This is a genomic window from Streptomyces sp. NBC_00568, assembly GCF_026341855.1.
GTDB lineage: Bacteria > Actinomycetota > Actinomycetes > Streptomycetales > Streptomycetaceae > Streptomyces.
Map to the genome: position 1 here is coordinate 2,651,887 of NZ_JAPENW010000001.1, position 114,579 is coordinate 2,766,465.

General features: G+C 70.8%; 95 protein-coding genes, 2 tRNA genes and 2 pseudogenes (2 of these 99 cut by a window edge). 38 read left to right on the plus strand and 61 right to left on the minus strand.

Annotated elements, in window-relative coordinates:
- Together OOK38_RS11445 and OOK38_RS11450 are read left to right on the plus strand one after the other, a co-directional pair.
- Positions 1-468: the 3' portion of a PH domain-containing protein gene (locus OOK38_RS11445; RefSeq protein ID WP_266761237.1), read on the plus strand. 36 nt of this gene lie to the left of the window's left edge; 468 of the gene's 504 nt are visible here — the last part of the coding sequence; its start codon lies beyond the left edge, outside the window; the stop codon is at positions 466-468.
- A gap of 86 nt (positions 469-554) precedes the next feature.
- Positions 555-1,877: a PH domain-containing protein gene (locus OOK38_RS11450; RefSeq protein ID WP_266765789.1), complete on the plus strand. Its 1,323-nt coding sequence runs from the start codon at positions 555-557 to the stop codon at positions 1,875-1,877.
- 205 nt (positions 1,878-2,082) lie between these two features.
- On the opposite strand, the gene OOK38_RS11455 is transcribed toward OOK38_RS11450, so the two are convergent.
- Positions 2,083-3,825, minus strand: a complete 1,743-nt coding sequence (locus OOK38_RS11455) for a hypothetical protein (protein WP_266761236.1) — start codon at positions 3,823-3,825, stop codon at positions 2,083-2,085.
- 360 nt (positions 3,826-4,185) lie between these two features.
- On the minus strand, positions 4,186-5,316 hold the full coding sequence (locus tag OOK38_RS11460; RefSeq protein ID WP_266761234.1) for an esterase family protein: 1,131 nt from the start codon (positions 5,314-5,316) through the stop codon (positions 4,186-4,188).
- A 224-nt stretch (positions 5,317-5,540) separates the two neighbouring features.
- Here OOK38_RS11460 and OOK38_RS11465 point away from each other — a divergent pair, with 224 nt between their 5' ends.
- The 6 genes from OOK38_RS11465 to OOK38_RS11490 all read left to right on the plus strand — a co-directional run bounded on the left by OOK38_RS11465 (position 5,541) and on the right by OOK38_RS11490 (position 10,723).
- A complete protein-coding gene (locus OOK38_RS11465; RefSeq protein WP_266761232.1) occupies positions 5,541-7,346 on the plus strand; it encodes a phosphatidylglycerol lysyltransferase domain-containing protein in 1,806 nt (601 codons plus the stop codon).
- A gap of 194 nt (positions 7,347-7,540) precedes the next feature.
- Positions 7,541-8,452, plus strand: coding sequence for a dihydropteroate synthase (gene folP, locus OOK38_RS11470; RefSeq protein ID WP_266761230.1), 912 nt, complete (start codon positions 7,541-7,543; stop codon positions 8,450-8,452).
- Positions 8,449-8,943: a nuclear transport factor 2 family protein gene (locus tag OOK38_RS11475; RefSeq protein WP_266761229.1), complete on the plus strand. Its 495-nt coding sequence runs from the start codon at positions 8,449-8,451 to the stop codon at positions 8,941-8,943. Before folP ends, OOK38_RS11475 begins: the two co-directional genes overlap by 4 nt.
- Positions 8,944-9,189: 246 nt before the next feature.
- A complete protein-coding gene (folB, locus tag OOK38_RS11480) occupies positions 9,190-9,549 on the plus strand; it encodes a dihydroneopterin aldolase (RefSeq protein WP_266761227.1) in 360 nt (119 codons plus the stop codon).
- Positions 9,546-10,157 (plus strand): 2-amino-4-hydroxy-6-hydroxymethyldihydropteridine diphosphokinase, encoded by a 612-nt coding sequence (gene folK / locus OOK38_RS11485; RefSeq protein ID WP_266761225.1) that lies wholly within the window; start codon positions 9,546-9,548, stop codon positions 10,155-10,157. Before folB ends, folK begins: the two co-directional genes overlap by 4 nt.
- 77 nt (positions 10,158-10,234) lie before the next feature.
- Positions 10,235-10,723 (plus strand): DUF3180 domain-containing protein, encoded by a 489-nt coding sequence (locus OOK38_RS11490; protein WP_266761223.1) that lies wholly within the window; start codon positions 10,235-10,237, stop codon positions 10,721-10,723.
- Between the two features lie 48 nt (positions 10,724-10,771).
- On the opposite strand, the gene folE is transcribed toward OOK38_RS11490, so the two are convergent.
- From folE to dacB, 6 genes are all read right to left on the minus strand, one after another.
- Positions 10,772-11,377 (minus strand): GTP cyclohydrolase I FolE, encoded by a 606-nt coding sequence (gene folE, locus OOK38_RS11495; RefSeq protein ID WP_266761221.1) that lies wholly within the window; start codon positions 11,375-11,377, stop codon positions 10,772-10,774.
- Positions 11,378-11,522: 145 nt separating this feature from the next.
- Positions 11,523-13,550 carry an ATP-dependent zinc metalloprotease FtsH gene (ftsH, locus tag OOK38_RS11500; protein WP_266761219.1) on the minus strand — a complete coding sequence of 676 codons (2,028 nt, stop codon included), beginning with the start codon at positions 13,548-13,550 and terminating at the stop codon, positions 11,523-11,525.
- A gap of 199 nt (positions 13,551-13,749) precedes the next feature.
- Entirely contained in the window at positions 13,750-14,310 is a 561-nt protein-coding gene (gene hpt / locus OOK38_RS11505; RefSeq protein WP_261704688.1) for a hypoxanthine phosphoribosyltransferase, read from the minus strand.
- Between the two features lie 166 nt (positions 14,311-14,476).
- Positions 14,477-15,640 carry a tRNA lysidine(34) synthetase TilS gene (tilS, locus tag OOK38_RS11510; RefSeq protein WP_266761217.1) on the minus strand — a complete coding sequence of 388 codons (1,164 nt, stop codon included), beginning with the start codon at positions 15,638-15,640 and terminating at the stop codon, positions 14,477-14,479.
- A 192-nt stretch (positions 15,641-15,832) separates the two neighbouring features.
- Positions 15,833-16,981 carry a zinc-dependent metalloprotease gene (locus tag OOK38_RS11515; RefSeq protein WP_266761215.1) on the minus strand — a complete coding sequence of 383 codons (1,149 nt, stop codon included), beginning with the start codon at positions 16,979-16,981 and terminating at the stop codon, positions 15,833-15,835.
- A 126-nt stretch (positions 16,982-17,107) separates the two neighbouring features.
- Complete coding sequence (gene dacB / locus OOK38_RS11520; RefSeq protein ID WP_323178797.1) at positions 17,108-18,565, minus strand: D-alanyl-D-alanine carboxypeptidase/D-alanyl-D-alanine-endopeptidase; 1,458 nt, start codon at positions 18,563-18,565, stop codon at positions 17,108-17,110.
- Positions 18,566-18,743: 178 nt separating this feature from the next.
- Here dacB and OOK38_RS11525 point away from each other — a divergent pair, with 178 nt between their 5' ends.
- Together OOK38_RS11525 and OOK38_RS11530 are read left to right on the plus strand one after the other, a co-directional pair.
- Positions 18,744-19,235: an inorganic diphosphatase gene (locus tag OOK38_RS11525; protein ID WP_266761211.1), complete on the plus strand. Its 492-nt coding sequence runs from the start codon at positions 18,744-18,746 to the stop codon at positions 19,233-19,235.
- Positions 19,236-19,392: 157 nt separating this feature from the next.
- Complete coding sequence (locus OOK38_RS11530) at positions 19,393-21,051, plus strand: threonine/serine exporter ThrE family protein (protein ID WP_266761209.1); 1,659 nt, start codon at positions 19,393-19,395, stop codon at positions 21,049-21,051.
- 69 nt (positions 21,052-21,120) lie between these two features.
- On the opposite strand, the gene OOK38_RS11535 is transcribed toward OOK38_RS11530, so the two are convergent.
- Positions 21,121-22,272 (minus strand): DedA family protein, encoded by a 1,152-nt coding sequence (locus OOK38_RS11535; protein WP_266761207.1) that lies wholly within the window; start codon positions 22,270-22,272, stop codon positions 21,121-21,123.
- 140 nt (positions 22,273-22,412) lie between these two features.
- Here OOK38_RS11535 and OOK38_RS11540 point away from each other — a divergent pair, with 140 nt between their 5' ends.
- Positions 22,413-22,778: a YbjQ family protein gene (locus OOK38_RS11540; protein ID WP_103552693.1), complete on the plus strand. Its 366-nt coding sequence runs from the start codon at positions 22,413-22,415 to the stop codon at positions 22,776-22,778.
- Between the two features lie 149 nt (positions 22,779-22,927).
- On the opposite strand, the gene OOK38_RS11545 is transcribed toward OOK38_RS11540, so the two are convergent.
- On the minus strand, positions 22,928-23,695 hold the full coding sequence (locus OOK38_RS11545) for a MerR family transcriptional regulator (RefSeq protein ID WP_266848390.1): 768 nt from the start codon (positions 23,693-23,695) through the stop codon (positions 22,928-22,930).
- Positions 23,696-23,823: 128 nt separating this feature from the next.
- On the opposite strand from OOK38_RS11545, the gene OOK38_RS11550 reads away from it, so the two are divergent.
- Together OOK38_RS11550 and OOK38_RS11555 are read left to right on the plus strand one after the other, a co-directional pair.
- Positions 23,824-25,110, plus strand: a complete 1,287-nt coding sequence (locus tag OOK38_RS11550; RefSeq protein WP_266761201.1) for an ion channel protein — start codon at positions 23,824-23,826, stop codon at positions 25,108-25,110.
- 96 nt (positions 25,111-25,206) lie between these two features.
- Positions 25,207-26,613, plus strand: a complete 1,407-nt coding sequence (locus tag OOK38_RS11555) for a glutamate decarboxylase (protein ID WP_266761199.1) — start codon at positions 25,207-25,209, stop codon at positions 26,611-26,613.
- 87 nt (positions 26,614-26,700) lie between these two features.
- On the opposite strand, the gene OOK38_RS11560 is transcribed toward OOK38_RS11555, so the two are convergent.
- The 6 genes from OOK38_RS11560 to OOK38_RS11585 form a co-directional block, all read right to left on the minus strand.
- The gene (locus OOK38_RS11560) at positions 26,701-27,429 is read right to left on the minus strand and encodes an ABC transporter permease (RefSeq protein ID WP_266765788.1); all 729 of its coding nucleotides are present in this window, start codon (positions 27,427-27,429) and stop codon (positions 26,701-26,703) included.
- A 104-nt stretch (positions 27,430-27,533) separates the two neighbouring features.
- Positions 27,534-28,487: an ATP-binding cassette domain-containing protein gene (locus OOK38_RS11565; protein ID WP_266761197.1), complete on the minus strand. Its 954-nt coding sequence runs from the start codon at positions 28,485-28,487 to the stop codon at positions 27,534-27,536.
- Positions 28,488-28,625: 138 nt separating this feature from the next.
- A complete protein-coding gene (locus tag OOK38_RS11570; RefSeq protein WP_266761195.1) occupies positions 28,626-29,267 on the minus strand; it encodes a PadR family transcriptional regulator in 642 nt (213 codons plus the stop codon).
- 41 nt (positions 29,268-29,308) lie between these two features.
- Positions 29,309-29,857: a DinB family protein gene (locus OOK38_RS11575; protein WP_266761193.1), complete on the minus strand. Its 549-nt coding sequence runs from the start codon at positions 29,855-29,857 to the stop codon at positions 29,309-29,311.
- Between the two features lie 126 nt (positions 29,858-29,983).
- On the minus strand, positions 29,984-31,444 hold the full coding sequence (locus OOK38_RS11580) for an aldehyde dehydrogenase family protein (RefSeq protein WP_266761191.1): 1,461 nt from the start codon (positions 31,442-31,444) through the stop codon (positions 29,984-29,986).
- A gap of 134 nt (positions 31,445-31,578) precedes the next feature.
- A complete protein-coding gene (locus tag OOK38_RS11585) occupies positions 31,579-32,403 on the minus strand; it encodes a helix-turn-helix transcriptional regulator (RefSeq protein WP_266765787.1) in 825 nt (274 codons plus the stop codon).
- A 338-nt stretch (positions 32,404-32,741) separates the two neighbouring features.
- Here OOK38_RS11585 and OOK38_RS11590 point away from each other — a divergent pair, with 338 nt between their 5' ends.
- The gene (locus tag OOK38_RS11590; protein WP_266761189.1) at positions 32,742-33,260 is read left to right on the plus strand and encodes an ATP-binding protein; all 519 of its coding nucleotides are present in this window, start codon (positions 32,742-32,744) and stop codon (positions 33,258-33,260) included.
- Between the two features lie 167 nt (positions 33,261-33,427).
- On the opposite strand, the gene OOK38_RS11595 is transcribed toward OOK38_RS11590, so the two are convergent.
- The 4 genes from OOK38_RS11595 to OOK38_RS11610 form a co-directional block, all read right to left on the minus strand.
- Positions 33,428-33,670, minus strand: coding sequence for a DUF397 domain-containing protein (locus tag OOK38_RS11595; protein ID WP_266765786.1), 243 nt, complete (start codon positions 33,668-33,670; stop codon positions 33,428-33,430).
- Between the two features lie 247 nt (positions 33,671-33,917).
- On the minus strand, positions 33,918-34,382 hold the full coding sequence (locus OOK38_RS11600; protein WP_266761187.1) for an SRPBCC domain-containing protein: 465 nt from the start codon (positions 34,380-34,382) through the stop codon (positions 33,918-33,920).
- Complete coding sequence (locus OOK38_RS11605; RefSeq protein WP_266765785.1) at positions 34,379-34,693, minus strand: metalloregulator ArsR/SmtB family transcription factor; 315 nt, start codon at positions 34,691-34,693, stop codon at positions 34,379-34,381. Before OOK38_RS11605 ends, OOK38_RS11600 begins: the two co-directional genes overlap by 4 nt.
- Positions 34,694-35,067: 374 nt before the next feature.
- The gene (locus OOK38_RS11610) at positions 35,068-35,454 is read right to left on the minus strand and encodes a VOC family protein (protein ID WP_266761185.1); all 387 of its coding nucleotides are present in this window, start codon (positions 35,452-35,454) and stop codon (positions 35,068-35,070) included.
- Between the two features lie 252 nt (positions 35,455-35,706).
- Here OOK38_RS11610 and OOK38_RS11615 point away from each other — a divergent pair, with 252 nt between their 5' ends.
- Together OOK38_RS11615 and OOK38_RS11620 are read left to right on the plus strand one after the other, a co-directional pair.
- Positions 35,707-36,225, plus strand: coding sequence for a hypothetical protein (locus OOK38_RS11615; RefSeq protein ID WP_266761183.1), 519 nt, complete (start codon positions 35,707-35,709; stop codon positions 36,223-36,225).
- Positions 36,226-36,715: 490 nt separating this feature from the next.
- On the plus strand, positions 36,716-37,264 hold the full coding sequence (locus tag OOK38_RS11620) for a DUF4232 domain-containing protein (protein ID WP_266761181.1): 549 nt from the start codon (positions 36,716-36,718) through the stop codon (positions 37,262-37,264).
- 30 nt (positions 37,265-37,294) lie between these two features.
- Here the strand turns inward: OOK38_RS11620 and OOK38_RS11625 are convergent, their stop codons facing one another.
- Positions 37,295-38,422: a DUF2786 domain-containing protein gene (locus OOK38_RS11625; protein WP_266761179.1), complete on the minus strand. Its 1,128-nt coding sequence runs from the start codon at positions 38,420-38,422 to the stop codon at positions 37,295-37,297.
- A gap of 577 nt (positions 38,423-38,999) precedes the next feature.
- Between OOK38_RS11625 and OOK38_RS11630 the strand changes: the two genes are divergently transcribed.
- The 4 genes from OOK38_RS11630 (at position 39,000) to OOK38_RS11645 (ending at position 44,307) form a co-directional block, all read left to right on the plus strand.
- On the plus strand, positions 39,000-41,123 hold the full coding sequence (locus OOK38_RS11630) for an FtsX-like permease family protein (RefSeq protein WP_266761177.1): 2,124 nt from the start codon (positions 39,000-39,002) through the stop codon (positions 41,121-41,123).
- Positions 41,124-41,582: 459 nt separating this feature from the next.
- Positions 41,583-42,323 (plus strand): Clp protease N-terminal domain-containing protein, encoded by a 741-nt coding sequence (locus tag OOK38_RS11635; protein ID WP_266761175.1) that lies wholly within the window; start codon positions 41,583-41,585, stop codon positions 42,321-42,323.
- A 95-nt stretch (positions 42,324-42,418) separates the two neighbouring features.
- On the plus strand, positions 42,419-44,110 hold the full coding sequence (locus tag OOK38_RS11640) for a bifunctional 3'-5' exonuclease/DNA polymerase (RefSeq protein WP_266761173.1): 1,692 nt from the start codon (positions 42,419-42,421) through the stop codon (positions 44,108-44,110).
- Between the two features lie 53 nt (positions 44,111-44,163).
- On the plus strand, positions 44,164-44,307 hold the full coding sequence (locus OOK38_RS11645) for a hypothetical protein (protein ID WP_266766039.1): 144 nt from the start codon (positions 44,164-44,166) through the stop codon (positions 44,305-44,307).
- 49 nt (positions 44,308-44,356) lie between these two features.
- Here the strand turns inward: OOK38_RS11645 and OOK38_RS11650 are convergent.
- From OOK38_RS11650 to OOK38_RS11665, 4 genes and pseudogenes are all read right to left on the minus strand, one after another.
- A pseudogene (locus OOK38_RS11650) lies at positions 44,357-44,470 on the minus strand (FKBP-type peptidyl-prolyl cis-trans isomerase); the annotation flags it as partial.
- 62 nt (positions 44,471-44,532) lie between these two features.
- Positions 44,533-47,820, minus strand: a complete 3,288-nt coding sequence (locus OOK38_RS11655) for an AfsR/SARP family transcriptional regulator (RefSeq protein WP_266761171.1) — start codon at positions 47,818-47,820, stop codon at positions 44,533-44,535.
- A 331-nt stretch (positions 47,821-48,151) separates the two neighbouring features.
- Positions 48,152-49,066, minus strand: coding sequence for a glycosyltransferase family 2 protein (locus tag OOK38_RS11660; RefSeq protein ID WP_266761169.1), 915 nt, complete (start codon positions 49,064-49,066; stop codon positions 48,152-48,154).
- 113 nt (positions 49,067-49,179) lie between these two features.
- Positions 49,180-49,605: a DUF3052 domain-containing protein gene (locus OOK38_RS11665; protein ID WP_266761167.1), complete on the minus strand. Its 426-nt coding sequence runs from the start codon at positions 49,603-49,605 to the stop codon at positions 49,180-49,182.
- A 209-nt stretch (positions 49,606-49,814) separates the two neighbouring features.
- Here OOK38_RS11665 and OOK38_RS11670 point away from each other — a divergent pair, with 209 nt between their 5' ends.
- Entirely contained in the window at positions 49,815-51,377 is a 1,563-nt protein-coding gene (locus OOK38_RS11670) for an APC family permease (protein WP_266761165.1), read from the plus strand.
- A gap of 225 nt (positions 51,378-51,602) precedes the next feature.
- On the opposite strand, the gene OOK38_RS11675 is transcribed toward OOK38_RS11670, so the two are convergent.
- From OOK38_RS11675 to bldG, 12 genes are all read right to left on the minus strand, one after another.
- Positions 51,603-52,562, minus strand: a complete 960-nt coding sequence (locus OOK38_RS11675) for a DUF3828 domain-containing protein (protein ID WP_266761163.1) — start codon at positions 52,560-52,562, stop codon at positions 51,603-51,605.
- A gap of 576 nt (positions 52,563-53,138) precedes the next feature.
- Positions 53,139-53,212, minus strand: a tRNA-Thr gene (locus OOK38_RS11680).
- A gap of 108 nt (positions 53,213-53,320) precedes the next feature.
- Positions 53,321-54,904 (minus strand): alpha/beta hydrolase, encoded by a 1,584-nt coding sequence (locus OOK38_RS11685; RefSeq protein WP_266761128.1) that lies wholly within the window; start codon positions 54,902-54,904, stop codon positions 53,321-53,323.
- 151 nt (positions 54,905-55,055) lie between these two features.
- The gene (locus OOK38_RS11690) at positions 55,056-56,261 is read right to left on the minus strand and encodes a DNA polymerase III subunit delta' (protein ID WP_266761126.1); all 1,206 of its coding nucleotides are present in this window, start codon (positions 56,259-56,261) and stop codon (positions 55,056-55,058) included.
- 297 nt (positions 56,262-56,558) lie between these two features.
- Positions 56,559-59,927 (minus strand): dTMP kinase, encoded by a 3,369-nt coding sequence (gene tmk, locus OOK38_RS11695; RefSeq protein WP_266761124.1) that lies wholly within the window; start codon positions 59,925-59,927, stop codon positions 56,559-56,561.
- 107 nt (positions 59,928-60,034) lie between these two features.
- Positions 60,035-62,848: a type I DNA topoisomerase gene (gene topA / locus OOK38_RS11700; protein ID WP_266761122.1), complete on the minus strand. Its 2,814-nt coding sequence runs from the start codon at positions 62,846-62,848 to the stop codon at positions 60,035-60,037.
- 248 nt (positions 62,849-63,096) lie between these two features.
- Entirely contained in the window at positions 63,097-63,294 is a 198-nt protein-coding gene (locus OOK38_RS11705) for a hypothetical protein (RefSeq protein WP_266761120.1), read from the minus strand.
- A gap of 1,278 nt (positions 63,295-64,572) precedes the next feature.
- Entirely contained in the window at positions 64,573-66,102 is a 1,530-nt protein-coding gene (locus OOK38_RS11710; RefSeq protein WP_266761118.1) for a class I SAM-dependent methyltransferase, read from the minus strand.
- A gap of 203 nt (positions 66,103-66,305) precedes the next feature.
- Positions 66,306-66,902 (minus strand): small secreted protein, encoded by a 597-nt coding sequence (locus tag OOK38_RS11715; RefSeq protein WP_266761116.1) that lies wholly within the window; start codon positions 66,900-66,902, stop codon positions 66,306-66,308.
- Positions 66,903-67,133: 231 nt separating this feature from the next.
- Positions 67,134-69,542 (minus strand): sodium-translocating pyrophosphatase, encoded by a 2,409-nt coding sequence (locus OOK38_RS11720; protein ID WP_266761114.1) that lies wholly within the window; start codon positions 69,540-69,542, stop codon positions 67,134-67,136.
- Between the two features lie 326 nt (positions 69,543-69,868).
- Positions 69,869-70,306, minus strand: coding sequence for an ATP-binding protein (locus tag OOK38_RS11725; RefSeq protein WP_266761112.1), 438 nt, complete (start codon positions 70,304-70,306; stop codon positions 69,869-69,871).
- 100 nt (positions 70,307-70,406) lie between these two features.
- On the minus strand, positions 70,407-70,760 hold the full coding sequence (gene bldG, locus OOK38_RS11730) for an anti-sigma factor antagonist BldG (RefSeq protein ID WP_028799135.1): 354 nt from the start codon (positions 70,758-70,760) through the stop codon (positions 70,407-70,409).
- An 80-nt stretch (positions 70,761-70,840) separates the two neighbouring features.
- Between bldG and OOK38_RS11735 the strand changes: the two genes are divergently transcribed.
- The gene (locus OOK38_RS11735) at positions 70,841-73,414 is read left to right on the plus strand and encodes a DEAD/DEAH box helicase (RefSeq protein WP_266848392.1); all 2,574 of its coding nucleotides are present in this window, start codon (positions 70,841-70,843) and stop codon (positions 73,412-73,414) included.
- A gap of 92 nt (positions 73,415-73,506) precedes the next feature.
- Here the strand turns inward: OOK38_RS11735 and OOK38_RS11740 are convergent, their stop codons facing one another.
- The 7 genes from OOK38_RS11740 to ssd all read right to left on the minus strand — a co-directional run bounded on the left by OOK38_RS11740 (position 73,507) and on the right by ssd (position 79,016).
- Entirely contained in the window at positions 73,507-74,010 is a 504-nt protein-coding gene (locus OOK38_RS11740; protein WP_266761108.1) for an Rv3654c family TadE-like protein, read from the minus strand.
- Positions 74,011-74,042: 32 nt separating this feature from the next.
- Positions 74,043-74,450, minus strand: coding sequence for a TadE family type IV pilus minor pilin (locus OOK38_RS11745; protein ID WP_266761106.1), 408 nt, complete (start codon positions 74,448-74,450; stop codon positions 74,043-74,045).
- Positions 74,437-74,607, minus strand: coding sequence for a DUF4244 domain-containing protein (locus OOK38_RS11750; RefSeq protein WP_266761104.1), 171 nt, complete (start codon positions 74,605-74,607; stop codon positions 74,437-74,439). Before OOK38_RS11750 ends, OOK38_RS11745 begins: the two co-directional genes overlap by 14 nt.
- Before the next feature lie 166 nt (positions 74,608-74,773).
- Positions 74,774-75,556, minus strand: coding sequence for a type II secretion system F family protein (locus OOK38_RS11755; RefSeq protein ID WP_266761102.1), 783 nt, complete (start codon positions 75,554-75,556; stop codon positions 74,774-74,776).
- A complete protein-coding gene (locus OOK38_RS11760; RefSeq protein ID WP_266761100.1) occupies positions 75,553-76,425 on the minus strand; it encodes a type II secretion system F family protein in 873 nt (290 codons plus the stop codon). Before OOK38_RS11760 ends, OOK38_RS11755 begins: the two co-directional genes overlap by 4 nt.
- 36 nt (positions 76,426-76,461) lie before the next feature.
- Entirely contained in the window at positions 76,462-77,754 is a 1,293-nt protein-coding gene (locus OOK38_RS11765; RefSeq protein WP_266765783.1) for a TadA family conjugal transfer-associated ATPase, read from the minus strand.
- 167 nt (positions 77,755-77,921) lie between these two features.
- Positions 77,922-79,016: a septum site-determining protein Ssd gene (gene ssd, locus OOK38_RS11770; protein ID WP_266761098.1), complete on the minus strand. Its 1,095-nt coding sequence runs from the start codon at positions 79,014-79,016 to the stop codon at positions 77,922-77,924.
- A gap of 571 nt (positions 79,017-79,587) precedes the next feature.
- On the opposite strand from ssd, the gene OOK38_RS11775 reads away from it, so the two are divergent.
- Positions 79,588-80,421 carry an HAD family phosphatase gene (locus OOK38_RS11775; RefSeq protein ID WP_266761096.1) on the plus strand — a complete coding sequence of 278 codons (834 nt, stop codon included), beginning with the start codon at positions 79,588-79,590 and terminating at the stop codon, positions 80,419-80,421.
- Positions 80,422-80,788: 367 nt separating this feature from the next.
- Here OOK38_RS11775 and OOK38_RS11780 read toward each other — a convergent pair whose 3' ends face one another.
- Complete coding sequence (locus OOK38_RS11780; protein WP_266761094.1) at positions 80,789-81,613, minus strand: Fic family protein; 825 nt, start codon at positions 81,611-81,613, stop codon at positions 80,789-80,791.
- 101 nt (positions 81,614-81,714) lie between these two features.
- On the opposite strand from OOK38_RS11780, the gene OOK38_RS11785 reads away from it, so the two are divergent.
- Positions 81,715-82,695 (plus strand): ATP-binding protein, encoded by a 981-nt coding sequence (locus OOK38_RS11785; RefSeq protein WP_266761092.1) that lies wholly within the window; start codon positions 81,715-81,717, stop codon positions 82,693-82,695.
- Between the two features lie 59 nt (positions 82,696-82,754).
- Here the strand turns inward: OOK38_RS11785 and OOK38_RS11790 are convergent, their stop codons facing one another.
- On the minus strand, positions 82,755-84,029 hold the full coding sequence (locus OOK38_RS11790; protein WP_266761090.1) for a hypothetical protein: 1,275 nt from the start codon (positions 84,027-84,029) through the stop codon (positions 82,755-82,757).
- A 338-nt stretch (positions 84,030-84,367) separates the two neighbouring features.
- Between OOK38_RS11790 and OOK38_RS11795 the strand changes: the two genes are divergently transcribed.
- From OOK38_RS11795 to OOK38_RS11820, 6 genes are all read left to right on the plus strand, one after another.
- Complete coding sequence (locus OOK38_RS11795) at positions 84,368-86,737, plus strand: SulP family inorganic anion transporter (protein WP_266761088.1); 2,370 nt, start codon at positions 84,368-84,370, stop codon at positions 86,735-86,737.
- Positions 86,738-87,304: 567 nt separating this feature from the next.
- A complete protein-coding gene (gene acs, locus OOK38_RS11800; RefSeq protein WP_266761086.1) occupies positions 87,305-89,305 on the plus strand; it encodes an acetate--CoA ligase in 2,001 nt (666 codons plus the stop codon).
- A gap of 291 nt (positions 89,306-89,596) precedes the next feature.
- On the plus strand, positions 89,597-90,991 hold the full coding sequence (gene nhaA, locus OOK38_RS11805; RefSeq protein ID WP_266761084.1) for a Na+/H+ antiporter NhaA: 1,395 nt from the start codon (positions 89,597-89,599) through the stop codon (positions 90,989-90,991).
- Positions 90,992-91,034: 43 nt separating this feature from the next.
- Positions 91,035-91,511 (plus strand): phage holin family protein, encoded by a 477-nt coding sequence (locus OOK38_RS11810; RefSeq protein ID WP_266761082.1) that lies wholly within the window; start codon positions 91,035-91,037, stop codon positions 91,509-91,511.
- On the plus strand, positions 91,508-92,458 hold the full coding sequence (locus tag OOK38_RS11815) for an alpha/beta fold hydrolase (RefSeq protein WP_266761080.1): 951 nt from the start codon (positions 91,508-91,510) through the stop codon (positions 92,456-92,458). Before OOK38_RS11810 ends, OOK38_RS11815 begins: the two co-directional genes overlap by 4 nt.
- Before the next feature lie 163 nt (positions 92,459-92,621).
- On the plus strand, positions 92,622-92,801 hold the full coding sequence (locus OOK38_RS11820; protein WP_266761078.1) for a hypothetical protein: 180 nt from the start codon (positions 92,622-92,624) through the stop codon (positions 92,799-92,801).
- A 15-nt stretch (positions 92,802-92,816) separates the two neighbouring features.
- Here the strand turns inward: OOK38_RS11820 and OOK38_RS11825 are convergent, their stop codons facing one another.
- Genes OOK38_RS11825 through nth form a run of 3 tightly spaced genes read right to left on the minus strand, consistent with a single transcriptional unit; the run spans position 92,817 to position 95,866 of the window.
- Positions 92,817-94,016, minus strand: a complete 1,200-nt coding sequence (locus tag OOK38_RS11825; protein WP_266761076.1) for a MarP family serine protease — start codon at positions 94,014-94,016, stop codon at positions 92,817-92,819.
- 13 nt (positions 94,017-94,029) lie between these two features.
- The gene (locus tag OOK38_RS11830; RefSeq protein WP_266761074.1) at positions 94,030-94,743 is read right to left on the minus strand and encodes a CoA pyrophosphatase; all 714 of its coding nucleotides are present in this window, start codon (positions 94,741-94,743) and stop codon (positions 94,030-94,032) included.
- A gap of 52 nt (positions 94,744-94,795) precedes the next feature.
- Positions 94,796-95,866, minus strand: coding sequence for an endonuclease III (gene nth / locus OOK38_RS11835; protein ID WP_266761072.1), 1,071 nt, complete (start codon positions 95,864-95,866; stop codon positions 94,796-94,798).
- Between the two features lie 336 nt (positions 95,867-96,202).
- Here nth and OOK38_RS11840 point away from each other — a divergent pair, with 336 nt between their 5' ends.
- Both OOK38_RS11840 and OOK38_RS11845 read left to right on the plus strand, forming a co-directional pair.
- A complete protein-coding gene (locus OOK38_RS11840; RefSeq protein ID WP_006382668.1) occupies positions 96,203-96,877 on the plus strand; it encodes a Crp/Fnr family transcriptional regulator in 675 nt (224 codons plus the stop codon).
- 181 nt (positions 96,878-97,058) lie between these two features.
- Complete coding sequence (locus tag OOK38_RS11845) at positions 97,059-97,877, plus strand: nucleotidyltransferase (RefSeq protein WP_266761070.1); 819 nt, start codon at positions 97,059-97,061, stop codon at positions 97,875-97,877.
- 89 nt (positions 97,878-97,966) lie between these two features.
- Here the strand turns inward: OOK38_RS11845 and OOK38_RS11850 are convergent, their stop codons facing one another.
- The 4 genes from OOK38_RS11850 to OOK38_RS11865 form a co-directional block, all read right to left on the minus strand.
- Complete coding sequence (locus OOK38_RS11850; RefSeq protein ID WP_266761068.1) at positions 97,967-98,797, minus strand: MBL fold metallo-hydrolase; 831 nt, start codon at positions 98,795-98,797, stop codon at positions 97,967-97,969.
- On the minus strand, positions 98,794-99,663 hold the full coding sequence (locus tag OOK38_RS11855) for an NUDIX hydrolase (RefSeq protein WP_266761066.1): 870 nt from the start codon (positions 99,661-99,663) through the stop codon (positions 98,794-98,796). The genes OOK38_RS11850 and OOK38_RS11855 overlap by 4 nt, the downstream gene beginning before the upstream one ends.
- A 358-nt stretch (positions 99,664-100,021) precedes the next feature.
- Complete coding sequence (locus OOK38_RS11860) at positions 100,022-100,492, minus strand: RidA family protein (RefSeq protein ID WP_261704750.1); 471 nt, start codon at positions 100,490-100,492, stop codon at positions 100,022-100,024.
- Positions 100,489-100,650 (minus strand): DUF4177 domain-containing protein, encoded by a 162-nt coding sequence (locus tag OOK38_RS11865; protein ID WP_143608830.1) that lies wholly within the window; start codon positions 100,648-100,650, stop codon positions 100,489-100,491. The genes OOK38_RS11860 and OOK38_RS11865 overlap by 4 nt, the downstream gene beginning before the upstream one ends.
- 174 nt (positions 100,651-100,824) lie before the next feature.
- On the opposite strand from OOK38_RS11865, the gene OOK38_RS11870 reads away from it, so the two are divergent.
- Both OOK38_RS11870 and OOK38_RS11875 read left to right on the plus strand, forming a co-directional pair.
- Entirely contained in the window at positions 100,825-101,802 is a 978-nt protein-coding gene (locus tag OOK38_RS11870) for an ArsA-related P-loop ATPase (protein ID WP_266761062.1), read from the plus strand.
- Positions 101,799-103,187: an ArsA family ATPase gene (locus OOK38_RS11875; RefSeq protein ID WP_266761060.1), complete on the plus strand. Its 1,389-nt coding sequence runs from the start codon at positions 101,799-101,801 to the stop codon at positions 103,185-103,187. The genes OOK38_RS11870 and OOK38_RS11875 overlap by 4 nt, the downstream gene beginning before the upstream one ends.
- Before the next feature lie 134 nt (positions 103,188-103,321).
- Here OOK38_RS11875 and wblA read toward each other — a convergent pair whose 3' ends face one another.
- Positions 103,322-103,660 carry a transcriptional regulator WblA gene (wblA, locus tag OOK38_RS11880; RefSeq protein ID WP_028799159.1) on the minus strand — a complete coding sequence of 113 codons (339 nt, stop codon included), beginning with the start codon at positions 103,658-103,660 and terminating at the stop codon, positions 103,322-103,324.
- Between the two features lie 405 nt (positions 103,661-104,065).
- Between wblA and OOK38_RS11885 the strand changes: the two genes are divergently transcribed.
- Entirely contained in the window at positions 104,066-106,366 is a 2,301-nt protein-coding gene (locus tag OOK38_RS11885; RefSeq protein ID WP_266761058.1) for a transglycosylase domain-containing protein, read from the plus strand.
- An 87-nt stretch (positions 106,367-106,453) separates the two neighbouring features.
- Here the strand turns inward: OOK38_RS11885 and OOK38_RS11890 are convergent, their stop codons facing one another.
- Positions 106,454-106,918, minus strand: a complete 465-nt coding sequence (locus tag OOK38_RS11890; protein ID WP_266761056.1) for a GatB/YqeY domain-containing protein — start codon at positions 106,916-106,918, stop codon at positions 106,454-106,456.
- A gap of 175 nt (positions 106,919-107,093) precedes the next feature.
- Here OOK38_RS11890 and OOK38_RS11895 point away from each other — a divergent pair, with 175 nt between their 5' ends.
- The 3 genes and pseudogenes from OOK38_RS11895 to OOK38_RS11905 all read left to right on the plus strand — a co-directional run bounded on the left by OOK38_RS11895 (position 107,094) and on the right by OOK38_RS11905 (position 109,329).
- Positions 107,094-108,020, plus strand: coding sequence for a metallophosphoesterase (locus OOK38_RS11895; protein WP_266761054.1), 927 nt, complete (start codon positions 107,094-107,096; stop codon positions 108,018-108,020).
- A gap of 403 nt (positions 108,021-108,423) precedes the next feature.
- Positions 108,424-109,222 (plus strand): annotated as a pseudogene (locus OOK38_RS11900) (Pr6Pr family membrane protein).
- A gap of 33 nt (positions 109,223-109,255) precedes the next feature.
- Positions 109,256-109,329: transfer RNA gene (locus OOK38_RS11905), tRNA-Pro, on the plus strand.
- Between the two features lie 118 nt (positions 109,330-109,447).
- Here the strand turns inward: OOK38_RS11905 and OOK38_RS11910 are convergent.
- From OOK38_RS11910 to OOK38_RS11935, 6 genes are all read right to left on the minus strand, one after another.
- On the minus strand, positions 109,448-110,962 hold the full coding sequence (locus tag OOK38_RS11910) for a LacI family DNA-binding transcriptional regulator (RefSeq protein WP_266761052.1): 1,515 nt from the start codon (positions 110,960-110,962) through the stop codon (positions 109,448-109,450).
- A gap of 70 nt (positions 110,963-111,032) precedes the next feature.
- Entirely contained in the window at positions 111,033-111,353 is a 321-nt protein-coding gene (locus OOK38_RS11915) for a helix-turn-helix domain-containing protein (protein ID WP_266761050.1), read from the minus strand.
- 231 nt (positions 111,354-111,584) lie between these two features.
- A complete protein-coding gene (locus OOK38_RS11920) occupies positions 111,585-112,751 on the minus strand; it encodes a DUF3631 domain-containing protein (RefSeq protein ID WP_266761048.1) in 1,167 nt (388 codons plus the stop codon).
- Entirely contained in the window at positions 112,748-113,101 is a 354-nt protein-coding gene (locus tag OOK38_RS11925; RefSeq protein ID WP_266761046.1) for a hypothetical protein, read from the minus strand. The genes OOK38_RS11920 and OOK38_RS11925 overlap by 4 nt, the downstream gene beginning before the upstream one ends.
- A complete protein-coding gene (locus OOK38_RS11930) occupies positions 113,098-113,988 on the minus strand; it encodes a bifunctional DNA primase/polymerase (RefSeq protein WP_266761044.1) in 891 nt (296 codons plus the stop codon). Before OOK38_RS11930 ends, OOK38_RS11925 begins: the two co-directional genes overlap by 4 nt.
- A protein-coding gene (locus OOK38_RS11935; protein WP_266761042.1) for a DNA cytosine methyltransferase crosses the window boundary here: on the minus strand, positions 113,985-114,579 show its 3' portion. 56 nt of this gene lie beyond the right edge of the window; the window shows 595 of its 651 coding nt (coding positions 57-651); its start codon lies off the right edge, out of view; its stop codon occupies positions 113,985-113,987. The genes OOK38_RS11930 and OOK38_RS11935 overlap by 4 nt, the downstream gene beginning before the upstream one ends.

A 114,579-nucleotide genomic window follows, 5' to 3' on the forward strand; every position in this document is an offset into this window, starting at 1 on the left:
ATGCCGGAGCCGGTCTGGACCGGGCTGCCTCCGGGGCTGCTGCGCATGCGGCGGCTGCTGCTGGTGGTGTGGCTGGGACTCCTGACGATCGCCGTCGGGCTGCTCCTCGGGCTGTTCGCCGGTCCGGGCTGGGCGGCCTTCGCCCTGCTGCCGCTCGCCCTGATGGTGTGGGGCTGGCCCATGCTGGGGCGCAACTGGCGCTCCTGGCGGTACGCGGAACGCGCGGACGACCTGCTGATCAGCCGGGGTGTGCTGTGGCGTGAGGAGACCGTGGTGCCGTACGGGCGCATGCAGCTGGTCGAGGTGACCTCCGGGCCCGTCGAACGTCACTTCGGGCTCGCCAGCGTGCAGCTGCACACGGCCGCCGCGGCGACCGACGCGTGCATCCCGGGTCTCGACCCGGCCGAGGCCGAACGGCTGCGGGACCGGCTGACCGAACTGGGCGAGGCACGATCGGCGGGACTGTGAGCACGGCCTCCCCGGGCGGTGCGGACTCCTCGGACTCCCTGGGGAACACCCCTGCCGCGTCCCTCGTTCCGGCCGGGACGAGGTCCCTGCCGGGCGACGACGGCTCCGTACGGGGGGAAAAGCCGCTGTCCGAGCGCCGGTTGCATCCCGTGACCCCGTTCCGGCGCGCCTGGGCGCCGGTCACCGTGATCGCCGGCTGGGCCGTCCACGACCCCAACCAGGCGCAGGAGCAGCTGACCAGACTCACCACGACCGCTCTGGTCGTCGGACTCGCCGTGATCGTCCCGGGCGCCGCCCTCTACGGCTTTCTGAGCTGGTGGTTCACGCACTTCGCGGTGACTGACACCGAACTGCGTATCCGCACCGGCCTGTTGTTCCGCCGCACCGCGCACATCCGGCTCGAACGGCTCCAGGCCGTCGACGTCACCCAGCCGCTGCTGGCCCGCGTCGCGGGCGTCGCCAAGCTCAAGCTCGATGTCGTCGGGGCGGACAAGAAGGACGAGCTGGCGTACCTGGGAGAGGGCGAGGCCCGGAGGCTGCGCGCCGAACTCCTCGCCCGGGCCGCCGGTTTCGCACCCGAGTCCGCCCACGAGGTCGGCGAGGCGCCGGTACGCCGGCTGCTGCACGTCCCGCCCGGCGTCCTCGCCGTCTCCCTGGTGCTCACCGGCGCCACCTGGGGCTCCCTCCTCGCCGCCGTCGTCGTCCCCGCGTTCCTGTGGCTCCTCACGCACAGCGTATGGACGGTCCTCGCGACCGGACTGCCGCTGCTCGGCGCGGCGGGCGCGAGCAGCGTGGGACGGTTCGTCGGCGAGTACGACTGGACGGTGGGCGAGTCGCCCGACGGACTCCGCATCGACCACGGGCTCCTGGACCGCACGCACGAGACGGTGCCGCCCGGCCGCGTGCAGACCGTGCGGATCGTCGAACCCCTGCTGTGGCGGCGCCGCGGGTGGGTGCGCGTCGAGCTGGACGTGGCCGGGTCCTCGAACTCGGTCCTCGTGCCCGTCGCTCCGCGCGAGGTCGCCGGGACCGTGATCGCCGCGGTGCTGCCCGGGGTGACCGTTCCGCTGTCCCTGGACCGGCCGCCACGGCGGGCCGGCTGGTGCCTGCCGCTCTGGTGGCGCGGGTACGGACTCGCCGTCACCGACACCGTCTTCGCGGCGCGTCACGGGCTGCTGCGGCGCAGCCTCTCCCTCGTCCCGCACGCGAAGGCGCAGAGCGTACGGCTGACACAGGGGCCGTGGGAGCGCCTCAAGGGACTCGCCGACGTCCACATCGACACCGGCGCCGACAAGACGGTGACGGCGCGGCTGCGGGACGCCGCGGAGGCGGCGGAGCTCCTCCAGGCCCAGGCCGACCGGTCCCGTACAGGGCGGCGGGAAGCCCGGCCGGACCGGTGGATGGCCTGAGGCCGCCTGACCGGTGGTTGGCCTGAGGCCTCGCTCGGCCGCGAAGCCCGCACATGGGCGGACCGAGGAACGACGGACCGGAGGCTCACGCCGGAAACGGACCGATGACGCGGACCGACCGCCTGCGCCCGAAAAGGAGTGAGGGCAGTGGCGTGGTGCCACTGCCCTCACTCCGTCACGTGTGTCCGCCCGGGACGCGGGCGGCTCAGGAAGCCGCGCTCCGCAGCCCTGCCAGGTCGATGTGCTCCGTCTCGTCGTGCGCGGTCAGGTCGATGACCTGGCGGCCGACATCGCGCGAACCCTCGCTCGCGGGCTTGAACCCGGACTCGGCCTCGGCCTTGTGCAGGGCGAGCGCCTCCTGGCCGACCACATCGGCCAGGTCCTCGTTCTGTACGGCTTCCATCGCGGCGGCGTCGGACGACTCCTTCTGCGTACCGAAGAAGTCGAACCCGCCCTCCACCGAGGGCCGTCGCACCGGCGCGGTGGGCGGGACGACGGCCACCGCCGTCGGCACGGTGAAGTGCCCGGACCGCTGGGCGGGCTTGGCGGAGTGCGACGCCCGGGCCGGCTGCGCGGTCTCGGCCTGGGCCGGCGTGGCGGATTCGGCGGGCTGCGAAGGCTTGGCCTCGGCGACCGCGCGCTGATGCTCGCCGGCCGCCTCGGGCTTCCCCTGCGCCCCACCCGCTTCCGCGACGGCGTCCGGGGACGGACCCGTCTCGCCTGCCGCAGCACGCCTCGGGGGCTCGGCGTTCACGACCGCGTCCTTCGTCGCGACCGCGTCCTTGGTCGCGAGCGCACCCTTCCTCGCCGCCGCGTCCCTCTTCGCGGCCGCGTCCCGCTTGACGGCCGCGTCCCGCTTGACGGCCGCGTCCAACGCGGACTCGCCACGCGTGGGCGCCTCGCTCAGGGGCTCGGCCGTCGCGGAGTCGGCATCGGCATCGGAAACGGCATCGACATCGGCATCGGCATCGGCATCGGCATCGGAGTCAGGGTCCGAGTCCGGCTCCGAGTCGGGCAGCGCCAGGGCCAAGGACCCCGAGACCGTCGAGGCCTCGGCGCCTTCCGCCTCCCGAGTGCCGCCGGCTATCCGGCTCAGCGCCGCACCGGCCCGCAGGAAGAGCGACGACCCGGCCGGAGAGAAGACCTCGGGAGACTCGTCGGCCTCAACCTCGGCCTCCGCCTCGGCGTCGACCTCCGCCTTCGCGTCCGCCTCCGTGGAAGCCATGTCGTCATCGGCCGTCGTGAAGGCCGCGATGGCGTCCGCCCCGCTCCCGGACGCGGACACCGCACCCTCGGAGCCGCCCGGCTCCTCGGACTCCTCCGGCTCCTCGGACGTCTCGACCGCCTCAGGCGCGTCCGGCGAATCCACCGCGTCGGCGGGGCCCTCCGCGCCAGGGGAATCCGGCGTCTCCGGGGAGTCCGGGGTCGGGGAGTCCGGCGTCTCGTCCGCATCCGGAGCCGTCCGCGCGGCCGGCAGGGCGCGCGTCGGCACCGCGGCCTCTATGGCGAGCTGCCTGCGGCCCTCCAGAGCGGTCGCCCGCTCCGTCTCCGCCGTGGCGTACCGCCGCAGCAGCGCCGCGTGTTCGTTGCGCAGGCCGGCCAGCTCGGTGCGCTTGGCACGCAGCTTCTGCTCCAGCTTGACGCGCAGCTCCCGCGACTCGTCGAGGTCGGTCTCCAGTTCGGCGACCCGCTCCTCATGACGCCACTCGTCGCTCGCTCGCGCGCGCGTGAGGTCGGCGACGCGTTTACCGGCCGAGGTGTCCCAGCGGCGCATGACGACCGCACCGGCGACCGCTGTCGCCGCGGCGCCCGCGGCCAGCACACGGAGCACGAACGCCTCCGTGAACAGCCAGGGCCCTACGGCGCAGACGAGCGACACGCCGGCGATCGCCGAAGGAGGCAGCACCCTGTGCAAGGGCGGGGAATGGCGGTGGCGTCCACGTGGCATGGCCAGAAACTTACCGCGCGTAGGCGAATCTTGGTGCCCCGCCCGGTAAAAACACAGTCACCCCGGAACGATTGTCCCGTACCAGCCGTCGACAGGGCACACCGCTTGTCCCACAAGGCCCGTCATACCCCCGGGCACTCCGGCTCCTCGATCAATTCCGCCGGCTCAGGACGGGTTCACCGAATCGGAATCATCGGGGCGTGACATTTCCCCGAGGGGCGACATTTCTCCGTGCCGGACGCCGAATTCGTCCGGTGGGCCCGGTCCGGCACGACCCGCGACCCCACCCGGCCCCGGCCCGCACCTCGACGGCCCCCGCGACAAGGCAGGACAGCGCGGGCCAGGGACCGGCGGCACGCGTCAGCGGTCGCTCAGCCGCCCGCTGATCCACTGGAGCGCCGCGGGGATCTCCCGCCGCCACGTGTTGAAGTTGTGGCCGCCGCTGTCGAGGATGATCGACGAGATCCTGGTACGCCCGTTGGACTTCACGAGGTCTATGAAGTCCAGCGTTTCCTTGTAGTTGGATTCGCCCGCCCTGCTGCTGCTGACGAGCAGTGAGGTGTCGGGCGCGGGCTTGTTCTTGAGATACCAGCGCAGGTCGGCGCTGTCGCGCAGCGCCTTGTCGCCGTGGAAGAGATCGCCCGTCGTCCGGTCGACCGCCGCCTTGTAGTACGGCGACAGGCCCGCACCGGCGGCGAACACCTCGGGGTGGTGGACGGCGAGCTTCAGCGCGCAGTACCCGCCCGTCGAGTCGCCCATGACGCCCCAGCTCCCGGGCTTCCGGCCCACCCTGTAGTGGGCCGATACGGCTTCGGGGAGGTCCTTGGCGAAGAAGGACTCGGCCTGCGGACCGCCCGGCACGTCCACGCACTCGGTGTCCCTCGGGGGCGCCACGGTCGGCCGCAGCATGACCAGGATCATCGGCTGGATCTGGCCGTTCTTGGCCAGCCGGTTCGCCGTCTGCGGGAAGTGGAGGCCCTTGATGAGCGCCTCTGCGGTGCCGGGATAGCCGGTCAGCACGGTGGTGACCGGGAACGTACGGGTGCGGGACCGCGGCTGGAAGTACTCCGGTGGCAGATAGACGTACGCCGATGTGGCGATCCGGGTCGTACGGCCGACGATGTCGATCTTCTGGATCTGGCCGCCGACCTGCGGCCGGGACCCGCCCGAGACGTTCACCCGCCGGGTGTCCACCACTTGGAGGGGGCCGCCGCCCGGACCGCCCGCGCCGTTGTGGTCGACGACCACGCCCTCACCACGCTCCCTGCCGAGGAGGTCCGCCCAGCTGGCGTAGAACCCGAACGCCTGGTTGGCGCACAGCCCGACCGAGGCGAACAGCGCCAGCTGGGTGGCCAGCAGCAGGCCCACACGTCCGCCGACGGACCGCCAGGTGCGCCGGGCGAGCCGGGGCCACCACCACACCGTGCCGACGAACAGCAGTACGGCGAGCAGGACCGCCAGAACCAGCACCTTGTTGCTCGTGAGACCCATCGCCTGTTCCCGCCTGCGCTTTCCGCCCGGGCCCGTCCCGCTCCTTCGCGAGTCCTTGCCCTGGACTTTCCTTGCCTTTTGAACCGGCTTTCCGGAGAGGAGTGAACCTGTCTCCCCAAGACACCGTCCTAGAGGGCGCAATGTCGCCGGATGCCGGATTGGCACCGGGTTCAAGGTCTCTCGCAGAACCACGGGATGCGATGTCTGTCAGGATAGATGGGGAATTGTCGGGCGAGGTTCCGGGCCGAACAGGCCGGACGCGGCGCATACTCCGCGGTCCGAGCCCCGAGGCCGTCCCCGCCCTGGTCGCCAGGGCCTGCACGCTGGTAGGTCTCCTGGACATCGCCGCGGGCGTCTTCCCGCGCTTCCGTCACAGCCGTATGCACGCCCTCGCGGAGGTGCTGCCCGGCTCGTTCGGCCCGTTCGCCGCGGCGCTCTCGCTCAGCGCCGGAGTGCTCCTGCTGCTGCTCGCCCACGGGCTGCGCCGCCGCAAACGGCGGGCGTGGCGCGCCGCGGTCGCGCTGCTCCCGGCAGGCGCGGCCGCGCAGTTCGCGTACCGCCACTCGTTGATCGGTGTCGTCATCTCGGCCGCGCTGCTCGCACCGCTGCTGCGCCACCGCGATGAGTTCGCGGCGCTGCCCGATCCACGCAGCCGCTGGCGCGCGCTCGCCAACTTCGTTCTCATGGGCGCCGGTTCCCTCGTCCTCGGACTCGTCATCGTCAGCGTCCACGAGAACCGCATGATCGGCGACCCGAGCCTGGCCGACCGGATCAGTCACGTCCTGTACGGCCTGGTCGGCTTCGAAGGCCCCGTCGACTACGCCGGACCCACCTCCTGGACGGTCGCCTTCTCCCTCGGCGCCCTCGGCTGGCTGACCGCCGTCACCACCGTCTACTTCGCCTTCCGCCCCGAACACCCCGCCGCCCGCCTCACGGAGGACGACGAGACCCGGTTGCGCGTCCTCCTGGACAGGCACGGCGGCCGCGACTCCCTCGGCCACTTCGCGCTCCGCCGCGACAAGGCGGTCGTCTTCTCGCCCAGCGGCAAGGCTGCGGTGACCTACCGGGTCGTCTCCGGGGTGATGCTCGCCAGCGGCGACCCCATCGGCGACGTGGAGGCCTGGCCCGGTGCGATCGAACGCTTCATGGACGAGGCCAAGGCACACTCCTGGACGCCCGCCGTCATGGGGTGCTCCGAGACGGGCGGCGAGGTGTGGACCCGCGAGACCGGCCTCGACGCCCTCGAACTGGGGGACGAGGCGGTGGTGGATGTCGCGGATTTCTCCCTCTGCGGACGCGCGATGCGAAACGTCCGCCAGATGGTGAAGCGCATCGAGCGGGCTGGTTACGAGACGCGGGTACGGCGCATCCGTGACCTCGGCGAGGGAGAACTGGACCGGATACGGCGCGCCGCGGAGGACTGGCGCGGCACCGACACCGAGCGCGGCTTCTCCATGGCGCTCGGCCGCGTCGGCGACCCGTCCGACGGGAACTGCCTGATCGCCACGGCGCACAAGACCGACGATCCGCCCGGCCCCTACGGCGACCTGAAGGCCGTCCTGCACTTCGTCCCGTGGGGCACGGACGGTGTGTCGCTCGACCTCATGCGCCGCGACCGCGCGGCCGACCCCGGCATGAACGAACTCCTCATCGTGGCGGCGCTCCAGGCGTCACCCCGCCTCGGCATCAACCGGATCTCGCTCAACTTCGCGATGTTCCGCGCGGCGCTCGCCCGCGGCGAGAAGATCGGCGCCGGGCCCGTGCTGCGCGCCTGGCGCGGACTGCTGGTCTTCCTGTCCCGCTGGTTCCAGATCGAGTCGCTGTACAAGTTCAACGCCAAGTTCCGCCCGCGCTGGGAGCCGCGCTTCGTCGTCTACGGCTCCTCCCGCGATCTCCCCCGCATCGGCTTCGCCGCCATGCAGGCCGAGGGCTTCGTGACCCTGGCCCTGCCCCGGGTGCTGCGCCGCCGCGCACCGGCTCCGCGTCCGTGCTCGCACGCGGTGGCGGAGCGGGGGGTGAGAGCGGCGTAGCCGGCATGCCGGGCGGCGCCCCGCCGAGGGGCCGTTCGCCGGCCGGGAGGGCCGTGGGGCGGGCGGTGGGGCGGGAAACGGACCGCGAGGCGGCCGAGGGCCCCGGCGGGCGGGAGGGCCGCACCCGCGTACGGGGAACCGCTGAGACCGGCAGGGGGCGATTCCGCCCCTCGCGGGAGGCCTAGGCTGGACGTATGAGTATTGAGCGCGGGCGCGGCCGAGTCGCGGGACTGCCGACGTGGGACCGCTGCGCGGTCATGGGGGTCGTGAACGTCACCCCCGATTCCTTCTCCGACGGCGGCCACTGGTTCGACACGACGGCCGCGGTCAAGCACGGCCTGGAGCTCGTCGCCGAGGGCGCCGACCTCGTGGACGTGGGCGGTGAGTCCACCCGCCCCGGCGCCACCCGCGTCGACGAGGCGGAGGAGCTCAAGCGCGTCATCCCCGTCGTCCGCGGCCTCGCCTCCGAGGGCGTCACCGTCTCCGTGGACACCATGCGCGCCTCCGTCGCCGAGCAGTCACTCGCCGCGGGCGCGGCCCTCGTCAACGACGTCAGCGGCGGCCTCGCCGACCCCGCGATGATCCCGGCCGTCGCGGCCGCGGGCGCCCCCTTCGTGGTCATGCACTGGCGCGGCTTCCTGGCGGGCGGGAACGTCCAGGGGGCGTACGAGGACGTGGTCTCCGAAGTCCTCGACGAACTGCACGCACGCGTGGAGGCCGTTCTGGCGGGCGGCATCGCCCCCGACCGCGTCGTCGTCGACCCCGGGCTCGGTTTCTCCAAGGACCCCGAGCACGACCTGGCCCTCCTCGCCCACCTCGACCGCCTCCGCGCCCTCGGTCACCCCCTGCTGGTCGCGGCCTCCCGCAAGCGTTTCCTCGGCCGTGTACTGGCCGGTCCCGAGGGCGCCCCGCCACCCGCGCGCGAGCGCGACGCCGCCACGGCCGCCGTCTCGGCGATCGCCGCCCAGCAGGGCGCCTGGGCGGTCCGCGTGCACGAGGTACGCGCCACCGCCGATGCCGTACGGGTCGCGCGCGCCGTCGAGGGTGCCCGGACCGGCGGGGCGTCGGACGCCGCCGGCGGTCCGGCCGCAGAGGGAGCCCGGTGAGCACACCGCGTACCGACGTCGAGCAGGTCGAACTCGCCAACACCGCGTTCTACGAGGCGATGGAACGGGGTGACTTCGAGGAACTGTCCTCGCTGTGGCTGGCCCCGCTGGACACCTCCGACGACGACTTCGAGGGCGAGGGCGCGGTCGTCTCCTGCGTCCACCCCGGCTGGCCCGTCCTCAACGGCCGCGGCGAGGTGCTCCGCTCGTACGCGCTGATCATGGCGAACACGGAGTACATCCAGTTCTTCCTCACCGACGTGCGCGTCTCCGTCTCCGGCGACACGGCCCTGGTCACCTGCACCGAGAACATCCTCAGCGGCGGACCGGCTCCCGACGACAGCGACGAGCTCGGCCCGCTCGTCGGCCAGCTGGTCGTCGCCACGAACGTGTTCCGCCGTACCGCCGACGGCTGGAAACTCTGGTCCCACCACGCCTCCCCCGTGCTGGCCGAATCCGGCGAGGAAGAGGACGAGGACACCGCCGGTTGAGTGGGTATACGGCCCGCGGGGACCAATAGGTGGTTGGAATCACCAGCCCGGGGTAGGGGCGGCTACCAACCCGTGAGCCGCCGTGTTCCCCAGGGGAAACGCCCGGTGAAGCCTCGTGGCCTTCGCCCGGCGCCCGCCTCCGTGGGCGAACGTTGTCAGTGCCCGCAGGTAGATTCGTTCGAGGCCGGTGTGCCGACCGCATTCGGCGCACAACGGCCGTCACCGACGATTGCAGGAGTGATTCGCGTGGATCGTGTCGCGCTGCGCGGCCTCAAGGCCCGCGGGCACCACGGCGTCTTCCAGAAGGAACGCGAGGAGGGCCAGACCTTCATCGTGGACCTGACGCTGGGCCTGGACACCCGGCCGGCCGCGGCCGACGACGACCTGGCGAAGACCGTGCACTACGGCATCGTCGCGGAGGAGGTCGTCGCCGTCGTCGAGGGCGAGCCCGTCGATCTCATCGAGACGCTCGCCGAGCGCATCGCCCAGACGTGTCTCAAGCACGACGAGGTCCACGAGGTCGAGGTCTGCGTCCACAAACCGGACGCGCCGATCACGGTCCCCTTCGACGACGTGACCGTCACCATCATCCGGAGCCGAGTATGACCGCGTCCTTCACCGAGGGTCAGAGCGACCCGACCGTCCAGCCGGTGCCCGCCTCCGTGGTCGAGCAGGTGGACGCCGCGGACACGACCCTGTCCAACCCCAGGCGCGCGGTGATCTCCCTCGGTTCGAACCTGGGCAACCGCCTGGAGACGCTCCAGGGCGCCATCGACGCCCTGGAGGACACCCCGGGCGTCCGGGTCAAAGCAGTCTCCCCCGTCTACGAGACGGAGCCGTGGGGCGTCGAACCGGGCAGCCAGCCGTCGTACTTCAACGCGGTCGTGGTGCTCAGGACCACCCTCCCCCCGTCCTCGCTCCTGGAGCGGGCGCACGCGGTCGAGGAGGCCTTCCACCGCGTCCGGGACGAGCGCTGGGGCCCGCGCACGATCGACGTGGACATCGTGGCCTACGCCGACGTCGTCTCCGACGACCCGGTACTGACCCTCCCTCACCCCCGCGCCCACGAGCGGGCCTTCGTGCTCGCCCCCTGGCACGACGTGGATCCCGAGGCCCAGCTCCCCGGCCGCGGCGCCGTCGCCCAGCTCCTGGCCGCCGTCACCCGGGACGGCGTCACGGCCCGCCCCGACCTGGAACTCCGGCTGCCCGAGTAGTCGTTAAGGTCAAGACGACCACACGCCGGCCGGCCCGACACAGGCCCCGGCCACAGGCGGGCTACCGAAGGGGCATCGTGAAAGAGCTGCGCATCAGGACACTGGCCGCCGTGTTCGTGGTGGCCGGAGTGCTGTCCTGGGCGGGCGCCCGCCTGTGGGCCGCGGTGGGCACGCTGCCCCGGGTCCCGCTGGCCGCCCCCATCGTCCTGGCCCTGATCGCGATCGTCCTTCTCGCGACGGCACTCTCACTGCGGGCCCGCCTCAAGGCGCAGCGTGAGCGCCGCCCCGGTGCCAAGGGCGTCGATCCGCTGATGGCCGCCCGCGCGGTCGTCTTCGGCCAGGCGAGCGCCCTGGTGGCCGCCCTGGTGGCGGGCATGTACGGCGGCACGGGCGTGTTCCTCCTGGAATCCCTGGAGGTCCCCGCCCGCCGCGACCAGGCCATCTACGCAGGCCTCTCCGTCGTCGCCGGAATCGGCGTGATAGCGGCGGCCTTCTTCCTGGAGCGCGTCTGCAAGCTCCCGGAGGACGACGACGAGCACCACGGCGGCGTCGCTCCGGTGGCCTAGGGGCCCGAAAGCAGGCCCGCCTGTGGGCCTGCCCGGCGTCCGTCCCGGCTAGCGGGCCATGATGAGGCTCATCGCCTCGTTGCGCGTCGCGGCGTCCCGCAGCTGTCCGCGCACCGCCGACGTGATGGTCTTCGCGCCCGGCTTGCGGATGCCGCGCATGGACATGCACATGTGCTCGCACTCGACGACCACGATCACACCGCGCGGCTCCAGGATCTCCATCAGGGAGTCCGCGATCTGTGTCGTCAGCCGCTCCTGCACCTGGGGGCGCCGGGCGTAGACGTCGACCAGGCGGGCCAGCTTGGACAGGCCGGTGATCTTGCCGCTGGTGGCCGGGATGTAGCCCACGTGCGCGACCCCCCTGAACGGCACCAGATGGTGTTCACAGGTGCTGAAGACCTCGATGTCCTTCACCAGGACCATCTCGTCGTGTCCGAGGTCGAACGTCGTCGTCAGCACGTCCTCGGGCTGCTGCCACAGGCCCGCGAATATCTCCTTGTACGCCCGCGCCACCCGCCCCGGCGTCTCCCTCAGGCCCTCGCGGTCCGGGTCCTCGCCGACAGCGATCAGGAGCTCCCGTACGGCGTTCTCGGCACGCTTCTCGTCGAACTCTCCGATAACTCCCTCGCCGTCCAGCGTCACGGGGTCGGTCATCTGGTCCTCGTTCCTGTGGATCCTGCGCGTGCCTCGACGCGTCCAAAAGGTGCGGGCACACGAAAATGCCGCGCCCCCCAGGCTAGAACCTGGGGGGCGCGGCATACATTCCGGGCCTGGTGAGGCGGCCGGGAGCCGAACGATGTCAGCTCTCGGTGCGGTCCTCCGGGGCCGCGTCCGCCGCCGGGACGGACTCCGTCGCGGCGGCGATGGCCGCCGCCGAGCCGTTCGCCCCGTTCGTCAGTGACAGCTCCTTGGGGGAGAGCACCGGCGGGCGGGTGGACGGCGTGCGACGGGAGGAGCCGGTCCACGCGGGGCGGGCCGGGCGCTTCACGATGGGAGCGAAGACCTCGGCGATCTGCTCCTTGCTCAGCGTCTCCTTCTCCAGCAGCTGGAGCACCAGCGCGTCGAGGACGTCACGGTTCTCGACCAGGATTTCCCAGGCCTCGTTGTGCGCGTTCTCGATGAGCTTCTTGACCTCTTCGTCGACGAGCGCGGCGACCTCTTCCGAGTAGTCGCGCGGGTGCGACATCTCCCGGCCCAGGAAGGGCTCGGTGTTGTCGCCGCCGAACTTGATCGCGCCCAGACGCTCGGTCATGCCGTACTGCGTGACCATCGCGCGAGCGGTGGTCGTGGCCTTCTCGATGTCGTTCGCGGCGCCGGTGGTCGGGTCGTGGAAGACGAGCTCCTCCGCCGCGCGGCCGCCCAGCATGTACGCGAGCTGGTCCAGCATCTCGTTGCGCGTGGTGGAGTACTTGTCCTCGTCCGGCAGGACCATCGTGTAGCCGAGGGCACGGCCGCGCGAGAGGATCGTGATCTTGTGGACCGGGTCGGAGTTCGGAGAAGCCGCCGCGACCAGGGCGTGGCCGCCCTCGTGGTACGCGGTGATCTTCTTCTCCTTGTCCGACATGATCCGGGTCCGCTTCTGCGGGCCCGCGACCACACGGTCGATCGCCTCGTCCAGCATGGAGTTGTCGATCAGCTTCTGGTTGCTGCGCGCGGTGAGCAGCGCCGCTTCGTTCAGCACGTTCGACAGGTCGGCACCCGTGAAGCCGGGGGTCCGACGCGCCACAGCGGACAGGTCGACGTCCGGAGCGACCGGCTTGCCCTTCTGGTGGACCTTGAGGATCTCCAGACGGCCCTGCATGTCCGGGCGGTCGACCGCGATCTGGCGGTCGAAGCGGCCGGGGCGCAGGAGGGCCGGGTCGAGGATGTCGGGCCGGTTCGTGGCGGCGATCAGGATGACGCCGCCCTTCACGTCGAAGCCGTCCATCTCGACGAGCAGCTGGTTGAGGGTCTGCTCGCGCTCGTCGTGACCACCGCCGAGGCCGGCGCCGCGGTGGCGGCCGACCGCGTCGATCTCGTCGACGAAGACGATCGCCGGAGCGTTCGCCTTGGCCTGCTCGAACAGGTCACGGACTCGGGAGGCACCGACACCGACGAACATCTCGACGAAGTCGGAACCGGAGATGGAGTAGAAGGGAACGCCGGCCTCACCCGCGACGGCGCGTGCGAGCAGCGTCTTGCCCGTACCAGGAGGCCCGTAGAGCAGGACGCCCTTGGGGATCTTCGCTCCGACGGCCTGGAACTTCGCCGGCTCCTGGAGGAACTCCTTGATCTCGTGGAGCTCTTCGACAGCCTCGTCCGAGCCCGCGACGTCCGCGAACGTCGTCTTCGGGGTGTCCTTGGTGATGAGCTTCGCCTTGGACTTCCCGAAGTTCATGACCCGGGAGCCGCCGCCCTGCATCTGATTCATCAGGAACAGGAAGACGACGACGATGAGGACGAAGGGAAGCAGAGACAGCAGGATGCCCACGAAGGGGTTCTGCTTGGACGGCGAGACGGTGTAGCCGTCCGGGATCTGCTTGTTCTCGTATTTGTTCTGGAGTGTGCTGGCCAGGGACACGCCCTGGTCGCCGATGTAGCTCGCCTGGATCTTCGAGCTGCCGTCAACCTTCTCGCCGTCCTTCAGCGAGACCTTGATGACCTGCTCGTCGCCAGTGGTGATCTTGGCCGACTCGACCTGGTTGTCGTTGATCGCCTTGACGACCTGGCCGGTGTCCACCGTCTTGTAGCCGCCGGACGAACCGACGACCTGCATCAACACGACCACGGCAAGGACGGCCAGCACGATCCACATGACCGGCCCACGGAAGTATCGCTTCACGTCCATCCATACGGAGCGGAGCCGCCCCGTCCCTCCTGCCATAGTGAGTTTGATAAAGACTGTTCTTCGGACGGTACCCCAGCATTGTCACCCGAAGCCGCAGGGGACTGCTGGCAATCCCGTCCACGCATGCTCCAACGGCGGGAAACCCGCTGGGGTTCCCGAACGTCCTGGAAGGACTGAGCCGCCCTCAGAAAGGGGGCGCTCAGCCGCCGTAGACGTGAGGCGCGAGCGTACCGACGAACGGGAGGTTGCGGTACTTCTCGGCGTAGTCCAGGCCGTACCCGATGACGAACTCGTTCGGGATGTCGAAGCCGACCCACTCCACGTCGATCGCGACCTTGGCCGCGTCCGGCTTGCGCAGCAGCGTGCACACCTTGAGCGAGGCGGGCTCGCGGGAGCCGAGGTTGGAGATCAGCCAGGACAGGGTCAGCCCTGAGTCGATGATGTCCTCGACGATCAGGACGTGCTTGCCCTTGATGTCGGTGTCGAGGTCCTTGAGAATCCGCACCACGCCGGAGGACTGGGTGCCCGCGCCGTACGACGACACGGCCATCCAGTCCATGGTGACGGGGGTGGACAGCGCACGCGCGAGGTCCGCCATGACCATCACGGCGCCCTTGAGCACTCCGACGATCAGCAGGTCCTTGCCCGCGTACTCCGCGTCGATCTTCGCGGCCAGCTCGACCAGCTTCGCGTCGATCTCTTCCTTGGTGATGAGCACCGACTTGAGGTCGGTGCCCATGTCTTTCGCGTCCACCCGCATCACTTTCGGTCGTCCGTCCCACTTTTTTGGGCTCGTTCACCTACGGGGCGCCTGTGTTGGCGGCGGTCCCCTTCGGCTCACCCGCGCACGGCCGGTCGGACCGCCCGCGACCCGAGTGAAGGGGTCCCGGGGAGCCGCGTGAGCGGCCCCGGTGCAGGGTCCGGTTTCAGCCTTGCCGAATCACCAGTCTGCCACCCTGGCGCTGAGCGACGACTTTGCCCGGGAGATTGATGGCCCCCTGACCGCGCCATCCGGTGATCAGCCGGTCGATTTCCTCGATGTGGCGGGCGAACAGCGAACCGGCCGGAGCGCCCGCCTCGATGGCCGCGCGGCGCAGGATCCGGCGGCGTACGGCGGGCGGCAGGGCGTAGAGCTTGGCGCACTCCAGGAGGCCGGCGGCGTCGCGCACGGACGCCTCCGCCTGACTGGCCCACGCGTCTAGGGCGTCGGCATCGTCCCGGGAGAGCTGGGCCGTACGGGCGAGTGCCTCGACGACTCCCTTGCCGAGCGCCTTCTCCAGGGCGGGCAGGCCCTCGTGGCGGAGCCGGGAGCGGGTGTAGGCCGGATCGGCGTTGTGCGGGTCGTCCCAGACCGGCAGCGACTGGACCATGCACGCCTTGCGGGCGGTCTGCCGGTCCAGGTGCAGGAAGGGGCGGCGGTAGCGGCCGTCGGCCCCCGAGACCGCAGCCATTCCGGACAGGGAGCGGATGCCGGAGCCGCGGGCGAGGCCGAGCAGGACCGTCTCCGCCTGGTCGTCGCGGGTGTGGCCGAGGAGGATCGCGGTGGCGCCATGGTGCTCGGCGGCGGAGTCCAGGGCGGCGTACCGGGCGTCGCGGGCGGCGGCCTCGGGGCCTCCGTCGCGGCCGACGGTGACGGCGATGGACTCGGCCGGGGCGAGCCCCAGCTCGGTGAGGCGCAGCACGACTTCGTCGGCGCGCAGGTCGGAGCCGGGCTGCAGACCGTGGTCGACGGTGATGCCACCGGCGCGGATGCCGAGTTTGGGGGCTTCGAAGGCGAGGGCGGAGGCGAGCGCCATGGAGTCGGCGCCGCCGGAGCACGCGACGAGCACGAGCGGCGCGGGGGGCGCCTCACCGCCCGGTCGCGGCAGGGAGCTCGCGGGATGCCCGTCGTGTGTGGACCGGGCGGGCGCGGGCATGCTGCGTCGTGTCCCGGGCGCGGGTACGCGCTCCGCGTCGGGCGCGCAGGGGCGCGCGGCACCGCGTGCGGGCGTACGCCGGGTGTCGGGGGTGGGCGGTTGCTCGGTCAGGATGTCGTGGAGTACGCGGCGGACCGCCAGGCGTATCGCCGCGACCGCAGGATGGGGACCCATGTCCGGTTCCCTTCATGAAGTTTTCGGGGGGTTAGCCCGGGATCGGTCACTCAGAGTGTGTCGATGGTGACAGAACCGGGGCGTTCCCCGAGCATTGCACGCCTACCCATGCCCCACGGTCCCTCGGACGGGTGATTGGAGGGGCGTTTGCCTGCCATCGGCCGGATTCCTTTCACGACCGTCCCGTAGGGTTCACGACTCCGCCTTGCGGTGCACCCGCGCGACCCAGTCCGCCGGTTTGGCGATCTCCGCCTTGGTCGGGAGGGTGTTCGGAGAGGTCCACACACGGTTGAAGCCGTCCATGCCGACCTCGTCGACGACCGCCCGCACGAACCGCTCGCCGTCCCTGTACTGCCTGAGTTTGGCGTCCAGGCCGAGCAGCTTGCGCAGGGCGAGGTCCAGCCGGGAGGCGCCCCTGGCGCGGCGCTGCTGGAACTTCTCGCGGATCTCGGCGACGGAGGGGACCACGGCGGGTCCGACGCCGTCCATCACGAAGTCGGCGTGTCCCTCCAGGAGGGACATGACGGCGGTGAGCCTGCCGAGGATCTCCCGCTGCGCTGGCGTCTGGACGATTTCCACGAGGGAACGGCCGCCGTCGTCCTCCTCGGTGTCGGGGCGGGAGCCGGCGAGCGACTGGGCGGCTTCCCGGATGCGTTCCAGGACGGTCATGGGGTCGACTTCGGTCTCCCCCAAGAAAGACTGGATTTCGCCCTCCAGGTGGTCGCGCAGCCAGGGCACGGCCGTGAACTGGGTGCGGTGCGTCTCCTCGTGGAGGCACACCCACAGGCGGAAGTCGTGCGGCTGGACGTCGAGTTCGCGCTCCACGTGCACGATGTTCGGGGCGACCAGCAGCAGCCTGCCGCCGCCGTTGCCCGAGCCGGTGGGGCCTCCGGCGGGCAGGTCCCGCGTCGCGGGGGCGAACGTCTCGTACTGCCCGAGGACCCTCGACGACAGGAACGACAGCAGCATGCCCAGCTCGACGCCGGTGACCTTGCCGCCGACGGCGCCGAGGACGGCTCCGCCCGGGGAGCTGCCACGCCGTTCCTGCATCTTGTCCAGAAGGGGCTTGAGGATCTCCCGGAACCCGGCGACGTTCGCCCGTACCCAGCCGGGGCGGTCGACGACGAGGACAGGGGTGTCGTGCACGACGTCGTCACCCATACGGGTAAAGCCCCGGACGTGTTCCTCCGAGGCCTTGGCGTGCCGGCGCAGCTCCGCGACGATGGCGCGGGCCTCGTCGCGGCTCACCTCGGGGCCCGGCCGCACGAGTCGGGTCGCGGTCGCCACCGCGAGATTCCAGTCGACCATCCCAGTAGATGCAGCACCACCGATGCTCGTCATGCGTCAACCGTACGTGAGCGGGTCCGGCTGCGGTTAGGGGTACGGCGCCGTATGCCCCCCGGGCGAGGGGCCGGTGGTGCTCCTGGTGCTCGCGGGTCGGGCGGGTCGCGCTCTCCCGGCGTGCGGCTACCGGCAGCCGCACGCCGCCAGTGCCGTCGCCGTGCGGTCCAACGCCGCCCGCGCCTCCAGGGGGTTCGGGGGGTGGGCCTCGTCGGAGGTCAGGAAGGCGAAGGCCAGGAGCCGGCCGTCCTTGTCGACGACGGTGCCGGCGAGGGTGTTGACGCCGGTCAGGGTGCCGGTCTTGGCCCGGACGACGCCGGTGGCGGTGGGGGCGTCGGCGTACCGGGTGCTGAGGGTGCCGGTGAAACCGGCGACGGGCAGGCCGGTGAGGACCGAACGGAGTTCGGGGTGGGCCGGGTCCCCGGCCTTGGCCAGCAGGGCGGCGAGCAGGTCGGCGGAGAGCTTGTCGGCGCGGTTCAGACCGCTGCCGTCCGCGAACTGCGCACCGGACAGCGGGAGTCCCAGCTTCTTCAGCTGGGCACGGATCGCCTTCGCGTCGCCTTCGAAGCTGGGTTCCTCGCCGGTGGCGATGGCCACCTGGCGGGCCAGCGCCTCCGCGATGTCGTTGTCGCTGTTGGTCAGCATCCGCTCGACCAGGGCGGACAGCGGCGGCGAGGAGACGGAGGCGAGGGCCTGCGAGCGGCTCGTCGCCTTCGAGGGGCCGGGCGATGTCGTCTTGATGCCGGAGTCGTGGAGCAGGTCCGCGAACTTCCGCGCGGCGTCCGCCGCCGGGTCCGGGGCGCGCCCGGCCGTCCCGCTGGTCGTGTCGTTCTGGCGGCCCTCGTCGGCCATCAGGGCGGTGACCTTCGCGATGTTCTCGTTGACGCCGATGGGGTGAAGGTCGGGGCCGGTGTACAGCGAGGTGTCGTAGGAGAGCGTCACGTGGTCCATGTGACGGGCCTTCAGGGCGGTGGCCGTCTTCTCGGCGAGGGTGCGCAGGTCCGCCCAGCCGTCGGCGGGCTTGCGGGCGGTCAGCGTCGGGTCGCCTCCTCCGACGAGCACGAGCTCCTTGGTGTCGGGCTCGAGGACCGTACGCGTCCGGATGCGGTGGTCGGGGCCCGGTGCCGTGAGGGCGGCGACGGCGGTGGCGATCTTCGTGGTGGAGGCGGGTGTCTGGACCTCTTCGGCGCCCTTGCCGTAGAGCCGCTTGCCGGTCGCCACGTCGACCACGACGGCGGTGCGCAGCGAGCCGAGGACGGGGTTGTCCAGGAGCGGGTCGAGGACGTCCTTGAGGGCCTTCTCGGCGGGCGCGGGCACGGCGCCCGCCGAGCCGCCGAGTCCGGCCAGGACGGAGGCGGCGCTGGGCGCGGGCCGGGGTGACGTTCGGGGCGTACGGGATTTACGTGCGTGATCTGTGCCACCCTCCGGCTCCCGCGATGCGGCCCAGTCGCGCTCGGCCGTACGCTGACCGGTGGAGTCCCAGGGACCGGCCGCGGTCACCGCCCCGGCCGCGAGGGCCAGGCCCACGGTGGCGGCGACGGCCGTGAGCTGCGGTGTCGTGAACCGAACGGCACGTGGCCGCATGGCTTGGGTGACCCGCGCCACACGCGGTTTCACCGTCCGCGCGACCCGCACCACATGCGGTCTCGCGGCCCGCCAAGCCCTCAGCTCTGGCACGACCACCAGCCCCTTTCGCGATCACCCACCTGCGTGAGGGACACTTAACCACCAGAACTATGTGCTGATCATGGAGGAGCCACCGGTGGAGTTCGACGTCACGATCGAGATTCCGAAGGGTTCACGGAACAAGTACGAGGTGGACCACGAGACCGGTCGGATCCGTCTGGACCGTCGACTCTTCACCTCGACCAGCTACCCGGCCGACTACGGCTTCGTCGAGAACACTCTCGGCGAGGACGGCGACCCGCTGGACGCCCTGGTCATCCTGGACGAGCCGACCTTCCCGGGTTGCCTCATCCAGTGCCGCACCATCGGCATGTTCCGTATGACGGACGAGGCCGGCGGCGACGACAAGCTGCTGTGCGTCCCGGCGCACGACCCGCGTGTGGAGCACCTGCGCGACATCCACCACGTGTCGGAGTTCGACCGCCTGGAGATCCAGCACTTCTTCGAGGTCTACAAGGACCTGGAGCCGGGCAAGTCCGTCGAGGGCGCCAACTGGGTCGGCCGCACCGAGGCCGAGGCCGAGATCGAGCGTTCCTACAAGCGCCTCAAGGATCAGGGCGGTCACTGACCTCCCCCTCGGGTGGTCAGCGACCTCCCTCGCTTCCGAACGGGCCGCGCGATCCCTATGGGGGTCGCGCGGCCCGTTCGTGTATCCGTACGCATACTGAGGCATACGGAAGGCAAGTAGGAGAACCACACGGACGCGAAAGGCGAGGCTGGAGTTGGTGGCGGACCCGGAAGCGGAAGACCGCAAGCCGCAGTCGGACGAGGCGAGGAGTGCTTTCAGCCCGCCCGCCGGTGTGGCGGCGCCGGGACCGGCGGTGGCCGACGAGGAGTCGTCGACGACATCGGAGTTCGCGCTCCCCGATGGCCTCGACGCTCTGCAGCCGCCCGGGCCGGAGCAGGAGGGCTCGGCGTTCAGCACTCCGCGCACCTACAGCGCCAGGCAGGCGCCGCCCGCCTTCACACCGGCGACCGGCATCCCGCTGGTCAGCCTGACCAAGGACGCGCCGTGGCAGGACCGGATGCGCACGATGCTGCGCATGCCGGTGACCGAGCGGCCCGCGCCCGAACCGGTGCACAAGGAGGACGACTCGGGGCCCGCCGTCCCGCGCGTGCTCGACCTGACCCTGCGCATCGGCGAGCTGCTGCTCGCGGGCGGTGAGGGCGCCGAGGACGTGGAGACGGCGATGTTCGCCGTCTGCCGCTCCTACGGGCTGGACCGCTGCGAGCCGAACGTCACCTTCACCCTGCTGTCGATCTCGCACCAGCCGTCCCTGGTGGACGACCCGGTGACGGCGTCACGGACCGTACGCCGCCGGGGCACCGACTACACGCGCCTGGGGGCCGTCTACCGACTCGTCGACGACCTGAGCGACCCGGAGACCGCGATCTCGCTGGAGGAGGCCTACGGGCGCCTCGCGGAGATCCGGCGCAACCGGCACCCGTATCCCGGCTGGGTGCTGACCGCCTCCGGCGGGCTGCTCGCCGGCGCGGCCTCCGTCCTCGTCGGCGGCGACGCGATCGTGTTCGTCGCCGCGGCGCTCGGCGCGATGCTGGGCGACCGGCTCGCGTGGCTGTGCGCGGGGCGCGGGCTGCCGGAGTTCTACCAGTTCACGGTGGCCGCGATGCCGCCCGCCGCGATAGGGGTCGCGCTCACGCTGGCGCACGTGGATGTGAACGCCTCCGCGGTGATCACCGGTGGGCTCTTCGCGCTGCTGCCGGGGCGGGCACTCGTCGCGGGGGTGCAGGACGGGCTGACCGGCTTCTACATCACCGCGTCCGCGCGGCTGCTCGAAGTCATGTACTTCTTCGTGGGGATCGTCTCCGGCGTCCTGCTGGTGCTCTATTTCGGCGTGAAACTGGGTACGCAGCTCAACCCGGACGCGGGGCTGAGCCTCTCCGAGCGGCCGGTGCTCCAGATCGCCGCTTCCATGCTGCTGTCGCTCACCTTCGCGATCCTGCTCCAGCAGGAACGGTCGACCGTCCTCGCGGTGACCCTCAACGGCGGCGTGGCCTGGTCGGTGTACGGGGCGATGCACTACGCGGGCGGGATCTCGCCGGTGGCCTCCACGGCCGTCGCCGCGGGCCTGGTGGGTCTCTTCGGGCAGCTGCTCTCGCGCTACCGGTTCGCGTCCGCGCTGCCGTACACGACGGCCGCGATCGGGCCCCTGCTGCCCGGTTCGGCGACCTACTTCGGTCTGCTGTCGATCGCCCAGAACGAGGTCGACAAGGGCCTGGTGTCGCTCACCAAGGCGGCGGCCCTCGCCATGGCCATCGCGATCGGCGTGAACCTGGGTTCGGAGATCTCGCGGCTGTTCCTGCGCCTGCCGGGCGGCTCCGCAGGCGGGCGGCGGGCCGCCAAGCGGACACGCGGGTTCTGAGGACCGGCCCCGGGAGGACCGGCCCGGGACGCCGGTCGAGGGACGTCGGGCCATCCGGGGGCGGGAGCCTCAGTTCTGCGCGGGGCCCTGGCCGTAGCGGTACTGCTCCGAGCCGTACTGCTGCTGCGGGTGGCCCTGGGGCTGCTGCTGGGGCGGGTAGGTCCGGCCCTGGTCGTAGCCCTGGTCGTAGCCCTGCTGGTAACCCTGGTCGTACTGCTGGTCGTAGCCGTAGCCCTGGTCCGAGCCGTACGGCTGCTGGTACGGCTCCTGGTGCTGCTGCTGGTGCGGGTAGCCGTTGCCCTGCTGGCCCTGCTGGCCCTGCTGGCCCTGGTGGTTGCCCTGATGGCCGTAGCCCTGGCCGTGGCTCCCGCCCTGGTTCCCGTACGCGTCGTGTCCCTGGTTCCCGTGGTTCCCGTACGACCCGTCGTGACCCTGGTGGCCGTACGACTGGCCGTGGCCCTGGTAGCCGTACGACGAGTCCTGGCCCTCCTGGACCGGCGGAACGCGCAGCGGCCTGGTCGCGTCGTCCATGACGGGCGCGGCGGGGCGGGTGCGGTCGGCCGCGGGCTGGGCCGGGACGGACTCCTGGGGCGGGTTCTTCTTGGCCTGGGAACGGGCGCGCAGGAACTCGATGATGATCGGGACCACCGAGACGAGGACGATCAGGATCAGGATCGCCTCGATGTTCTTGTTCACGAAGTCGATCCCGCCGAGCCAGGAACCGAGCAGCGTGACGCCCGCGCCCCACAGGATGCCGCCGATGATGTTGAAGATGAGGAAGGGCCGGTACTTCATGCCGCTGACGCCGGCGATGATCGGCGTGAACGTGCGCACGATGGGCACGAAGCGGGCCAGCACCAGGGACTTGGGCCCGTACTTCTCGAAGAACTCGTGGGCCTTGACCACGTTCTCCTGCTTGAAGAGGCGGGAGTTCGGGCGGGTGAAGAGCGAGGGTCCGACCTTCTTGCCGAAGAGGTAGCCCGCCTGGTCGCCGAGGATCGCGGCGAGGCAGATCAGCGGGATCGCCGCCCACAGCGGGAAGTCCATGGTGCCCGCGGTGATCAGCAGACCGCAGGTGAACAGCAGCGAGTCGCCCGGCAGGAAGAAGCCGATGAGCAGGCCGGACTCGGCGAAGACGATGAGCAGCAGGCCCCAGATGCCGAAGTTGTCCAGGAGCGTGTTCGGATCCAGCCAGCTGGGACCGAGGGCAAGCGTCGTCACGGTTCCGGGCTCCTGAGGGGTGAAGGGAGGTACGGCGGTCCTGTACGGCCGACCAAAGCTATCAACGCAATGTGTCCACGCCAGGTTCCACCCGTGACTCCAGGATGCACTGTGCGGCGACTGGGACAAAGCTGTGAGCCATGGGCATCGATGAATACGGCGGCGGCCAGGGTCCCCACGCGGACGTCCTGGTCGTGACGACGAACGACGTACCCGGCCATCGCGTCGAGCAGGTCATCGGAGAGGTCTTCGGCCTCACCGTGCGCTCGCGCCATCTGGGCAGCCAGATCGGCGCGGGTCTGAAGTCGATGATCGGCGGTGAGCTCAAGGGGCTCACCAAGACGCTGGTGGAGACCCGCAACCAGGCCATGGAGCGGCTTGTGGAGCAGGCACGCGCGCGGGGCGCCAACGGCGTGCTCATGTTCCGCTTCGACGTCTCCGAGGCGGCGGACGTGGGCACGGAGGTGTGCGCCTACGGCACGGCCGTGGTCCTGGTGAAGGAGTAGCGCGTACCGGTAGGGGGCGCCCGCAATTGCGGACGCCCCTTACCGGCGCCGACGGCACCTCCCCCGCGCGGGCGGCACGGCGGGGCACGCCTGCGCGGGGCGGCGCCCGACCGGGCCGGCGCCCGTCGCCGTCACGGACGCCTTCCGGGTCAGGCTTCCCGGGAGTGCCGGGTGGCGTTCGCCGTGATCGCGTCCCTCAGGTGCTCGGCCAGCCCCGGCCGCATGGAGTCGTAGAACTCCTTGAACCGCTCGTCGGCCACGTACATGTCGCCGAGCCCCTGGTGGATCTCGTAGGTGCACGCGTAGAACCACCGGGTGATGGGCAGCCGGTGCTCCTCGGCCATGTCCATGACCCGCTCGCCGTCCGGCAGCTCGCCGGCCTCCATCAGGGCGTCGTACCGCTCTCCCCAGGAGGCCACCTCGGCCTGCATGCGCTTCCAGTCGTCCTTGGTGTAGCGGGCGGCGCGGCGCTGCGACTCGGCGTACGTATCCGTGCCGCCCCAGCGGCGCTCGGCCTCCTCCGCGTGCGCCTCCGGGTCCTTGTCCCCGAAGACCTCGAACTTCTCCTCGGGCGTGAGGTTGATGCCCATCGTGCGTGCCTCCATGGCGTGCTCCACGGCCGCGGCCATCTTCTGCAGCTTCTCGATCCGGGCGGTCAGCAGGTCGTGCTGGCGGCGCAGATGCGCGCGCGGGTCCGCTTCCGGGTCGTCGAGCAGGGCGGCGACCTCGTCGAGCGGGAAGCCGAGCTCCCGGTAGAACAGGATCTGCTGCAGCCGGTCGAGGTCGGCGTCGTTGTAGCGCCGGTGACCCGCATGGCTGCGTTCGCCGGGCGCGAGGAGACCGATCTCGTCGTAGTGGTGCAGGGTGCGCACCGTGACGCCGGCGAATCCGGCGACCTGGCCCACTGGGTAGCTCACTTCCGCTCCTTCCTCGTTACGCCCTTCACGATGAGGCCTGACGTGACGTGAGGTGCAAGCCCGGAATTCGGGGGTCCGGCGCGAACGCCCGGGATGTTATGTCCGTTTCGCACGTTTAGGGTGAGCCCGTGACCCACGACGCGGCTCCCCCGGGACCGGCCCCCGCCCGGGCGAGGCCCGCACGGACACTGCTGCCGCTGTTCCTCCCGGCCGTGGCCGTCGGAGCGGTCTCGAGCCTCCTCTACGTGGGTGTGAGCAAGCTCGCCGACCAGCTCAAGGACGTGTTGTGGAAGGACCTCCCGGACGCGCTCGGCATCGGCGGGTACTCCTCCCTCTGGATGATCGTCATGCTCACCAGCACCGGCATCCTGGTCGGTCTGGTGGTGTGGAAGGCGCCGGGGCACGCGGGCCCCGACCCGGCCACCGTGGGGCTCCAGGCGGAGCCGATGGCCCCCTTCATCCTGCCCGGGCTGCTGGTGGCGACCGCGCTGATGCTGGCGGGCGGCCCGAGCCTCGGCCCCGAGAACCCGATCATCGCCACCAACGTCGCGCTGGCGTTCTGGGCGGGCCGCAGGTTCGCGCCCGCGGCACCCGGCGCGCTGTGGGTGATGCTGGCCGAGGCGGGGACGATCGGCGCCCTGTTCGGCACGCCGGTCGCGGCGGCCCTGGTCATCTCCGAAGCGCTCGCAGGACGGCAGATGAAGGGCCTGCTGTGGGACAACCTCTTCGCGCCGCTGACGGCGGCGTCGGTGGGCTCGATGACCACGGCGCTGATCGGCCATCCCAGCTTCGACCTGGATCTGCCCCCGCTCGGTGATCCCGGCTGGGCCGATGTGCTGTCCGCGCTGGTGATCGCCTCCGCCGCGGCGGTGCTCGGCATGGCCGCGGTCTACCTCTTCCCCTACGCCCACAAGGCCTTCTCGCTCCTGCGCCACCCCATGCTGGCCCTGCCCGTCGGCGGGCTCGTCCTCGGTCTGCTGGGTTGCCTGGGCGGCCCGCTGACGCTGTTCAAGGGCCTGGACCAGGTCGCCGAGATCGCCCGGCACCCGGACGACTATTCGGCGGGCCGGTACGCGCTGATGGCCGTGGTGAAGCTCGCCGCGCTGGTCGTCGCGGCGTCCTGCGGGTTCCGGGGCGGCCGGATCTTCCCGGCCGTCTTCGTCGGCGCCGCGTTCGGCCTGTGCGCCCACGCGCTCGTGCCCTCGGTCCCGTCGTCGCTGGGCCTGGCCGCCGGAGTGCTGGGCACGCTCCTCGCGATCACTCGGCAGGGCTGGGTGAGCCTCTTCACGGCCGCCGTCCTGGTGTCCTCGCCCACGATCATCGCCCTGCTCTGCATCGCCTCGCTGCCGGCCTGGCTGCTGGTGACCGGACGGCCCCAGATGCAACTGCACGAGGACGGAAGTCCGCTCCGATGAACCACCGGAGAACCGCATCCCCGATGAACCACCGGGAACCCCACATCCGATGAACCAAGGGGACGCCCCGTCCCGCTGAACCGTTGGGAGAAGCCCATGCCGCTCCATCAGGGCCACCAGACGCCCGATGAACGCCCGATGTCCGTCAACCCGTTCTACGGCGAGACCAATCCGGTCAGCGGCATGATCGAGGCACCGCCGAAGCACCGGCTCCCCGACGGCCCGCTGCCGCCCACGACGGCACTCCAGATCGTCCACGACGAGCTCATGCTGGACGGGAACTCCCGGCTGAACCTGGCCACGTTCGTCACCACCTGGATGGAACCGCAGGCCGGGATCCTGATGGCGGAGTGCCGGGACAAGAACATGATCGACAAGGACGAGTACCCCCGCACGGCCGAGCTGGAGCGGCGCTGCGTGGCCATGCTCGCCGACCTGTGGAACGCGCCGGACCCGTCCGCCGCGGTGGGCTGTTCCACCACCGGTTCGAGCGAGGCGTGCATGCTCGCCGGCATGGCGCTCAAGCGGCGCTGGGCGCAGCGCAACGCTGACCGCTACCCGGGTGCGCGGCCCAACTTGGTCATGGGCGTGAACGTCCAGGTGTGCTGGGAGAAGTTCTGCAACTTCTGGGAGGTCGAGGCCCGACAGATCCCCATGGAGGGCAACCGGTTCCACCTCGACCCCGAGGCGGCGGCCGAGCTGTGCGACGAGAACACCATCGGCGTCGTCGGCATCCTCGGCTCCACCTTCGACGGGTCGTACGAGCCGATCCAGGAGCTGTGCGCGGCACTGGACCGGCTCCAGGAGCGCACGGGCCTGGACATCCCGGTCCATGTCGACGGCGCGTCCGGGGCGATGGTCGCGCCCTTCATCGACGAGGACCTGGTCTGGGACTTCCGGCTGCCCCGGGTCTCGTCGATCAACACCTCGGGGCACAAGTACGGCCTGGTCTACCCGGGTGTCGGCTGGGCGCTGTGGCGGACGGCCGCGGAACTGCCCGAGGAACTGGTCTTCCGGGTGAACTACCTGGGCGGCGACATGCCGACCTTCGCCCTCAACTTCTCGCGCCCGGGAGCCCAGGTCGTCGCTCAGTACTACACGTTCCTGCGGCTGGGCCGGGCCGGCTACCGGGCGGTGCAGCAGACGACCCGGGAGGTGGCCCGCGCGCTGGCCGAACGCATCGACTGTCTGGGCGACTTCCGGCTCATCACCCGGGGCGACGAGTTGCCGGTGTTCGCCTTCACGACGGCGCCCGAGGTGACCGCGTACGACGTCTTCGACGTGTCCCGGAGGATGCGCGAGAGCGGCTGGCTGCTGCCCGCGTACACGTTCCCCGAGAACCGCGAGGACCTGTCCGTGCTGCGCGTGGTGTGCCGCAACGGTTTCACCTCCGACCTCGCCGACCTCTTCGTCGAGGACCTGAGCCGGCTGCTGCCCGAACTGCGCCTCCAGCCGCATCCGATGACCCACGACAAGGGGGCGGCGACGAGCTTCCATCACTAGGGGCTGTGGTCCGGGCCGCGGTCGGCGCTCCGGGGGAGCGGCGGGTGCCCGCCCGGCCTCGCGGCGCCGGGCGGGCGAGGTGTTCCGCTAGTGGCTCAGGCGGGCGAATCGCCGGACCGCCAGAGGGAAGAAGACCGCGAGCAGGGCAAGGGGCCAGAGAACCGCCGCCCCGATGTGACCCGGCTCCCCGCCCGGTCCGCCGAACAGGTCGCGCACGGCCGTCGCCGTCTGGGACATCGGGTTCCATGCGACGACCGTGCCCAGCCAGCCGGGCATGGAGTCGGGGACGGCGAAGGCGTTGGACAGGAAGCCGACGGGCCAGACCAGGATCTGCACGGCCTGCACCATCTCCGGCTTCCCGGCCACCATCGCCAGGTGGATGCCGATCCACAGCATCGCGAAGCGGAAGAGCAGGAGCAGGCCCATCGCTGCGAGGAACGCGCCGGGCGTGCTGTCGGCGCGCCAGCCGATCGCGTACCCGACCCCGGTCAGCACGGCCAGGCCCACGGCCGACTGGAGCATGTCGGCGGCCGAACGGCCCACCAGGACCGCGCCGTTGGCCATCGGCATGGAGCGGAAACGGTCGATGACGCCCTTGTTGAGGTCCTGGGTGACGGCCAGCATCGTGCCCTCCAGACCGAAGGCCATGGTCAGGGCAAGCATCCCCGGCACCAGGTAGTCGACGTAGTCGCCCTCGACCCCCCGGCCGCCGCCGACGAGGTAGCCGAACATCAGGAGCAGCATCACGGGGAAGACCAGGCCGACGGCGACCTGGACCGGTTGCCGTGCCCAGTGGGCGAGTTCGCGGCGGGTCATGGTCCAGCAGTCGGAGAGGAGACGGCCGCCCTCACGCTGTCCCCGGGGTTCCCCGTGCCGCCAAGGACCCCGGTTCCTTGCGCGGTTGGTGTCGTACGTCGTGCTCACACGGCCTCCTTCACTCGCTGCTCGTCTCCGGTGAGGTGCAGGAACACCTCGTCGAGTGTCGGCCGCCGCAGCGCGATGTCCTCCGCCTCGATCCCGGCCTCCTCCAGGGCGCGTACGACCGCGGCGAGGGCCGCCATGCGGTCGGTGACCGGGGCGCTCAGCAGCCGGCGGTCCGTGTCGACCGAGACGCCCTCCCCGGGGAACGGCAGCAGGGCCACGGCGGCGCCCAGCAGTCCCGCGTCGCGCAGCACCACGTCGATGCGGTCGCCGCCCGTCCGGGACTTCAGTTCGTCCGCCGTGCCGTCCGCGATGACGCGTCCGCGGTCGACGACCGAGATGCGGTCGGCGAGCTGGTCCGCCTCCTCCAGGTACTGCGTGGTGAGCAGCACCGTCGTGCCGCCGCCGACCAGGGAGCGCACCGCGGCCCACACCTCGGCCCGGCCGCGCGGGTCGAGCCCGGTCGTCGGTTCGTCCAGGAACAGCACCTCGGGGTCGGTGATGAGGGAGGCGGCCAGGTCCAGGCGGCGCCGCATGCCGCCGCTGTACGCGCGGACCGCCTTGCGGCCGGTGTCGGCGAGGCCGAAGCGTTCCAGGAGCTCACCGGCCCGCTCGCGCGCGGCGCGGGCGCCCAGGTGGTGGAGGCGCCCGAACATCTCCAGGTTCTGCCGGCCGCCGAGTTCCTCGTCGAGCGCGGCGTGCTGGCCGAGCAGGCCGATGCGTGACCGCACCCGGCGGGCCTCGCGCACCAGGTCGTGCCCGGCGACCTCCACCCGGCCGCTGTCCGGCCGCAGCAGGGTGGACAGGACCCTGACCAGGGTCGTCTTGCCCGCGCCGTTGGGGCCGAGCACCCCGTGCACCGTGCCGTACCCGACCCGCAGGTCCAGTCCGTCCAGCGCGTGTCTGTCCCCGTACCGCTTGCGTACGCCTTCGGCGACGATCGCCTCGGTCATCCCGCTCCCTCCGCTCCGGCAGCCCGCTCCCGGCCCACTGCCCGGAAGCAGTATTCAAACTTGACTACTGCCATGTCGCGGAGGGTATGCCCGGCCGGAGCATTAGTCAAACTTGATGAGTGTGCGGCTGTGCGCGGCTCAGCGCGCGTCCTCGGGGTGCCGCTCCCCCGTCGCGTACGGGTTGTCCTCGCCCTCCCCGAGGATGCCGACGAACGCCTCGCCCTCCCCGGCGAAGGTGTACGCACCGCCCTCGACGCGGGCGATCAGGCCGCGCGTCCACGCGGCGTCCGCGTCGGCGGTGTGGACCCAGAGGTTCATGATCTCGCCGATGTGGCCGAGCTGCTCGGGGCCGTCCTCGGGCACGTAGTGCTCGGTGACGGACGCCCGCCACTCCTCGATCCCGCGGATCCGCTCCTTCAGGAGGGCCACCGCCTCGCCCCTCGGCAGGTCGACGATGAAGCCGATGCCCGCCGACTGGACGTCCATCTTCTGGTCGTACGACGTCAGGGACTCGCGCAGCAGCGACAGGAACTCCTCGGTGCCCTTGTCCGTGATCTCGTACTCGGTGCGCGGCGGTCCGCCGGCCGTGGACGGCGCGATCTCGTGGGCGTGCAGCAGGCCCTGCTTGGCCATCTGCTTGAGCGCGTGATAGATCGAGCCGGGCTTGGCGTTGGACCACTCGTGCGCGCCCCAGTACTCCAGGTCGTTGCGCACCTGGTAGCCGTGGGCCCGCCCGTGCTGGCGGACCGCGCCGAGCACGAGGAGACGGATCGCTGACATCCGTCCAGCCTAGGGGGTGTCCGCGAAGCCCCGTCGTCCGGTCAGCTCCAGGATGTGCCCTGTTCCATCGCCACCAGCTCGAAGGCGGTCCTGCCGTCCAGGGACTCGCGGATGATGTCGGCGTGCCCGGCGTGGCGGGCCGTCTCGCGGATCAGATGCAGTGCCAGCCAGCGCATCGAGACGCGGCCCTCCGGCGGGAACCAGGGGTCGTTCGGGAGCGCGAAGGTGTCGTCGAGACTCGGCACCGAGCGCAGGAACGCCTCCGTCTCGGCGGCGACCTTCTCCCAGTACGCGAGCTGGGAGGCGACCGTCTCGCCCTCCGTGAGGACGAAGCACTCGTGCCAGTTCGACTCGTCCCGCTTCACCGCGGGCTGCTCCCCCTTGGCCCGTGCGACCCAGCCCTGCTCGACCTCGGCGACGTGCTTGAGCAGCCCGCCGAGCGAGAGTTCGCTGGCGCTCGGCCTGCTCGCCGCCTGCTCCTCGGTCAGCCCCAGCAGTGCCCGGCGGATGCCGCCGCGCTGCTCCTCCACGAAGGCGAGCAGTGCTCCGCGTTCGTCGCCCTGCTCCTCGGCTCGCACGTGCGTGACCATGACCGGCCGCCTTTCATCGGGTCCTGTTGCCTGACACCGATGACGCTACGGACCCTTGCGGTCAGTTTCTGTCCGCAAGGGTCCGGGGCGCGAAGGCGTGTCAGCAGGGCCTGCCGGGAAGGCGCGTCAGAAGGGGAAGAGGCTCCGCCCGTGCTGCACCGAGATCCACTTCGTCGTGGTGAAGGCGTCGACCGTCGTCTCGCCGTTCAGGCGGCCGATGCCGGAGTGCTTCTCGCCGCCGAAGGGGACGAGGGGCTCGTCGTGGACGGTGCCGTCGTTGACGTGGAACATGCCGGTGTCGATCTGCTTGGCGAAGTTCACGCCGCGCTCGACGTCGGCCGTGTGGACGGCGCCGGAGAGGCCGTACGGGGTGTCGTTGACGATCCTGACCGCCTCCTCCTCGCCGTCGAACGGGACGAGGAAGACGACCGGGCCGAAGATCTCCTGCCGGAGCAGGCCCGAGTCGGCGGGGAGGCCGGTCAGGACGGAGGGCTCGACCAGGTTGTCGGTGGTCGAGCCGTGCAGCAGCGCGGTGGCACCCTCGGCGATCGCCTGCTCGACGGCACCCGAGAGCGCGTCCGCCTGCGAGGAGTTGATGACCGGGCCGATGACCGTCTGCGGGTCGCTCGGGTCACCGGTCTTCAGCGTCCTGACCTTGGCGACGAACTTCTCGGTGAACTCGGCCTCGATCGACCGGTCCACGAGGACACGGTTCGCGGCCATGCAGACCTGGCCCTGGTGGACGTAGCGGCTGAAGACCGCCGCGTCGACCGCGTAGTCGATGTCCGCGTCCTCCAGGACCACCAGGGCGCTGTTGCCGCCCAGTTCGAGCACCGAGCGCTTGAAGTTCGCGGCGCAGACCGTGGCCACGTGACGGCCGACCTTGTCGGAGCCGGTGAAGGAGATGACCTTCGGGACCGGGTGCTCGATGAAGGCGTCGCCGATCTCGGCGATGTCGGTGATGACGACGTTGAGGAGACCACCGGGCAGGCCCGCGTCCTCGAAGATCTTCGCGACCAGGGAACCGCCGACGATCGGGGTGTTCTGGTGCGGCTTCAGGACCACGCCGTTGCCGAGCGCGAGAGCCGGCGCGACGGACTTGATCGACAGCAGGAAGGGGAAGTTGAAGGGGCTGATGACACCCACGACGCCGACCGGGACGCGGTAGAGGCGGTTCTCCTTGCCGTCGACCGGCGAGGGGATGATCTTCCCTTCGGGGCGCAGCGCCAGCTGGACCGACTCGCGCAGGAACTCCCGGACGAGGTGCAGCTCGAAGGCCGCCTTGAGGCGGGTGCCGCCGAGCTCGGCGATGATGACCTCGGCGATCTCCGCCTCGCGCTCGTCGATGAGGGCGAGTGCCTTCTCGAAGACCGCACGCCGCGCGTACGCGTTCGTCGCGCCCCACTTCTTCTGGGCGCGCTCGGCGGCGCGGTAGGCGTCATCGACCTCTTCGACCGTGGCTATCGTGATCGACGCCAGCTTCTCGCCGTCGTACGGGTTGAAGTCGATGATGTCCCAGGAGCCCGTTCCCGGGCGCCACTCGCCGTCGATGTACTGCTGGGCCAGGTCGGTGAAGTAGGACGACATGTGCTCCCTCAATCCCTGTGCTGCCGAGGCAGTCCTGGCCCGGGTCAGCAGACATCCGATCACGGTCTGATCACACGTCATCGTACTTGTGTTTCAAGGGAGTTGAAGAAGGCCTGGGAAGTCTGTGGGGACTCTCAGGACAGCTGGAGCAGCCCCCGCAGGAGATCGCGGCTCTCGGACGGCCCGGGGCTGTCCTGCTGCAGCTGCTTGAGCGCGCTCTCGTACTGGGTGACGTCCTCGCGCTTGTCCAGGTAGAGCGCGCTGGTGAGCTGCTCCAGATAGACGACGTCCGACAGGTCGGACTCCGGGAAGCTCAGGATGGTGAAGGAACCGCTCTCGCCGGAGTGCCCGCCGAAGCTGAACGGCATGACCTGAAGCCGTACGTTGGGCTGCTCCGAGACCTCGATCAGATGCTGGAGCTGTCCGCGCATCACCTCGCGGTCGCCGTACGGGCGGCGCAGCGCGGCCTCGTCGAGGACGATGTGGAACTCGGGGGCGTTCTCCGAGACGAGATACTTCTGGCGCTCCAGCCGTAGGGCCACACGCCGGTCGACGTCGGCGGCGGAGGCGCCCTTCATCCCGCGCCGGACGACCGCGTGGGCGTACGCCTCGGTCTGCAACAGGCCGTGCACGAACTGCACTTCGTACACCCGGATCAGGTGGGCCGCGCCCTCGAGGCCGACGTAGGTGGGGAACCAGCTGGGCAGGACGTCGGAGTAACTGTGCCACCAGCCCGCGACGTTGGCCTCTTTGGCGAGCGAGACCAGGGAGGTGCGCTCGGCCTCGTCGTTGATGCCGTAGAGCGTCAGCAGATCCTCGACGTCGCGCGTCTTGAAGCTCACCCTTCCCAACTCCATGCGACTGATCTTCGATTCGGAGGCGCGGATCGAGTAACCGGCCGCTTCACGGGTGATGCCACGCGCCTCACGCAGGCGCCGCAGATGTGACCCCAGCAGCATGCGCCGCACCACCGAGCCGCTCGACTCACCAGCGCTCACGTTCGTCAGCCTCCCCAACCGTCTTCCAGACGCCGAAGTCTGCCACTAAAACACTTCAAGCTGTACTCGTTCGGTTACGGAAACGGAAAGTAGCCAAAGGAGCCGCACAGGAAAGGATCAGTACGGGGTCAACAACTGGGAATAAGGTGACAGAAGAAATGAGTAAGAAGTAGGAGAGGAAGGTCCAATTCGGGCGCGTGCACGTGCATCTGCCCTTGCATCTGCTGTACGCATTCGGAACCATGGTCCCCGCGCCACCGCTGCATCGCAACGACCGCGAACACCCGGGAGTGCCTCGCATGGGGACGAATGGATCGACCATGCTCGAACCCTTACGGCAGGGACTTCCGCCTCTCGATCCCGCGGCCGTGTCCAGCGCCGCCTCGTGCGCCTTGCCCGCCCGCTACGAAGCGGTGCGCGAGGCCCGGCAGTTCACCCGCGGCACGCTGGACCAGTGGGAGATAGGCGACCGTTTCGACGACGTCTGTCTGGTGGTCTCCGAACTCGTCACCAACGCCCTGCGGCACGCGCTGCCCTCGGACACGCCCCGCAAGGACGACCAAGGGCCGCCCGTACGGCTGCACTTGATGCGGTGGACCTCGCGTCTGGTGTGCGCGGTGCGCGACCCCAGCCATGACAGTCCGGTGGCCGGCGACTCGGACGACTTCTCTGCGGAGTCGGGGCGCGGCCTCTTCCTGGTCGACTCGTTCTCCGACAGCTGGGGCTGGCACCCGCTCGCCGGAACACTCAGCGGCAAGGTCGTGTGGGCGTTGTTCCGGCTGGGACCGCAGCCCCCGGCCGCGCTCCCCTCCGAATGACGAACCGCGGCGCTTTTCGGCGCCGCGGTTCTACGCGCGTTACTGAACGGCGAGTGAGGTTTGTCCTCGATTGACGCCGACGTGCCCGCCGACATTCCCGGCGCCGGCACCGCTGCGGCCCGCACCCCTGCGGCCGACTCGCCCGAAACGGCCCGCGACCACGGCCGTCAGCCCGCGATCAGATGATCGAACTCGCCGTCCTTGATGCCCAGCAGCATCGCCTCGATCTCGGCACGTGTGTAGACGAGCGCGGGCCCCTCGGGGAACCGCGAATTCCGCACGGCCACGTCGCCACCGGGCAACCGCGCGAACTCCACGCAGGAACCCTGTGAGTTGCTGTGCCGACTCTTCTGCCAGGCGACGCCGTTCAGCTCGGTCGCGGCCATGCCGTTGTACACGTCTTCAGCCATGCCGTCGTACACGTCATCCACGTCGAACACGTCGTGGTCCACAGGTCGCTCCCCGGTCGTGCAGTGGCTGAGGTGGCCATAGATGCAGTAGTCAACTGACTCGGATCATAGCTCTGTTCATGTGCAGATGCATGGGCAGATGCACGTGCACGCGGGGTAGGCCTGCGGTTACAGCTTTTACCGGCACTTGACTACCGGCTGTCGTCCGCCCGACTACGGCCTGCAGCTCACCGAATTGCGGAACGGACTACATCCGGTCCAGCGCATTCCCCAGAGCTCGCATCACATGCGACCTCCAGCCCCCGTCCATGATCTTCCGCGCCATCATCTGTGCGGGATCGTCCGGATCGAATCCCTCGTGTACTAGGAAGAGACGCGTACCGCGCCCTTCCTGTTCCAGTGTCCAAGTAATGGTCCACTCGGCGGGACGGGAGGGGTCCGCGTCCGCCCACCGGACGCTCAGCATCCGCTCCCGCTCATAGGCGAGAACGCGCACGTCGACGGTGCCGGAGAAGTTCGTGTTGGGGCGCGGGACCGCGGTCAGTGCGTACCGGTGGCCGACCTCGAGCCGGAAGTTCTCGGACCCCGGCATCTGCCACTGCGCGAGCAGTTCGGGCTCGGTGAGGGCGCGCCAGACCTTGGCGGGCGGATGCGGCAGGAACTGGTCGACGCGGATGGTCGTGAGGTCGTCGTCCTCTGGGGCGGAGTTCATGTCCCGGCATCATCGGGCATGCGATCCAGAAGATCGCCGAGCCCCTTCAGCCGGTCGCGCCAGAACCGCTCGTACGGATGGAGCCAGTCCTGCACATCGGCGAGCGGGGCGGCCTCCAGACGGTAGATGCGCTGCCGGCCCGCGCGCTCCTCGGACACGAGTCCGGCCCCCCGGAGCACCTTGAGGTGTTCCGAGAGGCTGGGGCGCCGCATGGCGAAGTGATCGGCCAGGGCCTGGACGGGCTGGGGCCCCTGCTCGCGCAGCAGCCGGAGCACCTCGCGGCGGGTGGCGTTGGCGAGCGCGGCGAAGATCTGGTCCTCGCGGGCTCCGGCGGGAGTTCCGGTAGGAGTTCCGGCGGAAGCATCATCGTCAGGAACCTCGGCGGGGGCTCCGGCGGACGCTCCGGCAGGCGCCCCGGCGGAGGCGCCGGCCGGGACCCCGGCGGGGGCGCCGGCAGGGACCCCGGCAGTGGTACCGGCGGGGGCGCCGGCAGGGACCCTGGCAGTGGTTCCGGCGGGGGCGCCGGCGGAAGCCCCGTCCCCGACCGCCGAGGCGACCCCGGGTCCCGGGGCGGCATCGACTCCCGGGGCGACCCCGACTCCAGGGGCGGCATCGGCCTCAGTCCCGGCCTCGGTCCCGGCCCCGGTCCGGATCACAGTCATGGCGCGCTCAGCACCCTTCGCTCCTACTCCGAGGCCGCTTCCAGGGCCTTCTCCGTGATCAGCATCAGACTGTTGCCGTCCGGGTCGCGGAACGAGGCCATGCGGCCCCAGGGGAGGTCGTCGGGACCCTCCACCGCGACACCCGCGGCGGTGAGCCGCGCGCAGTCGGCGTCGACATCGGTCGTGACCAACATGATCCCCCGGGTCTCGCCGGGCGTGAAACTCCCCATGCCCGGACCCGAGAGCGTGAAGACGGTCTGCGCCCCCTCGGGCGCGACCTGGAGCCACCGGCCGGGCGGCATGTCCAGGTCGGCGGTGACCTGGAAACCGAGGACGTCCGCATAGAAGCGCAGGGCCCGGTCCTGGTCGGCGACGGGGAGGGTGATGAAGGAGGCGTGGGTGATGTTCATGGGACCGCAGCATAGGTAGGAGTTTCCCTACGCGTCAATCGTAGGGAAACTCCTACCTATGGCGTTCCGTGGCAGGTGCTTGACGTGTCACCGCACCCGGACTCTCGCCCCCTCTCCGGTGTAGCCGCCCGGAGCCGGGGGAAGCCGCGTGAGCAAGCGCACGAGGTTTCCCGCCGGGGGCTCGCGGGTCCTCCTGATAACTTGCTGCGACCGTCCGGGCGACCCGCATCCATCCCACCCTTGGGGGCTTCAGTGACTACGGCGACCTTCCCGTCCCGCCCGGCACGCACCACGGCCGCGGCCGTGGGTCTGGCCGCGGCGCTCGCGCTGACCGGTTGCAGCAGCGGCGGCGACTCCGGGGACCCGTCGGCGAGCCCGAGCGCGTCCGCCACGGACGGCGCCGGTACGGGTGGCGCCGGTACCGGTGGCGGCTCCGGAAGCACGTCCTCGGCGGGCGGCAAGCTCCAGGGCAGCTGGCTCACCACCGCGGGCGGCAAGGCCGTGGTTCTGATGATCAACGGCAAGCAAGCGGGCCTCTTCGCGACCGGCGGCACCATGTGCAGCGGCACCTCGGCCGAGGAGGCGAACATGCGGATGATCCGCCTCACCTGCACGGACGGCAGCAAGAAGCGTGCCGTCGGCATGGTCGACTCCGTCAGCGGTACGACCCTGAAGGTCACCTGGGAGGGTGACCTCGGCCAGGAGACGTACACCAAGAGCGAGGGTGGGGAGCTGCCCACGGGACTGCCCACGGCGAGCCTGGGCTCCTGATCCGGCAAGCCTGGGCTCCTGACCGGCGAGCCCGGCCGCCGATCCGGCGCACCCGACCGAGCGGACGGCCGAACCCCTGGGATTCGGCCGTCCGCTCAGTCGTTGCAGCCGATCGGCCCTCGGGCTCGGGCTCGGACGGCTCGGGCTCGGACCCGGGCTCGGACCCGGCTCGGGCTCGGACCCGGCTCGGACTCGGACCCGGCTCGGGCTCGGGCTCGGCTCGGACTCGGGCTCGGCTCGACTCCGGTTCCCTCTCCGGCTCCCGCTCAGGGTCAAGCTCAGGGTCAAGCTCAGGCTCGTACGATGGCCCACCCCCGAAAGAGCGATCCCCTTCGGCCCGGAGTCGGCTCATTCCGTCAGCGCGGGGAAGACCCTGGGACAAAAACGGGCGATATCGGTCCGGGGCGGGTGAACGGCCAGGGGTGCGCAACCTCGGTGGACCCGCGTGCGTGATGATCCATGCACATCGTCACGACCCCCAGGGGAACCCATGCGCGCTCTGCCCATCGCCGTCACCGTCCTCGCGGCGGCCCTCGCCCTGACCTCCTGCGACGACGGCGGTTCCAGCGACTCCGGGAAGTCCGGAGGCTCCTCCGCCCCCGCGAAGAAGGACACTGTCGCGGCCTGCGGGATCGGGGACACCGACATCCAGGTCGGTCCCGCGAACGCCGCCACGACCGCCGGGGACACGGGCAACATCCCGGTCACCCTCACGAACAAGGGCGCCGCGTGCACCCTGAAGGGCTTCCCCAGCCTCTCCGTACAGGCGGGCGGCACCTCCGCGGACATCGTCGCGGACGAATCCGCGCAGCCGGCCGAGCTGCCCCTCGCCAAGGGCGAGACCGCGTCCTTCACCATCACCTACGTCCGGGGCGCGGAAGGCGACGCGAAGACCCTCGCCGCGAAGACCCTGAAGATCGCCCTGCCCGGCGCCGACACCACCCAGGACTTCCCGTGGTCGTACGGCCCGGTCGCGGGCAAGGGATCGGCGAGCGAACCGAACGCCTCCGTGACGGCGTTCCAGCACGCGGGCGACTGACGGCGGACGAACGCCCGCCCTGCCGGGCTCCTACGGGAGCGGGCGCCGGTCCCTGACCCGCGCCCGGTCCGCCGCCGCGGCACCCGCGTGCCATCCGGCCTCGTCGGTGACCCCACGTATCCGGGTCGTCACGGTCTCGGGGAACATCCGGTCCAGGTGGTCCGCGACCGCCACGTCGCGGGCCGCGAGCACCGGCAGCAACTCCCCCTCCGTGGCGGTCACCTGGCCCTCGGCGACCGACGCGAGCCGGTCGCCGATCCGGTGCGCGTAGGCGGCGAGGAACGACTGCCGGAAGGTCTTCGTGCGCTTGCGGCCACCCGCCCGCTGTGCCGCCTCCGCCTTCGTCATCGCCGCCGTGGCCTGCACGAGGAGCGAGGTGTAGAGCAGCTCGACCGCCTCCAGATCGGGTTCGAAGCCGACCACGGTCGAGAAGCCGAGGGCCTCGTTCCACACGGCCCGGCAGCGGTTCGCACCGGCCACCGCGTCCAGGAGCACCGCCTTGGCCGTCTCGTACGGCGGCTCGACGCCGATCCGGCAGGCGCCGGGCGCGTCCTTCGCGTGGGTCCGGGCGGCGAGCAGCGCCTCGTCGATGCTGTGCCGCGCCATCAGCTCCTGCGCCTTGGCGCTGAGTGCCTCCGCCTCCTCCGGGAACCCGGTCGCCTCCGCCTTCGCGAGCAGGGCGCGGATGCGGGTGAGCATGCGTGTCTCCTGCGGCGCGGCCGCCGTGGTCGCCGCCCGCGGCGCGTCCAGCGGCTCGATGGCGGGCAGGCGCAGGAGCAGACGGTAGAGCTCCAGGACGGCGGTGGCGCGGGAGAAGCGGTCGGTGCGGACGTCGTGGGGCTCGGCCTCCAGCTCGTCGAGCTGGGCCGCCCAGCGCGCGCCCCGGGCCGAGCGGTCCCCTTCCCGCTCCTTGAGGATCGAGGACGTCACCAGGCGTACGTGGACGTCGTCCAGGTCGCGCCGCACGATCCGTACGAGGTCGGCGGGCTGCCAGCCGCGCCGCCAGGCCGCCGCGACGAACTCCTCACCGCGCCGGGCGAGTTCGGCGTCGGAAGCCGGATCGGCTGCGAGCAGGGAGGCGCCGGTGTCGAGGGCCGATTCGGAGTCGGCGTAGAGGGCGGCCCCGAAGGCGCGCTCCACGATGCTGGACGTACTCATTCCCCGATCGTGTCACGGGCCGGCCGGGTCCCCGAGGTATGGCCTGCCCCACCCCCGGGACGCCCCCTGGTGGTCGTGTCCGGGCGGCCGGCGGACGGTTCGCTGGAGCCATGCCGAACACCGCCGCGCGTCTCCGATCCCCCGCGCATCCCCGACCCCCCGCCGACCTCCAGCCCTCCGCACGCCTCCGGCCCTGCGCATGCCTCCGGCCTTCAGCGCGCCTCCAGCCTTCCGTACGCCTCCGATCCTCCGGACGGCTGCGGACCTACGTACGGCTCCGATCCTCCGTACGCCTCCAGACTTCCGCACGTCCCCAGACCTCCGCAGAGCACCGGACCTCCACATGTCCCCAGACCTCCGCACGGCACCGGACCTCCGCACGGCACCGGACCTCCGTACGGCACCGGGCCTCCGCACGGCACCGGACCTCCGTACGGCTCGGGTCCGCGAGCCGGGATCACCGGGGCGCCGTCCCGCCGGGCGGGGTGAGCTTGGATCGCCCGGCCGGGGAGGCCGGACCGGACAAGGAGGCCGGAGAAGGCCGGGCGGCCGGTGCGACCGGGGTGGAGTGGGTGTCGTGCTGAGCCTCGCGTCGCTGCGGTCGCGCTGGCCGTCCCTTCTCGGGTGTTTTGTCGCCGTCACGCTCGGGGTGGCGGTGATGACGGCCATGGGGCTGGGCCTCGCCGCCGCGCTCGATCCGCCCAAGCGCCCGCCGACCCGGTTCGCGGCCTCGCCGGTCGTGGTGATGGGCCAGGACACCGTCACGATGGAGGTCCGGCGGGGGCCGGATACCGCCCTGGCGTCGAAGCCGCTGGCCCATCCACACCCTGTGGACAGCGCGTTGATCGCCGAACTCGGGACTTTGGGACGTGTCCGGACCGATGGCGCGGCCCGGGACGCGGTCGGCGTCGACGCTCCCGTCGCGGCCGTACGGCGGCTCGTCGGCGACCGCGCCCGCGTGCTCACCGGCGACGAACGGCACCGGGCCGACCCCTCCGCCGCGCGGGACGCCGAGGCGCTGGTCGGAGTCGACGCGCTGCTGGGCACGGCGGCCGGAGTGGCGGCCTTCGTCTCGGTCTTCGTGACGGCGTCGACCTTCGCGTTCGTAGTGGCCCTGCGGCGAAGGGAGTTCGGGCTGCTGCGCCTGGTCGGCGCCCTGCCGGGGCAGGTCCGGCGGACCGTGCTCGGGGAGGCGCTCGCGGTGGGGCTCACGGCCTCGGCGGCGGGCTGCGCGCTGGGCGGCCGTGAAGCGCCCCTGCTCGTACGGTCGTTGGTGGACGGCGGGGTGGCGCCGCCCTGGTTCGCACTGCGGGACGGGACGTACTGGCCGTACGAAGTCGCCTTCTGCACAGGGGTGTCGGTGGCCCTCGCGGGGGCCTGGGCCTCCGCGAGGCGGGCGGGGCGGACCGGCCCCCTGGAGTCGCTGCGCGAGGCGTCGGTGGACACGGGCGTGATGCCGCGCTCCCGGCGGGTGACCGGGGTGGTCCTGCTGGCGGCCGGACTCGGGCTGACGGCCTGGACGCTGTACGCGGACCCGGCGGCGCTCCTGAAGCGCAAGACCTACGCGACGCAGCCGATGGTGCTGATCACGGCGGTGGCCGTGCTGGCACCGATGCTGGTCGGCCCGGCCGTACGGCTGCTTCCGCTCCAGCGGCTCCCTCGCGCGTACGGGCTGCTGATCCGCGAGAACGCGGCAGCCTCCGTCCGGCGCACCGCCGCCGTGGCCGCTCCCGTCCTGGTGACGGTCGCGCTGGCCGGATCGCTGCTCGGTTCGGCGGCGACCGTGACGGAGGCGCGGGCGACGGAGGCACGGGAGCGGACGCGGGCTCAGTTCGTCGTCACCGGTGAGCACGTGAAGAAGGTGACGGTACCCGGCGCGACGGTGTCCGCGACCGCGTCGACCGCCGTCTTCGTACGCGAGGAAGGGACCGCGCTCCTACGGTCGGACGCACGGGCGGTGAACGACGTGGCGGCGTTCGTGTCGGTGACCCGGCTGCCGGTGGTCGCGGGCGACGTGCGCGATCTCGACGACCGCTCGATCGTCGTCGACGAGGAGTGGGAACACCACAAGGTGGGCTCCTGGGTCTCCGTCCGGCTGGGCGACGGGCGGCCCGCCCGGCTGCGGATCGCGGCCGTCCTGGCACGCGGCACCGGCGACAACGGGGCGTACGTGACGACGGCCAACGCACCGGGTTCGACCGTCGACCGCCTCGACGCGCGGATGCTGCGCGGGGCCGACCCGGCGGCGGTCGCGCAGGCGCTGCGGCTGTCCGGCGGCACGGTGCGCACCACCCCGGCCTGGCTGGCCGCGACCCACCCGCGCGGCGGCCCGCAGACCCGGCTCGGGCTCCTGGTGGTCCTGGGGATCGCCCTCGTCTACGCCGGGATCTCCCTCGCCGGCACCTGTCTGATGGCGACCTCCGCGCGGGGTGCGGAGCTCCGGTCCCTGCGCCGGGCGGGCGCCACCCGGGCGCAGGCGCTGGGCGTGGTCGCGGGCGAGGCGGCGGTCGCGGTCTGCGTGGGCGCGGCACTCGGGGCCGTCGTCGCCGGGGTGAATCTCGCGGGGCTGGCGGGAGCGCTGGGTCGGTTGTCGGCACCGGCGGGCGTGGTGGTGCCCTGGGGGCCGCTGTCCGGGTGCGTGGCGGTGTGCCTGGTGATCGGGGTGGGGGCTTCGGTGGCGGGGGCGTGGCGGCGGACGTGACGGGACGGTCCCGTCGGCCGACGCGGACGGAACGGCCCCGTCGGCCGACGCGGACGGAACGGCCCCGTCGGCCGACGGGGCTGCTCGGCCCGGCGCGGCTCCTCGGCCCGGCGCGACCCCCCAGGCTGGCGCCCCCAGGCCGGCGCGACTCCCCGGCCCGGCGCGCCCCCCGACCCAGCGCGCCCCCCGACCCAGCGCGCCCCCAGGTCGGTGCACCCCCTCCCGGGTCGACGCAACCCTCCAGACCGACGCGACCCCCGGGCCGACGCAAACCTCCCCCGGGTGAGCGCAACTCGTCGGGCCGGCTCAGCCCTCCCCCTGGTCGGCGCGACGCTCACCCGGGCCGACGAAGCGCTCGACCGGAGCTGCCGAAGCCCCCCCCCCGACTCGGGACGCCGCCACCAGAGCAGCTGTCAACTTCGGGTTGACACCCCTGAACTGTCAACCTACCGTTGACACATGACGACGAATCCACCCGGCAAGGCATCAGTGCGTCTCGACGACCTCATCGAGGCCATCAAGAAGGTGCACAGCGACGCGCTCGACCAGCTCCAGGACGCGGTGATCGCGGCGGATCACCTGGGAGACGTGGCCGACCACCTGATCGGGCACTTCGTGGACCAGGCGCGGCGCTCGGGGGCGTCCTGGACGGACATCGGCAGGAGCATGGGAGTCACCCGGCAGGCCGCGCAGAAGCGGTTCGTACCGAAGGCGGAGGCGGACCTCGACCCCAGCCAGGGGTTCGGCCGCTACACCGAGCGGGCCCGCAAGGTGGTCATGGTCGCGCACAACGAGTGCAAGGCGACGGGCGGCACCGAAGGACTGCCCGCGCACCTCGTCCTCGGCCTGCTCAGCGAGCCCGACGCCATCGCCGCCCGGGCGATCACCGCGCAGGGCGTCTCCCTGAAGGCAGTCCGCGAGGCGGCCACCGCGACGCTCCCGCCCGCCGCCGACGAGGTCCCCGAACTGGTCCCGTACGGCCCCGCCGCCAAGAAGGTCCTGGAACTCACCTTCCGCGAGGCTCTCCGCCTCGGCCACAACTACGTCGGCACCGAGCACATCCTGCTCGCCCTCCTGGAGTTCGAGAACGGCGAGGGCGCCCTCAGCTCCGCCGGCGTCGACAAGGCGGCGTCCGAGGCATACATCGGACGCATGATCGAGGAGCTCGTCAAGCAGAAGGCGGCGGAGGGGAACGGGTAGCCGAGAGCGACGACCGGCGGGAGGCGGCAGGTCCGACGCGTCACCCGCCGCGTCACCGGAGGGCATTGTCAGACCCCCCTGCGAGACTCAAAAGCATGACCGAGCGCTGGGCTCTCGCGCCGGCCGAGGACGGCGGCGCGGAGATCGCCGCCCTCGGCCCGGACGGGCTGCCCACGGGGCCGGTCCGCCGGGAACCGGACCTCGCCGAGGCCGTGCGCACCCGGCCGGACGTGAGCCGGTGGGTGTGGCGGTCGACGGCCGATGTCTATCCGAGACTGCTCGCCACGGGGGTGCGAGTGGAGCGGTGTTACGACATGGAGGCCGCCGAGACCCTGCTGCTCGGACACGAGGGGCGGCTCGGCGAGCCCCGGTCGGCGGCCGCCGCGCTGGCGAGACTGCGCGGCGGCCCCGTGCCGCCGGACCCGCCGCAGCGTTCCGCCGAGCCCGGTTCACAGTCCTCCCTCTTCGAACCGCGCCCGGTCCACCTACCGCTGGCGGATCTCCTCACGGTGTACGCCGACCAGCAGCGCCGCCACGACACGGCAGCGCATCCGGGGCGGATGCGGCTGCTCACGGCCTCCGAGTCCGCGGGGATGCTGGTCGCCGCCGAGATGAACCTGTCGGGGCTGCCGTGGAGCGCGGAGGTCCACCGGGACGTGCTGCACGAACTGCTCGGCGAGCGGTACACCGGAGGCGGTGAACCCCGGCGCCTCGCCGAGCTCACCGACGAGGTCTCCGCCGCCTTCGGCAGACGGGTCAGACCCGATCTGCCCGCCGACGTCGTCAAGGCGTTCGCGCAGGCCGGGATCAAGGTCAAGTCCACCCGGCGGTGGGAGATCGAGTCGATCGACCATCCGGCCGTGAAGCCGCTCCTCGAATACAAGAAGCTGTACCGCATCTGGGTCGCCCACGGCTGGTCCTGGCTCCAGGACTGGGTGCGCGACGGCCGGTTCCGGCCCGAATACCTGCCGGGCGGGACGGTCACCGGACGCTGGGTGACGAACGGCGGCGGCGCCCTCCAGATCCCCAAGGTGATCCGGCGCGCCGTCGTCGCCGATCCCGGCTGGCGGCTGGTCGTCGCCGACGCCGACCAGATGGAGCCCCGCGTCCTCGCGGCCATCTCGCGCGACCCCGGCCTGATGGAGGTCGCGGGCCGCGAGAGCGACCTCTATCAGTCGGTGTCGGACCGGGCCTTCTCCGGCGACCGCGCGCAGGCCAAACTCGCCGTGCTCGGCGCCGTCTACGGCCAGACGTCCGGCGACGGGCTGAAGAACCTCGCACTGCTCCGCCGCCGTTTCCCCCGGGCCGTGGCCTACGTCGACGACGCGGCCCGCGCCGGCGAGGAGGGGCGCCTCGTGCGGACCTGGCTCGGGCGGACCTGCCCGCCTGCGGCCGGGGCGGGCGAGGACAGCGGGGAAGAGGCGGGCATGCCGCAGGACGGTCCCGTGGACACCCCCGTCGACCAGGGCTGGGTGCCGGGTTACGCCTCCTCCGACTCCCGCGCCCGCGGACGGTTCGCACGCAACTTCGTCGTGCAGGGCAGCGCCGCCGACTGGGCCCTGCTGGTCCTGGCGGCACTGCGCCGCACCTGCTCCCAACTCGCCGCCGAGCTGGTCTTCTTCCAGCACGACGAGGTGATCGTGCACTGCCCCGAGGAGGAGGCCGACATCGTGGTGGCCGCCATCCGCGACGCGGCCGAACTCGCGGGCCGCCTCACCTTCGGGGAGACGCCGGTCCGCTTTCCGTTCACGACGGCGGTCGTGCGGTGCTACGCGGACGCCAAGTAGCCGGCCCGCGCGGCCTCCTGGGCTTTCGGCCTGAGTTCTCGGCCCCGGATTCCGTGCGGGACGACGAAGACGGTGGTGTCGGCGACTGCGAAGACGGTGGTATCGACGACGGCGAAGACGGTGGTATCGACGACGGCGACAGCGGCGGTGTCAGCGACCGCGACACCGGTGGTGATCAGCGACCGCGATGGCGGTAGTAGTCAGCGAAAGCGGTGGCGAACGGCGACCGCGATGGCATCGGTGAAAGCCACCGCCCACGGCGAACTTGAACGGCCGGTCCTGCTCCCAGGAGGAGTCGAACTCCCCTCCGGACGCGAACGTGACCTGCGGCGTTCCGGCCTGGAGGAGCCTGCCGTCCTGGTACGTGATCCCGACCGCCGACCGCGTCACGGCGAGGGCGGAGGGGGCGACGGTGGGCAGCGCTACGTCGCGAGCAGCTTCCGCAGCTCGCCCGCCACCGGGCTGTCCGTCTCCTCCAGCGCCTCCAGCGCCGACGCCCACTCCTGATACGCCGCTTCGGCCTCGCCCCTCTCCCGCAGCAGCAGCCCCTGCTGGTGGCGGGCGAGGCCCCCGGTGTACCGGTCGGCTCGACGGTCGGCGCGGCACCGCAGCAGATCGCACTCGCGCGCGGCCCGTTCCCACTGCCCGACGCCCCGCAGGGCGCGCACCAGACCGAGCCGGGTCTGTGACTCGCCGTGCCAGTCGCCGTGACCGCCCAGGATGCGCAGGCTCTCCTCGAAGTGCGGTACGGCGGCGGCCGGTTCGCCGAGCGTGAGATGGGCGTAGCCGATGTTGCAGTGCGCGGAGTGCCGGATGATCACGTCCTGCACGGCGTCACCGATGGCGAGGCTGCGCTTGTGGTGGTCGATGGCGGCCCGTGGATCGGTGTGCTCGTACAGGTTGCCGAGGTGGCTGTAGGTGATGGCCTCCATGTGCGGGTCGCCCAACTCCCGCGAGAACTGAAGGCTTTGGAGCAGGGCCTCACTGGACTCGGCGTAGCGGCCGAGGCTTTCGAGCAGCATGCCTCGGTTGTTCAGCCCCCGCCGCATCCAGGACAGCACCCCGAGTCGGCGCCAGATCGCGAGCGCCTGGTCGTTCAGCGCCAGCGCCTCGCCCACACGGCCCGTCACGAAGTGCAGACCCCCGAGATCGCCGAGCGCGTACGCTTCGGCGGCCTCGTCGCCGAGCCGCCGCGCCGCGTCGAGCGCGGCCCGCTGGAGGACCTCCAACTCGGCCACACGGCCACTGCGTTGGATGTACGGGTTGAGCATGCGGGCCAGCAGAGGGACGTACGGCGAGGTCTGCGCGTACCGCTCCGCCAGCGCGACCACGTTCGACAGTTCCGTGTCGCCCCAGGCGAAGGCTTCTCGCGCCGAACAGAACGGGGGCGTGGCCGCGACGTCCGCCGCGTGCCCGGCCGGCTGCGAGGCGGTCGGCCGGCTGCGGTCCTCCCTGTCGAGACCGGGTTCGAGGATCGCCTCCAGGGAACGGGCGGCGACACCGGCGTACCAGCGCAGGGCGCGCTCCGCGACGACCGCGTCATGACCGAGCGGGACGGCGACGACCACGTCATGACCAGGCGAAGCCGCACTTCCGTGGCCGCCCGGGGCGGCAGGCCCGTCACCACCGGAGGCGACAACGCCGCCGGGGATGCCGGAGGCCCCGCCGGCCCTGGCGGCCCGAGCGCCCGCGCCCGCTGTCGCTGTCGCTGTCGCTGTCGCGACGACGCACTCCGCCGCGCCCGCGATCTCCCGGGCGAAATCCCGTACGAGGTCGTGGGGCGCGTAGCGGCCGTAGGCCGTCTCCTCCAGGAGGGCGACGTCGACGAGGCGGTCGAGCGCGGCCTCGGCCCGGCGCTCGTCGGTGCCGGTGAGGCGGGCGACGAGGGCGGCACCGTAGACGGGCAGGTCGAGCGCGCCGATCCGGCACAGGGCGAGCGCCGCGTCCCGGTCGGCCTCGCGCTCGGAGGCACGCAGAGCGTCGTGCGCGACGGCGAGCGAGCGGCGCACGCTCAGATCGTCGTACTCCAGATGGTGCAACCGCCCTTCCGTGGCGGCCAGTTGCCCGGCGAGAACGTCCGGGGTGAGCGCGCGACGGGCGGCCAGGCGGGCCGCGACGACACGGAGGGCGAGCGGCAGCCGGCCGGTGAGTTCGACGAGGGGGTGCCCGCCGTCGAGTCCGTCCCGGCGGCCGGAGACCGCGCGGAGCAGTGCCGCGCTGTCCTCCTTCGTCAGCGGAGCGAGCGGGAATCGGTCGGCGCCGTCGAGGGCGGTGAGCGGTGAGCGGCTCGTCACGATCACCGCGCAGCCGGCGCCCGCCGGCAGCAGTGGCCGCACCTGTGCGGCGTGCGCCGCGTCGTCCAGCACCATGAGGGTGCGGGTGGGCGCGAGCATCGAGCGGAGCAACGCCGCCGCCGCGTCCGGGTGTTCGGGGATGCGCCGGGGTTCCGCGCCCAGGTCACGCAGGAGCGCGGCGAGCGCCTGGCCCGCGGTGAGCGGGGCCATGCCGGGGGTGGCGCCGTGCAGGTTGACGTACAGCTGGCCGTCGGGGAATCGTTCCCTCAGCCCGTGTGCGACGTACAGCGCGAGCGCGCTCTTGCCGACGCCGGCCATCCCGCTGATCACCGCGACAGGGGGCATCCCGGTGACGGCCCCCGCGGTCTTCGCGCCGCCGCCCGCGCCTGCGGACGCGGCCCTGCCGGACGCGGTGCTGCCGAGCCCGTCGCCAGGGAGCTCCGGGCCTTCCGGATCCACCGGGTGGCCCGGGTCCAGAATCAGTCGCAGTTGATCGTGGATGTCCTCGCGGCCTGTGAAGTATGCCGGGGGCGGAGGGAGTTGGGCGGGGCGAGGCGCCACATCCGCGTCCAGGCCTCCCTGACCTTCCTGGACCGCGTCCTCGAAACCGTCCCGGCCCCCGCCCGCGTCGCCGTCCCGGCGCCCGCCCGGACCCCGGTAGCTGTCCCGCAGGATCTCCAGGTGCGCCCTGCGCACAGCGGGTCCCGGCTCTATGCCGAGTTCCTCCACCAGGCGGGCCCGCAGGTCACGGTGGACGGCGAGGGCCTCGGCCTGGCGTCCGGTGCGGTGCAGGACGAGCATCAGAAGCCGGTGGAAGGACTCGCGGAGCGGATGCTCGGCCGTGCGGGCGGCCAGCTCCGGTGCCAGCCGGTCGAGTCGGGAGGCCGTCGGGGCGAGACACAGCTCCGCCTCGTACCGCCACTCCAGGACCAGCAGCCGGGCCTCCTCCAGACGCTGGACGAAGGCGTGTCCGCCCGTCTCGGGCGGCAGGCCGCTCAGCGGGGTGCCGCGCCACAGCGCGAGCGCGGCGGTGGACTCGCGCAGCGCCCGTTCCCAGTCCCGCTCGGCGTGCGCGTCGCGCGCGAAGGTGGCGTGCCGCTCGAAGACGCGGACGTCCAACTCGCCCTCAGCGACCCGCAGGACGTACCCCGGCGGCACCGCGCGCAGCCGTTCCGGATCGTCCAGGAGACGGCGCAGCCGGGTCACATGGTTCTGCAGGGACGCCTGGGCGGAGGCGGGCGGCGCCCCGCCCCACAGCGCGTCCTTGAGGACGTCGACGGAGACGACCCGGCCAGGTTCGAGGAGGAGCGCGGCCAGCAGGGCACGCGTCTTGCCGCTGCCGATCGAGCAGACCCCGCCGTCGGCGTCGTACAGGACCGGCGGCCCCAGCAGCCCGAACCGCAGCTCGTTCCGCATCTCGCCGCCCCACTGCCTCTCCGCCCGGCCGCTCCGGCCGCGCACCACGGCGAGATCCCGCCTTCTCGAGACGATTTCACGCCGACCGACTGATCGTTCCCCAAAGAACCGTTGGCCTCATGTTAGCGATCCGTTGGCGGGGCCTGATGTGATCTATACATCGGATCTGGCCCGACGGTGCGCGCGTACTACGCGTAACTCGGGGGAGTGTCGCCGCCGTGGCCGGATCCGGGGACGTGAGAGGCCCCGTCGTCGAGGTGATCGACCGGGGCCTCCGTCCGTTCCAGGGTCTGCGAGCCGGGTTCCGCACCCGCCCGGCCCCAGGACCTGCCTAGATGACGGGCGGGCGCCCGAGCCGGGTGAGCCGCCACACCGTCCGCCACCTCATCGGGCGTCGCTCTCCACCGGACTGCTTCAGTCCTTCGGCGAATCCGCCGAACCAGGCCTTCAGCCCGCCGGCCGATCGCGTCCTCAGGAGCGTGAGCACGATCCAGATCCCCAGGTGCACCGGTATCAGCGCCAGGGGCAGCCTGCGACGGGTGAGCCAGACCCGGTTACGGGCGGTCACGCGGTAGTAGATGGCATGCCGGGCGGGCGAGGTCTTGGGGTGCTGGAGGAGCAGTCCGGGCTCGTACAGGACGGTCCAGCCGGCGTCGATGGCCCGCCAGGCGAGGTCGGTCTCCTCGTGCGCGAAGAAGAACTCGGCGGGCCAGTCCCCGGTCTCGGCCAGCATCGGCATGGACAGCGCGTGGCCGCCCCCGAGGAAGCCGGTGACCGGACCTCCGCGCATCGGGTCCTTGGCCCCGACCCTCGGCACATGGCGGCGCTGCGTCTCACCGTGCTCGTCGGCGATGCGGAACCCGACGATGCCGAGCCGCGGCCGTGCGGCGTACAGGTCGCGCACCTTGCGCAGCACGTCGGCGTCGACGAGCAGCCCGTCGTCGTCGAGCTCGACGACGACGTCCACGTCCCCGAACTCACGGAGCCGGCTCAGCCCGACATTGCGGCCACCGGGGCAGCCGAGGTTGTCGTCCAGTTCGATGGCGGTCACCTCTCCCGGCAGGCCGAGGCGCTCGGCGAACTCGGGCAGGGGACAGCCGTTGCCGACGATCACGATCCGGGTGGGCGCCACGTCCTGCTTGGCCACGGAGGTGAGCAGTGCGTCGACCTCGACGGGCCGGTTGCCCATGGTGACCACGGCAACGGCGATCCGCGGCCCCTCCTCCGTCTGTGACACGACACCCACCCCATCCCGGCCGACAACTGTGCCGCGATGCTAGTCGTTCACCGGGACGACCCCTCACGTACGCCCTCACGTCCGCCGCGCGTACGTCCGGATCTACGCCCATACGTCCGCCGTCAGGAACGCCGGTTCTCCTTGCGCCGGACGAATTTCAGCCCCGACCAGTCCTCCCCCAGCGCCGCGACCTTCACGTCGACGACGCCGAGCGGCAGGAACAGGTCCCGCAGATCGTTCTCCGTGATGTCGCTGACGTGCCCGGCCGCCCGGCGGGGCCAGGCGAGCCAGAGCATGGCCCCATCGGACAGGTCCCGGACCAACTCGGCCGCCCGCGCCGCCAGTTCCGCGCGCTCCCGGAAGAAGGCGACGGTGACGTCCGCCCCCTCCGGGCCGCCGTCCTCGACCTCGCAGTCCTCGGGCAGTCCGGGGATCTCCCAGTCCCGCGGCCCATGGGTCAGCCGTACCCGCTGCCCCGCCTTGATGCCGATCTTCCGGGCGAGCGGAGTACCCGAGTACCCGCCGCCCGCGGTGCTGGATCCCGTCATTCCCGCAGGATGGCACCGTGCGGCCCGGTCAGCCCGCGTACGCGCCCCGGGCTCGATTACCGGTTGTCGGCGAGCGGGTTCATGCTGGTGAGAGCGGCCCGGCGCCCCGGACTTCCCCGGCGCTCCCGAGGATCCCCAGGTCTCCCGAGCCGGGAACAACGGGCGTCCCGTCCACCACCGGCGGGCGCCAGAAGGTTCCGGAGGGCGCCATGAGCTCACCATCCGTCCCGCCGCCCGCACCACTGCCCCCACAGGGGCCGGGCACCACGGACAAGGGTCTCAAGGGCGGCGCCCTGGGCCTGTTCTCCAGCACGGTGATCGGGCTGGCGTCCACCGCTCCCGCCTACAGCCTCGCGGCGACCCTCGGCGTCATCGTCGGGATCGTGGGCTTCCAGTCACCCATCGTGATCGTCCTCGCCTTCATCCCGATGTTCCTGATCGCCTACGGCTACAAGGAGCTCAACCGGGCCGACCCCGACTGCGGCACCACGTTCACGTGGGCGGCCCGCGCGTTCGGCCCCCGTACCGGATGGCTGGGCGGATGGGGCATCGTCGCGGCCGACATCATCGTGATGGCCAACCTGGCCCAGATCGCCGGCGCGTACGGCTTCCAGCTCGTGGGCGCGGACGGGCTGGCGGAGGACACGTTCTGGGTCACCGTGGTCGGCGTCCTGTGGATCGCCGTGATGACCCTGATCTGCTACATCGGCATCGAGCTCTCGGCCAGCCTGCAGAAGGTGCTGCTCACCATCGAGATCGTGGTGCTGTGCCTGCTGGCGGTCACCGCGCTGGTCAAGGTGTACGGCGGTACGGCGCCGGACGTCTCGTCGGAGATCTCGTGGTCGTGGTTCAACCCCTTCGAGATCAACTCGTTCGACGACCTGACCAAGAGCATCCTCGCCGGAGTCTTCATCTACTGGGGCTGGGACACCGCCGTGTCCGTGAACGAGGAGACCGTCGACCGCGACCGCACCCCGGGCCGCGCCGCCGTCATCTCCACCGTCATCCTGCTGCTCGTCTACCTCATGGTCACCACGTCCGCGCAGGCGTTCGCCGGGGTGGGCGAGGACGGCATCGGCCTGGGCAATCCGGACAACTCCGGAGACGTCCTCTCCAGCCTCGGCGCCGAGGTCTTCGGCACGGGCGGCTGGGGCGAGGTCGCCACGAAGCTCCTGATCCTCATGGTCCTCACGTCGGCCGCGGCCTCCACCCAGACGACCATCCTCCCCACGGCCCGCACGACCCTGTCGATGGCCTCCTTCAAGGCACTCCCCGGCCACTTCGCCCGCATCCACCCCCGCTTCCTCACCCCGACCTGGTCCACCGTCGGCATGGGCCTGGCCTCGATCGCCTTCTACGTCATGCTGACCCAGGTGAGCGAAGACGTCCTGGCCGACTCCATCGGCTCGGTCGGCCTGATGATCGCCTTCTACTACGGCCTCACCGGCTTCGCCTGCGTCTGGTACTACCGCAAGGTCCTGACCCGCAGCCCACGCGACCTCTGGACACGCGGGATCATGCCGGGCCTGGGCGGCGCCCTGCTCCTCTACTTCTTCCTCAACGCCTGCGTGGTGTACTCCGCCGCGGACTACGGCAGCACCTCGTGGACCCTGCCCTTCCCGCCGCACTGGCAACTCGGCGGCGTCTTCGTCACCGGCGTCGGCGCGCTCCTCCTCGGCGCCGTCCTGATGCTCCTGTACGGCGCGTTCCGCCCGTCCTACTTCCGCAAGGAGACCATCCCGGTCTCGTCCCACCACCAGGACGGCCACTGACCGACCCGGAAGCCGGCCGCCCCTGTCCGGGGGCAGGCCTGTGCGCGACGGTGCTCGCCCATGCACCGCTCAGGGTGACGGCGGTGACCTGCGAGCGGCACTCGCCGGCCCGGTCGGTGAACGCTCGACGGCCCGGTCGGTGACGGACACGAGGAAGGCGGCCACCCCGCTGCCGGTCCGTCCCCGGCCGAAGCCGGAGGCGGACCAGGCGGAGCGGCTGCGTCGTCAGCGGGCGCTCGTGGTGCGGATGCCGGTGACGTCGCCGAACACCGGCTCCAGCCCCACGACGAGGTTGGTCCTCACCGTCGGCGACTCCCCGCCGCCGAAGGTCAGGGTGACGACGACCTCGAGGCCGTTTCCGCCCTCGCTCACCGTCCAGTCCACCGGGACGTTCTGGGCACGCAGGACACCGTCCACGTTGTTCTTCTTCTCCCAGGCCTCCAGCCGCTTGGCGAAGGCGGGCGTCAGGTAGTGCGCTCGCAGCGCCCTGGCCAGCGCGGCGTCCGGGCCCGCGGGGGCGTCCTTCGCGTCGACGTACGCCCCGTAGAAGTCGGCGACCTGGGTCACCGAGTCACCGGTCCTGCCACTGACCGACCGCACCGCGGCGGACGCCTTCGCGGATGTCTTCGCGGATGTCTTCGCGGATGTCGCCGCGGGGGCGATGCTCGTGGTGCGGATGTCGGTGATGTGGCCGGTCGGCTCCTGCTTCACGACGAACCTGGTCGTCGTCGTCGGCGACTCCCCACCGCCGAAGGTCAGGGTGACGACGACCTCGAGGCCGTTTCCGCCCTCGCTCACCGTCCACTGCACCGGGACGTTCTGGGCACGCAGGACACCGTCCACCTGGTTCTTCTTCTCCCAGGCCTCCAGCCGCTTGGCGAAGGCGGGCGCCAGGTAGTGCGCGCGCAGCGCCTTGGCCAGTGCGGTGTCCGGGCCCGCGGCGTCGTCCTTCGCGTCGATGTACGCCCCGTAGAAGTCGGCGACCTGGGTCACCACGTCACCGTTGAAGCCACTGACCGATCGCAGCGCGGTGGACGCCTTCGCGGATGCCTTGGTGGGGGCGGGGACGGCGGCGGCCTGTGCCGCCACCTGCGTCGACACACCGAGTCCGAGGGCCAGGACGAGGCCGGCGGCGACGGCCACGCGGCGGCCCGGACGACGGCGTGCGGGGGTGTTCCTGTTCATGTTGTGGCTTCCTTTTCTGATCCGGACGCGGGTGTTCTCTGCGTCGTGGGACGGCGGGTGGTGCGAGTTGCCGAACGCCGTCCCGGGCACAGAGGTGTCCCGGTGCACAGGCGCAGGGTGGTTGTCGTCGTACTGCCGGCCGGGCGGTCGTGCCGCCTCGGCCGGTGCGACATCCACAGATTCCAGGACGCCGGGGACCCCCCACAACAGCTGCCGCCATACCCGGGACAGTGGAACCATCCCACCCCTGTTGACCTGCGGAAACAGGCAGACCCTGGGATGCCGAACCGGGATGCCGTACCGGGATGCCGTACCGGGACGCGGAGACGACTCGCGCCGCTTCGGCCGACCATCGGGCGCGGCCGACGTCGCGCCTAGCGTGACCGTTGGAAGGACTGGAAGGACCGGGCGGACAGCTCGCCGATTTCGCCGTTCATGCGGACCTGCCCCTGGGCCCGCGAGTGAGACCGGAACGGAGACTGAGGACCGCCGCGCGACCCGCGCCCGGCCTCTCCACCGCGTCCGACAAAAGCAAAAGCCCCAGGTCACGGCGAGTGAGTCCTGAGGCTTCCACAGAGCCGCCTTCGGGATTCGAACCCGAGACCTACGCATTACGAGTGCGTTGCTCTGGCCATCTGAGCTAAGGCGGCGCGCTGCCCACACCTATGGTGCGATCAGCAACGTCGGTAAGTCTACACAGTTTCCGAGGGTGCTCCGTACACGCCTCGGGGCGTGCGCTCCAGGGGTGCGCGGCAGGGCTATGAGCAGCGCTTTCCCTTCTGCGGAGGGGTGCCCTGGAGGAGGTATCGGTTGATCGTGGAGTCGATGCAGGAGCTGCCGCGGCCGTAGGCGGTGTGGCCGTCCCCGACGTAGGTGAGGAGGGTCCCGGAGGAGAGCTGGGAGGCGAGGGACTGGGCCCACGGGTACGGGGTCGCCGGGTCGCGGGTCGTACCGACGACAAGGATCGGCGCCGCGCCCTTCGCCTCGATGCGGTGGGGTTCGCCGGTGTTCTTCACGGGCCAGTACGCGCAATTCAGGGAAGCCCAGGCGAGGCCCTCACCGAAGACGGGGGACGCCTTCTCGAACGCGGGCAGCGACTCCCGCACCTGGTCCGGGCCGGAGAACGCGGCCGGCAGGTCGAGGCAGTTCACGGCGGCGTTGGCGGACATCAGGTTCGCGTACTGGCCGTCGGCGTCCCGCTCGTAGTAGCTGTCGGAGAGGGCGAGCAGCCCCGCGCCGTCGTTCTGCTTCATCGCGGAGGTGAGCGCGTCCCGCAGCTGCGGCCACGCCGTCTCGTCGTACATCGCCGCGATCACCCCGGTCGTCGCGAGCGCCTCTCCGAGCTTGCGGCCGTCCGCGTCACCCGCCGGGATGGGCGTCTTGTCCAGCTGCTGGAAGAACGCCTTCAGGTTCCTGCCCACCTGGTCCGGGCTCGTCCCCGCGTCGCCCAGCGGGCAGTCGCTGTGCCGTACGCAGTCCTTCGCGAAGGACTGGAACGCCGTCTCGAACCCCGCCGTCTGCTCCTCGTTCAGCTTGCGCGCGGTCAGGGACGGGTCCAGCGCGCCGTCCAGCACCAGCCGGCCCGCCCGGTCCGGATAGAGGCCCGCGTACGTCGCCCCCAGGAACGTCCCGTACGACGCCCCCACGTAGTTCAGCTCCTTGTCCCCCAGCACGGCCCGCAGAATGTCCATGTCGCGGGCGGCCTCGACGGTGGAGACATGCCGGAGCAGCTCGGGCGAGCGCGCGCCGCAGCCCTCGGCGAACTTCTTGAACGCCCCGACGAGCTGATCCGTCTCCCGGCCGTCGTCCGGCGTGGTGTCCGTCTGCGTGTACGCGTCCATCTCACGGCCCGTGAGGCACTCGACCGGCTCGCTGCGGGCCACCCCGCGCGGGTCGACCGCGACCATGTCGTAGCGGGCCCGGACCTCCGCCGGGTATCCGATCCCGGCGTACGCCTGGAGGTAGCCGATCGCCGAACCGCCCGGCCCGCCCGGGTTGACAAGCAGCGAACCGAGCGGCTTGCCCGGTCCCGTGGCCTTCTTGCGGGAGACCGCCAGCCTGACGTCTCCCGCGCCCGGCTTCGCGTAGTCGAGCGGCGCCTTCATCGTGGCGCACTCGAAGCCGGGGACACCGCAACTGCGCCAGTTCAGCTTCTGCTCGTAATACGGCGAGAGCGCCGTCGGCGTGGCCCGCGGCAGCGCGGTGAGCACGGCACTTGTCGACGCGGCCGTCGTCGTGGAACTCCCCGAGGAGCAGGCGGAGATGAGCAGCGCCGCGGAGGCCAGCAGTACGCCGCTCCTGCGGAGGGGTCGGGACGGCCGGGAATTGCGCCTCATGTGCATCTCGCGAGCGTAACCTTGCGCGATCAATTGATCACCTTCAGTCGCCGAAGCGGCCCGTACGAGTGACTCGGTCAACCAGCCGCCGGAAGCGTCGCCTCCTGGCGGGACGGCCCGGCCCGGTGAACGGCCTGCCGGAGCGCGCTCACGGGGATCAGCCCGCTCTCAGCGCCATGGTCATCGCCTCCACCGCGAGCAGCGGTGCGACGTTGCGGTCGAGTGCTTCCCGGCACGCGGCGATCGCGTCGATCCGGCGCAAGGTCGACTCCGGCGAACTGCCGCGGGCCAGCCGCTCCAGCGTGTCCCCCGCCTCCGCGTTGGCGATGGCCAGGCGGGAGCCGAACTGGACGGCGAGTACGTCGCGGTAGAAGCCGGTGAGGTCGATCAGGGCCAGATCGAGGCTGTCGCGCTGCGTACGCGTTCTTCGGCGCTTCTGCCGGTCCTCGAGCTCCTTCATGACGCCCGCCGTGCCACGCGGCATCCGGCCGCCCTGAGCGGCGCCGAGCGCCGTCTTCAGGTCCTCGGTCTCCTTGACGTCGACTTCCTCGGCGAGCGTCTTCGCGTCGTCCGAAGCCGTGTCGATCAGTTCCTGCGCCGCCTTGAGGCAGCCACCGACGTCGTCGATCCGCAGCGGGAGCTTGAGGACGGCGGCGCGCCGCTGACGGGCGCTCGGGTCCGTGGCGAGGCGGCGGGCCCGCCCGATGTGGCCCTGCGTCGCGCGCGCGACGGCCGCGGCGACGTCGGGCTCGATGCCGTCACGGCGTACGAGGATGTCGGCGACCGCTTCCACCGGCGGCGTGCGCAGTGTGAGAAGCCGGCAACGGGATCGGATGGTGGGCAGGACGTCCTCGATGGACGGCGCGCAGAGGAGCCAGACCGTGCGGGGAGCGGGCTCTTCGACGGCCTTCAGCAGGACGTTGCCCGCGCCCTCCGTGAGACGGTCCGCGTCCTCCAGGACGATGACCTGCCAGCGGCCGACGGCCGGGGACAGCTGCGCGCGGCGGACCAGGTCGCGGGTCTCCTTGACGCCGATGGAGAGCAGGTCGGTGCGGACGACCTCCACATCGGCATGGGTGCCGACCAGGCTCGTATGACAGCCGTCGCAGAACCCGCAGCCGGGAATGCCGCCGAGCGCGCGGTCGGGGCTCACGCACTGCAGCGCGGCCGCGAACGCGCGCGCCGCCGTGGAACGGCCCGAGCCGGGCGGCCCCGTGAACAGCCAGGCGTGCGTCATCTTGGACGCCTCGGGGGGCGGGGCGCTCTCGGCGACGGCCGTGACCAGGGCGTCGGCGTCCCGGGCAGCGGCGGCGAGCTGCTCGCTCACCTTCTCCTGGCCCACCAGGTCGTCCCACACAGGCATGGGCTCCGCCCTTCCGTCGCACTTTGTCTTGCGTCGTCCATTGTGCGGGTCGCCACTGACAATGGCCGCCACTGACGATCGGGCCCATCGGGCCACGGCGAGAGCCGCCCGCGGCAGCCCCGTGACCGACCGGCGACCAGGGACTCGGTGACTGGTGCGGGTATGTGCCCGCACCAGTCCCCGAGTCCGGGTACGTGCCCGCATTGATCCCCGGTCCCGGGAACGTGCCCGCACGGATCCCCGGTCCCGTGTCCGGGCCCGCAGAAGCCTCGTACGCCCCGCGACGCCCGGCGCGCCCTAGCGGCGCCGTCCGCCGCGCCCCTGTCCCTCGTCCCAGTCCTCGTCGTCCTCGCGCGGGCCCAGCAGTTCGTCCGCCAGGGTCGGGAGGTCGTCGAGCGGGGTCTCCTCGGCCCAGTCGGGGCGGGGCCTGCGGCGCGGGGCACCCGTCTCGTCCACCTGCGGCAGTTCACGCGTGCGGTCGACGGGAGCCTCCGGCCCGGCTGCCGGCCGCTCGTCGCGGAAGTAGCCCCGGGGCATCCGGTCCGCGGGATCGTCGGACGGCGCGTCGGCCCCGGCCCGCGGGTCCCGCACCGGAGGGAGGACCGCCGTCTCGTCGGCCGCGCGCGGCCCCGGGGAGACGGGCGGCAGTACCGCCGTCTCGTCGGCCGCCCCGCCCGGCACCGGCGGTTTCGGCAGCGTGGCCGTGTCCTCGACGTCGGAGCGGGACCCCGAGCGCGCCCCCGGACGCGTACCCGCGCGGCCCGCACCCGGTCGCACCGGCGGCAGCACGGCGGTCTCGTCAGCCGGCCCGCCGGACGCCCGGTCGGTCACGACCGGCGTGGGCAGCGTCGTCTCGTTGTCCGAGACGGAGGCCGCCGCGGCCCGTGAAGCCGCGGAGGCAGACCCTGCAACGGACGGGGACGGGGACGGGGATGCCGAGGCGGTCGAAGCCTCTCCGGCGTCGCGCCCTGTCCCGGCAGCGGCGCCCGAACCGGTCGGGGCACCAGTCCTCGGACCGGCCCCGGTACCCGTTCCCGCGCTCGACACCGCGGCCTCGGCCGAAGCCGCCGCGGCCGCCGAAGCGGCAGCCGCCTCCGCGGCGAGCCGTCGGGCCTCCTCGGCCCGCAGCAACGCCTCCTCGGCCTTCCGCTGCTTCTCCAGGCGACGTGCCTCGGCCTCGGCACGCAGCCGTGCCTCCTCCTCGGCCTGCCTGCGCACCCGCTCCGCCTCGGCGGCACGGGTCTGTTCCTCGGCGAGAAGCCGGACCCGCTCCTCCTCGGCGCGGCGGCGGGCCTCCTCGGCGCGCTGCCGGGCCTCCTCCGCCTGGCGCTCGGCCTCGCGCCGCTGAGCCTCTTCCAGCTCGCGCTGCTTGCGCTCCTCCTCCTCGGCGCGCAGTTTCGCGAGCTGCGCCTGGCGCTCGCGCTCGAGGCGCTCCTCCTCGGCCTTGCGGGCGGCCTCTTCCTCGGCCTTGCGCCGGGCTTCCTCCTCGGCCGCCCTGCGGGCCTCCTCCTGGGCCTTCACCTCGGCCTCGGAGAGGGGCAGCATCACGTCGAGCCGATGCCGTACGACCGTGGTGACGGCCTCCGGCTCCTGCGCGGCGTCGACGACCAGGTAGCGGCTCGGGTCGGCGGCGGCGAGCGTCAGGAAACCGGACCGCACGCGTGTGTGGAACTCGACCGGCTCCGACTCCAGCCGGTCGGGCGCCTCGGTGAACCGCTCACGGGCGGCTTCCGGCGACACGTCCAGCAGAACCGTCAGATGCGGTACGAGCCCGTCCGTCGCCCAGCGGTTGATACGGGCGATCTCCGTCGGGGACAGGTCGCGGCCCGCGCCCTGGTAGGCCACGGAGGAGTCGATGTAACGGTCGGAGATGACGACGGCGCCCCGCTCCAGCGCGGGCCGCACCACCGTGTCGACGTGCTCCGCGCGGTCGGCGGCGTACAGCAGCGCCTCGGCGCGGTGCGAGAGACCCGCGGACGACACGTCCAGGAGGATCGAGCGCAGCCGCTTGCCGACCGGCGTGGCGCCCGGCTCGCGGGTCACCACGACCTCGTGGCCCTTGGCCCGGATCCAGTCGGCGAGCGCCTGCGCCTGGGTGGACTTGCCGGCGCCGTCGCCGCCCTCCAGGGCGATGAAGAAGCCGCTCGTCGCGGGCATCTGCGCCGGGTCGTCGCCGCCGCGCAGCGCGTCCAGCAGGTCCTGGCGCAGCGGCACCCCGGACCGGTCGTCGACCTTGGCGAGCACCATGGCGGCGACGGGCAGCAGGAGCGCGCCCACCAGCATCAGCGTGAAGGCGGCGCCGCCGTGCGCGAACACGAACTTGCCGTTCTCCAGGCGGTGCGGGCCGATCGCGGCGGCCACCAGCGGCGCCAGGATCGCGCCGACCGCCACGAAGACCCGGACGACCGCGTGCAGGTGCTCGGTGGTGCGGGCGCGCCGGTAGTCCTCGGCCTCCTGGTCGAGCAGCGCGTGCCCGGTGTTGGCGGCGACACCCGCGCCGACACCGGCGAAGGCCACGATCAGCAGCACGGTGGTGACGTCCGGTACGAGTCCGGCGACCAGCAGCGCGACCCCGGTGAAGGCGATGGCGATCGCGAGCAGCCTGCGCCGCGACAGTGAGGGGAGCAGTGAGGGGGCTGTGCGGATACCGACGACGACACCGCCGGTCAGGGCCAGCACCAGCAGCCCGTACGTCACCGGTCCGCCGCCCAGGTCCTTGGCCTCCAGCACGGAGACGGCGACGGCGGCCGAGATCGCGCCGGCGACCGCGGCGCAGGCCGGCACCAGGAGTGGGATCGCGCCGGTGCGGCCCTTGTCGATGCCGGTGCCCGTCTTCGGGCGGCGCAGTCCCTCGAGCGGTGACCGCGCGCGCGGGGTGCGGGCGTCGGGCAGTTCGAGGAAGGTGACCACCGACAGGGAGGCCGCGAACAGTCCGGCCGCGACGTACGAGGCGAGCGCGGCCTGGTGCTGGTCGAACCAGTCGATCCCGGCGCCCAGCAGGTTGCTGACCAGGGAGACGGCTACCAGGGCGGCGGCCGCGATCGGCACCGAGATGAACGCCGTACGCAGGGACAGCCGCCGGAGCGCGTCCATGTGGTCCGGCAGCGGGCGCACCGTGGCGCCTTCCAGCGGCGGGGCGGGCAGCAGCGCGGGCGCCGCGCTCTCCCGGCACACCGTCCAGAACCGCTCGGCGACCCCGGTCACGAACGCGATGACGAGGAGGACGGCGAGCGCGTTGTCCGGGGTCCAGTCGATGAACAGCGGCGCGACGATGAGGAGCACGGCCCGCAGGCCGTCGGCTCCGAGCATGGTCCAGCGCCGGTCGAGGAGCCCGTCGGGGGAGGTCAGCGACGTCAGGGGGCCGAGGAGTACGGCTCCGAAGAGCAGCGTCGCGAGGACGCGGACTCCGAAGACGGCCGCCACGGCGAGGGCGGCCCCGCGGTAGCCACCGCCGAAGGAACCCTCGGAGATCGCCGCCTGGAGGGCGAGGACGACCAGGACGAGCAGGGCCAGCGCGTCCGCGACACCTCCTACGAGGTGTGCGCTCCACAACCGCTTCAACTGCGGTTGGCGCAGCAGCGCGCGAACGGCGCGCTCGCGTGAATCTGCGACCAGGGCGTCGTCGGGGGCCCGATTGTGGGCCGTTGGCTGCTCGGCTCGCGTCATCCTGCCAGCCTATCCGGACCCACTGACTCCCCGAAGGGGTGCCCGAACATACGGACGCCCCCACACCAAATGGTGTAGAGGCGTCCACTTCTCTGACGTGGAGAAAGTCAGCCTTCGGAGGCAGCCGTCTTCTTCGCGGCGGTCTTCTTGGCCGGCGCCTTCTTGGCGGCCGTCTTCGACGCCGTCGTCTTCTTGGCGGCGGTCTTCTTGGCCGGTGCCTTCTTGGCGGGCGCCTTCTTGGCGGCCGTCTTCTTCGCGGTCTTCTTGGCCGGACCCTTGGCACGCTTCTCGGCGAGCAGCTCGTAGCCGCGCTCCGGCGTGATGTCCTCGACGCTGTCGCCGGAGCGCAGGGTCGCGTTGGTCTCGCCGTCGGTCACGTACGGACCGAAACGGCCGTCCTTGACCACGACGGGCTTCTGGCTGACCGGGTCCTCGCCCAGCTCCTTCAGCGGCGGCTTGGCGGCCGCACGGCCACGCTGCTTGGGCTGGGAGTAGATCTCCAGCGCCTCTTCGAGCGTGATGGTGAAGAGCTGGTCCTCGGCGGTGAGCGACCGCGAGTCCGTGCCCTTCTTCAGGTAGGGCCCGTAACGGCCGTTCTGCGCGGTGATCTCGACGCCTTCGGCGTCCTTGCCGACGACACGCGGCAGGGACATCAGCTTGAGGGCGTCGTCCAGGGTCACCGTGTCGAGCGCCATCGACTTGAACAGCGATGCGGTACGCGGCTTGACGGCGTTCTTGCCCGTCTTCGGGGTGCCCTCGGGGAGCACCTCGGTGACGTACGGGCCGTAGCGGCCGTCCCTGGCGATGATCTGGTGACCCGACTGCGGGTCGGCGCCGAGCTCGAAGTCGCCGCTCGGCTTGGCGAGCAGTTCCTCGGCGAGGTCGACCGTCAGCTCGTCCGGGGCCAGGTCCTCGGGCACGTCGGCGCGCTGGTGGTTCTCGGAGTCCTTCTCGCCGCGCTCGACGTACGGGCCGTAGCGGCCGACGCGCAGCACGATGTCGTTGCCGACCGGGAACGAGGACACCTCGCGGGCGTCGATGGCGCCCAGGTCGGTGACGAGTTCCTTGAGGCCGCCCAGGTGGTCGCCGTCGCCGTTGCCGGCCTCGGCGGCACCGGTCGCCTCGCCCTCACCGAAGTAGAAGCGCCTCAGCCACGGCACGGCCTGCGCCTCACCGCGGGCGATGCGGTCGAGGTCGTCCTCCATCTTGGCGGTGAAGTCGTAGTCGACAAGCCGCCCGAAGTGCTTCTCCAGGAGGTTGACCACGGCGAACGACAAGAAGGAGGGCACAAGGGCCGTCCCCTTCTTGAAGACGTAACCGCGGTCGAGGATCGTGCCGATGATCGACGCGTACGTCGACGGGCGGCCGATCTCGCGCTCTTCGAGCTCCTTGACGAGGGACGCCTCGGTGTAGCGGGCCGGGGGCTTGGTGGCGTGCCCGTCGACGGTGATCTCCTCGACGGACAGCGGGTCGCCCTCACCGACCTGCGGGAGGCGGCGCTCGCGGTCGTCGAGCTCGGCGTTCGGGTCGTCCGCGCCCTCGACGTACGCCTTCAGGAAGCCGTGGAAGGTGATCGTCTTGCCGGACGCGCTGAACTCGGCGTCACGGCCGTCGGCCGCGCGGCCCGCGATCTTCACGGTGACGGAGTTGCCGACCGCGTCCTTCATCTGGGAGGCGACGGTCCGCTTCCAGATCAGCTCGTACAGCCTGAACTGGTCGCCGGTCAGTCCGGTCTCGGCCGGGGTGCGGAAACGATCACCCGAGGGACGGATCGCCTCGTGCGCCTCCTGCGCGTTCTTGACCTTCCCGGCGTACGTGCGCGGCTGGGCCGGCAGGTAGTCGGCGCCGTACAGCTGCGTGACCTGGGCACGGGCGGCGGTGACCGCCGTTTCCGACAGAGTCGTGGAGTCCGTACGCATGTAGGTGATGAAGCCGTTCTCGTACAGCTTCTGGGCCACCTGCATGGTCGCCTTCGCGCCGAAGCCGAGCTTGCGCGAGGCCTCCTGCTGGAGCGTCGTCGTACGGAACGGCGCGTACGGCGAGCGGCGGTAGGGCTTGGACTCGACCGAGCGGACCGCGAAGTTCGTGTCCTGGAGGGCGGTGGCGAGCGCGCGGGCGTTCGTCTCGTCCAGGTGGAGCGTGTTCGCGCCCTTGATCTGGCCCAGCGAGTCGAAGTCGCGGCCCTGGGCGACGCGCTTGCCGTCGACCGAGGTGAGGCGGGCGATCAGGTTGGACGGGTCGCTCGCGTCACCGGTGCGGCCGGTGCCGAAGGTGCCGGTCAGGTCCCAGTACTCGGCGGAACGGAAGGCGATGCGCTCGCGCTCCCGCTCGACGACGAGCCGGGTCGCCACGGACTGGACGCGGCCCGCCGACAGCCGCGGCATGACCTTCTTCCACAGGACCGGCGAGACCTCGTAGCCGTAGAGGCGGTCGAGGATGCGGCGGGTCTCCTGGGCGTCGACCATGCGCTTGTTGAGCTCGCGCGGGTTGGCGACGGCGCTGCGGATCGCGTCCTTGGTGATCTCGTGGAAGACCATCCGGTGGACGGGAACCTTGGGCTTCAGGACCTCCAGGAGGTGCCACGCGATGGCTTCGCCCTCGCGGTCCTCATCGGTGGCGAGGAAGAGTTCGTCGGAGTCCTTCAGCAGGTCCTTGAGCTTCTTGACCTGGGCCTTCTTGTCGGCGTTGACCACGTAGATCGGCTGGAAGTCATTCTCGACGTCCACACCGAGGCGGCGGACCTCGCCGGTGTACTTCTCCGGCACCTCCGCGGCACCGTTCGGGAGGTCGCGGATGTGCCCGACGCTCGCTTCGACGACATAGCCGGGGCCGAGATAGCCCTTGATCGTCTTCGCCTTGGCAGGCGACTCGACGATGACGAGTCGGCGGCCGCCGTGTGCGGTGTCGCTGGTCGGGGACAACTTCGCTCTTCTCTCCGGTCGACGCGGAATCTCCTCGGTGCTTGACTCCCGAGGGATCGGGTCATGCTGACGCTGCGGAGTGTGACGGTACATCCCGCCCCCGTGTCAAACGGGAAAAGCCCGCAACGGCCACTCGAACGGTAACCCGACTACCGCCATTCCTGCCGCCCGGAGTGCCGACCAGCTCTTTCGGGCCTATCCGGAGGGTAACTTCCCAGTTACCGGAGTCCCGGTCCTCACGCGCGGTTTCACACGCGCGTGAAGCACCACATTCCCAGCGCCAGCGCCCCGCTCCCGGCGACGCTCGCGAGGGTCGCCGATGCGACGCGGTTCACACCGTGGGCGACGGACTCGCCCTGCTGCACCCGGACCACGGTCCAGGCCAGGAGTCCCCCTCCGAACAGGGTGAACACCACCCCTGCGAAGATCGCCGGTCCGCTTTCCATGGTTCTGTCCTTCCGCCCCGAGTCTCAGGCTCGGGAGGCTGACACGCCCCGGCAGCGGACGGGCGAACCCACGGTGAACGCCGGGCGACCGGCGCCCCATGGGGCGCCCACACCGTACCCGGCGGCGCCGTGCGCCCGGTCGTCCTCTTCTCCTCGGCGCGGCCCGCCGCCCACCCGACTGTGGCGAATCCGTCGTTCCCGTCCCCCTTCATCGCCCAGCCGGCCGAACACCTCCGCCTCCATCCCGGTCACCCGACGCGACAGGCACCAACCACCGCGTAGCTTTCCCGCAACCGATCCCCTTCTTCTCGCTTTTTCTCGCGGGCCATTTCCCCAAGCCATTTCCCAGGACCGAGCCCGCCTCGATATCCATGCCGATGTGGATCTCCGCCCCTATGCCCCTGACCGTGACCGCGGCGCGGCGCGGCGCGGCCACGGTCAGGGCGCGGCGCGGCGGCGGGGCGGACGGTGTGCTGAGGATTCCGGCCGTGGTGATGGCTGAGCGGGAGAGCGCAGGCGATGCCGGAGGCGGGGGCGAGACTGCGACGGAGGGGGACGAGGCTGCGACGGAGGGGGACGGCGGCAGCGGCGATCGACGGAGGCTGTGGCGATGCGGTGACCGTGGCGAGGACCGTGACTGTGGCGGTGAGCGGTGAGCGGTGGCGGAACGATGGGCCAGGGTTCGCGGGACTCCGGCTGAAGCGCGACGCCGCAGTCGCCGCAGTCGCCGCAGTCGCCGAGGTGAACGGCACGCGCGGGAGAGATGGCCGGAAGCATCCGCCACCGAACGGATGTTGGCCTGTTTCCCATCCCTGGGGAGAATGCCGACCCGATCCTCGTGGAGGACGCCGATCCGATCCTCGTGGAGGACGCCGATCCGGTGCCTGTCGAAGCCCGTACCCGAATGCCGCGCCGACCCCTCCACCGACCTAGCCTCAACCCAGCGCAGACTCAGCCTCGCCCCGGCTCAAGGCCGATCCGGTGCCTGTCGAAGCCCGTACCCGAACGCCGGGCCGACCCCTCCGCCGACCTGGCCTCAACCCAGCGCAGACTCAGCCTCGCCCCGGCTCAAGGCCGATCCGGTGCCTGTCGAAGCCCGTACCCGAACGCCGCGCCGACCCCTCCACCGACCTAGCCTCAACCCAGCGCAGGCTCAGCCCAGGTCCCGGCTCAACCCAGCCCCCGGCTCAGCCCAGGTCCAGGCTCAACCCAGGCCCAGCCTCAACCCCACCTCCCGCTCGCCGCCCGAAATCCCAGCTCCAGCCCCAACCCCAGTCCCTACTTCACCGGCTCCAGGAACCCCTGCTCCACCAGCAGGCGGATCTGCGCGGGCGTCCGGTCGCGCAGCAACACCGGATCCTCGCCCACCAGTTGGGCGATGGCGTCGAGGATGCGCCCCGCGCTCAGCGTGCCGTCGCACACCCCGGCGAAGCCGGCGCCGACCGTGTCCACCTTGGTGGCCCGGCGCATTCCACGGTGCTGACGCAGCACCACATGCTCCGGATCCTCGGCCCCGGGCAGTCCGACCTGCTCCTGCATGACCTCCGCCACGAGCTTGAAGTGACCGGCGAGCAGACCCGCGTCGTCGTGCTGCCGCAGATAGTCGACCCGGTCGAAGTGCGCGCGCACGGCCTCGCCGAGCGGCTGCTCGATCGAGTGCGGCCACTCCTCGACCGTGATCGAGGGCTCGGCGGCCGCCGTCCTGCGCAGCGTGATCCATCCGAACCCGACGGCCTTCACCTTGCGCGCCTCGAACTCGTCGAGCCACGCGTCGTAGCGCGCCTGGTAATCGGCCGGGTCGGCGTGGTGGTCACCGGCGTCGCGGAGCCACAACTCCGCGTATTGCGTGACGTCCTGCACCTCGCGCTGCACGATCCACGCGTCGCAGCCACGCGGCACCCAGGACCGCAGCCGGTCCTGCCAGTCCTCGCCTTCCACGTGCTGCCAGTTGGCCAGGAACTGGGCGTATCCCCCTGGGTTCAGCCGGTCCCCCGACTGCTGAACGAGCGTGCGGCACAGATCGTCCCCGCCCATTCCCCCGTCGCGGTACGTCAGCCGGGCGCCGGGCGAGATCACGAAGGGCGGGTTCGAGACGATCAGGTCGTAGGTCTCGTCGGCGCGGACGGGCTCGAAGAGGGAGCCCTCGCGCAGGTCGGCGGCCGGGGCGCCGGAGAGGGCGAGGGTGAGCGCGGTGATGTGCAGCGCGCGGGGGTTCAGGTCGGTCGCGGTCACGCGCGTGGCGTGCTGCGCGACGTGCAGGGCCTGGATTCCGGAGCCGGTACCGAGGTCGAGCGCGGAGTCGACGGGCGTGCGCACGGTGAGGCCGGCGAGGGTCGTGGAGGCGCCTCCCACGCCCAGGACGACCCCTTCCTCCCGGCTGCCGATGCCGCCCGCGCCGCCGACGGCGCATCCGAGGTCGGACACGATGAACCAGTCCTCGCCGCCGGGCCCGCCGTAGGGCCGGATGTCGACGCTCGCCGCGACCTCGTCCGCGCCCGCCCGGGTCAGCCAGCCGCTCTCCAGAGCGTCCCCGACGGGCAGCACGTCCACCACACGCGCGTGCGGCACGGGCTGCTGCAGCAGGAACAGCCGTACGAGCGTCTCCAGCGGTGTGTCCCCACGGGTCGCCCGGAGGGCGGGCACGGTCTCGCTGCGCGCCAGTGCCGCGTACGCGGGGGCGCCGAGCAGGTCGAGGAGTCCGTCGGCGGTGAAGGAGGCGTCGAGCAGGGCGCTCCGCAGCCGGGCGGCGACGTCGGGACGATCGGACGAGGGCAACGGTGACAGGCTGGTGTGACTCACGCCTCCCATTGTGTCCGCTATCGCCCACCGGCACCCACACCTGTGGACAGAGCCTCACGTGTGGACAGCGTGTGCCGAGAGCCCGGCACGCACCCGCGCCGGGCTCTCATTCGGTCGAACAGACGATCACCGCCGAGGGGGCTCCCCCCGGAGCTTCCTCCTCGGCAGCCGGCGGGAGTCCCCTCGGCACCGTCGCGGGCGCCTCCGGAGACTCAGCCCTTGGCGGTCGCCGGGGACCCGGAAGCCGACTTGCAGCTCGTCTGCTGGGCCATCGCCTGTCCCACCTCGCCCTCCTCAAGCTTCTTCAGGGCGTCGTTCCCGCTCTGGCTCAGCTTGTCGAGCTGGGTCGCGATGTCCTTGAGGCCATCGGCGAACTTGGCCTGGTCCTTGGTGTCGAGCTTGTCGACCTGCGCCTTCAGCTTGGCGTACGACGCGGAGATGTCGTTGAGTTCCTTGACCGCGTTGGTCTGCTTCGCCTTCCCGCCGTCGACGTTCGGCGCTCCCGCGTTGTCGACGGCGCTGCCGATCGCCTTGTAGGCGTCGGACATGTCCTGGAAGGCCTGTGCGTCTGTGTTCTGAACGTCGTCCGGCGTGCTGTTGTCCGAGGTCTGCTTCTGGATCGCGGCGTTCGCGGCCTCGATCTTCTGTGCCTGCGGCTTCACCGCGTCACAGACCTGCTTGGCCCAGGAGTCCAGCTTGTCGTTGCCGTCGTCGTCGCTGCTGCTGCATCCCGACAGCGCGAGTACCAGTACCGCACCGCCGGACAGTGCGGCCGCGAGCTTCTTGTTCACCGGTTTGGTCCCTTCCATGGCCCTCGGCCCCGGAACATACACGCCATGTGGGCGACACCCATATGTCGAATGTCCGCTAAGACACCTATTAAAGCCATTTGCACCAAGCGAGAGAAGGCTCACGACGCGGGTGTGAACACACACAGGGCGGGCGCACAGCGCGTCAACACGCGCCGTCCACCCGCCCGTTGGCCCCTTCCCTGACCAGGCACGGAAATTCCGTACCGCATCAGGCGCAGAACCTGTGAGCTAGGAAACCACCGCCGGATCGGCCGACTTGGCGACCCCTTCGTCGTTGCCTTCCTCATCTCCCATGACGATCCCGCGCCGCTTGGAGATGTACACGGCGCCCACGATCACGAGGATCGCGAAGACGGCGATGAACACCCGTACACCGACGCTCTTGTCGTCGCCGTACGAGAACTTGACGATCGCCGGAGCGATCAGCAGCGACACCAGGTTCATGACCTTCAGCAGCGGGTTGATCGCGGGGCCCGCCGTGTCCTTGAAGGGGTCACCGACCGTGTCGCCGATCACCGTCGCGGCGTGGGCCTCGCTGCCCTTGCCGCCGTGGTGGCCGTCCTCGACGAGTTTCTTGGCGTTGTCCCACGCGCCACCGGAGTTGGCGAGGAAGACGGCCATCAGCGTGCCGGTGCCGATGGCGCCCGCGAGGAACGAGCCGAGCGCGCCGACGCCGAGCGTGAACCCGATGGCGATCGGCGTGAGCACCGCGAGCAGGCCTGGTGTGGCCAGTTCGCGCAGCGCGTCCTTGGTGCAGATGTCGACGACGCGCCCGTACTCGGGCTTCTCGGAGTAGTCCATGATCCCGGGGTGCTCGCGGAACTGCCGCCGCACCTCATAGACCACCGCTCCGGCGGACCGCGACACCGCGTTGATCGCCAGCCCCGAGAAGAGGAAGACGACCGCGGCGCCCGCGATGAGACCCACCAGGTTGTTGGGCTGCGAGATGTCCATCATCAGGTTCATCGGCGCGCCGGGGCCGGAGACCTTCTCACCCACGTCGCTCGCCGCCGTGGTGATCGCGTCACGGTACGAGCCGAAGAGGGCCGAGGCCGCCAGGACGGCGGTGGCGATGGCGATGCCCTTGGTGATGGCCTTGGTGGTGTTGCCGACGGCGTCCAGGTCGGTGAGCACCTGCGCGCCCGCGCCCTCGACGTCGCCGGACATCTCGGCGATGCCCTGCGCGTTGTCGGAGACGGGACCGAAGGTGTCCATCGCGACGATGACACCGACCGTGGTGAGCAGGCCGGTTCCGGCGAGCGCCACCGCGAACAGCGCCAGCATGATCGACGTACCGCCCAGCAGGAACGCCCCGTACACGCCGAGGCCGATCAACAGGGCGGTGTAGACGGCCGATTCGAGACCGATGGAGATGCCGGCGAGGACGACGGTGGCCGCGCCGGTCAGCGAACTCTTGCCGATGTCCCGCACGGGACGGCGGGTTGTCTCGGTGAAGTAGCCGGTCAGCTGCTGGATCAGGGCGGCCAGCACGATGCCGATCGCGACGGCGACGACCGCGAGGATCCGCGGATCGCCGCCCTTGGCCTTGATCGCCGCGTCCGTGACACCTTCCAGCTCGGCGTAGGTCCCCGGGAGGTAGATGTAGACGGCCAGGGCGACCAGCACGAGCGAGATCGCCGCGGAGATGAAGAAACCACGGTTGATCGCGGTCATGCCGCTGCGGTCGGAGCGCCGGGGCGCCACCGCGAAGATGCCGATCATCGCGGTGAGTACGCCGATCGCGGGCACGATCAGCGGGAACGCGAGCCCGGAGTCGCCGAACGCCACCTTGCCGAGGATCAGCGCGGCGACGAGCGTGACGGCGTACGACTCGAAGAGGTCCGCGGCCATGCCGGCGCAGTCGCCGACGTTGTCGCCCACGTTGTCGGCGATGGTCGCGGCATTGCGCGGGTCGTCCTCCGGAATGCCCTGCTCGACCTTGCCGACCAGGTCGGCGCCGACGTCGGCGGCCTTGGTGAAGATGCCGCCGCCGACACGCATGAACATGGCGATCAGTGCCGCGCCGAGACCGAAGCCCTCCAGGACCTTCGGCGCGTCGGCCGCGTACACGAGCACCACACAGGAGGCGCCCAGCAGACCGAGCCCCACCGTGAACATGCCGACGACGCCGCCGGTGCGGAAAGCGATCTTCATGGCTTTGTGCGAGACAGCGGTGAGATCCTTTTCGGGCTCACCCTCCGCCGGAGTCGCTTCCCGTGCCGCGGCGGCCACGCGGACATTGCTCCGTACGGCGAGCCACATACCGATATAACCGGTGGTCGCCGAGAACACCGCGCCGATCAAGAAGAAGATCGACCGTCCGGCGCGCTGATTCCAGTCGTCCGCGGGCAGCAGCATGAGCAGGAAGAACACCACGGCGGCGAATACGCCGAGCGTGCGCATCTGACGTCCCAGGTAGGCATTCGCGCCTTCCTGGATCGCCGTCGCGATCTCCTTCATGCTGTCGGTGCCCTCGCCTGCCGCGAGAACCTGGCGGACCAGGATCCCGGCGACCACGAGCGCCGCCACGGCGACGACCGCGATGACCATCACGATGAGACGGTTGTCGTCCGTCAGAACCGCGGCCGCGAGGGTTGTGGGGTGGTCAAACTGATGAGGGGTAGAAAGCCCCGCCATTCGTCCTCCTTGACGCTTGGGCTGAGCTCAAGATGTGGACGGATTGTAGGTACCGGAACCTGATCAAAACAGTGCGCGGTAAGCGGAATTAGTCTTCACATGCTCTTCAGCAAATGATCGACAGGCGTCCACGGAACCCAAAAGCAGTAATGCCCCAGAAGCGTTGACGCTTGATCCAATTATCACGCGACTGATCGTGAATGAATTCACGAAACGCCGGGCGCGATCAACTCGGGGACGCGCGCAAGAGCCCTGACATGCCAGCCCGGACATGCCGAAGGGCCCCACCGAGTAGGGCCCTTCGGGGCAAAAAACAGAAGCGGTTGTCAGGAAAGAGCCACGGCCGGCGGCGTAGTGGGCCAGCTCATCCTGATCAGTCCGCCGTGTTCTCCGGCGGTGACTTCCACATCGTCGACGAGGCCGCTGATGACCGCGAGGCCCATCTCGTCCTCCTCGGTTTCCGCGTCCGATCCACCGGAAGCGGCGCCGGACGCCGCTCCTCCGGGCACCGAACCCGGCGCCTCGTCGCCGACCTCGATGGAGAACTGCTTCTCCTCCTCGATCAGCGTCACCTGCACCGGCGCCGAGATGCCGTTGCTCTGGTGCAGTCCGACGGCACGAGTACAGGCCTCGCCGACGGCGAGCCTGACCTCGTCGAGTACGGCCTCGTCCACTCCGGCCCTGCGCGCCACCGCTGCCGCCACCAGTCGGGCGGTCCTGACGTGCTCGGGCAGCGCGCTGAAGCGGAGTTCAACGGTGGCCATGCATCCCCCTCTGAACTACGGGCGTGCTGTCAGGGGGCCGGGCCGTGGGCCCGGTCCCCCAATTCTGCGAAGCCGGGCCCACGACCCGGGAGACCGGTGGTCAGTCGGTCGCGTTGACCGCCTCCTCCACCGAGGTGTGAATCGGGAACACCTTGGTGAGACCAGTAATACGGAAGATCTTCAGAATGCGCTCCTGGTTGCAGACCAGACGCAGCGAGCCCTCATGGGCCCGTACACGCTTCAGGCCGCCCACCAGCACGCCCAGACCGGTGGAGTCGAGGAAGTCCACGCCCTCCATGTCGACGACGAGGTGGAAGCTGCCGTCGTTCACCAGCTCGACCAGCTGCTCCCGCAGCTTGGGCGCGGTATATACATCGATTTCGCCGCCGACCTCGACGACCGTACGGTCGCCATTAGGGCCGGACACATTGCGAGTCGACAGGGACAGGTCCACGGATCCTCCAGCACCTTGCTATCGAGCGGTCGCCCCATGGGACACCTCGGCAGAGCCCCCGGGACGGTTCGCCAGCCGCGATGGCATTCAATCACTTACCGGCAGGCGTGCACGACGCCTTGAGCCCATTGTCCGTCACGCCAGTGACACACTCGATGCCGATGGCCAAGAATCACCGATCCGATCGATCCTCGACGGACACAGTTTCCCGCCCCTCGCCGAGCACCGTCCTGGACCGGCTCGCCTCGGGGCCGAGCCGGGCTTCGCGCATCACTCATACGGAGCACTTGCCCCCGCGAGCGGGTCGCCATGCCGTCTGGCCCGACCGGATCCGTTCGGAGGTCATCGCCGCGGTGCAGGCCGCGGGCATCGAACACCCCTGGGCCCACCAGGCACAGGCCGCCGAGCACGCCCTGGACGGCGAGTCGGTGATCGTCGCCACCGGCACCGCCTCCGGCAAGTCCCTGGCCTACCTCGCCCCGGTCCTGACGGCCCTCCTAGACGGCTCCGAGGCCCCGAACGGCCGGGGTGCCACCGCCCTCTACCTGGCCCCCACCAAGGCCCTGGCGGCCGACCAGCGCCGCTCCGTGAAGGAACTTTCACAACCTCTGGGCAATGCCGTACGCCCAGCCGTGTACGACGGCGACACGCCCTTCGAGGAACGCGAATGGGTACGCCAGTACGCCAACTACGTCCTGACCAACCCCGACATGCTGCACCGCGGGATATTGCCCTCCCATCCCCGCTGGTCCTCCTTCCTGCGCGCCCTGCGCTACGTCGTCATCGACGAATGCCACACCTACCGCGGCGTCTTCGGCTCCCACGTCGCCCAGGTGCTGCGCCGCCTGCGCCGCCTGTGCGCCCGCTACGGCGCCTCTCCCGTCTTCCTGCTGGCCTCCGCGACCTCCGCCGAGCCCTCGGTCGCCGCGCGCCGTCTGACCGGCCTCCCGGTGGTCGAGATCGTCGACGACGCCTCCCCACGAGGGGAACTGGTGTTCGCCCTGTGGGAGCCCCCGCTCACCGAACTGCACGGCGAGAAAGGTGCACCCGTCCGGCGTACCGCAACCGCCGAAACGGCCGATCTGCTGACCGACCTCACCGTCCAGGGCATGCGCTCGATCGCCTTCGTACGGTCCCGCCGTGGCGCCGAGCTGATCTCGGTGATCGCCCAGGAACGCCTGGCCGAGATCGACCGCTCACTCGTCCGGCGCGTCGCCGCCTACCGGGGTGGCTATCTCCCCGAGGAACGCCGCGCCCTGGAACGCGCGCTGCACTCCGGCGAACTCCTCGGTCTCGCGGCCACCACCGCCCTCGAACTCGGCGTCGACGTCTCCGGCCTCGACGCCGTCGTCATCGCCGGCTATCCGGGCACCCGCGCCTCCCTCTGGCAGCAGGCGGGCCGCGCGGGCCGTTCCGGGCAGGGCGCGCTGGCGATCCTGGTCGCCCGCGACGACCCGCTGGACACGTTCCTCGTCCACCACCCCGAGGCCCTGTTCGACCAACCGGTGGAATCCACGGTCCTCGACCCCGACAACCCGTACGTCCTGGCCCCTCATCTGTGCGCCGCCGCCTCCGAGATCCCGCTCACGGAGGACGACCTGGAGCTGTTCGGCCCCGCCACCGCCGATCTGCTGCCGCAACTGGAGGCCGCGAAGCTGCTCCGTCGCCGGGCGACGGCCTGGCACTGGACGCGCCGGGAGCGGGCCGCCGACCTGACCGACATCCGCGGGGGCGGCGGCAGCCCGGTGCAGATCGTCGAATCCGGAACCGGGCGCCTGCTCGGCACGGTCGACGAGGCCGCCGCGCACACGTCGGTCCACGAGGGCGCGGTCCATCTGCACCAGGGCCGTACGTACCTGGTGCGCAAGCTGGACCTGGAGGACTCCGTCGCACTGGTCGAGGAGGCCAGCCCGCCGTATTCGACGGTCGCCCGCGACACCACGTCCATCTCCGTGCTCGAGACCGACATCGAAGTCCCCTGGGGCGAGGGCCGGTTGTGCTACGGCTCCGTCGAGGTCACCAACCAAGTCGTCTCCTTCCTGCGTCGACGCGTCATCACCGGTGAGGTTCTCGGCGAGACGAAACTCGACCTCCCTCCTCGTACGCTCCGCACACGTGCCGTCTGGTGGACGGTCACCGAGGACCAATTGGACGCGGCCCGGATCAATCCGGAGATCCTCGGAGGCGCGCTGCACGCCGCCGAGCACGCCTCGATCGGCATGCTGCCGCTCTTCGCCACCTGCGACCGCTGGGACATCGGCGGCGTCTCCGTCCCCCTCCACCCGGACACACTCCTGCCGACCGTCTTCGTGTACGACGGCCACCCGGGCGGCGCCGGATTCGCCGAGCGCGCCTTCCACACAGCCCACTCCTGGCTCACGGCCACCCGCCAGGCCATCGCCTCCTGCGAGTGCGACGCCGGCTGCCCCTCCTGCATCCAGTCCCCCAAGTGCGGCAACGGGAACGACCCCCTGCATAAACGAGGCGCCGTACGCCTGCTCACAGAGTTGCTGCGAGCGGCGCCGGAGGAGTCAGAGCCGGAAGAGGGCCGGAGGAGTGAGAGCCGGGGTAGTGAGGGCACGGAGTCGGGGCTGGGTACGCCAGGGGCGAGAACTCAGGACCGGAAGGCCGAGGGCTCAGGGCCGGAAGAGTGAAACCCGAGTGCGCGAAGGCCGAGACGCGAGGAATGAGGAACTAGACCCGAGGAAGTGGGGGCCTAGGCCCGAGGAAAGCGGTCGCAGGAGCTTTAACCGCCGGTCTCGGGCTCCGCGGATCCCGCAGGCCCCACGGATCCTGAAGATCCCGCCGGCCCTGAAGACTCCGCAGTTCCTGTAGATCCGCCAGACCCCGCAGGTCCGCCCGCAGGTCCGCCCGCAGGTCCCGCCCTCGATCTGACCTCCGCCGTGAACGGCCCCTTTCCGGATGCCGCCGTCACGTCCGAGATCTCGCCCTCGACCGCGCACCGGACGAGCCACGCGCTCTGCGCCCGGGCCACCCGGTCGGCGCGGGCGCAGGCCACCTCGCCGCCGTCGCTCCAGCGGTCCGCCGCGGCGAGGGCCGCCAAGTCGGCCGCCCCCGCTGCCCGGTGCCGCACCACGACGGCCTGCCCCATCGCCAGCACCGCTCCGAAGACGGCGCACAGCACAGCGATCGCACCCACCGTCCAGACGGTCGCCGATCCTCTGTCCGATCCTCTGTCCGAGGCCGCACGCCACCGCGCACACCAGCGGCTCACAACGAACGACCACATCCATCGCCCACGCCGCCGGCGACTCCAGCGCCTCATCTCTCGACCACCCCCACCGTCTCCTCCGCCAAGGCCACCGCCTCGTCGCTCAGTTCCAGGGACAGCGCGGCGGGCCCCGGCGTACTCGCACCGACCCTCACCCGGACCAGGTCCGCCTCCCGGCTCACCGTGACCCTCGCGCCGGGCGGGGCGGCCCGGCGGGTCGTCGCCAGGACCGCTTCCGGTGAGTCCTGGCGCGCCGCGGCTCGAGCGCCCGCCCTCGCCGCGTCCACGCACTGGATCTGCGCGGACGCGGCGAGCAGGGCCCAGACCAGCGCCATGCCGACGAGCACCAGCGAGGGCAGCACCACGGCGGCCTCAGCCGTGACGAATCCACCGTCGCGACGCCGGACCGGTCCGGCCCTCAACAGGGCCGCCCGCAAGCCCCGTTCACATCTGGACATTGAGCGCCCGCCCCACGATGCCCTGCAGTTCCTCACCGACCTGCCCGCTCGTCACGACCTTGTAGAGCGCGGCCGCGAAGGCCACCGCAGCGATGACACCCACCGCATACTCGGAAGTGACCATTCCCGTGTCCCTCCGCATTGCCGACGCCAGCATCCGGACCCGAGTCCGTACACGCCCTCGCCCTTGCTCCCGCCCGCGTCCCTGCACTCGTCCTTGTCCGAGAACTCGTACCGTCCTGCGCATTTCAACCCCCGTAAGGTCCAGGCCTGTCGGCCATTTCGTCCACTTGCCATTCACCGCTCGCCGCACCTCTCGCTCGTCACCCACCACCCCCTCGCAGCAACCCGCCGGCCAGCCCGATCACCACGGGCAGCACGCCGATAGCGAGGAAAGCGGGCAGAAAACACAGCCCCACGGGCGCGGTGACCATGACGGCCGCCCGGCGTGCCCGCGCCGTCGCGGTGCGTCCCCACTCGGCTCGGGCCTCCGCCGCGAGCCGGCCGACCGGCACAGCCGCCGGGACGCCCGACTCGCCCGCCCGCTCCAGCAGGCGCGCCAACCCGCGGGCACCCGGTATCGACGCCAGGCTCCGCCACGCATCGACCGGCTCACCCCCGAGCCGCACCTCCGCCGCGCCCCGAGCCAGCCGTTCACCCACCGGTCCGCCCAGGGCCTCGCCGACGGCCTGTGCCGCCGTCACAGGGCTCGCCCCTGCCGCGATGCAGGCGGCCACCAAGTCGGCAGCGAGCGGTAGTTGGCGAGCTGCCCGCGCCCTGTCGTACTCCTCCAGCGGCGCCGGATTCCGCCGCCGACGCCACCGCCGGACCCCGAATCCGGCCGCCAGTCCCACCAGAATCCCGGGCAGGCCTCCGATCAGAACCCAGCCTGCGCACACCGCCCCCAGCGCGGGCAGCCACCGCCGGCCGTAGCCCCGTACGTCGTGGCGCCTCGGCGACGGCGCCGTCTTCGGGCACAGCAACTCGGCCAGCCGCCTGCGTGCTCTCCTGTCGCGCCGCACCGACCCGAGCCAGCGGACCGACGAGCCGACCAGGAGCACTCCGCACACAACTACCCCCAGCCTGTGGACAACTTCCGCGCTCATGCCGTCTCCGCCCCTCGGACGATCCTCAGCGCCCACCACAGCCCCACGGCCTCCAGCACGCCGCCGACCAGCAGACAGCCCAGCCCGGGAGCGGTGTGCAACAGCACGTGCAGCGGGTCCGCGCCGAGCGCGGTGCCGAACAGCAGACCGAGGACCGGCAGCCCCGCGAGCATCGAGGCCGTAGAGCGCGACCCGGCCAACTGGGCACGCATGTCCGCTCTTTGATCGCGCTCTGCACGCAGCGCGCCTTCCAGCCGGTCCAGACCGGCCGCGAGTCCCGCACCCCGGTCCACGGCCACGCGCCAGCACGCGGCGAGCCCCACCAGACCGTCGGCGCCGGGTTGCCGTGCCGCCTCGGTGAGCGCACCCGGCACGTCTCCGCCGAACCGCGCCGCGGCCAGAACCACCGGCTGCGCGTCACCGAGTCCGTCCGAGTCACGCGCGGCTCCGAGCAGCGCCTCGCCGGGCTGACGTCCGGCCCGTACCTCGCCGGCGATGGCACCACACAGGGCGATCACCGTGTCGCCGCGCCGCTCCCGCTCCCGCCGGGCCTCTCCCGCCCGCCGCACCCTCCCCAGCAGTGGCACTCCGGCCGCCCCGAGGAGGAGCGGCAGTACCGAGGCGCCCAGCACCGCGATCACCGATCCCGCCACCAGAGACCAGAGTTCGGGCCGCATCCTCCCGCGCAATCGCCGCCAGTCGACAAGGACCCGTTCCCACCGGGGCGGCCCCGTCGCCACCCCGCCACCGGCGAGCAGCAGTCTCGCTCTGCGTGCCCCCGAGTCCCGTCCGCCGATCAGCCAGGCCGCGATCCCGGCACACGCCATGGCCGCCCCAGCGGGCGCGTCCGCCATCTCACCGATCCCCATCCCGCTCCCCGTTCGTATTCCGCCGCCCGAACCCCGTCACGTCCCCGGCGTCCTTCCATCCGAAGGACTCGTTGCACTCCACCTGTCCCGCGGAACTCCCTCCGTCCCGGACCGAATCGGCCCGCGGCCTCCCTCGCTCCCGTCCCGGAGCAGCCCTCGCAGCCGCTCCCACCCCCGCTCGTACGCGAAGGCGTCCTCACCCCACCTCAGCGCCGGCACCGTCACCACCAGCCCCGACGGATCGCGTTCCAGCACGTGCACCTCGGCGATCCGGCGCCGTCCGGCCCGGTCCCGCACGAGATGCAGGACCACGGACAGTGCCGCCGCCAACTGGCTGTGCAGGGCCGCCCGGTCGAGCCCGGCCGCTGTGCCCAGGGCCTCCAGCCGGGCCGGGACCTGCGCCGCCGCGTTCGCGTGGACCGTGCCGGAGCCGCCTTCATGGCCGGTATTCAGAGCGGCCAGCAACGAGACGACCTCGGGACCGCGCACCTCGCCGACCACCAGCCGGTCCGGTCTCATCCGCAGGGCCTGCCGGACGAGATCGTGGAGCGCGACGAGTCCGACGCCCTCCTGGTTGGCCGGCCGCCCTTCCAGACGCACCACATGCGGATGGTCGGGCCGCAGCTCCGCCGAGTCCTCGGCGAGCACGATCCGCTCCCCGGGACCCACCAGCCCCAGCAACGCGCTCAGCAAGGTCGTCTTCCCGGAGCCCGTGCCCCCGCTGATGAGGAAGGACAACCGGGCGTCCAGCAGCGCTCTGAGCACCCGGTCCCCGCCGGGCGGCACCGTCCCTGCCGCAACCAGCTCGTCGAGGGTGAACGCGCGCGGCCGTACGACACGCAGGGAGAGGCAGGTGGAACCGACGGCGACCGGTGGCAGCACCGCGTGCAGTCGTGTCCCGTCCGGCAGCCGGGCATCCACCCAGGGGCGGGCGTCGTCAAGCCTTCTGCCGGCCACAGCGGCGAGGCGTTGCGCGAGACGTCGTACGGCTGCCGCGTCCGGAAAGGTCACGGCGGTCAGCTCCAGGCCGCCACCCCGGTCGACCCACACCCGGTCGGGCGCCGACACCAGCACATCGGTCACCGACGGGTCGGCGAGCAGCGGTTCCAGCGGGCCGCTGCCGACCAGCTCGGAGCGCAACCGCTCGGCCGCGCCGAGGACTTCGGCGTCCCCGAGAACCCGCCCCTGTTCGCGCAGCGCCTGCGCCACCCGCGCGGGGGTCGGCTCGGAGCCGCTCTCCGCCAGCCATTGCCGCACGCCGTCCAACAGCCCCGCACGTCCGTCCGCCCCGTCGCCGGGCCCGTCCCACGCCTCCGTTCCTCCGGGCAGGGCGCCTCCTGGGCCGTCCCGTGCGTCCGTCGGGCGGGAGAGGTAGCGCCTTGGTCCGTCCCGCGCCTCCGTCCACCCGTACGGAGAGCCCTCATGTGTGACCTGAGACCTCGGTCCCGGTCGCCTGCCGAGTGCCCCGGCGGGGTCTGTGCCTGCGGCGTCCCTGTTCATACGTCCCCTCCTTCGACCGGAACCCGCTGCCAGAAGGCCGCGCAGAACCGGGCCAGAGGCCCCCTCGGCATGCTCCCCGGAGGCGGCCCGCCGTCCAACGGGAAAGGTTCCGCGGGCACTTCGCCCACCAAGGGCAGGTCGAGCAGGCGGGCGACCTCGCGGTCGTCCAGGCCCGGTGCGTAAGGGCCCCGCACCACGACCCGTAGATCGCGCAGGACCATGCCGACCGCGGACGCCACCCGCCCGGCCGCCGCGATGGAGCGCAGGTCGGCCGGGACCACCACCAACCCCATATCGAGCTGGGCGAGGATCTCGGCGACACCCTCGTCGATACGGCGGGGCAGGTCGACGATCACCGCGCCCCCGCGCCGTCTGGCGGCGGCCAGCACCGCACGTACCGCCTGCGGAGGAATGGTGACCGCGTCGCTCCGGTCCCAGCTCAGGACCCGCAGCGCGTGCAGTTCGGGCAGGGACTCCTCCAGCGCGCCGCCGCCGACCCTGCCGCGGGACGCGGCGAACGCCGGCCAGCGCAGGCCCTCGGAAGCCTCTCCGCCCAGGAGTACGTCGAGTCCGCCACCGAGAGGGTCCGCGTCCACGAGCAGGGTGCGCTTTCCCTCACGCGCCGAGGTGAGGGCGAGCGCGCAGGCCAGCGTGGAGGCCCCGGCCCCACCGCGGCCGCCGAGTACGCCGACGGTCAGGGCGGGCCGGCCGACTCCTTCGGCCACGTCGGCGATGCGGTCGACAAGCCATTGCTCGCCGTCCGGCAGCACAAGGACGTGGTCGGCGCCGATCTCGACAGCGCGCCGCCAGACTCCGGAATCGTCCTGATCCCGGCCGACGAGCACCACTCCCCTTCTCCGCGCGGCCCCACGCACACGCGTTGCGGCGTCGTCTCCGACGAGGACGAGGGGTGCCGCCTCCCAGCTGCCCCTGCGTTCCGGAATCCCGTGGTGGACCTCGGGGCGTGCTCCCGCCGCCGCGCACAGCCGCAGCAGGTCGTCCAGGAGGTCGACGTCCTCGGTGACGATCAATGGTCCGCCCTGCCGCCCCTCGGCGGTGGGCGGCCGGTCATGGGTGATGGCTCCCGCCACGATCTCCAGCCCCCTTCGCTGCTTCCTGCGCGGGGCCCTCCAGGACCCCGCGATTCCCGCTCATGCGGAGATCCGGCAAGCGGCCTCCATATGAACGGCCGATACGAACCGGCCAAACGCGTCCGACAAACGGAACCGGCCATGAACTGGCCGCGAACGGGGCGCGTGGGAATCACCGTGCAGCGATCCCGGAAATCGTGTGGATCTTGGTCGAAAACTGTGGACAACTCAGCGGCTGTGAATATCGCCTTCACCCCTACCGGTGAGCGCTCAACGACTTCCGCAGAGCATCCCAACGGCTACGCACAGTGACGAATCGCGAGTGCGCGAAGAGGGCGGAATCAACGGTGCCGAGAAGGCTCCGGGGCCGCGCAGAAGAGGGGAAAACCCATCCGGACATGCGACGACCCCCGCCGGGGGGGAGAGCGGGGGTCGTCCCCACGGCCGACTCGGGGGGGGAGGAGTCGGACCGGGTTAGCACGGTCGCGAACGATCCGTGACTTCCATGGTGTACCCGAGAGCCCTCTCAGGCAAACCCACGCGCCTCACCTTACGCCGAATGGTGGGCCCTATGCTCAACCTCGTGGAAAACCACTCCTTGCCTCGTACAGCAGCCTTCTTTGACCTGGACAAGACGGTCATTGCGAAGTCGAGCACGCTCACCTTCAGCAAGTCGTTCTACCAAGGCGGGCTGATCAACCGCAGGGCGGCCTTGCGCACTGCATACATCCAGTTCGTGTTCCTGGCGGGCGGCGCCGACCACGACCAGATGGAGCGGATGCGCAAGTACCTGTCCGCGATGTGCCGCGGCTGGAACGTCCAGCAGGTCAAGGAGATCGTCGCCGAGACACTGCACGACCTCATCGACCCGATCATCTACGACGAGGCCGCGTCGCTCATCGAGCAGCACCACAAGGCCGGCCGCGACGTCGTGATCGTGTCCACGTCGGGTGCCGAGGTGGTCGAGCCGATCGGCGAACTGCTAGGCGCGGACCGTGTGGTGGCGACCCGCCTGGTCGTCGGCGAGGACGGCTGCTTCACCGGCGAGGTGGAGTACTACGCCTATGGACCGACGAAGGCCGAAGCGATCAAGGAGCTGGCCGCGTCCGAGGGCTACGACCTCCCCCGCTGCTACGCCTACAGCGACTCGGCGACCGATCTGCCGATGCTGGAGTCCGTCGGGCATCCGCACGCGGTGAATCCGGACCGCACACTGCGCCGCGAGGCGGTCGCCCGCGCGTGGCCCATCCTGGACTTCCACCGTCCGGTCCGGCTGAAGCAGCGGCTGCCGGCCCTGTCCGTGCCTCCTCGGCCCGCACTGGTCGCGGCGGCCGCGATAGGAGCGGCGGCGGCTACGGCGGGGCTCGTCTGGTACGCCAGCCGGCGCCGCGCGTCGGTCGCGTGAGCCGTCACGCGTACGCGTGCGGCATATTAATGTCTATTACTCACCCTTTTGAACCTAAAAGTAAAGAAGTGCGGCCAGGGGTTCCGCTTCCTCCGGACCTGGAGTACAAAGGGTTTAACGGCCCGCGAGACCAAGGACATCCGAGAGGATCACCTTCAAACGCAACCCGGCCCCACGGACCGAGCATGAACATCGAGCACCCACGCGACGTCGACCCGTCGATTACGGGCCAGCCGCACCAGGTAACGGGCAGAAGTTCCCGACCTGATGGGCAAATATCGAGGACGCTTGGTAACCCGGTGAACGTGCCAGCGGCGGTACGAGAACTCGTACCGCCGCATCCCTTTTCCGGGGAGTCGGGCGCCCGCTACGCGGCGCCGCGCTGGAGCGCCTCGCAGACCGCGGCGGACTCCCTGACACCCAGCTCGACAGCCCTGCCGCAGTGGGCGATCCAGGCGGCCATGCCCTCCGGGGTTCCGGAGACGTAGCCGTCCAGTGCCGCGAGGTAGGCCGCACGGCCGAGTTCCGCGTGGCCGACCTCCGCCGGACAGATGGACTTCGGGTCCAGGCCGCTGCCGATCAGGACGATGCGTTCCGCAGCGCGCGCGACCAGGCCGTTGTGGGAGGTGAAGGGGCGCAGGGCGATCAGTTCACCGTGGACGACGGCCGCCGTGACCAGGGCGGGGGCCGAGCCGCCCGCGATGATGAGCTGCGAAAGACCTTCCAGACGACCGGCGACCTCGTTCGCGTCGGGAAGCGGCAGCTCCACCAGAGGCTCGTCCACCTGCTCCCCGTTCTGCCGCGGCCGGCCGACCTCGTCACCCTGATCGGCCGCCGCCACCAGGTGCAGCCTGGCCAGCACACGCAGGGGCGACTGCCGCCAGATGGACAGAAGTTGACCCGCCTCCGAGGTCAGCCGCAGGGCGGCGCCGACCGTGCGGCCCTCGTCGTCCGCGCTGAAGTCGGTACGCCGGCGCACCTCTTCGAGGGCCCAGTCGGCACCGGACAGCGCCGCGGAACCGCGGGCCCCGCGCAGCGCCGCCTCGGACGTGATCTCGTTGCCGCGACGCCGCATGATCCGGTGCCCGTAGACGCGGTCCACGGCCTTGCGGACGGATTCCACGGATTCGGCCACCCCGGGAAGCGAACCCAGGACCGCGAGCGGGTCGGCGGTCGCACCTGTCGTACTCATGAGTACGACATTACGCACCCAGAGACCACACCCCACGAAGGAGTGGTCTTCTTCACGCGCCGCGAGCACCCAGAGCTACAGTCGCACTACGCTTGGTGAACATGAAAATTGCTTTCGTTGGGAAGGGCGGCAGCGGCAAGACCACGCTGTCGTCGCTCTTCATCCGCCACCTCGCCGCCTCAGGGGCGCCGGTCGTCGCCATGGACGCCGACATCAACCAGCACCTGGGGGCCGCGCTCGGGCTCGAAGAGACGGAGGCCGCCGCGCTGCCCGCCATGGGCGAGCGGCTGCCGCTCATCAAGGACTACCTCCGCGGTTCCAATCCACGCATCACGTCCGCCGAGACGATGATCAAGACGACCCCGCCCGGTGCGGGCTCACGGCTGCTGCGCGTCGATGAGGCCAATCCGGTGTACGACGCCTGCGCCCGGCCGGTGGAACTCGACGGCGGCGCCGTCCGTTTGATGGTCACCGGCCCGTTCACCGAGGCCGACCTGGGAGTGGCTTGCTACCACTCCAAGACCGGTGCGGTGGAGCTCTGCCTGAACCATCTCGTCGACGGCCCGGGCGAGTACGTCGTCGTCGACATGACGGCGGGTTCCGATTCCTTCGCGTCCGGCTTGTTCACCCGCTTCGACATCACGTTCCTCGTCGCCGAACCGACCCGGAAGGGAGTCTCCGTCTATCGCCAGTACAAGGGGTACGCCCGCGACTTCGGCGTCGCCCTGAAGGTCGTCGGCAACAAGGTGCAGGGCCAGGACGACATCGACTTCCTGCGAGCGGAGGTCGGTGACGACCTCCTCGTGACGGTCGGGCACTCGGACTGGGTGCGCGCCATGGAGAAGGGCCGCCCGCCCCGGTTCGAGCTCCTGGAGGAGGTCAACCGGCGTTCGCTGCACGCCTTGCGGACCGCCGCCGACGCCACGTACGAACTGCGCGACTGGGAGCGGTACACGAGCCAGATGGTGCAGTTCCACCTGAAGAACGCAACCAGTTGGGGCAACGCCAAGACCGGGGCGGACCTCGCGGAACAGGTCGACCCCGGTTTCGTGCTCGGCGAGAGTCCGATGGCAGCGGCCTGAGCGGCCGGCCGGCCCGAAGCGTCACTACGGCATGAGCGACAGGCCGGCCCGGGGCGCCGCTACGGTTTGGCCGCCGGCGCCCCGGGGACGCCCTTCGGGGCGGGGGCCGGGCGGCCCGAGAGGAAGGACGCCCAGCCCTGCTTCGGCGCCTCACCGACCTGGAGGCCGCGGAGCTTGGCGAGGGTGACCGGGTCCTGGGCGTCGAGCCAGTCGGCGAGCTGCCTGAAGGAGACACAGCGCACGTCGGTCTTGGTGCAGACGCGTTCGACGACCTCGTCGACGGCACGCATGTAGTTGCCGCCGTTCCAGGACTCGAAGTGGTTCCCGATGATCAGGGGAGCGCGGTTGCCGTCGTAGGCGCGGCCGAAGCCCCTGAGCAGGCCGTCACGCATCTGGTCCCCCCAGTACCGCTGCTTACCGGGGTCGCCCTGGGTCTGGGTGCCCGACTGGTTGACCATGAAGTTGTAGTCCATGGTGAGCTGCTCATAGGAGTGCCCGGGGAAGGGCACAAGCTGCATCGACAGGTCCCACAGGCCCCTCTCCTTCTTCGGCCAGAGCTGGTCGTTGACGCCGCTGGTGTCGTAGCGGAAGCCCAGCTGGTGGGCCGCCTTCATGAAGTTCTGCCGGCCCTCCAGACAGGGGGTGCGGGCACCGATGAGTTCCTTGTCGTAGTCGAAGGGCAGTGATGCCGCCCCCGTCAGGCCCGCGTTGGTCTTCCAGGACTTCACGAACGACTTCGCCTGGGCGATCTCGCTCTTCCAGTCCGCGACCGACCACTGGCCGACCCCGCCCTCCGTACCGCAGAAGTGGCCGTTGAAGTGCGTACCGATCTCGTTGCCCTCGAGCCACGCGCCACGCAACTGCTTCACGGTGTCACGGATGCCCTGCTCGTCGTTGAAACCGATCTCCGAGCTGCCGGGCGTGTGCTGCGGCGGCCGGTACAGGTCGCGCTTGTCCTCCGGCAGCATGTACACGCCGCTCAGGAAGTACGTCATCGTCGCCTTGTTGGCCTTGGAGAGCTTCCGGAAGTGGGAGAAGAGCTTCTGGCTGTCCTCGCCGGCGCCGTCCCAGGAGAAGACCACGAACTGCGGGGGCTTCTGACCGGGCTTCAGCCGTTCGGGCCGGGGCAGATGTGGCTGCGCCCCGGTGTACGAGGTGGAACCGTCACCGATCAGGCGGACCGCGGCCCTGGGTGCCGCAGGGGCCCCCGCCGCCTTCTTCGCACCGTGCGCGCCTTCCTGAGCAGCGGTGGTACCGCCCGCGCAACCGGCGAGCGCGGTGGCGCAGGCCGCTGCGAGTGCTACACCCGCGGCGATCCTCTGGGTGGCGGCCATTTTCCGCCCTCCTTTTTCTCGGTCGGGTCAACGCCGATCAGGGCGCTGTCGCGGTTATGTACGGCTATGTACCGACAGCGCCGTCAAGGTTTCACGGGACCGAGAAGTAATAAGTACGACAAGCCGATCAAAAGCCCACTTCACCCCAAGGGGTGATTCAATGCCCCATTTGCTCCTATATTCGGCATGAACCCTTTACCCTGCATTACGATCCGTTTACCGAGCGTTGAAAATCCCGCCGCTGCACGCCGTGACCCACGGCCGCGACCCGCCCCCCGCCGATGTGGACGGGGGACCACCTGTTCCGCGACCGCGCTGCCCCGGAGGAGACGGGAACCATGTCTGCCTGCGTCCCCACCCGCGCCGCCGATTCGACTCGGCCCGCGCACGTCCACCCACCCCACAGCCCCCCGCCGACCCCGCCCCGCCGCTTCCGTATCGCGGGCGCAGATCTGTCGGCCTCGATCGCCGTCTTCCTGATCGCCCTGCCGCTGTCCCTCGGCATCGCCCTCGCCACCGGCGCCCCGCTCCAGGCCGGCCTCGTCGCCGCGGCCGTCGGCGGACTCGTCGTGGGACGCCTCGGCGGCTCACCGCTCCAGGTGAGCGGACCCGCCGCCGGCCTCACGGTCGTCACGGCCGAGCTCATCCACCACTACGGCTGGCGCGCGACCTGCGCCATCACCGTGCTCGCCGGAATCACCCAACTGGGCCTCGGCTGCCTGCGCGTGGCCCGCACGGCCCTGGCCGTCAGCCCCGCGATCGTGCACGGCATGCTCGCCGGAATCGGCGTGACCATCGCCGTCGCCCAGCTGCACATCGTGCTGGGAGGCATCCCGCAGAGCTCCGTCCTGGACAACCTCGTCGCGCTGCCGGACCAGGTGGCACACATGCACCCCGCGGCGGTGTCGATGAGCGCGCTGACACTGGCGCTGCTGTTCGCCTGGCCGCGTATCCCCGGGCGCACCGGGCGGATGCTGCGCAAGGTCCCCGCCGCGCTGGTCGCCGTCGCCGGAGCCACCGCCACCGCCTCCCTCGCCGGGCTGACGCTCCCCAGAGTCGACCTGCCGTCCTGGAGCAGCCACGCGCTGGCCGGGCTGCCCGAAGGCCCGGTGCTCGGCATCGCCGCCGCCATCCTCACCGTGACGCTGGTGTGCAGCGTGCAGTCACTGCTCGGCGCCGTCGCGGTGGACAAGCTGGTGAGCGGCCGCCCGGAACTCCAGGCGCACGTGGGCCGTTCCCGACTCGACCGGGAACTGCTCGGGCAGGGCGCCGCCAATGTCGTGTCCGGCGCGCTCGGCGGACTGCCGGTCGCCGGCGTCGCGGTGCGCAGTTCCGCGAATGTGCAAGCAGGTGCCATCAGCCGGAACTCCACGATGCTGCATGGCGTTTTCGTAGTAGTTGCCGCGCTGCTGATGGTCCCGATCCTGGAGCTGATCCCCCTCGCATCGCTCGCCGCCCTGGTGATGGCCGTCGGCATCCAGATGGTGTCCCTGCACCACATCCGCACGGTCACCCGCCACCGCGAAGTGCTGGTGTACGCCGTCACCACGCTCGGCGTCGTGTTCCTCGGAGTTCTCGAGGGCGTGGCGCTGGGGGTCTCCGTGGCCGTCGGTGTCGCCCTGCACCGTCTCGGACGCACCCGGATCACCCACGACGAGAAGGAAGGAGTCCATCACGTACACGTACGAGGGCAGTTGACGTTCCTCGCGGTGCCTCGACTCAGCCGCGCCCTGCATCTGGTGCCCCGAGGAGCCGACACCGTCGTGGAGCTGGACGGCTCGTTCATGGACCACGCCGCGTACGAGTCGCTGCACGACTGGCAGAGCACGCACACCGCCCAGGGCGGCACGGTCGAGCTCACCGGCCGGACCGGACAGCGGATCGCCGAGCCCGCGAATTCCACGCACTGCCGCTGCCGGCCCTGGACGCCCTGGCGGAACCATCAGTGCGAGGCCTCCGCCGTCCCGGAGTCCGCTTCCTCGAACGACCCTTCGGCCGGGCAGGACGAGGGAACCGGCGAGGCCAGACCGAGCGGACACCAACTGGCGCGCGGTATCAGCGCGTTCCAGCGCAACACCGCACCCCTGGTGCGCGATGAGCTGGCCCGGCTCGCACGGGAGGGGCAACGGCCGTCCCAGCTGTTCCTGACCTGTGCCGACTCTCGGCTCGTGACCTCGATGATCACCTCCAGTGGTCCGGGAGATCTCTTCGTCGTACGGAATGTGGGCAACCTGGTGCCCATGCCCGGAGAGGAGAGCGGGGACGACTCGGTGGCCGCGGCCATCGAGTACGCGGTGGACGTACTGAAGGTGCGGTCCATCACGGTCTGCGGGCACTCCGGGTGCGGAGCCATGCAGGCCCTGCTGGCCTCGGAGCCCGGAGGGGCGCTCACTCCGCTCAAGCGGTGGCTGCGGCACGGGCAGCCGAGCCTGGACCTGATGGCCGCCAAGGACAGGCCGTGGGCGCGGCTCGCCGGACGGGCGCCCGCCGACACGGTGGAGCAGCTCTGTCTGACCAATGTGGTGCAGCAGTTGGAGCACCTGCGGGCGCACGAGTCCGTGGCGCGGGCCCTGCGGGAGGGCGTGCTCGAGCTGCACGGAATGTACTTCCACGTGGGTGAGGCCCAGGCGTATCTGCTGGCCGACGCCGACGGGGCCGAGCTGTTCGATCACGTGGGCGCGGCGGAGGACCTGCGGCATCCGGCGTGATCGGGCGGTGGTGCGCGGCCCCGGTCGGCAGGGCCGCGCACCACGTACAACCCCCGCTGTCGATGCTCCGGCCCCGCTGGCCACAGCCGCTACGGCGGCCACGGCGGCCACGGCGGCCACGGCGGCCACGGCGAGGGGATCGTCGACACGCCCGGTCGCGAAACAGGATGCGTGAGGGGCAGGGGCGGCGAGGGTGGGGCGGGGGCGGGGGAATCTCGGCCGGCAGGGGGAGAAGTATCCGGTGTGGGGCGGGGAGAAGTATCCGGTGTAGGGCGTGTGGGGTTCCCGCGTCCGCGGTGGGAGGGACAGCCCTCTCCGTTCCTCGGGTCAGTCGGCCCAGTGGGCGTGGTCGATGTCCGTGGTCTATGTGCGTGGTCGAAGTGAACCCGGTGGCCGGAGGGTACGTGCCTCAGGGTGCGGACTTCGTGTGTTCTCGTGAGAGGCGCCGGGCCGTGCCGCGCGGCGAGGACGTGCCGCGCGGACCGAAGGCCCGGACCAGCGACACAGGATAGGTCTAAACCAATTTCGGATCGGGCCTTGTCACCGAGCCCCCCGGTCTGATGAGCTGTGGCCTGGGACACAACGGACACCCTGGGAAAGGGAGATGTCGTGAGCAACGAAAGCCTGGCCAACCTGCTGAAGGAAGAGCGCAGGTTCGCGCCGCCCGCCGACCTGGCGGCGAACGCCAATGTCACCGCGGAGGCGTATGAGCAGGCCAAGGCTGACAGGCTCGGCTTCTGGGCCGAGCAGGCCCGCCGCCTGACCTGGGCCACCGAGCCGACCGAGACGCTGGACTGGTCGAACCCGCCGTTCGCGAAGTGGTTCGCCGACGGAAAGCTGAACGTCGCGTACAACTGCGTGGACCGGCATGTCGAGGCCGGGAACGGCGACCGCGTCGCCATCCACTTCGAGGGTGAGCCGGGCGACAGCCGGGCCATCACCTACGCCGAACTCAAGGACGAGGTGTCGAAGGCCGCGAACGCTCTCACCGAGCTCGGCGTCGGCAAGGGCGACCGGGTCGCCATCTACCTGCCGATGATTCCCGAGGCCGTCGTCGCGATGCTGGCCTGCGCCCGTATCGGCGCCGCGCACTCGGTGGTCTTCGGCGGGTTCTCCGCGGACGCGATCGCCACCCGCATCCAGGACGCCGACGCCAAGCTGGTCATCACCTCCGACGGCGGTTACCGGCGCGGAAAGCCGTCCGCGCTCAAGCCGGCCGTCGACGAAGCGGTGAACCGGGTCGACGGGGTCGACAAGGTGCTGGTCGTGCGTCGTACCGGCGAGGACGTCGCCTGGACCGAGGGCCGCGACGTGTGGTGGCACGACATCGTCGGACGGCAGTCGACCGAGCAAACGCCGGAGGCGTTCGACGCCGAGCACCCGCTGTTCATCCTCTACACCTCCGGGACCACCGGGAAGCCGAAGGGCATCCTGCACACCTCGGGCGGCTACCTCACGCAGGCCTCGTACACCCACCACGCCGTCTTCGACCTCAAGCCGGAGACCGACGTGTACTGGTGCACGGCCGACATCGGCTGGGTCACCGGGCACTCCTACATCACGTACGGACCGCTCTCGAACGGCGCGACGCAGGTGATGTACGAAGGGACGCCGGACACGCCGCACCAGGGCCGGTTCTGGGAGATCGTCCAGAAGTACGGGGTGACGATCCTCTACACGGCGCCCACGGCCATCCGTACGTTCATGAAGTGGGGCGACGACATCCCCGCGAAGTTCGATCTGTCGTCGCTGCGGGTGCTCGGGTCGGTCGGCGAACCGATCAACCCCGAGGCGTGGATCTGGTACCGCAAGCACATCGGCGGGGACCGTACGCCGATCGTGGACACCTGGTGGCAGACCGAGACCGGCGCGATGATGATCTCGCCGCTGCCCGGAGTCACCGAGACGAAGCCGGGGTCGGCGCAGCGGGCCCTGCCCGGCATCGCGGCGACGGTGGTCGACGACGAGGCGAACGAGGTGCCCGACGGCGGTGGCGGTTACCTCGTGCTGACCGAGCCGTGGCCGTCCATGCTGCGCACGATCTGGGGCGACGACCAGCGGTTCCTCGACACGTACTGGTCGCGCTTCGAGGGGAAGTACTTCGCCGGGGACGGGGCCAAGAAGGACGACGACGGCGACATCTGGCTGCTCGGGCGCGTCGACGACGTGATGCTCGTGTCCGGGCACAACATCTCGACGACCGAGGTCGAGTCGGCCCTCGTCTCCCACCCGTCGGTCGCCGAAGCGGCGGTCGTGGGCGCGGCGGACGAGACGACCGGACAGGCGATCGTGGCCTTCGTCATCCTGCGCGGGACGGCTTCCGCCGAGGACGCCGGACTGGTGGCGGACCTGCGCAACCACGTGGGCACCACGCTCGGTCCGATCGCCAAGCCGAAGCGGGTCCTGCCGGTGGCCGAGCTGCCGAAGACCCGGTCGGGGAAGATCATGCGCCGCCTGCTGCGCGACGTGGCCGAGAACCGCGAGCTCGGTGACGTCACGACGCTCACCGACTCCACGGTGATGGACCTGATCCAGGCGAAGCTGCCGGCCGCTCCCAGCGAGGACTGACGCGGACTCACCCCCGCCCGGCCCTGAGGGGTGTGGGAGCACCCGGTGCTCCCACACCCCTCGCGTCGTCCTGGGGGCGGGACCGCCCCCGAGCCGCCGAAGTGCCCCTCTCAGCGCAACCGACAGCCCCCCGCGCCCGGTTTCGCCGTAATGTGAGGTTCCCGCACCGACCCGGCCGCATCTTAGGTAAAGTAAGGAAAGCGTCAAGGACGCGACAAGATCGTTCATGGTGTGCCGGGAAGTCTGGTCGGCGAGTGCTTTGTCCTGCCTGCTCGACCGGAGGTCCTCCCCGTGGCCGCGCCCCCTTCCACCGCCCGTAAGTTCTTCGGCCGGATGTCCCTGCCCGAACGGAACTTCGTGGCGGACGCGCTGCGCGCCGAGACCGTGGGCGGGGTGCTGCTGCTGATCGCGGCGATCGCGGCGCTGATCTGGGCGAACACCCTGCCGGACAGCTACGAGACCGTCTCGCACTACCACTTCGGGCCGGCCGCGCTCGGGCTCGATCTGTCCGTGGAGCACTGGGCGGCCGACGGACTGCTGGCCGTGTTCTTCTTCGTCGCCGGGATCGAGCTGAAGCGCGAACTGGTCGCCGGGGATCTGCGGGACCCGAAGGCCGCGGTGCTGCCCGTGGTCGCGGCGGTCTGCGGCATGGCCGTTCCCGCACTCGTCTACGTCCTGACCAGCCTGGCCGGCGGAGGCTCACTCGAAGGCTGGGCCGTCCCCACCGCCACCGACATCGCCTTCGCGCTCGCCGTGCTCGCCGTCATCGGAACGTCGTTGCCGTCCGCGCTGCGCGCCTTCCTGCTCACCCTCGCCGTCGTCGACGACCTGTTCGCGATCCTGATCATCGCGGTCTTCTTCACCGACTCCATCAACTTCGCCGCGCTCGGCGGGGCGGTCGTGGGCCTCGGCGTCTTCTGGCTGCTGCTCCGCAAGGGCGTGCACGGCTGGTACCTGTACGTCCCGCTCGCTCTGGTCATCTGGGGCCTGATGTACAACAGCGGCATCCACGCCACCATCGCCGGCGTCGCGATGGGCCTGATGCTGCGCTGCCACCCGCACGAGGGCGAGGAGCACTCCCCCGGCGAGCACATCGAACATCTGGTGCGCCCGGTGTCGGCGGGACTCGCCGTGCCGCTGTTCGCCCTGTTCAGCGCCGGCGTCTCGATCTCCGGCGGGGCGGTCGGCGATGTGTTCACCCGGCCCGAGACACTCGGCGTGGTGCTCGGACTCGTCGTCGGCAAGGCGGTCGGCATCTTCGGCGGTACGTGGCTGACGGCCCGGTTCACCCGGGCCTCACTCAGCGACGACCTGGAATGGGCGGACGTCGCCGCCGTCGCCACCCTCGCCGGAATCGGCTTCACCGTCTCCCTGCTCATCGGCGAACTCGCCTTCGAAGGCAACACGAGCCTCACCGACGAGACCAAGGCCGCCGTCCTGATCGGCTCTTTCATCGCGGCCGTACTCGCCACGGCGCTGCTGAAGCTGCGCAACGCCAAGTACCGCGCGATGTGCGAGGACGAGGAGCGCGACGAGGACCTCGACGGCATCCCGGACATCTACGAACAGGACAACCCGGCGTACCACTTGCGCATGGCCGCCATCTACGAGCGGAAGGCCGCGGAGCATCGCAGGCTTGCCGAAGTGGCGGGTGGGGCAAGCGAGGGGAACGACGGTCCGGCATGATCTGACAGGACCGTACAAACACATGCAGAAGAGGGAGATCGCGATGAGCGCACCCGACGGCAGCCCGGTCGGCGCCGAACGCAGCATCGGCCAGTTGGTCGCCTCGGCGACGACCGAGATGTCCGCACTGGTGCACGACGAAATCGCCCTGGCGAAGGCGCAGCTCAAGCAGGACGTCAAGCGCGGCGCGGTCAGCGGCGGCGCGTTCTCGGCGGCCGGCGCGGTACTGATCTTCTCCCTGCCGATGCTCAGCTTCGCCCTCGCGTACGGAATCCGGACCTGGAGCGACTGGAATCTCGCGATCTGCTTCGTGCTGTCGTTCGCGGCGAACGTGCTGGTCGCGGGCGTACTCGCGCTGGTCGGCGTGATCTTCGCGAAGAAGGCCAAGAAGAGCCAGGGCCCGCAGAAGGTGGCCGCCTCGATGAAGGAGACGGCGGGTGTTCTGCAGAACGCCAAGCCGCACCCCCGGCCCGAGCCGGTCGAGGACGTCGTCAAGGCTGTGGCACGCTCATCCTCATGACGGACCCCGCCACACCTTCGGCGCAACCCACCTCGGCCGTACGGATCGACCTTCCCGGCGGACGCAAAGTGATCCACCGGGATGTGGCCGCCAACGGCGCGCGCTTCCACATCGCCGAGCTCGGCGACGGGCCGCTCGTCCTGCTGCTGCACGGCTTCCCGCAGTTCTGGTGGACCTGGCGGCACCAGCTCGCCGCGCTCGCGGACGCCGGGTTCCGGGCCGTGGCCATGGACCTGCGGGGCGTCGGCGGCAGCGACCGCACCCCGCGCGGTTACGACCCCGCCAACCTCGCGCTCGACATCACCGGGGTCGTACGGTCCCTCGGCGAGCCCGACGCCGCGCTGGTCGGGCACGATCTCGGCGGCTATCTGGCGTGGACGGCGGCCGTCATGCGGCCCAAGCTCGTCCGCCGGCTCGCGGTGTCGTCCATGCCGCATCCGCGGCGCTGGCGCTCCGCCATGCTCTCCGACGTCAAGCAGACCGCGGCGGGCTCGTACATCTGGGGATTCCAGCGACCCTGGATCCCGGAGCGCCAACTCCTCGCGGACGACGGCGCCCTGGTGGGCCGTCTGGTACGGGACTGGTCGGGGCCGCGGCAGCCGGACGACGAAACCGTGGAGACGTACCGCCGCGCCATGTGCATCCCGTCGACCGCGCACTGCTCCCTCGAGCCGTACCGGTGGATGGTGCGGTCCATGGCGCGCCCGGACGGCATCCAGTTCAACCGGCGCATGAAGCGGCCGGTGCGGGTGCCGACGCTGCATCTGCACGGCTCGCTCGATCCGGTGATGCGGACGCGGAGCGCGGCGGGTTCCGGGGAGTACGTCGAAGCGCCGTACCGCTGGCGGCTGTTCGACGGGCTCGGGCACTTCCCGCACGAAGAGGATCCGGTCGCCTTCTCCACCGAGCTGGTCAACTGGCTGAAGGATCCGGAACCCGACCGGTGACACCCCGGTCACCCTTGCGTGATCGCCCGAACGCGCCCGGTGTCACGCCCGGAAATACGGACGGTGAACGCCTGTTCTTCGAACGGCCAATTGCCTCGCGCATAGGCCAATTGAGGGGCTGGGGCGAGGTTATCGACCTTGGGGCGGGGGCAGACGTCGGGGTATGGGCTGGACGCACGACTACAGTGACGCAGCACGCAATCGCCGCTCGGCCACGGGTCTGAGCTCCCATCAGAGGGGCACCCCGCAGCTGACAGGCACGGATCCTCGCGTGGGGATTCCGCACATTCTGCGCCGCCGGGCCCGCTGGGTCTCGATGCGGCTGCGCCATCCACGCGGCTGAGGCCCTGCCCGCCGGTCAGAGCGCGCAGCTGTCGCTGTCCACCTGCTGGTTGGCCGTACGCCCCTTGGCGATGTCCTCCTGGATCTCGTCCGCGGTGAGCGCGTAGCCGGTGTCGGCGTCGTCGAGCGACTTCGCGAAGACCACGCCGTAGACCTTGCCGTCGGGTGTCAGCAGCGGTCCGCCGGAGTTGCCCTGACGGACCGTCGCGTACAGCGAGTAGACGTCCCGGCGCACCGTCTTGCGGTGGTAGATGTCCGGGCCGTTGGCCGTGATGCGACCGCGTACGCGCGCGGGCTGGACGTTGTACGAGCCGTTCTGCGGGAAGCCCGCGACGATCGCGCTGTCGCCGCTGCTCGCGTCCTTCGCGCTGAACCGCAGCGCGGGCGCCTTCAGGTCCGGTACGTCGAGTACGGCGATGTCGCGCTCCCAGTCGTACAGGACGACCGTGGCGTCGTACTTCTTGCCCTCGCCGCCTATCTGGACGGTGGGCTCGTCGACTCCGCCGACCACGTGCGCGTTGGTCATCACCCGGCGGTCGCTGAAGACGAAGCCGGTGCCTTCGAGGACCTTGCCGCAGCTCTGGGCGGTGCCCATGACCTTGACGATGGAATTCTGCGAGCGGGTGGCGACGGGGCTGCCGGCGAGCGCCGGGTCGGGCGGCTTGACCTCGGTGATGGGCTCGTTGGCGAACGGGCTGAAGACCTGCGGGAAGCCGTTCTGGGCGAGGACCGAGGAGAAGTCGGCGAACCAGGTGTTGGCCTGGGAGGGCAGCGCGCGGGACACGCCGAGCAGCACTTTGGAGCTGCGGACCTCCTTGCCGAGCGTCGGCAGTGTCGTCCCGGCGAGGGCCGAGCCGATCAGCCAGGCGACGAGGAGCATCGCCACGACGTTCACCAGGGCGCCGCCGGTCGCGTCCAGGGCTCTGGCGGGGGACCAGGTGATGTACCGGCGCAGCTTGTTGCCGAGGTGAGTGGTGAGGGCCTGGCCGACGGAGGCGCAGACGATGACGACGACCACCGCCACGACGGCCGCGGTCGTGCTCACCTCGCTGTCGTCGGTCGCCCAGCCCCAGATGACCGGGAGCAGGTAGACGGCGACGAGACCACCGCCCAGGAAGCCGATCACCGACAGGATGCCGACGACGAAGCCCTGGCGATAGCCCACGATCGCGAACCACACAGCGGCGACCAGCAACAAAATGTCCAGCACATTCACGGAGGTCACCTTGTCATGCGCGCCAGTCGAGCGGGACCTGCTTATCGCGGTCCCACGGGCGCTCCCAGCCCGCGAAGTGCAGGATCTTGTCGATCACCCCGGCGGTAAAACCCCAGACCAGGGCCGATTCGACCAGAAATGCCGGACCCCGGTGACCGCTGGGATGCACGGTGGTCGCGCGGTTCGCCGGGTCCGTGAGATCCGCCACGGGGACGGTGAAGACACGGGCCGTCTCGCCCGGGTCGACGACGCCGACCGGGGTCGGGCGGCGCCACCACCCGAGGACCGGGGTGACCACGAAGCCGCTGACCGGGATGTACAGCTTGGGCAGCACGCCGAAGAGCTGGACGCCGCCCGGGTCGAGGCCGGTCTCCTCCTCGGCCTCGCGCAGGGCGGCCCGCAGCGGCCCGTCGGCCTTCGGGTCGCCGTCCTCGGGGTCGAGCGCGCCGCCGGGGAAGGACGGCTGCCCGGCGTGCGATCTGAGGGTGCCGGCGCGCTCCATGAGCAGCAGCTCGGGGCCGCGGCCGCCCTCGCCGAACAGGATGAGCACCGCGGACTGACGGCCCGTGCCGTTCGACGGCGGCAGGAAGCGGCTCAGCTGGAGCGGTTCCACCGTCTCCGCGGCGTGCGCGACCGGTCCCAGCCAGTCGGGCAGACCGTCCTTGCTGAGGACCACCGGCCCGCCCTGCGTGTTGCTCGCGTCCTGTGTGTTGCCTGCGCGCGTCATCGCCACCCCCGTTCTGCAATCCCCAACGCCCGCCGGGGCCGTGTTCGTTCCGTCATCCGGCGCCCAGTGGGGGTGCGGGGATGCCGCCCGCGTCCAGATAGGACTGCGGAGGGTTGAGCCGCTGACCGGGGAAGCCGCCCTTCTCGTACTTCAGGAGCTTCTTCGCCTTCTCGGGGTCGGTCTCGCCCTCCCCGTACGCCGGGCAGAGCGGGGCGATGGGGCAGGCGCCGCAGGCGGGCTTGCGGGCGTGGCAGATCCGGCGGCCGTGGAAGATCACGTGGTGCGACAGCATGGTCCACTCGCTCTTCGGGAAGAGCCCGCCGACGGCCGCCTCGATCTTGTCCGGGTCGGTCTCGGCCGTCCACCGCCAGCGCCGCACGAGCCGCTGGAAGTGGGTGTCCACGGTGATCCCGGGCCGCCCGAAGGCGTTGCCGAGCACGACGAAGGCGGTCTTGCGGCCCACGCCGGGCAGTTTGACGAGGTCCTCGAGGCGGCCGGGCACCTCGCCCCCGAAGTCGTCCCGCAGGGCCTTGGAGAGCCCTATGACCGACTTGGTCTTGGCCCGGAAGAACCCGGTCGGGCGCAGGATCTCCTCGACCTCCTCCGGGTTGGCCTCGGCGAGGTCGTCGGGGGTGGGGTACTTGGCGAAGAGCGCCGGTGTCGTCTGATTCACCCGCAGGTCGGTCGTCTGGGCGGACAGGACCGTGGCGACGATCAGCTGGAAGGGGTTCTGGAAGTCCAGCTCCGGGTGGGCGTACGGGTACACCTCGGCCAGCTCGCGGTTGATGCGGCGGGCCCGGCGGACGAGAGCGGTGTGCGACTCGTTCCGCGGCGGCTCGGGGGCGGCGTGCGGCACGGGCGCCGCCTTCCTGGCGGTGGCTCCGGCGGACCCGGCCTTCTCGGAGGCCGCCTTCGCCGACACGGCCTTCTTGGCGACGGCCTTCTTGGCGACGGCCTTCTCGGAGGCGGCCTTCTTGGCGACCGCCTTCGTCGGCGTCACCTTCCTGGCGGCCGCTTTCGCGGGCGTCGCCTTTTTGGCGGTCTGACGGGCGCTCTTCTTCGCGCCCTCCTCGGCGGCCGCCTTCGGTGCCGCCTTCCGTGCGGTCTTCCGTGCCGCCTTCACCGGCGTCGACCCTGTCGCTTTTGTCGTTTCTTTGGTTCCGTCGGGGGCCTGTTCGCCCACAGCGGAATCGCGACGTACAACCACCCGCCCAGCCCCCTTGGCCTGTGCTCTCACCGGCGATTTGGACACCCGGCCAGCCTAGAGCCCGGCACCGACATCCGCCCCGGACCCTGAAGATCGGCCCCCAATTGGCCCCCTGCCGCACTCGTTGGGACGCCAGTGCGGCAGACTTGTGACTGATCACACTGTTTGGACCGTCCGGCAAGATGGGGAACACGGTCCCCTGGTACCAAGGGGGAGCAAGATCCCCTGAGCAGGTCGACAAGGAGAGAACTCGTGGACGACGTTCTGCGGCGCGCCCCGCTCTTCGCGGCGCTCGATGACGAGCAGGCCGCGGAGCTCCGCGCCTCCATGAGTGAGGTGACCCTCGCGCGAGGCGATGCTCTCTTCCATGAGGGCGACCCCGGCGACCGCCTCTATGTGGTCACCGAGGGCAAGGTGAAGCTCCACCGCACCTCCCCCGACGGGCGCGAGAACATGCTGGCCGTCCTCGGCCCCGGTGAGCTGATCGGCGAGCTGTCGCTGTTCGACCCGGGCCCGCGCACGGCGACCGCCACCGCACTCACCGAGGTCAAGCTGCTCGGCCTCGGCCACGGCGACCTCCAGCCGTGGCTGAACGCGCGGCCCGAGGTGGCCGCCGCGCTGCTGCGCGCCGTCGCACGGCGCCTGCGCAAGACCAACGACCAGATGTCCGACCTGGTCTTCTCCGACGTGCCCGGCCGTGTCGCGCGCGCCCTGCTCGACCTGTCGCGCCGCTTCGGCGTGCAGTCCGAAGAGGGCATTCACGTCGTGCACGACCTGACACAGGAGGAGTTGGCCCAGCTGGTCGGCGCCTCCCGCGAGACCGTCAACAAGGCGCTCGCCGACTTCGCGGGCCGCGGCTGGCTCCGCCTGGAGGCCCGCGCGGTGATCCTCCTGGACGTGGAGCGGCTCGCCAAGCGCTCGCGCTGACACCTTCCGCCGTACGACGACGGGGTCCCGCCTTCTTCCGAGGCGGGACCCCGTCGTCGTCGCCCGTGCATGCCCTTCCACGGCACCCCGCCGCCACCCTTGCCCGCCCTCCGGGTCTCCCACGGCCCGAGCAGGCGTAAATGACCTGCTCCAGGACGGCCCGCCCGGGCACAGTGGGCGCATGGCCGCTCAGGAGAACCACAGAGGACTCGACGCGCAGGGGTACATCAGGCGCGAGGGATCGCCCGCGCGCGTCCCGTACGCCTTCCGGCCGGTCGTCGCGGCGGCCCGCGACCGCCTCCTGGGCGTCTTCGGGGCGCGGCTGGACGGCGCGTACCTCTACGGCTCGATCCCGCGCGGCACCGCGCGCGTGGGGCGCTCCGACCTCGACCTGCTGCTCTCCCTGCGCGACGAGCCGACGGACGCGGACCACGCCGACGCCCGCGCTCTCGAAGCGGCGCTCGACGAGGAGTTCACCGAGATCGACGGCGTGGGAACGCTCCTGTTCAGCCGTACACGGCTGCTGAGCGACCTGGAGAGGTACGACCTCGGCTGGTTCGTCGCCTGCCTCTGTACGCCCCTCCTGGGCGAGGATCTGGCCGAATACCTCCCCCGCTACCGCCCCGACGCGCTGCTCGCCCGCGAGACGAACGGCGACCTCGCCCTGCTGCTGCCGCGCTGGCGCGAGCGGATCGACGGTGCGGCGGACACCGAGGAGGCCCGGCGCCCCCTGGTCCGCTCGATGTCGCGGCACCTCGTGCGCACCGGCTTCACGCTCGTCATGCCGCGCTGGAACGGCTGGACCAGCGACCTCGGGGAGATGGCCGAGGCGTTCGGCGCGTACTACCCGGAGCGGGCCGCCGACCTGCGCGAGGCAGCCGTCCGCGGATACGAGCCGACCGGCGAACCGGCCGTGCTCCGCTCGTACACGGACGACCTGGGGCCCTGGCTCGCCGGGGAGTACGCGCGCGTGCACGGCATCAAGGCGCCCCGCCCGTGAAGGCCCTCTCCGGGAGGCCGGAAAACGCCGCCCCGGCCCGCCTCGCTAGGGGCTGTCCGCGCCCTGCGAGCTGATCCGGACGACAGCCTCTAGATGAGCCCGTGCTCCCGCAGATAGTCCATCTGCGCCCGCACCGACAACTCGGCCGCGGGCCACAGCGAACGGTCCACGTCCGCGTAGACGCGGGCGACGACCTCGTCCGGCGACCGGTAGCCGTTCTCGACGGCCGTCTCCACCTGGGCGAGCCGGTGGGCACGATGGGCGAGGTAGAACTCGACCGCGCCCTGGGCGTCATCGAGGACGGGCCCGTGACCGGGCAGCACGGTGTGGACACCGTCGTCGACCGTCAGGGAGCGGAGCCGGCGCAGGGAGTCGAGATAGTCGCCCAGGCGGCCGTCCGGATGGGCCACCACGGTCGTCCCGCGCCCCAGGATGGTGTCCCCGGTCAGCACGGCCCGATCGGCCGGGAGATGGAAGCACAGCGAGTCCGCGGTGTGCCCCGGGGTCGGCACGACGCGCAGCTCGAGGCCGCCGAGGCTGATCACGTCTCCCGCGGCCAGCCCCTCGTCCCCCAGCCGCAGCGCCGGATCCAGGGCCCGCACCTTGGTCCCCGTCAGCTCGGCGAACCGCGCGGCGCCCTCGGCGTGATCGGGATGCCCGTGCGTCAGCAGGGTCAGCGCGACACGCTTCCCGGCCTTCTCGGCCGTGTCCAGCACATTCCGCAGATGTACGTCGTCCAGGGGTCCCGGGTCGATCACGACCGCGAGCTCGGAGTCCGGCTCGGCCACGATCCACGTGTTCGTGCCGTCCAGGGTCATCGCGGAGGCGTTGGGGGCGAGGACGTTCACCGCGCGCGCGGTGGCGGGGCCGGAGAGGACCGCTCCGCGCGGCTGGCCGGGAAGGGCTGCTGCGTCGGTCATGCGGAGGCTCCACCGGTCGGGATGTGCTTGGTGAACTCGTCGTGTCCGGGCCAGGCGAGGACGACCTCGCCGTCCTCCAGGCGGGCCTCGGCCAGGACGGGGGTGAGATCACGCGTGGGCGCGGCCGCGAGGGCGTCGGCGGCGGTCTCGTACGCCACGATCCCGCGCAGGGTCGCGATGGTGGGCGGCATCATCAGCAGCTCGCCCTTGTCGTACCCGGCCGCCGCGTCGGCCGGACGGATCCACACCGTGCGGTCGGCCTCCGTGGAGGCGTTCCGCGTGCGCTGGCCCTCGGGCAGGACGGCCACGAAGAACCAGGTGTCGTAGCGGCGGGACTCGAACTCCGGGGTGATCCAGCGGGCCCAGGCACCGAGCAGGTCCGAGCGGAGCACGAGCCCTCTGCGGTCGAGGAACTCCGCGAAGGACAGATCCCTGGCGACCAGGGCCGCCCGGTCCGCCTCCCAGTCCTCCCCGGTCGTGTCACCGACCACGGTGTCCGGGCTGGGGCCGGCGAGCAGGACGCCCGCCTCCTCGTACGTCTCCCGTACGGCCGCGCAGACGATGGCCTGGGCGGAGGTCTCGTCCACGCCGAGCCTCTCCGCCCACCACGCGCGCGTGGGCCCCGCCCAGCGGATCTGCTGCTCGTCGTCGCGCGGGTCCACGCCGCCGCCCGGATACGCGTACGCGCCTCCCGCGAAGGCCATGGAGGTCCGTCTGCGCAGCATGTGGACCATAGGGCCGGCCTGGGTGTCCTTGACCAGCATCACGGTGGCCGCGCGCCGGGGCGTCACCGGCGTCAGCGTGCCTTCGGCAAGCGCCCGAATCCGCTCCGGCCACTCCGCCGGAAACCATTGCCCATTCCCCATGGCCGGAGGCTATCCCGAGCCGGGCGGATGTTCGAGGCCCCACCGCCCCCACAGAGGTCTCCAGCCCCGTCCCGCACCTGGGGTTCCGCCCCGGACCCCGCTCTCCGAACACCGGAGGGACGGAAACTTCCCCGCACTCGAAAGGCACAGGAAGGGAAGTGCGCGCAAGCCACGCACCACCCGCAGCCGAGAACGCACGGGAGGGGCCGTGCCGGTACATCCCGCATGTCCGTCGCTCACGTCCGGATCGAGCAGCGGCTCGCATCAGAACTCACGGCTGATCCAGCGGCGACGGACGGGATGTACCGGCACGGCCCCGACCCGCATCAGAACCGGCACCGCGAAAACGCCCGGAGGGCTACGCGTGCGTGAGCTCCACCTGGATCTCGACCTCGACCGGCGCGTCCAGCGGCAGCACGGCCACACCGACCGCGCTCCGGGCGTGCACGCCCTTGTCGCCCAGCACCGCACCCAGCAGCTCACTCGCGCCGTTCAGCACGCCCGGCTGCCCGGTGAAGTCCGACGCCGAGGCCACGAAGCCCACGACCTTCACGACACGCGCGATGCGATCGAGGTCGCCCACGACCGACTTCACCGCCGCCAGCGCGTTCAGCGCACACGTACGGGCCAGCTCCTTGGCCTCCTCGGCCGTGACCTCGGCCCCCACCTTCCCGGTGACCGGAAGCTTCCCGTCCACCATCGGAAGCTGCCCGGCGGTGTACACGTACACGCCCGACTGCACGGCGGGCTGGTACGCGGCGAGCGGCGGGACCACACCCGGAAGGGTCAGGCCGAGCTCGGCGAGCTTCGCCTCGACCGCGCCACTCATGCGGACCTCTCGCGCTTCAGGTAGGCCACCAGCTGCTCGGGGTTGTTCGGCCCGGGCACGACCTGGACGAGCTCCCAGCCGTCCTCGCCCCAGGTGTCCAGAATCTGCTTCGTGGCATGGACGAGCAGCGGCACGGTTGCGTATTCCCACTTGGTCATGTGGCCGACTGTAGCCGCTGCCGACCACCACCTCCCGCCCGAGCCACCCCCCTCCCGCCCGCCTCGTCACCACCCGCGCCCACCGACCACATCCGGCCACATCGCGCCTCCCCGCGCGCAGCTTGTCCACAGCCTCCTGCTTAGTCCGGCGGCGGACTGGTTAGGCTCGAATACGTGAGCAGGCTCCAGGTCGTCAGCGGCAAGGGCGGTACCGGCAAGACCACGGTGGCCGCCGCCCTCGCGCTCGCCCTCGCGACCGAGGGCAAGCGTGCCCTCCTCGTCGAGGTCGAGGGCAGACAGGGCATCGCGCAGCTCTTCGAGACAGAAGCGCTGCCCTACGAGGAGCGGAAGATCGCCGTCGCTCCGGGGGGCGGGGAGGTGTACGCCCTCGCCATCGACCCCGAACTGGCGCTGCTGGACTACCTCCAGATGTTCTACAAACTGGGCGGCGCCGGCCGCGCCCTGAAGAAACTCGGCGCGATCGACTTCGCGACCACCATCGCGCCCGGCCTGCGCGACGTGCTCCTCACCGGCAAGGCCTGCGAGGCGGTGCGGCGCAAGGAGAAGAGCGGGCGCTTCACGTACGACTACGTGGTGATGGACGCGCCCCCGACGGGCCGGATCACCCGCTTCCTGAACGTCAACGACGAGGTCGCCGGCCTCGCGAAGATCGGCCCGATACACAATCAGGCCCAGGCCGTCATGCGCGTCCTCAAGTCCCCGGAGACGGCGGTCCACTTGGTGACGCTGCTGGAGGAGATGCCCGTACAGGAGACCGCGGACGGGATCGCGGAGCTGCGCGCGGCGAAGCTGCCTGTGGGCCGGATCATCGTGAACATGGTCCGCCCGGCCCTCCTCGACAGCATCGACCTGGCACTCGCGGAGGCCGCTCCCCGTACGGCGATCGCCAAGTCGCTCTCGGCGGCCGGCCTCGGCGGCGCGCGGCGCGGCGGACTCGCCGAACGGCTGGTGGAGCCGCTTCTCCAGCAGGCCGGGGAGTACGCCGAGCGGTACACCCTGGAGACCGAGCAGCGTAGCGTCCTGGCCGAGCTGGGCCTGCCGCTGCACGAACTCCCTTTGCTCGCCGAGGGCATGGATCTGGCGGGCCTCTACCAACTGGCCGCACAGCTGCGCAAGCAAGGGATGTCATGAGTCTGGACCCCGCCCGCGTCCTCGACCTCGACCCGCTGCTCGACGACCCGAAGACCCGCATCGTGGTGTGCTGCGGCTCGGGCGGCGTCGGCAAGACGACCACGGCCGCGGCCCTCGGGCTGCGCGCCGCGGAGCGCGGCCGCAAGGTGGTCGTGCTCACCATCGACCCCGCGCGCAGACTGGCGCAGTCCATGGGCATCGACTCCCTCGACAACACTCCGCGCCGGGTGAAGGGCGTCGAGGGGAGCGGCGAGCTGCACGCCATGATGCTCGACATGAAGCGCACGTTCGACGAGATCGTCGAGGCGCACGCGGACGGCGAGCGGGCGGCCGTCATCCTCAACAACCCCTTCTACCAGTCGCTTTCGGCGGGCTTCGCGGGCACGCAGGAGTACATGGCGATGGAGAAGCTGGGCCAGTTGCGCGCGCGCGACGAGTGGGACCTGATCGTGGTCGACACTCCGCCGTCCCGCTCGGCACTGGACTTCCTGGACGCCCCGAAGCGGCTCGGGTCCTTCCTCGACGGGCGGCTGATCCGGCTGCTGACGGCGCCGGCGAAGCTGGGCGGCCGGGCGGGCATGAAGTTCCTGAACGTCGGGATGTCGATGATGACCGGCACCCTGGGCAAGCTGCTCGGGGGCCAACTCCTCAAGGACGTCCAGACGTTCGTCGCGGCGATGGACACCACCTTCGGCGGGTTCCGGACGCGGGCCGACGCCACGTACAAGCTGCTCCAGGCGCCCGGCACGGCGTTCCTCGTGGTGGCGGCCCCGGAGCGGGACGCGCTGCGCGAGGCCGCGTACTTCGTGGAGCGGCTGGCCGCGGAGGACATGCCGTTCGCCGGGCTGGTGCTCAACCGGGTGCACGGCAGCGGGGCCACCCAGTTGTCCGCCGAGCGGGCGCTCGCCGCGGCGGAAGACGTCGATTCCGTCGTCGCGGAAGATCTTGAATCCGCCGCCGCGGAAAATCTTGACGAGGCCCGCATTGTGGATCAGGGGGACGGGAAAGCTGGACTTCGTAACTCTCCCGACACGTACGGCAGTTCAGAATCACCGGCTTCCGAGACACCAGCTCCTGACGAAGGCTCCCCCGCCGCCACGCACAGGACGACCGCCCCGGACAGGACCACCGCTACGGACAGGACCGCCGCCACGGACCCCGAGCGATCCATCGACCAGCTCACCGCAGGACTCCTGAGGCTCCACGCCGAGCGCATGCAGCTACTCTCCCGCGAGCAGCGCACGCGTGACCGCTTCGCCGCACGCCACCCGGAGGTGCCGGTGGCCGAAGTGGCCGCGCTGCCCGGTGATGTACACGATCTCGTCGGGCTGCGGGACATCGGGAACCGGCTCGCTGCCCATCGGCACGAGCTGCCCGAAAGCTGAGCCTGCGGGAGAAGCCCGAGGGGGCGCCCTCAGCCCCTCCCGGCCCCCGCGACACCGGACGGGCCCTGGAAGGGCCCGGACGGGCTTGAGGGGCCCGGGGACGGCGTCCTTGCCCCCGAAAGGGCGGACTCCCCTCAGCCCACGGCCGCGTAGCGCTCGTACACCTCTTCCTCGTCGAGGGGCAGCAGGCCCGCTCCGCGCTCGTACTCCGTACGCGCGGTCTCGAGCAGGCGACGCCACGAGGTGACGGTCGGTCGCCGGCGCAGCAATGCGCGGCGCTCGCGCTCGGTCATGCCACCCCACACGCCGAATTCGACGCGGTTGTCGAGCGCGTCGGCGAGGCACTCCGTGCGAACCGGACATCCGGTGCACACTGCCTTGGCCCTGTTCTGCGCTGCTCCTTGAACGAACAGTTCATCCGGATCGGTAGTGCGGCAGGCCGCCTGCGCACTCCAGTCGGTTACCCAGCCCATACCGGCGCCGTCCTCTCCCGAATCGAGGCTCCCCCACGGCGGCAGCGGCATATTCACCGCCGCCAGTTGAGGACGTTACGGAAGGTGGGCACAGCGCAACACCCCCTTCGGGCCCAATCTTGAATGGCCCGAACGGACTATGCGTAAGCGGCAGATCACCCGGGGGAGTGAGCCGAGGACATGCGCGACCATCCCGGCAAACCGGGACAGTTCAGTTGAGTCACAACGGACGCCGAGTGACACACAAGGCTGATTCGGACACACGCTCCACAGGAACGCGGAACCTCCGGAACGATTCGGGGTCGCCGGACGTATTGATACGTGGCCGCACTGCTGTGACAGTTGAGAGCAGCTTAGGCCAAGGCATATACGCGTGTCCGGCGAATGAGAACGTAGGCTGCCCTCATGCCAAAGAAGCGCTCGGGTGGTGGTCTGTCCCCTACGCAGCAGGCCGCCAAGTTCCTCGGTGTCAGCGTGCTCGCGGGCGCCGTCATGGCCGGAATCGCGCTGCCCGCCGCGGGGGCGCTCGGTCTCGCGGCCAAGGGCTCGGTCCAGGGATTCGATGACATTCCGGACAATTTGAAGAGCCCGTCGCTGAGTCAGCGGACCACGATCCTGGACAGCAAGGGCGGCCAGATCGCCACGGTCTACTCACGCGACCGCACGGTGATCGACCTCAAGGACATCTCGCCCTACATGCAGAAGGCGATCGTCGCGATCGAGGACTCGCGCTTCTACCAGCACGGCGCGGTCGACCTGAAGGGCATCCTGCGCGCGGTCAACCAGAACGCGCAGAACGGCGGAGTGTCCCAGGGCGCCTCCACGCTGACCCAGCAGCTGGTGAAGAACTACTTCGTGGAAGAGGCCGGCGACGACCCGACGAAGGTCGCCCAGGCCACCCAGCAGACCATCGGCCGCAAGATCCGCGAGCTCAAGTACGCGATCCAGCTGGAAGAGAAGCTGGGCAAGAAGAAGATCCTCGAGAACTACCTGAACATCACGTTCTTCGGGGAGCAGGCCTACGGCGTCGAGGCCGCCGCCCAGCGCTACTTCTCCAAGCCCGCCAAGAACCTGAACCTCCAGGAGTCGGCGCTCCTCGCGGGCATCGTCCAGTCGCCGAGCCGGTACGACCCGGTCAACGACGAGGAAGAGGCCACCAAGCGCCGCAACACCGTCCTGCAGCGCATGGCCGAGGTGCACGACATCTCCCAGGAGCAGGCCGACACCGCCAAGGCGGCGAAGCTCGGGCTGCACGTCAGCAAGCCGAAGAACGGCTGCATCACGGCGGCCAAGGGCTCCAGCTTCTTCTGCAAGTACGTGGAGAACGTCTTCCTGAGCGACCCGGTCTTCGGCAAGACCAAGGAAGCCCGGGCGAAGGTCTGGAACCGGGGCGGCCTGACGATCCGCACGACACTCGAACCGCAGTCCCAGGCATCGATCCAGTCGTCACTGAAGGATCACGTCAACAAGTCCGACAAGGTCGCCGCCGCGGCCACCCTGGTCGAGCCCGGGACCGGCAAGATCCTCGGCATGGGCCAGTCGAAGCCGTACGGCTACGGGAAGAACGAGACGGAGATCAACTACTCCGTCAACTACGGCATGGGCGGCTCGAACTACGGCTTCCCGACCGGTTCGACGTTCAAGCCGTTCGTGGCCGCGGCCGCACTGGAGCAGGGCCGGCCGGCGACCCAGGAATACTCCTCGCCGAACAAGATGCCGTACCCCAGCCCCGTGCAGACCTGCGGCAGCAAGGCGTGGACGAACCAGGCGAACGAGCAGGTCCCGAACGAGAGCGCGGACGAGAAGGGCCCGTACCAGCTGAAGGAGGCGATGGCCAAGTCGGTCAACACCTACTTCGTGCAGATGATCTCCGACATCGGCCTCTGCCCGGTGATGGACCAGATCGGCAAGCTCGGTGTGGTCCAGGGCAACGGCGACAAGCTCCCCCAGGTGCCCTCCATCGCCCTGGGTGCCAAGGGCATCTCGCCGCTCACCATGGCCACGGCCTACGCCGCCTTCGCCTCCCGCGGCATGTACTGCACCCCGATCGCCATCGAGTCGATCAGCCAGCAGATCGGCGAACGCGAGAAGTCCCTGGACGTGCCCAAGTCGACGTGCTCGCGGGCCATGTCCGAGAAGACCGCGGACACCGTCAACAGCCTGCTGAGCGGCGTGATCGACTCCGGTACGGGCCAGCAGGCCGGTCTCACCGACCGCGCCAACGCCGGTAAGACGGGTACCACCGACGAGCGCAAGAACGCCTGGTTCGTCGGCTACACACCGAACATGTCCGGCGCGGTCTGGGTCGGCAGCGCCTCCCAGCGGGTCCACATGGTGGGCATCCAGATCGGCGGCGTCTACCACGACAAGGTGTACGGCGGTCAGGTCCCCGGCCCGATCTGGCGGGACCTGATGACGGGCGCTCTCGTGGGCAAGGACTCCCCGTCCTTCAACCTGGTCAACATTCCCGACCCCCAGAAGGACAAGGACAAGGACGAGGACCGCGGCCGCGACGACGGGAACAACGGCCGTCACGGCGGCAACGGGAACGGCGGAACCACCAACGGGAACACCATCAGCGGCCTGACCGACGGTGGTCTCACCGACGGCGGAGTGGTGGTCCCGACGCCTTCCTTCTCCATCCCCGAGGGATGGATCCAGGGCAACGACAACGGCGGCAACGACAACGGCGGTCAGCGCAACTGACCCGTACGCCGGAAACGGCACGTGAACGCGTGAACGCCCCGTGGGCCAGGATCGACTCCTGGCCCACGGGGCGTTCGGCGTGAGGCGTCAGCCCGCGAGCAGCTGCTTCACGACGGCGGCGACGCGGCCGCCCTCGGCCTGGCCGGCCACCTTCGGGTTCACGATCTTCATGACCTGGCCCATGGCACGCGGTCCCTCGGCACCCGCCGCCTTCGCCTCCTCGACGGCCTGGGCGACGATCTGCTGAAGCTCCTCGTCGGACAGCTGCTTGGGCAGGTACGCGGCGAGCAGCTCGCCCTCCGCCCGCTCCCGCTCTGCCGACTCGGCGCGCCCGCCCTGCGCGAAGGCCTCGGCGGCCTCACGACGCTTCTTCGCCTCGCGGGCGATCACCTTCTGCACTTCGTCGTCGGAGAGTTCGCGCTTGGTGGTACCCGCGACCTCTTCCTTGGTGATCGCGGTGAGGGTCAGCCGGAGCGTCGAGGAGCGGAGCTCGTCGCGCCCCTTGATCGCGGCGTTGAGGTCTTCCTGCAACTTCGACTTGAGCGTGGTCATGCCGTCAAGTGTCGCAGGTGCGGTGATGCGGCCGCCTGTTGATTTCACCGCGCGCCCGGCAGCCGGACGGAGGCCGCTCGACGCCGTTCGCGCGTTTTCGGCGGCTCTCGCGCGTTTCGTGCCGGGTTGTCCACAGGGGGCACGCGGGCTCGCCGGGGTCTGACACGATGGACGTATGCGCGCGCGATACGGAGTACCCCTGGGAATCACGGCGGTGGGCGCCGCCGGTCTGCTGTACTCGGCGGGGTTCGAGGCCCGTTCCTTCCGCCTCCGGCGGGTGACGGTCCCCGTCCTGCCGCCCGGGATGCGACCGCTGCGCGTCCTGCAGGTCTCGGACATCCACATGGTGGGCGGCCAGCGCAAGAAGCAGCGCTGGCTGCGCTCCCTGGCAGGCCTGCGCCCCGACTTCGTGATCAACACCGGGGACAACCTGTCGGACCCGGAGGGTGTGCCCGAGGTGCTGGACGCACTGGGCCCCCTGATGGAGTTCCCGGGTGCGTACGTCTTCGGCTCGAACGACTACTACGGCCCCAAACCCCGCAACCCCGCCCGGTACTTGTTCGAGAAGGCCCAGGGCCGTCATGGGCTGAACGGCAACAAGCCGGTCGTGGGCGCCGTCCACATCCCGTGGGAGGACCTGCGCGACGGCTTCGACACCGCGGGCTGGCTGAACCTGACGAACACCCGGGGGACGCTGAAGATCGAGGGCGCGGAGATAGAGCTGACCGGCCTCGACGACCCGCACATCAAGCGCGACCGCTACGCCCGCGTGGCCGGCGGCCCGTCCGAGTCGGCCGACTTCTCGATGGGTGTGGTGCACGCGCCGTACCTGCGCGCCCTGGACGCGTTCACGGCCGACGGCTACCCCCTGATCCTGGCGGGCCACACGCACGGCGGCCAGATCTGCCTCCCCTTCTACGGCGCCTTCGTCACCAACTGCGACCTGGACACGGACCGCGTCAAGGGTCTCTCCGCGCACACGGCGGAGGGCCGGACGTCGTACCTGCACGTCTCCGCCGGCTGCGGAACGAACCGCTACACCCCGGTCCGGTTCGCCTGCCCGCCGGAGGCGTCACTTCTGACGCTGGTGGAACGGACGTAGCCCGTACTCCTCCGGGCTCCGGGCTCCGGGCTCCGGGCTCCGGGCTCCGGGCTCCGGGCTCCGGGCTCCGGGCTCCGGGCTCCGGGCTCCGGGCTCCAGGCTCCGGGCTCCGGGCTCCGGGCTCCGGGCTCCGGGGGATGATCGCTCAGGGGCGGCGCGGGACCGAGGCGGCTCGGCGCGTCGGGGACACGATCCGGATGCCGTGCGAGGTTCCGGCGGTATGGGCCGCCGGCCCGTACGGGGTCGGCGGTGCGAGGTTCCGGTGACACAGGCCGCCGGTCCGTACCGGGTCCGGCCACCGACACCCGTACTGGGTCCGGCCGCGCGAGCCACACCGACGCCGGAGTAACCCACCCAGTCGTCCCATATCGCCCGAAACGCCCCACCCGCTTAGCGTGGGGCCATGATCAACCCCATACCCAGGGACATACCCGACCTCCCCGCGATACCGGGTATCCCCTCGTCGACCCACTACTCCTTCGTCCCCGCGACGGCTGTGGTGGCTCCCACGCGCCGCCCGGCCACGGCGGTCTACCGCGTCCTGGTGGCCCTCGCGGCGGCAGCGGGCGTGGCCATCGACCTGAAGCTGGGCGACCCGGCCCGGGTGCTGAGCTACTTCACGATCCAGACCAACCTGCTCGTCGCCGTGGTCTTCGCGGCGTCGGCCCGCCGGGCCTGGTCAGCCCGCCGGCCCCTGCCGGGAGTACTGACGGGCGGCACGCTGATCTACATCTCGATCACGGGCCTGGTCTACCACCTGATCCTGGCGAACGAGTCGACCCCGTTCTCCATGACAGGGGAGATCGACACGCTCTCCGGCTGGCACGCGGTCGCCAACCAGCTCCTCCACACGGTCACGCCGATCGCCGTGGTCCTCGACTGGCTGCTGCTGACCCGCCCCACCCCGCTGACGCTCCGCAACGCGGCGACCTGGCTTCTCTACCCCCTCGCCTACCTGGCCTTCTGCCTGGCCCGCGGCGCGATGATGTCGCCCGGGACCCCGGCGCGCTACCTCTACCCCTTCGTCGACGTGGACCGGCACGGCTACGGAGGCGTCCTCGGCAACACCGCCGTCCTCGGCGTGGCCTTCTACGCCCTGGCCCTCCTCATCGTCGCCCTCGACCACGTGCGCCCCGACCCCGTCCGACGCCGCGTGCGACGCCCCGAAAACCGGATTTCGTCTCCGGCCACCAGTGGGCTAAAGTAAACGACGTCGCAGCGAGAGCAGCGACGATCGGGGTGTAGCGCAGCTTGGCAGCGCGCTTCGTTCGGGACGAAGAGGTCGTGGGTTCAAATCCCGCCACCCCGACAGCTAAGTACCAGGTCAGGGACCTGATCCGCATCGCGGGTCAGGTCCCTGAGTGGTTTCTGGGGTCTCTTGGGAGAAATCTGGGAGAAGATCTTGGAATTTCTCTCCCGGACGCGCCCTACGAACGTGCTCTCAGACGCTCCTGCAAGAGGTCGCTGAGTACAGTCACCGGGGACGTGGAGCACATCGCCAGCCGCAGATCGAGCGCCGCCTCCCACTCTGCGGTGAGCTGCGCCATCAGGTCCTCGCGCATCTGCCGAGTGATGTGCGAGTAGCGCGCCTGTACCGATCCGTCGATGTGCCCCATGCGCTCATCCATCAGCTTGGGCGGCGTGCGGAACCCTTCCATGCGCGTCTTCGCCGTATGGCGGAGCCCGTGCGGGGTCAGCCCCTTCGCAATCGGCATCCAGCACGTATCCGCTCTCGCATGGGCGCCTCTCCCGCGCGCCGGCACACCGGGCCAGGGTTCAGCGAGCAGGGGTACAGGGCGTGCTTCTTGCGGCGCCTTCTTCGGGTACCAGCCAGAGGCAGCGGGCGTGAAGAGCCAAGTAGCAAACCCGTTCCGTCGCCAGTGCGCAGCCTGGTCGACGGCGCCCCCGCCACGGCTGAAGCCGAGAGCTTCGATGGCTTCCCGCACGCGGGCCCGGGTCGCCTCGGCTACAGCATCAGGCCGGTTGAGGACGTTGGACACGGTTCCCGTGGAGACGCCCGCGCGCCTTGCCACGTCCACTAGCTTCGCGCCGGTCTCCCCCGTACGCGAGACTCCCTGGCCACGGAACACGTACGTCTTTCCGTGGCAGACGCAGGGGGTCGGGCGCGTTCCAGCAACATGCCCAGACCACAGGCGGGTGAGCCAGCCAGGCGCGTCGATGGTGCGATAGCTGTCGTCCTTGGGCGGGCAGCGCTCGAACTCTCCCGAGTCGAGTTCGTAGAGCTGCCATTCCACGCGTGCAGCGGCGGGACGGACGAACTCGGTTTCCAGTCCCACGATTTCGCCCCAGCGCATGCCGGTGTAGCCCTTAGTGACAACGGCCACGAACTCGTCATCCCGCCCGGAGAGGAGAGAGGCACGCTCGGCTATGAGAAGCACGCCGAGCGGATCTGTGACTACCTTCTCCGGTCCACGGTTGCGCGAACGGCCTGCGCGCTTGCCCCGTCCACGGCGCTTGGCTGCGGGGTTGGAACTGATGAGATCCTCGTCGATCGCATCTTCTAGGACCAGGTGGAGCGTGCCGCGCCATGTCTTCACGCTCGAAGCGGCGTACAACGCCCGTTCCTTCTTGTCCCAGGCGTCAATGTCTGCCCGCTGGATGGACGCGAGCGGCTTGTCCTCGAACTCGGGGAGTAGGTGCTCTTCGAGGTGGCGCCTGTAGTTCTGCATCGTGGATGCGGCTAGGTCTTGCCCCGCGTACCAGCGTGAGGCGTATTCGCCGAACGTGATCTGTCCCGCCGTGCGGTCTTTCCACCCGCCTGAACGCACCTTCGTCTCTTCGGCGTCGGCAGCCTGCTTGGCCTCGCGCTTCGTGCGGAAGCGAATGGTCTCCCCGTCTTTGCCGACAACGGTGCCGTACTTGCCTGTTGAGATCTTGTAGCGGCCACGCCAGTACGTGCCGCGATCTTCCGCGAATCCCATGCTCCCTCTCACTGCAAAGCGGTGGGTGGAAGCCCGGCTCGGACTTCCACCCACCGTTTGGTCTCGTTTGTCAGGCGGCGTTTCGGGCGCGCCGCGGGCGCCGTGCCCGGAGTCGCACCGTCGGCATGTCCATTGGGGCGCCCTCGCGGCGTCTCGTCGAAATCGCCCTGCCGTCAGGTGCGTTCGCCTGGTCGGGACGCTCCTCAAAGATGTGGAAGATCTCCTCCACGTGGCTCTTCGTGAAGCGGTATCCGCTTCCGCTCCGGATGAACGGGATACGGCGTCGCCGCACCTGTTCCTTCACCCACCACTCTGAACAGTCGAGCGCTTCGGCGATCTCGGCAGGAGAGTAGGTCGGGGGAAGTCCGTTGTTCTTCTGACCCGCGTTCATGGCCCCTCTTCTTGAAGTTGAGACAGGCAGGAAGAGCGAGCTGGGCCCCTTCCTGTCAGGTCCGCTACTTCCGCTACCTCCGCTACCGCCCTGCTCAGGGGCATGATCGAGGTAGCGGATAGACGTGGCTGTAGCGGATAGAGCGGCTACCGGCCGACGGGGCGGTCCGTGGGCCGGTAGCGGATGAGGTGGTGCAGGTAGCGGATAAATCCGGGCTTGCCGCTACCTTTTCTAGGCCTCTGACCTGCTCGGTAGCGGAGGTAGCGGAAGTAGCGGACTCTCAGAGGGTGGGGGGCAGTAGCGCTCCCACGCGTCGTGAAGGTCCGCGGCGTAGTAGCCCTTCATCACGCTGCCGCCCGTCTTGATGTTCCGGGCCGCTACCGGGGTGTTGTCCGCGGTCATGTACTCGCGCAGCATTCGCGCGAGCCCGCGGGCGTCGAGGGGCTTGCCGCTCATGTCCGCCCACGGCGCCTCTTCGAGGCTGTGGAGCCGGTCCAGGACGGCGACAGTGGGCAGGCGGTCGATGCCGTTGAACACGTAGTCCCGCAGGTCCGTCAGGAGTCGGATTCCGATACTGCCCTTGTCCCCGACTTTGGCGGCATTGACCAGTTCCACGCACGCCGCGCGGGCCCGCTCCGGCCACTCTCCACCGGCTGCGTCGGCAACCGTGATCAGCGGTTCCCACACGTCCGCGGGCCGGTCGGTGACCTCCGGGGGCAGCATGGGGAACACTCCATCGACCAGGTGACGCACAGACTGTGCCCAGTCGGCGAGCCGGTCGCGCAGGGCGTTGCCTTCCTTCTCGTGGATGCGCTGCCGGTAGGGCTCCACGTATTCGTTCCTCGCGCGGCGGCGCATGCGCACAATGACCGAGCGGGTCAGGATCGTGTCCGGCAGCGAGCCGAGCCCCGCCATGGCTACGGCGCAGTACGAGGGGAATTCCTGCACTTGCTGATTGGCTCCGTCACCGACGCAACGCCACATACCAACTCCGCGACGGTGTCCGGCATTCAGGAACCCGCGCAGGGGCTCGTTGTCTCCGGCCTTGGGCCCGAACACGGTGTCCACTTCATCGAAGAGGATCGTGGGTCGCGTTTCCAGGGTCGACACCGCGCGGAAGAGCACCGACGCGGATGCGTTGGCCGCAACGAGCGGCTTGGGCACCAGGGTTTCGATGATCTCCAGTGCGCGGGACTTCCCCGAGCCGGGCTCCGGCGAGAGGAAGGCGATCCTCGGGGTGGCGTCGAAGCAGTCGAGCAGGTGTGCGTGCGCGTTCCACAACGTCACGGCGACGTAGGCCGCTTCGAGGGGAAAGACGTTGAAGCGGCGGTGGAAGGCTTCCACTTCATCGAGGAGGGCGGAGCCGTCCGTGGGGTGTGCCGGCGGTTTGGGGGTCATGCCGCGGCCTTCCCTTCCTGGGTAGTACGGAGCGGGCAGTTGTCGCGGTGGGCGGAGTGGTCGCTGATCAGGGCCAGTACCTTGCGATGTCCCACGGCGCTGCGGTCCCTGCCGCACAGACAGCGCGACGTGGCCGTGGGGATCGCGCCTTTCGGTGCGCGGATGTGGAGCCAGGCGACCAAGTACCGGCCGTCTCCCTGCTGCGCGGCAGGACGAAGAGCTGAAATGGCGCCTTCGGCGCCGCCCTTCGGCTCGCCCTCGGTCGGACCGGGTGCGGTCTGCGCGGCGGCGCGCAGGCCGGTCGGAGTGACACAGAGGCTCTTCAGTGAGGGGCGGGGCGGGGTGCTCATGCGGCCCTCCCCCGCTGGTTGCGGGTGATCGACCAGTTAAGACCGCTGCGAATGGTCGCCTCGCAGGACCGCGGCGAGAGACCTACCTGCTCCCCCGCCCGCTGAAGAGCCTCCTCAACCTGCTCCCTGGGGAGGTCGCTCCACGCGATGAATCGCCCCAGGGCTCGCGCGGCCCGCAGCAACGTGGCGTTGCGCTCGCCCTCCAGGGCCTGCCGCACGGACGCGGTTTCCGCGTTCAGTCCCGCTATGGCGTAGCTGGATGCCAGCGCGGACGACGGCGCAGCCATCGGTGCCCGCGATGCCTGTCGGACCGTCAGGCGGGCGTATAGCCAATCCGGCAGCACGATGGGCGGGGTGTCGTCGACGATCGCGTACGCGCCCGTGGGGGTGAGGCTGCCGGGGGCGACGACGTAGCCACCCCAGGCTCGGGTGTCGATACGCTTGCCGAGTCGTCCAGCTGTGTTGCCGAGCCGGGTGCCGGGCGGGGCGGTGAAGTACAGGTGGACTCCACCGCTCGCGGTCCGGATTGTGCGGGTGGTGGGGACGGCCTGTCCGGCGCGCTCGCAGAGCGCTCGAAAGGTCGTCACGCCGGAAGGCGTGTCCGCACTACTCCTGCCCTTGGGCATGTCGAGGTCGACGACGACCAGCCCGGATGGGCCGGTCGCAATGCCCACGTTGAACGGCAGGTCGCCCCAGGCACGGCGGATGCGGTCCGGGTCGATGGTGGCGCGCTCTTCCCACTTGCGGTGGCCACCCGCACAGTCGCCGATGCCGGGGCAGACGACCCCACCGTGCAGGGCTGGGCGCTTGGCACCAGGACGTAGCGGGAGCACCGCCCATCCCCGTTCGGCGGCGTCCAGCGCAGCATAAAGAAGATGACGGTTCACGCGGCGACCCTCCTTTCCGCTGTGAGGAACTGTTCCGCGATCCATTGCGCGTAGGCGGGGGGTACGGCTTTGCGGGCTTCGAGGCTGGTCATCCAGGTGCAGCCCATGGCGTCGGCGTAGGCGCGTTCGCCCTTGTGCTCGAAGGCGAGCAGGCTCTTGCGGTGCCAGCACGGCGCGACCAGGTCCCCGCCCCCGCGCCAGGAGGTCTCGAAGACGCGGTGACGGCGGATGCTGAGGCCGAACGCGGTTCCGCACAGCAGGTAGTCGGGGCGGAGCAGGCCCGCGGCCGCGGTCTCGGGGACGTTCTCGATGACCCACGGCCGGCCGGTGGCCTGCATGACTTGGCGGCCGGGGCCGATCAGGTCCGGATGGTTCTCCGGTTTGCCGCGCCATTTGGTGACGGTGGCGTACCGCTCGCACGGCCAGGAGCCGTGGACCAGGTCGTACTCGTGGCCGTGGTCTGCGCAGTAGTCCAGGCCGTCGGCCTGGATGAACGGGAACGGGTAGTTCGGCATGGGTGCGATGTCGACGCCGACGACGTCGAACCCGGCGAGGTAGTAGCCCATGGACAGGCCGCCCGCTCCCGAGCAC

Excerpts from the sequence above, each read along its gene's own strand:
- OOK38_RS11455 (WP_266761236.1), bottom strand. The coding sequence starts at position 3,825 with ATGCCACGTGGACGCCACCGCCATTCCCCGCCCTTGCACAGGGTGCTG.
- OOK38_RS11460 (WP_266761234.1), bottom strand. The coding sequence starts at position 5,316 with ATGGGTCTCACGAGCAACAAGGTGCTGGTTCTGGCGGTCCTGCTCGCC.
- folP (WP_266761230.1), top strand. The coding sequence starts at position 7,541 with ATGAGTATTGAGCGCGGGCGCGGCCGAGTCGCGGGACTGCCGACGTGG.
- folK (WP_266761225.1), top strand. The coding sequence starts at position 9,546 with ATGACCGCGTCCTTCACCGAGGGTCAGAGCGACCCGACCGTCCAGCCG.
- folE (WP_266761221.1), bottom strand. The coding sequence starts at position 11,377 with ATGACCGACCCCGTGACGCTGGACGGCGAGGGAGTTATCGGAGAGTTC.
- ftsH (WP_266761219.1), bottom strand. The coding sequence starts at position 13,550 with ATGGACGTGAAGCGATACTTCCGTGGGCCGGTCATGTGGATCGTGCTG.
- hpt (WP_261704688.1), bottom strand. The coding sequence starts at position 14,310 with ATGCGGGTGGACGCGAAAGACATGGGCACCGACCTCAAGTCGGTGCTC.
- tilS (WP_266761217.1), bottom strand. The coding sequence starts at position 15,640 with ATGGGTCCCCATCCTGCGGTCGCGGCGATACGCCTGGCGGTCCGCCGC.
- OOK38_RS11515 (WP_266761215.1), bottom strand. The coding sequence starts at position 16,981 with ATGACGAGCATCGGTGGTGCTGCATCTACTGGGATGGTCGACTGGAAT.
- dacB (WP_323178797.1), bottom strand. The coding sequence starts at position 18,565 with ATGCGGCCACGTGCCGTTCGGTTCACGACACCGCAGCTCACGGCCGTC.
- OOK38_RS11540 (WP_103552693.1), top strand. The coding sequence starts at position 22,413 with ATGGGCATCGATGAATACGGCGGCGGCCAGGGTCCCCACGCGGACGTC.
- OOK38_RS11555 (WP_266761199.1), top strand. The coding sequence starts at position 25,207 with ATGCCGCTCCATCAGGGCCACCAGACGCCCGATGAACGCCCGATGTCC.
- OOK38_RS11560 (WP_266765788.1), bottom strand. The coding sequence starts at position 27,429 with ATGACCCGCCGCGAACTCGCCCACTGGGCACGGCAACCGGTCCAGGTC.
- OOK38_RS11565 (WP_266761197.1), bottom strand. The coding sequence starts at position 28,487 with ATGACCGAGGCGATCGTCGCCGAAGGCGTACGCAAGCGGTACGGGGAC.
- OOK38_RS11570 (WP_266761195.1), bottom strand. The coding sequence starts at position 29,267 with ATGTCAGCGATCCGTCTCCTCGTGCTCGGCGCGGTCCGCCAGCACGGG.
- OOK38_RS11575 (WP_266761193.1), bottom strand. The coding sequence starts at position 29,857 with ATGGTCACGCACGTGCGAGCCGAGGAGCAGGGCGACGAACGCGGAGCA.
- OOK38_RS11580 (WP_266761191.1), bottom strand. The coding sequence starts at position 31,444 with ATGTCGTCCTACTTCACCGACCTGGCCCAGCAGTACATCGACGGCGAG.
- OOK38_RS11585 (WP_266765787.1), bottom strand. The coding sequence starts at position 32,403 with ATGCTGCTGGGGTCACATCTGCGGCGCCTGCGTGAGGCGCGTGGCATC.
- OOK38_RS11590 (WP_266761189.1), top strand. The coding sequence starts at position 32,742 with ATGGGGACGAATGGATCGACCATGCTCGAACCCTTACGGCAGGGACTT.
- OOK38_RS11595 (WP_266765786.1), bottom strand. The coding sequence starts at position 33,670 with ATGGCTGAAGACGTGTACAACGGCATGGCCGCGACCGAGCTGAACGGC.
- OOK38_RS11600 (WP_266761187.1), bottom strand. The coding sequence starts at position 34,382 with ATGAACTCCGCCCCAGAGGACGACGACCTCACGACCATCCGCGTCGAC.
- OOK38_RS11610 (WP_266761185.1), bottom strand. The coding sequence starts at position 35,454 with ATGAACATCACCCACGCCTCCTTCATCACCCTCCCCGTCGCCGACCAG.
- OOK38_RS11620 (WP_266761181.1), top strand. The coding sequence starts at position 36,716 with ATGCGCGCTCTGCCCATCGCCGTCACCGTCCTCGCGGCGGCCCTCGCC.
- OOK38_RS11625 (WP_266761179.1), bottom strand. The coding sequence starts at position 38,422 with ATGAGTACGTCCAGCATCGTGGAGCGCGCCTTCGGGGCCGCCCTCTAC.
- OOK38_RS11635 (WP_266761175.1), top strand. The coding sequence starts at position 41,583 with ATGACGACGAATCCACCCGGCAAGGCATCAGTGCGTCTCGACGACCTC.
- OOK38_RS11640 (WP_266761173.1), top strand. The coding sequence starts at position 42,419 with ATGACCGAGCGCTGGGCTCTCGCGCCGGCCGAGGACGGCGGCGCGGAG.
- OOK38_RS11655 (WP_266761171.1), bottom strand. The coding sequence starts at position 47,820 with ATGCGGAACGAGCTGCGGTTCGGGCTGCTGGGGCCGCCGGTCCTGTAC.
- OOK38_RS11665 (WP_266761167.1), bottom strand. The coding sequence starts at position 49,605 with ATGACGGGATCCAGCACCGCGGGCGGCGGGTACTCGGGTACTCCGCTC.
- OOK38_RS11670 (WP_266761165.1), top strand. The coding sequence starts at position 49,815 with ATGAGCTCACCATCCGTCCCGCCGCCCGCACCACTGCCCCCACAGGGG.
- OOK38_RS11675 (WP_266761163.1), bottom strand. The coding sequence starts at position 52,562 with ATGAACAGGAACACCCCCGCACGCCGTCGTCCGGGCCGCCGCGTGGCC.
- OOK38_RS11685 (WP_266761128.1), bottom strand. The coding sequence starts at position 54,904 with ATGCACATGAGGCGCAATTCCCGGCCGTCCCGACCCCTCCGCAGGAGC.
- OOK38_RS11690 (WP_266761126.1), bottom strand. The coding sequence starts at position 56,261 with ATGCCTGTGTGGGACGACCTGGTGGGCCAGGAGAAGGTGAGCGAGCAG.
- tmk (WP_266761124.1), bottom strand. The coding sequence starts at position 59,927 with ATGACGCGAGCCGAGCAGCCAACGGCCCACAATCGGGCCCCCGACGAC.
- OOK38_RS11705 (WP_266761120.1), bottom strand. The coding sequence starts at position 63,294 with ATGGAAAGCGGACCGGCGATCTTCGCAGGGGTGGTGTTCACCCTGTTC.
- OOK38_RS11710 (WP_266761118.1), bottom strand. The coding sequence starts at position 66,102 with ATGGGAGGCGTGAGTCACACCAGCCTGTCACCGTTGCCCTCGTCCGAT.
- OOK38_RS11715 (WP_266761116.1), bottom strand. The coding sequence starts at position 66,902 with ATGGAAGGGACCAAACCGGTGAACAAGAAGCTCGCGGCCGCACTGTCC.
- OOK38_RS11720 (WP_266761114.1), bottom strand. The coding sequence starts at position 69,542 with ATGGCGGGGCTTTCTACCCCTCATCAGTTTGACCACCCCACAACCCTC.
- OOK38_RS11725 (WP_266761112.1), bottom strand. The coding sequence starts at position 70,306 with ATGGCCACCGTTGAACTCCGCTTCAGCGCGCTGCCCGAGCACGTCAGG.
- OOK38_RS11735 (WP_266848392.1), top strand. The coding sequence starts at position 70,841 with ATGGCATTCAATCACTTACCGGCAGGCGTGCACGACGCCTTGAGCCCA.
- OOK38_RS11740 (WP_266761108.1), bottom strand. The coding sequence starts at position 74,010 with ATGTGGTCGTTCGTTGTGAGCCGCTGGTGTGCGCGGTGGCGTGCGGCC.
- OOK38_RS11745 (WP_266761106.1), bottom strand. The coding sequence starts at position 74,450 with ATGTCCAGATGTGAACGGGGCTTGCGGGCGGCCCTGTTGAGGGCCGGA.
- OOK38_RS11750 (WP_266761104.1), bottom strand. The coding sequence starts at position 74,607 with ATGCTGGCGTCGGCAATGCGGAGGGACACGGGAATGGTCACTTCCGAG.
- OOK38_RS11755 (WP_266761102.1), bottom strand. The coding sequence starts at position 75,556 with ATGAGCGCGGAAGTTGTCCACAGGCTGGGGGTAGTTGTGTGCGGAGTG.
- OOK38_RS11760 (WP_266761100.1), bottom strand. The coding sequence starts at position 76,425 with ATGGGGATCGGTGAGATGGCGGACGCGCCCGCTGGGGCGGCCATGGCG.
- OOK38_RS11775 (WP_266761096.1), top strand. The coding sequence starts at position 79,588 with ATGCTCAACCTCGTGGAAAACCACTCCTTGCCTCGTACAGCAGCCTTC.
- OOK38_RS11780 (WP_266761094.1), bottom strand. The coding sequence starts at position 81,613 with ATGAGTACGACAGGTGCGACCGCCGACCCGCTCGCGGTCCTGGGTTCG.
- OOK38_RS11785 (WP_266761092.1), top strand. The coding sequence starts at position 81,715 with ATGAAAATTGCTTTCGTTGGGAAGGGCGGCAGCGGCAAGACCACGCTG.
- OOK38_RS11790 (WP_266761090.1), bottom strand. The coding sequence starts at position 84,029 with ATGGCCGCCACCCAGAGGATCGCCGCGGGTGTAGCACTCGCAGCGGCC.
- OOK38_RS11795 (WP_266761088.1), top strand. The coding sequence starts at position 84,368 with ATGTCTGCCTGCGTCCCCACCCGCGCCGCCGATTCGACTCGGCCCGCG.
- OOK38_RS11810 (WP_266761082.1), top strand. The coding sequence starts at position 91,035 with ATGAGCGCACCCGACGGCAGCCCGGTCGGCGCCGAACGCAGCATCGGC.
- OOK38_RS11815 (WP_266761080.1), top strand. The coding sequence starts at position 91,508 with ATGACGGACCCCGCCACACCTTCGGCGCAACCCACCTCGGCCGTACGG.
- OOK38_RS11820 (WP_266761078.1), top strand. The coding sequence starts at position 92,622 with ATGGGCTGGACGCACGACTACAGTGACGCAGCACGCAATCGCCGCTCG.
- OOK38_RS11830 (WP_266761074.1), bottom strand. The coding sequence starts at position 94,743 with ATGACGCGCGCAGGCAACACACAGGACGCGAGCAACACGCAGGGCGGG.
- OOK38_RS11845 (WP_266761070.1), top strand. The coding sequence starts at position 97,059 with ATGGCCGCTCAGGAGAACCACAGAGGACTCGACGCGCAGGGGTACATC.
- OOK38_RS11850 (WP_266761068.1), bottom strand. The coding sequence starts at position 98,797 with ATGACCGACGCAGCAGCCCTTCCCGGCCAGCCGCGCGGAGCGGTCCTC.
- OOK38_RS11855 (WP_266761066.1), bottom strand. The coding sequence starts at position 99,663 with ATGGGGAATGGGCAATGGTTTCCGGCGGAGTGGCCGGAGCGGATTCGG.
- OOK38_RS11860 (WP_261704750.1), bottom strand. The coding sequence starts at position 100,492 with ATGAGTGGCGCGGTCGAGGCGAAGCTCGCCGAGCTCGGCCTGACCCTT.
- OOK38_RS11865 (WP_143608830.1), bottom strand. The coding sequence starts at position 100,650 with ATGACCAAGTGGGAATACGCAACCGTGCCGCTGCTCGTCCATGCCACG.
- OOK38_RS11875 (WP_266761060.1), top strand. The coding sequence starts at position 101,799 with ATGAGTCTGGACCCCGCCCGCGTCCTCGACCTCGACCCGCTGCTCGAC.
- wblA (WP_028799159.1), bottom strand. The coding sequence starts at position 103,660 with ATGGGCTGGGTAACCGACTGGAGTGCGCAGGCGGCCTGCCGCACTACC.
- OOK38_RS11885 (WP_266761058.1), top strand. The coding sequence starts at position 104,066 with ATGCCAAAGAAGCGCTCGGGTGGTGGTCTGTCCCCTACGCAGCAGGCC.
- OOK38_RS11890 (WP_266761056.1), bottom strand. The coding sequence starts at position 106,918 with ATGACCACGCTCAAGTCGAAGTTGCAGGAAGACCTCAACGCCGCGATC.
- OOK38_RS11895 (WP_266761054.1), top strand. The coding sequence starts at position 107,094 with ATGCGCGCGCGATACGGAGTACCCCTGGGAATCACGGCGGTGGGCGCC.
- OOK38_RS11910 (WP_266761052.1), bottom strand. The coding sequence starts at position 110,962 with ATGGGATTCGCGGAAGATCGCGGCACGTACTGGCGTGGCCGCTACAAG.
- OOK38_RS11915 (WP_266761050.1), bottom strand. The coding sequence starts at position 111,353 with ATGAACGCGGGTCAGAAGAACAACGGACTTCCCCCGACCTACTCTCCT.
- OOK38_RS11920 (WP_266761048.1), bottom strand. The coding sequence starts at position 112,751 with ATGACCCCCAAACCGCCGGCACACCCCACGGACGGCTCCGCCCTCCTC.
- OOK38_RS11925 (WP_266761046.1), bottom strand. The coding sequence starts at position 113,101 with ATGAGCACCCCGCCCCGCCCCTCACTGAAGAGCCTCTGTGTCACTCCG.